Annotated in this window: 98 protein-coding genes, 1 pseudogene and 1 riboswitch (2 of these 100 running past the window's edge); of the genes and pseudogenes, 35 read left to right on the top strand and 64 right to left on the bottom strand. The window is 53.9% G+C overall.

Translation table 11 applies throughout. From position 1 onward, the window contains the following. The 4 genes from MKX63_RS10510 to trxA form a co-directional block, all read right to left on the bottom strand. Positions 1–3777 carry the 5' portion of a galactose-binding domain-containing protein gene (locus tag MKX63_RS10510; RefSeq protein WP_341016927.1) on the bottom strand. 798 nt of this gene lie to the left of the window's left edge, so the window shows 3777 of its 4575 coding nt (coding positions 1–3777); its start codon is at positions 3775–3777; its stop codon lies off the left edge, out of view. 347 nt (positions 3778–4124) lie between these two features. Next, positions 4125–4580, bottom strand: coding sequence for a hypothetical protein (locus tag MKX63_RS10505; RefSeq protein ID WP_341016926.1), 456 nt, complete (start codon positions 4578–4580; stop codon positions 4125–4127). Positions 4581–4928: 348 nt separating this feature from the next. Further along, positions 4929–7052 (bottom strand): excinuclease ABC subunit UvrC, encoded by a 2124-nt coding sequence (uvrC, locus tag MKX63_RS10500; RefSeq protein WP_341016924.1) that lies wholly within the window; start codon positions 7050–7052, stop codon positions 4929–4931. Between the two features lie 177 nt (positions 7053–7229). Then, a complete protein-coding gene (gene trxA / locus MKX63_RS10495) occupies positions 7230–7547 on the bottom strand; it encodes a thioredoxin (RefSeq protein WP_036701616.1) in 318 nt (105 codons plus the stop codon). A 514-nt stretch (positions 7548–8061) separates the two neighbouring features. Here trxA and MKX63_RS10490 point away from each other — a divergent pair. Continuing rightward, on the top strand, positions 8062–8223 hold the full coding sequence (locus tag MKX63_RS10490) for a YqzM family protein (RefSeq protein ID WP_341016923.1): 162 nt from the start codon (positions 8062–8064) through the stop codon (positions 8221–8223). Between the two features lie 206 nt (positions 8224–8429). After that, positions 8430–9803: a glycoside hydrolase family 43 protein gene (locus MKX63_RS10485; RefSeq protein WP_341016921.1), complete on the top strand. Its 1374-nt coding sequence runs from the start codon at positions 8430–8432 to the stop codon at positions 9801–9803. A 157-nt stretch (positions 9804–9960) separates the two neighbouring features. Here the strand turns inward: MKX63_RS10485 and dnaI are convergent, their stop codons facing one another. From dnaI to MKX63_RS10470, 3 genes are all read right to left on the bottom strand, one after another. Next, complete coding sequence (gene dnaI / locus MKX63_RS10480) at positions 9961–10920, bottom strand: primosomal protein DnaI (RefSeq protein ID WP_341016919.1); 960 nt, start codon at positions 10918–10920, stop codon at positions 9961–9963. An 18-nt stretch (positions 10921–10938) separates the two neighbouring features. After that, positions 10939–12489, bottom strand: a complete 1551-nt coding sequence (locus MKX63_RS10475) for a helicase DnaB (protein WP_341016918.1) — start codon at positions 12487–12489, stop codon at positions 10939–10941. 189 nt (positions 12490–12678) lie between these two features. Next, entirely contained in the window at positions 12679–12975 is a 297-nt protein-coding gene (locus MKX63_RS10470) for a YuiB family protein (RefSeq protein WP_025707684.1), read from the bottom strand. A gap of 268 nt (positions 12976–13243) precedes the next feature. Between MKX63_RS10470 and hemQ the strand changes: the two genes are divergently transcribed. After that, a complete protein-coding gene (hemQ, locus tag MKX63_RS10465) occupies positions 13244–14002 on the top strand; it encodes a hydrogen peroxide-dependent heme synthase (RefSeq protein WP_341016916.1) in 759 nt (252 codons plus the stop codon). Positions 14003–14178: 176 nt separating this feature from the next. Here the strand turns inward: hemQ and MKX63_RS10460 are convergent, their stop codons facing one another. Together MKX63_RS10460 and MKX63_RS10455 are read right to left on the bottom strand one after the other, a co-directional pair. Further along, positions 14179–14451: a hypothetical protein gene (locus tag MKX63_RS10460; RefSeq protein WP_341016914.1), complete on the bottom strand. Its 273-nt coding sequence runs from the start codon at positions 14449–14451 to the stop codon at positions 14179–14181. A 1-nt stretch (position 14452) separates the two neighbouring features. Continuing rightward, entirely contained in the window at positions 14453–15646 is a 1194-nt protein-coding gene (locus MKX63_RS10455) for an NAD(P)/FAD-dependent oxidoreductase (RefSeq protein ID WP_036701637.1), read from the bottom strand. A gap of 324 nt (positions 15647–15970) precedes the next feature. Here MKX63_RS10455 and MKX63_RS10450 point away from each other — a divergent pair, with 324 nt between their 5' ends. Further along, on the top strand, positions 15971–16945 hold the full coding sequence (locus MKX63_RS10450) for an NAD(P)/FAD-dependent oxidoreductase (RefSeq protein WP_341018599.1): 975 nt from the start codon (positions 15971–15973) through the stop codon (positions 16943–16945). Positions 16946–17076: 131 nt separating this feature from the next. Here MKX63_RS10450 and MKX63_RS10445 read toward each other — a convergent pair whose 3' ends face one another. Then, a complete protein-coding gene (locus MKX63_RS10445) occupies positions 17077–17220 on the bottom strand; it encodes a sporulation histidine kinase inhibitor Sda (protein WP_036721967.1) in 144 nt (47 codons plus the stop codon). A 327-nt stretch (positions 17221–17547) separates the two neighbouring features. Further along, positions 17548–18210 (bottom strand): YheC/YheD family protein, encoded by a 663-nt coding sequence (locus MKX63_RS10440; RefSeq protein WP_036701641.1) that lies wholly within the window; start codon positions 18208–18210, stop codon positions 17548–17550. Positions 18211–18408: 198 nt separating this feature from the next. Between MKX63_RS10440 and MKX63_RS10435 the strand changes: the two genes are divergently transcribed. The 3 genes from MKX63_RS10435 (at position 18409) to MKX63_RS10425 (ending at position 27202) form a co-directional block, all read left to right on the top strand. Continuing rightward, on the top strand, positions 18409–18618 hold the full coding sequence (locus MKX63_RS10435) for a hypothetical protein (RefSeq protein ID WP_036701644.1): 210 nt from the start codon (positions 18409–18411) through the stop codon (positions 18616–18618). A 309-nt stretch (positions 18619–18927) separates the two neighbouring features. Then, on the top strand, positions 18928–21720 hold the full coding sequence (locus MKX63_RS10430) for an O-antigen ligase family protein (RefSeq protein ID WP_341016912.1): 2793 nt from the start codon (positions 18928–18930) through the stop codon (positions 21718–21720). A gap of 265 nt (positions 21721–21985) precedes the next feature. Continuing rightward, positions 21986–27202 carry a bacterial Ig-like domain-containing protein gene (locus tag MKX63_RS10425; protein WP_341016911.1) on the top strand — a complete coding sequence of 1739 codons (5217 nt, stop codon included), beginning with the start codon at positions 21986–21988 and terminating at the stop codon, positions 27200–27202. A gap of 319 nt (positions 27203–27521) precedes the next feature. Here the strand turns inward: MKX63_RS10425 and MKX63_RS10420 are convergent, their stop codons facing one another. From MKX63_RS10420 to MKX63_RS10365, 12 genes are all read right to left on the bottom strand, one after another. Beyond that, positions 27522–28067: a GNAT family N-acetyltransferase gene (locus tag MKX63_RS10420; RefSeq protein ID WP_341016910.1), complete on the bottom strand. Its 546-nt coding sequence runs from the start codon at positions 28065–28067 to the stop codon at positions 27522–27524. Positions 28068–28090: 23 nt separating this feature from the next. After that, positions 28091–28570, bottom strand: a complete 480-nt coding sequence (locus MKX63_RS10415; RefSeq protein WP_341016909.1) for a DinB family protein — start codon at positions 28568–28570, stop codon at positions 28091–28093. A 123-nt stretch (positions 28571–28693) separates the two neighbouring features. Then, entirely contained in the window at positions 28694–29470 is a 777-nt protein-coding gene (locus MKX63_RS10410) for a VOC family protein (RefSeq protein WP_341016908.1), read from the bottom strand. Beyond that, on the bottom strand, positions 29470–30285 hold the full coding sequence (gene proC / locus MKX63_RS10405; protein WP_341016906.1) for a pyrroline-5-carboxylate reductase: 816 nt from the start codon (positions 30283–30285) through the stop codon (positions 29470–29472). Before proC ends, MKX63_RS10410 begins: the two co-directional genes overlap by 1 nt. Positions 30286–30301: 16 nt before the next feature. Next, on the bottom strand, positions 30302–31135 hold the full coding sequence (locus tag MKX63_RS10400; protein ID WP_341016905.1) for a MetQ/NlpA family ABC transporter substrate-binding protein: 834 nt from the start codon (positions 31133–31135) through the stop codon (positions 30302–30304). A 12-nt stretch (positions 31136–31147) separates the two neighbouring features. After that, a complete protein-coding gene (locus MKX63_RS10395; RefSeq protein WP_341016904.1) occupies positions 31148–32167 on the bottom strand; it encodes a uroporphyrinogen decarboxylase family protein in 1020 nt (339 codons plus the stop codon). Between the two features lie 27 nt (positions 32168–32194). Then, positions 32195–32854, bottom strand: coding sequence for a methionine ABC transporter permease (locus MKX63_RS10390; RefSeq protein WP_076081622.1), 660 nt, complete (start codon positions 32852–32854; stop codon positions 32195–32197). Next, on the bottom strand, positions 32829–33872 hold the full coding sequence (locus tag MKX63_RS10385) for a methionine ABC transporter ATP-binding protein (protein WP_341016903.1): 1044 nt from the start codon (positions 33870–33872) through the stop codon (positions 32829–32831). The genes MKX63_RS10390 and MKX63_RS10385 overlap by 26 nt, the downstream gene beginning before the upstream one ends. 35 nt (positions 33873–33907) lie before the next feature. Next, positions 33908–35080, bottom strand: a complete 1173-nt coding sequence (locus tag MKX63_RS10380) for an amidohydrolase (protein ID WP_341016901.1) — start codon at positions 35078–35080, stop codon at positions 33908–33910. Positions 35081–35101: 21 nt separating this feature from the next. After that, positions 35102–35764 carry a GntR family transcriptional regulator gene (locus MKX63_RS10375; RefSeq protein ID WP_341016900.1) on the bottom strand — a complete coding sequence of 221 codons (663 nt, stop codon included), beginning with the start codon at positions 35762–35764 and terminating at the stop codon, positions 35102–35104. Between the two features lie 280 nt (positions 35765–36044). Continuing rightward, the gene (locus MKX63_RS10370) at positions 36045–36644 is read right to left on the bottom strand and encodes a hypothetical protein (RefSeq protein ID WP_341016898.1); all 600 of its coding nucleotides are present in this window, start codon (positions 36642–36644) and stop codon (positions 36045–36047) included. A 170-nt stretch (positions 36645–36814) separates the two neighbouring features. Continuing rightward, positions 36815–37174 carry a HesB/IscA family protein gene (locus tag MKX63_RS10365; RefSeq protein ID WP_341016897.1) on the bottom strand — a complete coding sequence of 120 codons (360 nt, stop codon included), beginning with the start codon at positions 37172–37174 and terminating at the stop codon, positions 36815–36817. Positions 37175–37555: 381 nt separating this feature from the next. On the opposite strand from MKX63_RS10365, the gene mqnE reads away from it, so the two are divergent. Then, positions 37556–38662 carry an aminofutalosine synthase MqnE gene (gene mqnE / locus MKX63_RS10360; RefSeq protein ID WP_341016895.1) on the top strand — a complete coding sequence of 369 codons (1107 nt, stop codon included), beginning with the start codon at positions 37556–37558 and terminating at the stop codon, positions 38660–38662. A 78-nt stretch (positions 38663–38740) separates the two neighbouring features. Beyond that, complete coding sequence (locus tag MKX63_RS10355) at positions 38741–39802, top strand: NAD(P)/FAD-dependent oxidoreductase (RefSeq protein WP_341016894.1); 1062 nt, start codon at positions 38741–38743, stop codon at positions 39800–39802. Positions 39803–39849: 47 nt separating this feature from the next. On the opposite strand, the gene MKX63_RS10350 is transcribed toward MKX63_RS10355, so the two are convergent. Further along, positions 39850–40104, bottom strand: coding sequence for a YuzB family protein (locus MKX63_RS10350; protein ID WP_209993161.1), 255 nt, complete (start codon positions 40102–40104; stop codon positions 39850–39852). An 82-nt stretch (positions 40105–40186) separates the two neighbouring features. On the opposite strand from MKX63_RS10350, the gene MKX63_RS10345 reads away from it, so the two are divergent. Then, positions 40187–40435 carry a NifU family protein gene (locus MKX63_RS10345; protein ID WP_036701687.1) on the top strand — a complete coding sequence of 83 codons (249 nt, stop codon included), beginning with the start codon at positions 40187–40189 and terminating at the stop codon, positions 40433–40435. Between the two features lie 183 nt (positions 40436–40618). Here MKX63_RS10345 and MKX63_RS10340 read toward each other — a convergent pair whose 3' ends face one another. The 14 genes from MKX63_RS10340 to MKX63_RS10275 form a co-directional block, all read right to left on the bottom strand. Further along, positions 40619–41494 (bottom strand): MetQ/NlpA family ABC transporter substrate-binding protein, encoded by an 876-nt coding sequence (locus MKX63_RS10340; protein WP_341016892.1) that lies wholly within the window; start codon positions 41492–41494, stop codon positions 40619–40621. A 58-nt stretch (positions 41495–41552) separates the two neighbouring features. Then, positions 41553–42212 (bottom strand): methionine ABC transporter permease, encoded by a 660-nt coding sequence (locus MKX63_RS10335; protein ID WP_341016891.1) that lies wholly within the window; start codon positions 42210–42212, stop codon positions 41553–41555. Beyond that, complete coding sequence (locus MKX63_RS10330) at positions 42212–43228, bottom strand: methionine ABC transporter ATP-binding protein (protein WP_341016890.1); 1017 nt, start codon at positions 43226–43228, stop codon at positions 42212–42214. Before MKX63_RS10330 ends, MKX63_RS10335 begins: the two co-directional genes overlap by 1 nt. Positions 43229–43330: 102 nt before the next feature. Next, positions 43331–43466: riboswitch (SAM riboswitch) on the bottom strand. A 91-nt stretch (positions 43467–43557) separates the two neighbouring features. Next, entirely contained in the window at positions 43558–44304 is a 747-nt protein-coding gene (locus MKX63_RS10325; protein ID WP_341016889.1) for a Cthe_2314 family HEPN domain-containing protein, read from the bottom strand. 26 nt (positions 44305–44330) lie between these two features. Then, positions 44331–46103, bottom strand: coding sequence for a UbiD family decarboxylase (locus MKX63_RS10320; RefSeq protein ID WP_341016887.1), 1773 nt, complete (start codon positions 46101–46103; stop codon positions 44331–44333). Positions 46104–46164: 61 nt separating this feature from the next. Continuing rightward, positions 46165–47100 carry a COX15/CtaA family protein gene (locus MKX63_RS10315; RefSeq protein ID WP_341016886.1) on the bottom strand — a complete coding sequence of 312 codons (936 nt, stop codon included), beginning with the start codon at positions 47098–47100 and terminating at the stop codon, positions 46165–46167. Positions 47101–47216: 116 nt separating this feature from the next. Beyond that, positions 47217–47561, bottom strand: coding sequence for a thioredoxin family protein (locus tag MKX63_RS10310; RefSeq protein WP_341016885.1), 345 nt, complete (start codon positions 47559–47561; stop codon positions 47217–47219). Between the two features lie 114 nt (positions 47562–47675). Further along, complete coding sequence (locus MKX63_RS10305; RefSeq protein ID WP_341016884.1) at positions 47676–49304, bottom strand: putative polysaccharide biosynthesis protein; 1629 nt, start codon at positions 49302–49304, stop codon at positions 47676–47678. A 26-nt stretch (positions 49305–49330) separates the two neighbouring features. Continuing rightward, on the bottom strand, positions 49331–49816 hold the full coding sequence (locus tag MKX63_RS10300) for a DUF456 domain-containing protein (RefSeq protein ID WP_341016883.1): 486 nt from the start codon (positions 49814–49816) through the stop codon (positions 49331–49333). 19 nt (positions 49817–49835) lie between these two features. Further along, on the bottom strand, positions 49836–50615 hold the full coding sequence (locus MKX63_RS10295) for a Cof-type HAD-IIB family hydrolase (protein ID WP_341016882.1): 780 nt from the start codon (positions 50613–50615) through the stop codon (positions 49836–49838). A gap of 94 nt (positions 50616–50709) precedes the next feature. Further along, a complete protein-coding gene (locus MKX63_RS10290; protein WP_341016880.1) occupies positions 50710–52824 on the bottom strand; it encodes a peptidoglycan D,D-transpeptidase FtsI family protein in 2115 nt (704 codons plus the stop codon). A gap of 33 nt (positions 52825–52857) precedes the next feature. After that, entirely contained in the window at positions 52858–54924 is a 2067-nt protein-coding gene (locus MKX63_RS10285; RefSeq protein WP_341016879.1) for a peptidoglycan D,D-transpeptidase FtsI family protein, read from the bottom strand. Between the two features lie 142 nt (positions 54925–55066). Then, the gene (locus tag MKX63_RS10280; RefSeq protein ID WP_341016878.1) at positions 55067–56206 is read right to left on the bottom strand and encodes a transglutaminase domain-containing protein; all 1140 of its coding nucleotides are present in this window, start codon (positions 56204–56206) and stop codon (positions 55067–55069) included. Positions 56207–56257: 51 nt separating this feature from the next. Further along, positions 56258–56701, bottom strand: a complete 444-nt coding sequence (locus tag MKX63_RS10275) for a hypothetical protein (protein WP_341016875.1) — start codon at positions 56699–56701, stop codon at positions 56258–56260. Between the two features lie 252 nt (positions 56702–56953). On the opposite strand from MKX63_RS10275, the gene MKX63_RS10270 reads away from it, so the two are divergent. Together MKX63_RS10270 and MKX63_RS10265 are read left to right on the top strand one after the other, a co-directional pair. Continuing rightward, on the top strand, positions 56954–58132 hold the full coding sequence (locus MKX63_RS10270; RefSeq protein WP_341016874.1) for an MFS transporter: 1179 nt from the start codon (positions 56954–56956) through the stop codon (positions 58130–58132). A 110-nt stretch (positions 58133–58242) separates the two neighbouring features. Then, entirely contained in the window at positions 58243–58602 is a 360-nt protein-coding gene (locus MKX63_RS10265) for a toprim domain-containing protein (protein ID WP_341016873.1), read from the top strand. A gap of 107 nt (positions 58603–58709) precedes the next feature. On the opposite strand, the gene MKX63_RS10260 is transcribed toward MKX63_RS10265, so the two are convergent. Further along, on the bottom strand, positions 58710–59327 hold the full coding sequence (locus MKX63_RS10260; RefSeq protein ID WP_143803800.1) for an SCO family protein: 618 nt from the start codon (positions 59325–59327) through the stop codon (positions 58710–58712). 31 nt (positions 59328–59358) lie between these two features. Beyond that, on the bottom strand, positions 59359–60291 hold the full coding sequence (gene cyoE, locus MKX63_RS10255; protein WP_036701718.1) for a heme o synthase: 933 nt from the start codon (positions 60289–60291) through the stop codon (positions 59359–59361). Between the two features lie 206 nt (positions 60292–60497). Between cyoE and MKX63_RS10250 the strand changes: the two genes are divergently transcribed. Together MKX63_RS10250 and MKX63_RS10245 are read left to right on the top strand one after the other, a co-directional pair. Further along, positions 60498–61502 carry a metal-dependent hydrolase gene (locus tag MKX63_RS10250; RefSeq protein WP_341016870.1) on the top strand — a complete coding sequence of 335 codons (1005 nt, stop codon included), beginning with the start codon at positions 60498–60500 and terminating at the stop codon, positions 61500–61502. Between the two features lie 531 nt (positions 61503–62033). Further along, a complete protein-coding gene (locus MKX63_RS10245; RefSeq protein ID WP_036701722.1) occupies positions 62034–62225 on the top strand; it encodes a hypothetical protein in 192 nt (63 codons plus the stop codon). A 1-nt stretch (position 62226) separates the two neighbouring features. Here MKX63_RS10245 and trpS read toward each other — a convergent pair whose 3' ends face one another. Next, positions 62227–63216 carry a tryptophan--tRNA ligase gene (trpS, locus tag MKX63_RS10240; protein WP_340938262.1) on the bottom strand — a complete coding sequence of 330 codons (990 nt, stop codon included), beginning with the start codon at positions 63214–63216 and terminating at the stop codon, positions 62227–62229. 444 nt (positions 63217–63660) lie between these two features. Here trpS and MKX63_RS10235 point away from each other — a divergent pair, with 444 nt between their 5' ends. Together MKX63_RS10235 and MKX63_RS10230 are read left to right on the top strand one after the other, a co-directional pair. Further along, a complete protein-coding gene (locus tag MKX63_RS10235) occupies positions 63661–64632 on the top strand; it encodes an aldose 1-epimerase (protein WP_341016868.1) in 972 nt (323 codons plus the stop codon). A 107-nt stretch (positions 64633–64739) separates the two neighbouring features. Further along, a complete protein-coding gene (locus tag MKX63_RS10230) occupies positions 64740–64970 on the top strand; it encodes an alpha/beta-type small acid-soluble spore protein (protein ID WP_341018598.1) in 231 nt (76 codons plus the stop codon). A 115-nt stretch (positions 64971–65085) separates the two neighbouring features. Here the strand turns inward: MKX63_RS10230 and MKX63_RS10225 are convergent, their stop codons facing one another. Together MKX63_RS10225 and MKX63_RS10220 are read right to left on the bottom strand one after the other, a co-directional pair. Then, positions 65086–65499, bottom strand: a complete 414-nt coding sequence (locus MKX63_RS10225; protein WP_341016867.1) for an O-methyltransferase — start codon at positions 65497–65499, stop codon at positions 65086–65088. A 353-nt stretch (positions 65500–65852) separates the two neighbouring features. Then, positions 65853–67652, bottom strand: a complete 1800-nt coding sequence (locus MKX63_RS10220; protein ID WP_341016866.1) for a M3 family oligoendopeptidase — start codon at positions 67650–67652, stop codon at positions 65853–65855. A 105-nt stretch (positions 67653–67757) separates the two neighbouring features. Between MKX63_RS10220 and MKX63_RS10215 the strand changes: the two genes are divergently transcribed. Together MKX63_RS10215 and MKX63_RS10210 are read left to right on the top strand one after the other, a co-directional pair. Next, positions 67758–67946 (top strand): YycC family protein, encoded by a 189-nt coding sequence (locus MKX63_RS10215; RefSeq protein ID WP_341016865.1) that lies wholly within the window; start codon positions 67758–67760, stop codon positions 67944–67946. Next, positions 67943–68173 (top strand): hypothetical protein, encoded by a 231-nt coding sequence (locus tag MKX63_RS10210; protein ID WP_340938257.1) that lies wholly within the window; start codon positions 67943–67945, stop codon positions 68171–68173. Before MKX63_RS10215 ends, MKX63_RS10210 begins: the two co-directional genes overlap by 4 nt. Positions 68174–68292: 119 nt before the next feature. Here MKX63_RS10210 and MKX63_RS10205 read toward each other — a convergent pair whose 3' ends face one another. Both MKX63_RS10205 and MKX63_RS10200 read right to left on the bottom strand, forming a co-directional pair. After that, positions 68293–69009 (bottom strand): DUF2225 domain-containing protein, encoded by a 717-nt coding sequence (locus MKX63_RS10205; RefSeq protein ID WP_341016863.1) that lies wholly within the window; start codon positions 69007–69009, stop codon positions 68293–68295. 17 nt (positions 69010–69026) lie between these two features. Further along, a complete protein-coding gene (locus MKX63_RS10200; protein WP_341016861.1) occupies positions 69027–69410 on the bottom strand; it encodes a globin domain-containing protein in 384 nt (127 codons plus the stop codon). A 482-nt stretch (positions 69411–69892) separates the two neighbouring features. Between MKX63_RS10200 and ylbJ the strand changes: the two genes are divergently transcribed. The 4 genes from ylbJ (at position 69893) to MKX63_RS10180 (ending at position 75097) form a co-directional block, all read left to right on the top strand. Further along, a complete protein-coding gene (gene ylbJ, locus MKX63_RS10195) occupies positions 69893–71164 on the top strand; it encodes a sporulation integral membrane protein YlbJ (RefSeq protein ID WP_341016859.1) in 1272 nt (423 codons plus the stop codon). Positions 71165–71296: 132 nt separating this feature from the next. Next, a complete protein-coding gene (locus tag MKX63_RS10190) occupies positions 71297–72094 on the top strand; it encodes an NAD kinase (protein WP_341016857.1) in 798 nt (265 codons plus the stop codon). Positions 72095–72434: 340 nt separating this feature from the next. Continuing rightward, on the top strand, positions 72435–73613 hold the full coding sequence (locus tag MKX63_RS10185) for a stalk domain-containing protein (protein WP_341016856.1): 1179 nt from the start codon (positions 72435–72437) through the stop codon (positions 73611–73613). Positions 73614–73648: 35 nt separating this feature from the next. Then, a complete protein-coding gene (locus tag MKX63_RS10180; RefSeq protein ID WP_341016855.1) occupies positions 73649–75097 on the top strand; it encodes a S41 family peptidase in 1449 nt (482 codons plus the stop codon). Between the two features lie 526 nt (positions 75098–75623). Here the strand turns inward: MKX63_RS10180 and MKX63_RS10175 are convergent. Both MKX63_RS10175 and lipA read right to left on the bottom strand, forming a co-directional pair. After that, the gene (locus tag MKX63_RS10175; RefSeq protein WP_341016854.1) at positions 75624–76310 is read right to left on the bottom strand and encodes a YutD family protein; all 687 of its coding nucleotides are present in this window, start codon (positions 76308–76310) and stop codon (positions 75624–75626) included. A gap of 470 nt (positions 76311–76780) precedes the next feature. After that, complete coding sequence (gene lipA / locus MKX63_RS10170; protein ID WP_341016853.1) at positions 76781–77686, bottom strand: lipoyl synthase; 906 nt, start codon at positions 77684–77686, stop codon at positions 76781–76783. Positions 77687–77920: 234 nt separating this feature from the next. Between lipA and MKX63_RS10165 the strand changes: the two genes are divergently transcribed. Next, positions 77921–79036 carry a M23 family metallopeptidase gene (locus MKX63_RS10165; protein ID WP_341016852.1) on the top strand — a complete coding sequence of 372 codons (1116 nt, stop codon included), beginning with the start codon at positions 77921–77923 and terminating at the stop codon, positions 79034–79036. 60 nt (positions 79037–79096) lie between these two features. Here the strand turns inward: MKX63_RS10165 and MKX63_RS10160 are convergent, their stop codons facing one another. Continuing rightward, positions 79097–80797 (bottom strand): alpha amylase N-terminal ig-like domain-containing protein, encoded by a 1701-nt coding sequence (locus tag MKX63_RS10160; RefSeq protein WP_341016851.1) that lies wholly within the window; start codon positions 80795–80797, stop codon positions 79097–79099. A 116-nt stretch (positions 80798–80913) separates the two neighbouring features. On the opposite strand from MKX63_RS10160, the gene MKX63_RS10155 reads away from it, so the two are divergent. Continuing rightward, a complete protein-coding gene (locus tag MKX63_RS10155) occupies positions 80914–81942 on the top strand; it encodes a LacI family DNA-binding transcriptional regulator (protein WP_341016850.1) in 1029 nt (342 codons plus the stop codon). A 180-nt stretch (positions 81943–82122) separates the two neighbouring features. On the opposite strand, the gene MKX63_RS10150 is transcribed toward MKX63_RS10155, so the two are convergent. The 3 genes from MKX63_RS10150 to MKX63_RS10140 all read right to left on the bottom strand — a co-directional run bounded on the left by MKX63_RS10150 (position 82123) and on the right by MKX63_RS10140 (position 84108). Next, a complete protein-coding gene (locus tag MKX63_RS10150; RefSeq protein WP_341016849.1) occupies positions 82123–82794 on the bottom strand; it encodes an alpha/beta hydrolase in 672 nt (223 codons plus the stop codon). A 175-nt stretch (positions 82795–82969) separates the two neighbouring features. Further along, a complete protein-coding gene (locus MKX63_RS10145; RefSeq protein ID WP_341016847.1) occupies positions 82970–83548 on the bottom strand; it encodes a hypothetical protein in 579 nt (192 codons plus the stop codon). Positions 83549–83571: 23 nt separating this feature from the next. Continuing rightward, entirely contained in the window at positions 83572–84108 is a 537-nt protein-coding gene (locus MKX63_RS10140; RefSeq protein WP_341016846.1) for a hypothetical protein, read from the bottom strand. Between the two features lie 276 nt (positions 84109–84384). Here MKX63_RS10140 and MKX63_RS10135 point away from each other — a divergent pair, with 276 nt between their 5' ends. From MKX63_RS10135 to MKX63_RS10120, 4 genes are all read left to right on the top strand, one after another. Then, positions 84385–85482 (top strand): DUF6385 domain-containing protein, encoded by a 1098-nt coding sequence (locus tag MKX63_RS10135; RefSeq protein ID WP_341016844.1) that lies wholly within the window; start codon positions 84385–84387, stop codon positions 85480–85482. 158 nt (positions 85483–85640) lie between these two features. Next, complete coding sequence (locus tag MKX63_RS10130; protein WP_341016843.1) at positions 85641–87713, top strand: glycosyltransferase; 2073 nt, start codon at positions 85641–85643, stop codon at positions 87711–87713. After that, positions 87710–89539: a glycosyltransferase gene (locus MKX63_RS10125; RefSeq protein WP_341016842.1), complete on the top strand. Its 1830-nt coding sequence runs from the start codon at positions 87710–87712 to the stop codon at positions 89537–89539. The genes MKX63_RS10130 and MKX63_RS10125 overlap by 4 nt, the downstream gene beginning before the upstream one ends. A gap of 599 nt (positions 89540–90138) precedes the next feature. Continuing rightward, positions 90139–92226 carry a glycosyltransferase gene (locus MKX63_RS10120; RefSeq protein ID WP_341016841.1) on the top strand — a complete coding sequence of 696 codons (2088 nt, stop codon included), beginning with the start codon at positions 90139–90141 and terminating at the stop codon, positions 92224–92226. 7 nt (positions 92227–92233) lie between these two features. Here MKX63_RS10120 and MKX63_RS10115 read toward each other — a convergent pair whose 3' ends face one another. The 8 genes from MKX63_RS10115 to MKX63_RS10080 form a co-directional block, all read right to left on the bottom strand. Next, positions 92234–92971, bottom strand: a complete 738-nt coding sequence (locus tag MKX63_RS10115; protein WP_341016840.1) for a glycosyltransferase — start codon at positions 92969–92971, stop codon at positions 92234–92236. Further along, complete coding sequence (locus MKX63_RS10110; RefSeq protein WP_341016838.1) at positions 92964–94298, bottom strand: hypothetical protein; 1335 nt, start codon at positions 94296–94298, stop codon at positions 92964–92966. Before MKX63_RS10110 ends, MKX63_RS10115 begins: the two co-directional genes overlap by 8 nt. Continuing rightward, positions 94295–95824: a glycosyltransferase family 2 protein gene (locus tag MKX63_RS10105; protein WP_341016837.1), complete on the bottom strand. Its 1530-nt coding sequence runs from the start codon at positions 95822–95824 to the stop codon at positions 94295–94297. Before MKX63_RS10105 ends, MKX63_RS10110 begins: the two co-directional genes overlap by 4 nt. Positions 95825–95906: 82 nt before the next feature. After that, positions 95907–96740, bottom strand: a complete 834-nt coding sequence (yunB, locus tag MKX63_RS10100; protein ID WP_341018596.1) for a sporulation protein YunB — start codon at positions 96738–96740, stop codon at positions 95907–95909. A 582-nt stretch (positions 96741–97322) separates the two neighbouring features. Next, positions 97323–97937 carry a TVP38/TMEM64 family protein gene (locus MKX63_RS10095; RefSeq protein WP_339311509.1) on the bottom strand — a complete coding sequence of 205 codons (615 nt, stop codon included), beginning with the start codon at positions 97935–97937 and terminating at the stop codon, positions 97323–97325. 221 nt (positions 97938–98158) lie between these two features. Then, complete coding sequence (locus MKX63_RS10090) at positions 98159–99043, bottom strand: glycine betaine ABC transporter substrate-binding protein (protein WP_341016836.1); 885 nt, start codon at positions 99041–99043, stop codon at positions 98159–98161. A gap of 15 nt (positions 99044–99058) precedes the next feature. Next, on the bottom strand, positions 99059–99895 hold the full coding sequence (locus MKX63_RS10085; RefSeq protein ID WP_341016835.1) for an ABC transporter permease: 837 nt from the start codon (positions 99893–99895) through the stop codon (positions 99059–99061). Then, positions 99892–101091, bottom strand: a complete 1200-nt coding sequence (locus MKX63_RS10080; RefSeq protein ID WP_341016834.1) for a quaternary amine ABC transporter ATP-binding protein — start codon at positions 101089–101091, stop codon at positions 99892–99894. The genes MKX63_RS10085 and MKX63_RS10080 overlap by 4 nt, the downstream gene beginning before the upstream one ends. A gap of 257 nt (positions 101092–101348) precedes the next feature. On the opposite strand from MKX63_RS10080, the gene MKX63_RS10075 reads away from it, so the two are divergent. After that, positions 101349–101903, top strand: a complete 555-nt coding sequence (locus tag MKX63_RS10075; RefSeq protein WP_341016833.1) for a GbsR/MarR family transcriptional regulator — start codon at positions 101349–101351, stop codon at positions 101901–101903. A 236-nt stretch (positions 101904–102139) separates the two neighbouring features. On the opposite strand, the gene MKX63_RS10070 is transcribed toward MKX63_RS10075, so the two are convergent. Then, positions 102140–102559, bottom strand: coding sequence for a hypothetical protein (locus tag MKX63_RS10070; RefSeq protein WP_341016831.1), 420 nt, complete (start codon positions 102557–102559; stop codon positions 102140–102142). A 206-nt stretch (positions 102560–102765) separates the two neighbouring features. Here MKX63_RS10070 and MKX63_RS10065 point away from each other — a divergent pair, with 206 nt between their 5' ends. Then, positions 102766–102972: a hypothetical protein gene (locus tag MKX63_RS10065; RefSeq protein ID WP_341016830.1), complete on the top strand. Its 207-nt coding sequence runs from the start codon at positions 102766–102768 to the stop codon at positions 102970–102972. Further along, a pseudogene (locus MKX63_RS10060) lies at positions 102939–103271 on the top strand (transposase); the annotation flags it as partial. The gene MKX63_RS10065 and the pseudogene MKX63_RS10060, both read left to right, overlap by 34 nt. Before the next feature lie 125 nt (positions 103272–103396). Here MKX63_RS10060 and MKX63_RS10055 read toward each other — a convergent pair. Beyond that, positions 103397–108592, bottom strand: coding sequence for a carbohydrate binding domain-containing protein (locus MKX63_RS10055; RefSeq protein WP_341016829.1), 5196 nt, complete (start codon positions 108590–108592; stop codon positions 103397–103399). Positions 108593–108884: 292 nt separating this feature from the next. Between MKX63_RS10055 and MKX63_RS10050 the strand changes: the two genes are divergently transcribed. Continuing rightward, a complete protein-coding gene (locus MKX63_RS10050) occupies positions 108885–109910 on the top strand; it encodes a LacI family DNA-binding transcriptional regulator (RefSeq protein ID WP_341016828.1) in 1026 nt (341 codons plus the stop codon). A gap of 240 nt (positions 109911–110150) precedes the next feature. On the opposite strand, the gene MKX63_RS10045 is transcribed toward MKX63_RS10050, so the two are convergent. After that, positions 110151–111161, bottom strand: coding sequence for a ketoacyl-ACP synthase III (locus MKX63_RS10045; protein ID WP_341016827.1), 1011 nt, complete (start codon positions 111159–111161; stop codon positions 110151–110153). A gap of 204 nt (positions 111162–111365) precedes the next feature. Here MKX63_RS10045 and MKX63_RS10040 point away from each other — a divergent pair, with 204 nt between their 5' ends. From MKX63_RS10040 to MKX63_RS10030, 3 genes are read left to right on the top strand one after another with little or no spacing between them, the layout of a single operon-like run. After that, a complete protein-coding gene (locus MKX63_RS10040) occupies positions 111366–111935 on the top strand; it encodes a TetR/AcrR family transcriptional regulator (protein WP_341016826.1) in 570 nt (189 codons plus the stop codon). Between the two features lie 12 nt (positions 111936–111947). Next, the gene (locus MKX63_RS10035; RefSeq protein WP_341016825.1) at positions 111948–112457 is read left to right on the top strand and encodes a flavodoxin family protein; all 510 of its coding nucleotides are present in this window, start codon (positions 111948–111950) and stop codon (positions 112455–112457) included. Next, positions 112454–113092 carry a hypothetical protein gene (locus MKX63_RS10030; protein ID WP_341016824.1) on the top strand — a complete coding sequence of 213 codons (639 nt, stop codon included), beginning with the start codon at positions 112454–112456 and terminating at the stop codon, positions 113090–113092. The genes MKX63_RS10035 and MKX63_RS10030 overlap by 4 nt, the downstream gene beginning before the upstream one ends. 399 nt (positions 113093–113491) lie before the next feature. Here the strand turns inward: MKX63_RS10030 and MKX63_RS10025 are convergent, their stop codons facing one another. Together MKX63_RS10025 and MKX63_RS10020 are read right to left on the bottom strand one after the other, a co-directional pair. Then, positions 113492–114835: a glycoside hydrolase family 28 protein gene (locus MKX63_RS10025; protein ID WP_341018594.1), complete on the bottom strand. Its 1344-nt coding sequence runs from the start codon at positions 114833–114835 to the stop codon at positions 113492–113494. 92 nt (positions 114836–114927) lie between these two features. Then, positions 114928–115343, bottom strand: partial view of a glycoside hydrolase family 88/105 protein gene (locus MKX63_RS10020; RefSeq protein ID WP_341016823.1) — the end only. It continues 694 nt past the right edge of the window; the window shows 416 of its 1110 coding nt (coding positions 695–1110); its start codon lies beyond the right edge, outside the window — the gene reads right to left on this strand; it ends in the stop codon at positions 114928–114930.

The raw sequence follows: 115343 nt of genomic DNA, 5'->3' as shown, positions 1-115343 counted from the left end.
TGTTGTCGCATAGACCGTTGCCCAGTTCGTTCCGTCTGCCGATGTCTCGATGGTATAGGCCTTGGCGTACGCGCCCTCCCAGTTCAGCAGCACACGGCTGACCGTCTGGGCAGAGCCTAGGTCAACCTGAATCCACTGCGGATCACTAAAGTCCGATTCCCAGCGGGTGCCCGCATTTCCGTCCACAGCTAGGGCAGCAGGCTGCTTCAGATTCTCCGAAGCGGTAACCGCCTTGTTCAGCGCAAGGTTTCCGGACGGTGTTGTTCCGCCAGTGATCACTTGCTGCACCGAAGTATCGGTGTATCCGTCTGCTGTTACTGTAACCGTGTAAGTCTTCGCTGCGGGGAACAGCGCGGTGTTCAGTGTGATTTTACCGGCTGCCACGGTATAATTCGTCGCTGCCGCTACAGTTCCATCCACCTTCACCGCAGTGATTGCATTTCTCCAGGCCGCATTCTCCGTGAACGTCAGCTCAATCAGCTGCCCGGCTGCATTATCGGTGGTATCGGCTGTCAGGGCAGGCGGAGTGAGCAGCGTATCTGTGGTTACCTTTGTCGGGTCCACCTTCACCAGCTTCCGGGCCTCGACCAGAGCTGAGCCTGTAACCCCTCCGCTATTGCGGAACGTAACGGTTATGGCCGCTTTCGTCGGATTCCAGACCAGCGCGCGGTAGTCCGAGCCTTTTTTATACACCGTTGCACTGTATCCGTTCTCTGCCCAAATGTCCTTGGTGCGTGATCCAAGCGTGGCCATATTGTGCACGAACCAGTACGTGTTGAACAATTCGTTCTGCTGCGGCAGTGCCGGATTCCATTTATTCAGTACCGCCTGCGGATCGCTCAGCGCCTGAATCGGCCAGACAATATGATACCAGTCCGGTTCCGGCCCGCCGTTATCGGCCACGAATCCGCTGTATAATCCGGCCGCCTTGGCCGTATCGAACCCGTAGCTGGTCAAATACTCTGCTGTAGGCAGCCAGTGAATGCCGTAGACATACACCGGATTCCCGTTAAAAAAGGTGCCGAAGAAATTGGAACTCCCGTAAATCTGTCCCACCGTTTTATGCGTATAGCCCGGCAGCCAGTTATCCTGGTCGTAGTTGAACCAGTACTGCTGCACCGCTCTTAGCTCCGTCGTGAAGCCCATAATGGACGCATCGCGGAAGGCTGTGTTGCCGGTCAGTGTGCTCCACATATACTGGCCGACCCAGCCGAACAGCGATTCTCCGGCCGCCTCCTGGTTATTGCCGCTGTCATTGTCGGCATAACCGCCGGCCCATGAATGACCTTCATACAGGTCGAAGTTGCGGAAGTAAGGATATTTCGGATCGGTCTTCGAGGGATTGGCATAATCCCGGATCAGCTCATCGACCATCCCGCTGAATTTGTTCCTGAAGTCGGTATCGTAGGTGGCAAGCACGGCGGAGGCAAAAACATAATAGCCATACGTGAAATGATGATCCGTGATGCCGGAGTTCGCACCGAACTCGCTGTGCTTATAGATCAGTGTTCCCCAGTCGGAGTTGTAGTCGAAATAATAATCGGGTTCACCCGAGGTGTACGTATACCAGTCTGTAAGCACTGCCTTCATCCGGGAGAGGAACAGATTCTTGTAGCTCTCATTCCCGATCTGATCGGCGATCAGCACGCCCATGGCCAGCGGATGCAGCTTCTTGCCCTGCCAGTACGCATCGGCCTGCATCAGATTGGTGGCGGTATCCGTATCCAGCAGCGCCAGGTAATCAAGCAGATCCTGACGGGAATAGGTGGAATCGCCCGGCTCGGTGAACTGCGGCACAATACCATAGAATTTATCCGTAGTGGCAAACGAATTGCCCTCTGTCACCTTCATCGTTCCGCGGATGGACGGGAAGGAGACGGCAGTCAGCGGTGTTGTGGTAACCTTCCACTGGTGGGGAAGCTGTGCCATCAGCGCGGTATTCGGGAAGCCCGAACGCTTGAGTTCTGTTACCGCGTTGAAGGTAGTTGTGACATCCGAAGTCGTCTCGTTGAAGGTATAGGCCACCTTGGTGTCCGTCACGAAAGCGTAGCCGTGCTGGTAGAAATAATTCAGATTGGACGGTGCCGGAAGTGCCGACAGGGACAGGTAATTCTGGCCTCCGCCGAGCTGGATTTTGAGCTTGGCGCCGACCCGCTTGAAGGTTGTACCGGCCGGAGCATACAGCCCATAGTGTCTGGTCACCATTACAGGCGTTGGCGCCCCGTTGGAATTGGTTACTGCAATGCCGATATGGTCTGCGGTCAAGGTGTCACCGTCAGCAGCCAGAACCGTTGTATTGCTCTCATTGAAGAAGCGTGCCCCTGCCGGCAGATACACCTCAGGACTGAACGGATCGCTGAATTGCGAGTAGAGATACGGCGAGCCTTTGACGAAAGTAGTCTTCATCTTCTCTGCAGTGCCATCGCTTAATACAGCTGTCGCCGACCAGTCGCCGTAACCGGTAATCCGGTTCGACATCCCTGAAGTATTAATGTTGCCGGCCATCAGGAACAGGTCCGGGCTTCCCGCCGCTTCCTGCGCCTTGCCGTCAGTGCTTAAGTAGCCTGCGCCCGGATTCAGAATGCTTAGGCCCTGCTTGGTATATTTCGATTTGAGCGGAAGCGTGATAATGCCGTTGCCAAGCTGATTAATCATGATGGATTGCCACCAGTCATTGGAAGGCAGCGGCGCAGTCAACGTATCCGATTTATACAGCGGATATTTGGGCTGGGGAACCGAGAGATCATTCGCCGCATGGCTGCCCTGGCCTACGGCCACAGTAGTCAGCTCCGGCAAGGCCGGAATGTTATAGACCGGCTTCGAATCGCCTGCCACATAATCGTAGGCCTGGAATTCAAAGATCGAGTAACCGAAGGAGGTGGCTCTGCTGATGCCCTTCATCCGCAGATAGCGGCCGCTGGCATAGACGGGGAGATTAAGGGTGCCTCCGTCGCCGTGAAGCTCCCGGTATACCGTAGTCCATGAGGTTCCGTTATCCGAAACCTGAATATCATAGATCCGGCCGGCGGCTGCTTCCCAGTTAATAATCACCCGGCCCAGCGTGCGTATGCTGCCGAGGTCAACACTAATCCATTCATTATCGGTAGCGTTGGAGGACCAGCGTGTGTTCAGATTACCGTCCACCGCCAGCTCCGGCAGGGTCGAGCCGGGAGGCAGATAGTCGGCCACCTGATAGGATGAAGCCGTCGCGGGCTTGTTCAAGGCCACATTTGGCCCCAGAACCACCGGAGGAGGATTTACGCCGCCGGTACCATATACCTCGAACTCATAGAGGGAGATGCCGTATTGCATCAGGATTCGCTCCGTGGCAAATACCCGGACATACCGGCCGGTGCCACTGATCGCCAGCTCATCCACACCGCCATTTCCTGTTGTTGTGGAATAGACATCAGTCCAGTTCAATTCGTCAGAGGATACCTGGATTTTGTAAGCCTTGGCGTAAGCCCCTTCCCAGCGGAGCACCACACGGTCTACGGTTGCGGTTGCCCCGAGATCTACATAAATCCAGTTCGGGTCCGTCCCCCATGAGCTGCTCCACCTTGAACCCGCATTGCCGTCCACCGCCAAATCCGGGGTATTATTACCCTCCGTGCCCGAGGCATACGCCGGCCGGTCTTTGGAGAGCAGATATGAGTCCGCAGCATGTGCCCGCCCGGGCGGAAGCGTCAGCACGACACTCAGCAGCATGATGATGCTCAGGACAAGAGCGGTCCCGCTCATTCCCTTACTGCGTCTTACTGTTTTTGAATATGCCATTCCTTAGTCCTCCTCTTTACGATTGAATTGCAGCTCTTCAGCCGGTAAATCTGGCTTTCTCGCTGTACACCTGGCTTTTTCCGGAGCTCTTTGCTCGGAGTTCATTTCCGGGAGTACTTATCCTGGAGTCCCTGTCCAGGAGTCCTTTACCCAGAGTCCTCATCAGCCCCCCCTTACCCTGCTTCTAGAAGTCTTGACCTTTTACACAAACGCTTTCATAGATTCATAATAAGTATCCATAATAAGCGTACCCTTTACCGAAACCGGTTGCAATTGCACAAATCAACGATTTTATGCAGAAAGTAAAGATTAAGTTAATTATGCAGCAACTCATCGTGTTCAGTCTACTATGTACCTTCCGCCCACGCTCCTACACGCCCATTGGGCCTACACAGCACCACCCGGCGCATTGTAATCGGTTTTTCGATTACATTTGGTCCACACACGACCACCCGGCGCATTGTAATCGGTTTTTCGATTACATTTGGTCCGCACACGACCACCCGGCGCATTGTAATCGGTTTTTCGATTACATTGTGCTCGCACACCACCATCCGGCGCATTGTAATCGGTTTTTCGATTACATTTGGTTCGCACACGACCACCCGGCGCATTGTAATCGGTTTTTCGATTACATTTGGTTTGCACACGACCACCCGGCGCATTGTAATCGGTTTTTCGATTACATTTGGTTTGCACACCACCATCCGGCGCATTGTAATCGGTTTTTCGATTACATTTGGTTCGCACACGACCACCCGGCGCATTGTAATCGGTTTTTCGATTATATTGTGCTCGCACACCGCCGTAACTCCGATTATGTTCGGTTTTTGGCATACATTTGGATCGCGCCGCCGCCGTAACTCCAATTGTGTTCGGTTCTTCGCATACATTTGGCCCGCGCGCCGCCGTAACTCCAATTGTGTTCGGTTTTTCGCATACATTTGGCCCGCGCGCCCCCGCAACTCCAATTGTGTTCGGTTTTTCACATACATTTGGCCCGCGCGCCTCCGTAACTCCAATTGTGTTCGGTTTTCCCCATACATTTGGCCCTCCCTTTGCCTTCCAGGGGTACCTTCACTGCCTACCCAAACCCAAAAAAAGCCGGCCCTATGTGGGCCGGTTACCATTTCGTTACCGTTCTAGCCTATCTATATTGACGACTCCTCATCATTGAGCGCCTCCAGAATCTGACCGGCCAGCTTCTCGCCGATGGACAGCACCTTGAAGTCCTCGATGGAGGCTTCCTTGATCTTCTTAAGCGACCCGAAATGCTTCAGCAGCAGCTTACGGCGCTTATCCCCAATGCCCGGAATCGAATCCAGCTTCGAGGTGACCATCGATTTGCCGCGCTGCTCCCGGTGGAACGTAATGGCGAATCGATGAACCTCATCCTGGATACGCTGCAGCAGGTAGAACTCCTGGCTGTCTCGCGCGAGCGAGACCGGCTCGGCGGAGTCGCCGACCAGCAGCTGGGCGGTTCTGTGCTTGTCATCCTTGACCAGACCGCAGACGGGAATGAACAATCCCAGCTCATTCTGCAGAATATCGATCGCCGAAGAGATCTGGCCCTTCCCTCCATCGACTACGATCAGATCCGGCTGCGGCAGATTCTCCTTCAGCACCCGTTCATAACGCCGCCGGATCACCTCGCGCATCGTCTCATAATCATCCGGCCCCTGTACGGTGCGGACCTTATACTTACGGTACTCTTTGCGGGCAGGCTTACCGTCGATGAAGACCACCATGGCCGAGACCGGATTGGCCCCCTGAATATTCGAGTTATCGAACGCTTCGATCCGGTTCAGCGAGTCCAGCCCCAGGCTCTGCCCCAAACTGCTGGCCGCCCCGGAGGTACGCTCTTCGTCCCGCTCGATCAGGCGGAATTTCTCATTCAGCGCAACCCGGCTGTTCTGGCAGGCCATGCCGATCATCTGCTTCTTCAGCCCGCGCTGCGGCACCAGTACCTTGATGCCCAGCCACTCCTGCAGAGCGGCTGCGCCTCCGGCCGCATCCACGGTCCCTTCAGCTGCCGCCTCCTGCTCTGTCAGCCCCTGCACAGCTTCAGCCGCCTCTTGCTCCGATTGCTTTTGCAGCATTTCTGCCGCAGCCAGAGCACCCGCAAGGGCCTCCACTGAAATTCCCGTCTCACCGGTCTGCTCCCCGGCCTTCGTCTCACCGGCCTTCGTCTCACCGGTCTGCTCCCCGGCCTCCGACTCATCCTCTGCGCCCAAGGCCGCCATCAGCGCCTGGCCGCTCGGCATCACACCGGCTGCCTGCACACCGCTTTCCTGGCCAGACACGCCTCCCCCTTCCGGCGGAAGCATTCCGGCGCTTGCCATATCCGGCAGCAGGATTTCCTGCGGCAGTGCGGGATTATCGCTGTAATACTGCGTCACATAAGACATGAAGTCACTGTACGCCTCCCCGTAGAACGGAAAAGCCGACGAGTGGCGCTGAATCATTTTCCCCTGCCGCATGTAGAGGATTTGCACACACATCCAGCCCTTGTCCACCGCATAGCCGAACACGTCACGGTCCTTGGTGTCAGCCGTATTGATCTTCTGCTTCTCCATGACGGCGTCGATGTGTTGTATCTGGTCGCGCAGCTCCTTGGCCCGCTCGAAATACAGCTCCTCGGCGGCCTCCTGCATCTTCTTCTGCAAGTCCTTCTTCACCGCATCATGTCCGCCCCCTAGGAAGGAAGAGATATTCTGTATAATCTCCTCGTAGGCCGACTTCGGCACTTCCTTCTCGCACGGCGCAAGGCACTGGCCCATGTGATAGTACAGGCAGACCTCCTTCGGCATCACCCCGCACTTACGCAGCGGGTACATCCGGTCGAGCAGCTTCTTGGTCTGCTGGGCGGCGTAGCTGTTCGGATACGGTCCGAAATATTTAGCTTTATCTTTCAGCACCCGGCGGGTAACCTCCAGGCGCGGATGGGCTTCGTTGGTGATTTTCAGATAAGGAAAGGTCTTATCATCCTTCAGCAGCACATTGTAACGCGGCATATGCTTCTTGATCAGATTGCACTCCAGAATGAGTGCTTCCATATTACTCGATGTCACGATATATTCGAAATCAACAATATTGGCAACCAGCCGCTGCGTCTTCCCGTTGTGACTGCCGGTAAAATAAGAGCGCACCCGGTTCTTCAGCACCTTGGCCTTGCCGACATAGATGATCGTGCCCTCTTGATTCTTCATCAGATAGCAGCCGGGCAGATCAGGCAGCAGCGCAAGCTTGTTGCGGATATTATCCATATAATCCATAAGTTCTCCCCCACCTGTTACTACACGGTTATAAGGTAAGTTTAGAATAGAATGTACTACACATTCAAGCCTTAATATAGAACACCCGTTTCTATCGACAGACAAAGCGCCCCCGGAGTACCGAAGGCGCTTTGTCTGAAGGGGCCGTAAGGCCCCGGTTATAGCCGGTTATATCAATTATTGGTGCTTAGCTACGATATTCTTAAGGGAATCCTTGGAGTTCAGTCCTACGACTTTGTCCACAGGCTGGCCGTCTTTGAAGAAGATCAGAGTAGGAATACTCATTACTCCAAAACGGGAAGCTGTCTCAGGATTCTCATCCACATTCAATTTAGCGATCTTCACATCGTCACCCAGCTCGGTGGACAATTCCTCGAGAATAGGGGCAAGCATTTTGCAAGGGCCGCACCAAGGTGCCCAGAAATCTACTACTACAGTACCTTGACCTTCCACTTCATTCACGAAGGATTGGTCAGACACGTTCACGATAGCCATGATATTGTTCCTCCTTAGATAAGTTTTGTGAGCCTAAGCTGTACGAAATAACCTCCGCTTCTATAGCCTGAGCCAAGTCCGCAGAATTTACTCCGAAATCATAGCGGGATAAAATGCTTCATGTAATATGATAACCAGATTATCATTTACCGACACATCCTCAGTATAACATAAATACAATGCATTTGTTATATATTTTAAAAAATTATATTGTATAAAATTAATTTGTAATATCCAGCTTCATCGTCCAGGAGGTTCCAGAAATTCCGTGAAACTGAAACCCGAGTCTGTCATATAACCGGATAGCCGCCTCCTGCGGTTCCATAGGTCTTACATGTATCATAAAATCACCCTTCTGGCAGCAGATATTAAGAAGGAACGCCGATCTTATCTTTACATCTTCCCTGCATCTTCGTATACTTGAAGAAAGCGCATTAATTGTCAATGACTTCTCTCACATGTATAACTGTAACCCACTTCACGCAGTCATGCAACAGCAAGGAGGAAGAAGCGAATGGACACCAATGTCAACGCACAGGTCCGTGACCCGCGGGAGCATATCAATGAGGAGCCCCGCAACGATCTCGGTGATCTTATGGTCGGTTTCTTCGGAATGACCGGCTTCATGACCGTGGTCTTCTTCGGAATGGTAATCATCAAGTATTTGTCCGAATAGCTGCTTAAGCGCAGTGTCCGGTATTCTTCGCCCGCGTCAGGGCAGGATGCCGGATTTTTTTGCGTTCAGGTTGCGTTTTATCACGAATCATTAATAATAACATAAATTTACAATTTAATAAAAAGAAAACACATTTTTGTTTCACAGGAGCCGTGTTACTCTGTATGCGAAAGCGCTCTTATACCTATTTGGAGGAGGAAAAAAGAATGAAAAAGCTTGTCAGCCTTGCTGCTGCAGGCTTGTTGGCATCGGCGCTGTATTCCCCGGTATCGTTCGCTGACAACCCTGTAGTACAGACCATCTACACGGCAGACCCGGCCCCGCTGGTATATAATGATACGGTCTACCTGTACACCGGACATGACGAAGACAACTCGACCTACTATACGATGAATGATTGGAGGGTCTACTCTTCCAAGGACATGGCGAACTGGACAGATCACGGGTCACCGCTATCCTACAAGGCGTTCAGCTGGTCGAGCGGAGAAGCTTGGGCCAGCCAGGTTATTGAGCGCAACGGCAAATTCTACTTTTATGTCACCGCCAAAAGCACTTCGCTCGGACGGCCCGCCATCGGCGTAGCCGTCTCCAGCAGCCCAACCGGCCCGTTCGTGGACGCTATCGGAGGGCCGCTCGTCTCCAGCAGCTGGGGCGACATTGATCCAACGGTATATGTGGACAGTGACGGCCAGGCTTATCTCTACTGGGGGAACCCTACACTGAAATATGTGAAGCTGAACCCGGATATGATCTCCTACAACCAGAGCACAGGTATTGTGCAGGTACCCATGACCACAGACAGCTTCGGTGTGCGAAACGGCAATGCTGACAGACCAACCCTCTACGAAGAAGGGCCCTGGTTCTACAAGCGCGGCAGCTTATACTACATGGTCTACGCCGCAAGCGGCATTCCTGAGAATATCGCTTATTCCACCAGCTCTTCGCCGACTGGACCGTGGAAATACAGAGGGATCATTATGCCCACCCAGGGCGGCAGCTTCACGAATCATCCCGGCATCATCGACTTCAAAGGGCGCTCCTATTTCTTTTATCATAATGGCGCCTTGCCTGGAGGGGGCGGCTTCACCCGGTCAGTGGGGGTAGAGCAATTCACCTACAACGCGGACGGAAGCTTCCCGGTCATCAACATGACAACCGCCGGACCGCAGCCCATCGCCACTCTTAACCCCTATGTCAGAACACAAGCCGAGACCAGCGCATGGGCAGCCGGGGTAGAGACCGAGACCACCTCGGATACGGACGGGGGAATGAATGTCGGCTTCATCGATCATGGCGATTATCTCAAAGTCAAAAATGTGAACTTCGGCACCGGAGCTTCCGGCTTCGAGGCCCGGGTAGCGTCAGCAGGCAGCGGCGGGACTATCGAACTGCGGCTGGACAGTCCAACCGGAACCCTGGTCGGCACCTGTGCGGTTCAGAATACCGGAGGCTGGCAGAGCTGGGTGACCAAGACCTGCACGGTCAGCGGAGCAAGCGGCACTCATGACCTCTACCTGAAATTCACGGGCGGCAGCGGATACCTGTTCAATATCAATTGGTGGAAATTCAGCGCCAGCTGAATCTAAGCATACCAGTGGAAACGGCATTGCCGTTTTTTTAAAGAGACGGGAACGTTTCAGCGAGAAATAGAAGGATAATTTATAGCGTAAAACATATAAATCTGCAAAAAAGGGACCCCGCTCAGATGCAGGGTCCCTTTTTTATATTATTAAAAACTCAGCCTCTGGCCTTGCCCCGCTGGTTCTCTCCATGCAGCGGAATCACCTCAACGAACGGGGCGATCCGGTCCATCAGCCGCTGGCCCTTGTAGACCTCTTCCCCGTCCTTGCTGGTGATGCTGAGATGCTTCTCCAGCCCGTCCAGCGGATAATTCGAGGTGTAGAAGGTCGGCTTGCGGTTCATCCGGTAGTTCAGGATCGCTCCGAGTACATGGTCACGCGCCCAGGGATTGAGATTCTCGGCTCCGATGTCATCGAAGATGAGCAGATCACAGTTCTTCATCGTATCGACCATTTCCTTCAGCTTCTGGTTGTCCATCATGATCAGCTTCAGTTCCTCGATGAAATCCGGCATGTAGACAATCACGCCGCTGTAGCCCGAGATCGCCAGCTCATGGAGCAGATAGCACATCAGGAAGGTTTTGCCGGTTCCGAAGCTGCCCTGCAGATAAATGCCCCGCGAAGTCAGGCCCTCTGCCCGCACAGCTGCTATATAGTCAAATATCTTGTTCACGGCTGAGGCCCGCCGGGGGTCCTTGCCCATAATATCCATCTCATCATATCCGCCGTTCAGCACCCGTTCATCCACATAGAAGCTACGGATCCGCTTGCGGACATTATCCTGATTATCCTGTGCAATCTTCAGCTTGCACGGCGTCTTGCGTTCATACAAATCCGTTACACCGTTCACCGTCTCCACCGACAGCTTGCTGTAGTGCCCCTGGAAATCATTCGGGCAATTCGCCAGGCCGGGGCAGTTCTTACAGTGCCGGTCCTCCTCGACATACTGGTACAGACGGCTCAAGTGCAGCCGCAGCCGGGACTCGTCCAGCTCGGGATGCTCCGCCTGAAGCTCCTTGACCAGGGGATGGTTCAGCAGGGTCTGCTCCAGGTCACGGGAGCGCTGGCGCAGAGCAGGGTTGTTCATCGAACGCAGCACTTCGCCCATGGACTCCATCGCTGCACCTCACTTTCTTCAGGGCGTCCTCAGAACGCCTTTTTTCTTGCTGGCCTTGATCTCGGCCGCTTTCTTCATCATCGCCGCGAATTCCTCTTCCGATACGGTTCCGGCACTGCCGTCATCAAGCACAATCGGAATCTCCTGCTTGCCGGACCGCCCGCCGCTCTTCGTATACGAACGCTGGCGGGTTCCCGCAGTGCCTGTACCGGAGGAGGCGGAGGCCGCCCCTTTGCCCTTCACCTTGGACTGGTCGCGGATATAGCGAACGGCCTTCTCGTAAGTATTCACCTGCTTCACCAGCATATTGGAGGCAATCGCCTCCACGAAGTTGCGGTTCATCCGCTGATCGCCGCCGGAAGCCACCATCGTCATCAGATAATGGATCAGCACATTGATCACTTCGCCGCTGAGCTTATAGTTCAAATCAATCTTCTCGAAGATATCCATCAGCTGGCCCGGAACCGCCCCGGGGAAGAACGTCTGCAACAACCGTGTATAAGGCTCGTTGCGCAGCATCATATTATATTGGTGAATGTCGCATTTGGACAGAAATTGCGGAGGCACTTCTACATAGAACTCCATTTCGACAGCCTGCTCCACCGGCACTGCGGTGGGATCATTCTCTTCCTCAGCGGCGGAGCGCAACGACACCACCTTGGCGGCGGCAATCTCTCTTTTCTCCTGGCGCTTCATATCCTGACGGAAATGCTGGCTCGCCTTGTATTGCAGCGTATCCAGAATCACCTCTCCGTCCGGCGTGAAGACATCATCCTCATCCAGCAGGCGGCATACATCCTGCGGGCCAAGCTCGTATTTGCGGGCCACATAATTAATGACGCCCATCTGATTATGGTCAAAGCGCAGCTTCTCGACATGCGCACGGTTCACCGATTCACGCGGGAAGCGCAGAATAATATCGCTGTAGGCTATATTCGGCTCAGCGTCTTGGGTGGTGCCAGGCTGACGCACGGAGGCTACCTCGGCCAGGGCCTGCTCCAGCTCATAGTCAATCACATGGGTATTCAGCTCAAAAATATCATAAAAGGGCAGTGAAATATTCTCTTTTCCCATCGACCGCCCGCTCCATTCCTCGGGTTCCCGGTGCCAGAACTGCTCACGCAGCGACAGCACAGCGAACTTGCCGATCTTATCCCGGAGCAGCAGCGTCAGATGCTGGGTTGCAAAAAAATCAGCCGGCGACAGCGGCGGCATTAGCTCGTACTCGTACATATAATCATCGTTCTCCGCGGCATACAGCCGGCAGGTCTGCAGCAGGCCCACCGCTTCCAGCCGGGAAGCCTGGTCTACCATATATTTACGGCCCTTGTCGTTAGGTTCAACGCCCAGGGTCATAAAGAGCCTGCGCTGCTGCTCCACACCGGAATAACCGATAGATTCAGCCGGAATATGCTCGAACAGCAATCTGTACAGGCTGATGGCGAACGCGCCTACCATTGGCTGATAGACAGAGCCCAGCATACGGCCGTCCAGCTGGCTTAGACCGAATTCGCGGGACACGCAGTACCGATGATGTTCAGTGAAATGATGCAGGTTGCTCATACGCATCTGCGGATACCTCCCCCTCTTCTATACGATATACGAATTCATATAGATTTCTATTCTATCACAAAACACCCGGCCGGAAATGTAAAATAAAGATGAATCCTTGGCACTTCTGGCGGAAAAAGCAAAAAAACGGCTCCCCCCTTTACAGGAGATTAGCCGTTACTTGTTGTAGCGCCCTTCAGGCAGCGCTTAGAACATTTTGTATCCGCCCAGCCTCAGCTTCTGAATCGTCCAGCCGCTCAGCACCGCTCCGGCAAGACCGGCGATCCCGGTAAGATAATCCACGATGTGGAAGGTAGAGAGGTGCTCCCATAGGGACATCGCGCTCCGGTCCCAGATGGAATAGACCACCACCGGAAGAATAACAATGACGAACAGATAGGCAGGGAACCAGGTAGTCTTCATCAGCATGTTAAGAATGAAGCCAATGCCGAACATCATCACAAAGAATAAAACGGCCAGAACAAACACCGGAATAAATCCCATCGTACCGCCATCCCCTCTCTCTATAAAGAACCGCACACTCAAGCTTATATAATAGTAAGTTTACTAGAAAAAATGTAGCGAAGCAATGAACATTATCGCGCTAAATACCGGAATAAGCGTGAAAGGGGGCCCCGGCGTTTGCTCTCTGCCGCCCGCTGCGCTACAATGCAAATAGCACCCGACCTATGTTCATACATATTTAAGGTATGCGGACAAAGAAGATTTTACGCGAGGATATTCCACCGATAATTGATAAGGAGTGAACAGCTTGAACGAAGCCGCTTTGACATTGGAAGGCTGGTATGCACTGCATGACTTCCGCTCGCTGAACTGGACAGCCTGGACGGCAGCAGATGACGAGGAACGGGCAGTTGCCCTGGAGGAGCTGCATGCCTTCATGCAGGAGTGGGGACCTGTCGAGGAAGCGAAGGAAGGCAGCACTGCCGTCTATTCCATCGTGGGCCAGAAGGCTGATTTCGTGATGATGTTTCTGCGGGAGAGTCTGGAGGCGCTGAATGCGCTGGAGACCGCTTTTAACAAAATCGCCTTTGCCCAATATACAACGAAGGCCTACTCCTACGTAAGCATCGTTGAGCTCAGCAACTATGCCGCAGGAGGAAGCGCCGGAGACGGCAGCGACCCGATGCAGAACCCGCATGTGGCTGCCCGGCTGAAGCCTGTACTGCCGCAAATGAAGCATATCTGCTTCTACCCGATGAACAAGAAGCGTGAGCTGGCCGACAACTGGTACATGCTGGATATGGAGAAGCGCCGGGAGCTGATGTATTCGCACGGCCTGATCGGCCGCAGCTATGCCGGTAAGGTGAAGCAAATCATTACCGGCTCCGTAGGCTTCGATGACTGGGAGTGGGGCGTAACGCTGTTCGCCGAGGATGCCCTGCAGTTCAAGAAGCTCGTCTACGAGATGCGCTTCGACGAAGTCAGCGCCCGCTACGGCGAGTTCGGCCCCTTCTACGTCGGCAACCTGCTGAACGAGGAATCGTTCGAGGAGATGCTGAAGCTGTAAAAGTATACATGCAAATAGACCGCCCCCCCCTCTAGCAAAGGCATGCGGTCTATTTGTCGTATCCTGTTTGTTCGAGCCTACCGCCCTTAAAAGCGGCTATTACACCCGAGAGCCGTGTTACAAGCACGGCTCTCTTTGCATTGTACGTCTTTTCTACCTCCACTATACCGCATCACTTATGCCGAAGGTTCCTTATCGTCCTCGTCCGCTTCATCCTCATCCCGCAGGCTCTCCAGATATTCCGCTGTCGCCTGGTCGCGGGCGCGGCTCTTCTCCTTCAGGCGCTCAATCGCCGGGAGGATCAGCAGGTCGATCTCCTTCTGGATAGGGTAGGCCAGATCGTACCGGGTCTGATCCTCCAGATAGGTGCCTACCTCAATCAGAGCATTATAGCGGTCCAGCTCCTCGCGCGTCAGCAGTCCGCGTACTTGCACGCTGCAGTGGCGCATCTTAGAGGAATCTTCCTTTTTTGAGGACGAGCGGAATGCCGCCGATAATGAGCAGGTAGCGCATATCAACAACCTTCTTCAGCTGCGCTGCCTTCCAGCCTTTGTATGTCTTCTCGCCGACTACGGCAATTCCCTGGCCCTTACCCAATGAAGCTACCGTCCCCTTGTTGCTGAAGGCGAATTTCTTCGGCTGCTGGCTGCGGATGGCCGCTACGAGATTATGCGCACAGCATTCTCCCTGCTGCATAGCAATCTGTGCTGTCGGCGGGTATGGACGTCCTTCCGGATTAATCATGAGGGAGCCGTCACCAATAATGAAGATGTTCTCATGTCCCGGAGCCCGCAGATATTCGTCTACCTTCACCCGTCCGCGCATCGCTTCGAAGCCGGCCGCTTCAATCAGACGGTTCCCGCGGATACCGCCGGTCCATACGATCGTGGAAGCTTTGATCTCCTCACCCGTGGCCAGAATCACGCCGCCAGGCAGGCATTCCTTGATCGCTACGCCCATCTTGAAGGTTACGCCCTTCTTGGTGAGCACGGTCATGGCGTGCTCCACCAGCTCAGGCGCGAACCCTGGCAGAGCCGTAGGCGCAGCTTCTATATTATAGATGTTGACCATGCTTGGATCGACATCAAATTCTTTGCATAGCGCCGGAATCCGGTCAGCCAGCTCCGCTACAAATTCAATCCCGCTGAAGCCCGCGCCGCCAATGACGAAGTTGATGTGCTCCTGTGCATTATTCTCATTCTTGTATTTGGCGAACTGGTACTGGATATGCTCCCTGATCAGCCGTACAGAGTTAATGCTGCGGATGGTCAGCGCATATTTGTCGAGTCCCGGAATCCCGAACGTTTCAGGCTCACCGCCAAGGGCAATCACGAGGTAATCATACGAGAGCGTTCCATCCTCCAGAATAACCTTCTTCTGCTGGGTGCGAATCTCCTGCACCGAGGATTTGACGAGATCGATCTTGAACTCATCGATTAATTTGGAGATAGATACGCGTGTATGCTCAATGCTGTCCGTGCCCGCTGCAGGCATATGCAGATGGGTCGTGAAATAGTGATATTCATGGCGGTTAACCAGGGTTACATCAGCTTCATTATAGTTCAAAGCTTTCTGCAGCCGCTGGGCGGTCAAAATCCCTCCATATCCCGCGCCTAGAATAACGATTTTGGGAATACTGCTCATGTTCCGGCTCCTTCCAACAGGTGAATCTGTCTATGTGTTATTTTTTGTTAAAAAATCAGGTTTCTTTTGTGAATTTATACACTTAAATTCAGAAGAATTTCCAATAAAACTTAAAGGATTTCTAAAATAACCATATCCATTGTAAACCTTAGTATCGTTTTAATCAAATATAATCATACAACAAAATGTCACATTTTTCATTGATATCAAAGCCTTTGCAGGCAGGTGAGACTATGTTTATAATGAGTAGGTACGCTTGTATGGCAAATTGAAACTATCAACTCGGAGGTGTAATATTACGTGACATTAGAGCAAACCGTTCCTATGAGCGATCTGCTGATTATAGGCGGAGGACCAGCCGGTATGTTTGCCGCTTTTTATGGCGGGATGCGCCAGGCTTCAGTAACACTTATTGAGAGCATGCCCCAACTTGGAGGGCAGCTTGCTGCTCTGTATCCTGAGAAATATATTTATGATGTCGCCGGCTTCCCCAAAATTACTGCACAGGAGCTGGTGGATAACCTGTCCCGGCAGATGGAGCTGTTCCAGTCCGATATCCGTCTGGAGGAGAAGGTCGTATCGGTTGTGAAGCAGGATGAACGCCATTTCACTGTCACCACCGACAAGGCAGAATATCACACCAAAGCTATCATCATCACGGCAGGCGTAGGCGCCTTCGAGCCGCGGCGTCTGGAGGTGCCGGATGCACAGCGCTTCGAGAAAGCCAACCTGCATTATTTCGTAAGTGATCTGAATGCTTATAAGGATAAGAAGGTACTAATTAGCGGCGGCGGCGATTCTGCTGTGGACTGGGCGCTGATGCTGGAGCCGATCGCTGAACAGGTAACCCTGATTCACCGCCGCGATAAATTCCGTGCGCATGAGCATAGTGTAGAGAACCTGATGGCCTCTAAGGTAAATGTGATTACGCCATCCGAGATTACCGAGCTGCATGGTGAAGAATTCATTACCAAAGTCACCTTGTCCCATATCAAGACCAAGGAAACTCAGGAAATCGAAGTAGACAGCGTTATTGTCAATTTCGGCTTTGTCTCCTCCCTGGGCCCGATTGCCGAGTGGGGAATCGATATTGAGGGTAACTCCATTGTGGTTGACTCCCGCATGGAGACCAGCATTCCGGGAATCTTCGCCGCTGGCGATATCACGACCTATCCGGGCAAGCTGAAGCTGATCGCTGTCGGATTCGGAGAAGCGCCTACAGCCGTGAATAACGCCAAGGTGTATATTGATCCGGATGCAAAGCTGTCTCCGGGACACAGCAGTAATCTTAAGCTCTAGGTTGTCTATAACCTTATAACCACAATAAAAGGGTATCCTTTCAGGTTGATTCCACCTCAACTTGAAAAGATACCCTATTCCTTGATGCTTGCGGTTAATGAAGTCCAATGCTGCAGGATGTGCTCTGATCTTTAATGAAGAACCGCATGGTCTGGAGAGTGTAAGTTCCGTTTGCGAATTTCAGCGAGAAGCAGGGCGATGAAATCATGCTCTAAATGCAGCTCTATCGCTCTGTGATAAGAGTCAAGCAGCATCTCATCCGACAATTCAACCATAACGTTCACCTACCTTTCCTTTATTTGGATCTGAATCTATCATAGCAAACTATCATTTTTCGAACAAGCGTTCTCATTATCCACAAGCTGCTGTGGAAATCCTGTGTATAATATGTGAGTAAGGGTTATAATGTCAGGAATTGCACAGTGGACTATGGGGATAACAGTTATACACAGGGCTGAAACCTGACATCTCCACACAAAAACTTTTTTAGAATGTTCATAATTGGCTGGGATATTTCTTGTTGTATTACCTCTGAATCTGCACAACTAAACGCAATATTAGCCTATTACTGTATTTATCGTCAAATATAAAAATTTTATTAATCATTTTGGTCTTGTATTTACTTCCAGAATCCAAATCTTCCCCCGATGATCTACGGCATAGTCGAAGCCCAGTTCACCGATCCCCGGGAAATGCCGCTCCAGCAGTTCGGTGCAGACTAAAGTCAGCCTGCGCATCTCCGCCTTTTTGGATGAGGTCCCCACTCTTGGCAGTGATCTCCGCAATCCCTGGCGGCAGCTTAGCATCGTGCCCCCTTTGCAGAGATTCGTAACGAACAATCCCGGCCGGGCTACTCTCCCTACCATGGAGCGGAACTCCCAGTGCTCGCCGTTCTTTACCACCTTGACCCGGTAATCAATCGGACGCCCGGAGATCCGTGCAAGGGAGATCCCCTGCTGGATCAAATATTTCCGTTTCACCTTGAATCTGTCCAGTGCCTGGCGCATGGAAGTGAAGTCCCCATAGATACGTGTGCTCTTCATATACGTGAAGCCGTACCCCCTCTGATCCCGGAACACCTTAATGACACCATATCCTCCTCCGCCTACAACCGGCTTGATGACTACATTGCCGTATCTTCCAAGCATCGCGGACAATCCGGCAGCACTATATTCCCGCGTTCTCGGAATGTAACCGGCAACCCGTGAATCGCTAAGCAGCGCCGCCGTCTTCAGCAGCTTGCTTGCCAGTTCTCTCCCCGCCATTATTTGCCCTCTCCTTTCGCATTCCCAGCCTACCCTATAGATTACTCACGAAAGGCCGTGCCCTCCTGTATGATTGTCCGTGGTTTAGCAGTCCACAGCAAAAAAGGGCATATGGCTGCGGGCCTTATGTCCCTGATTCATTTGACTGGAAAATCATTAAAATTCGTTGTATTATTGCCTCAAAGGGAGGGTTTCCTAATGGCAGAGTTTTTTGAAATCCTGTATTGGTTTGCAATGATCGGCATGTCTGTTGTACTGGCAGGAACGACAATACTCGTCTGTGCGCTTGGCTTCAAATTCATCAAAGACCGGCGCAGAGTGCTCGGTGCCGGCTGCATCGCCTTTTCCCTGGGTGCCTCCGCCCTGATCGTATTCATGATTAACCTGAAATTTATCATCCCCGCCTGAAGCTTGTTCCCGGCAGCAGTGGCCCGGGAAGCGGATCGCCTAACTCCTGCCGCCACTGCATTACATAATTCATAGATTCGCCCCGCTACCTTATTCTATGAAAACCGCGGCAGGCTGGCCTGTGCGGACAGACTGCTTCATTCGCTGAGCAGGTTCCGGCCTATTCCCCGCTTTTTTGCTCCCTCCCCTCCTGTAAGACACTCCAATCTTTGAAATTTCCGTTCATACAACAACTTTTTCACTTTATCTCCGTAATATGTATGTGCAATAAATTGGAAGAACCAATATTTTGAAAAAGGAGATTCTATTGTGTCGAAACCTGTGTACGGAAAACAAGCGGCTTCTGTCCAAGCCACGGACAAGCTTTCAGTAGCAGCTTGGACGCTTTGTGCTGCGTTCCTGCTGTTCCTCGGCTGGGCCGCTTTTCAGATCGGATTGTTCAATGGAATGACGGCGGATTTCGAGAAGCCCATTTATGTTGCCGCATTATTAAGCTGTCTGCTGCTGCTGGCTGCTGCCGTCCTCTATTTCAGAGCCTTCCGGCTTGAGGGACAGCGTGATCTGCTCAGCCTAGCGGCTCTCCTTCTTCCCTTAACCTATGCGTTGTCGCTATTCGGCGCTGCTTCGCGGTATATGGCAATGAACATGCTGTTCACCCAGTTCACCTATGCCGCAGTCTTCATCGTCAGCATCCTTCTGCTCCGGCACAAGCGGCTCAATTCCGCCGTCCAGCATTACGTGCTTGCCCTTGCTTATCTGATCGTCGGCTTTGGACTGCTCAACTGGCTCGGAAGCTGGAAGCTGGCCGGCAGCCTGGTGGGCTGGTTCTCAAAGACTGTAATTAACGGCCAGTATAATGCTGCCGTCATGACTGACTCGAACGGCCTGCGCCTGACTTCCGTTTTTCAGTATGCCAATACATATGCAGCTTTCCTGATGGCTTTTCTGTTCGTGGCTGTCTTCGCGCTGATCCGCTCCCGCAAATGGCCCGGACAATTGCTGCACGGCTTCATGCTGGTGCCCATCATCGTCTCGCTGCTGCTGACCTTGTCCCGCGGAGGCCTGGTGCTGCTGCCGGTGGTGTTCATACTCCTGCTGCTCTTCCTGAAGCCGGTGCAGCAGATTCTGTGGATTGTTCATCTCGCTATTGCCGGCCTATGCTCTCTGCTGATTACCAGCCCGGTCACGCGGCTGGGCCTGGAGCTGAATGCCGAGTTCAACTCGTCTGCTGCCCTTAAGGGCTGGGGCTATCTGCTGGGAGCCTCGGCCATTGCAGCTGCACTCTGCCTGGTGGTCCAGCGTTACCTGGCGCCTTGGCTGAGCCGCAAGCTCGGCAGACTGGAGTCCCGCCGTATGAGCGGACTTTGGATTCCTGCCATCTCTGTGGCTGGCGTCGTGATCATCGCCTTCCTGTTCATCGGCACCAGCGCCCGCAATATTCTCCCGGCGAATATCGGAACACGGCTGGAGAACATCAACTTCAAGCAGCATAGCGTCCTTGAGCGTTTTACCTTTTACAAGGATGCCATGAAGGTTGTCAAGGATTATCCGGTACTTGGCACGGGCGGCGGCGGATGGGCCACACTCTATGAGCATTATCAGAACAACCCTTACCTGAGCCGCCAGGTGCATAACTTCTTCCTGCAGTATCTGATTGAGGTGGGCATTGTAGGCCTACTGGTGTTCATGGGCTTCATCCTGTTTATCTTCTACAAATTCAGCAGGGAGTATCTGAAACGGAAGACCGATGACTATAGCAACGGATTCTTCTATCTCATTATCGCCTTGTCCATTCTGGTGCACAGTATGCTGGACTTCAACCTCAGTTTTGCGTTCATGGGAATGCTCGTCTTCCTCTCCCTGGGGGGAATGGCTGTGGCCATGGAGAGCAAGCCGCTCCGTCTTCAGTGGAACAAGCTATGGATTAGAGCGGGTTATTTCACAGTACTCGGAATCGGCACGGGCTACTTGCTCTTCCTGTCTATGAGTTATACTCGTTCCAGCTCTGAAGCCGGTGCAGGCAAGAAGCTGATCCAAGTGAGCCAGTCGTATGAGGAGATCAAGGCCCCTTTCGTAAAAGCACTCAGCATCCGACCCTACCATCCGGAATCGGCTGTGTACCTGTCCATACTGGACCAGAAGGTGTATGAGCAGACGAAGAACGAGCAGTTCCTGGAAGAGGGCTATGCGGTATTGACCCGTGCGCTGAAGGATGAGCCGTCTAACAAAGAACTGCTGACCCAGCTCGCTAGCTACTATGACCTGAAGGGCCAGAGCGCCGAAGCCTATCAGGTCTATCTGGACAACGCAGACAAGTTCATGTGGGATATTAACTGGTATGCCGGTCTGATTAGCCGGGCCTCTCTCCTTGGACAGCAAGCTTATTCCAAGCAGGATGAAGCCGGGCAACAGACGTATTTCGCTTCCGCACTTGCTGCCTACAGACATGTAACGGACGGCATTGCCCATTTGAAAAGCCTCCCTCCCGAGCAGATGCAGGGCCGTGAATTCTTCGCTACACCTACGATTGGCCTAAGCGCAGGGAGAGTACAATTCCTGTCCGGGGACAAGGACGCCGCGGCTGCAGCTGTGAAGCAGGGCTTCGTGAACGGATACGAGGATCTGACAGACAGCGGGGGCCTGTGGACAACCGCCTGGTACAGCGGAGTTATAGCCCGTTCGCAGGAGCTGGGAGCCGCAGCCTTGAAGCGTTCACAGGAAGCCGCGGCCGAGGGCAAGCTGGAGATCAAGGACCAGGAGAAGCTTAACATGCAGCGGTATTTCAAAACCGGCCTGGACGCTTATACCTACGCCGCCGCAGACCGGGATGCACAGCAGGGAATCACAGTGACACCGGAACTGCTGCTGAACACCGGTAAGATCCAGTATATGTCCCAGGACATGCCGGCAGCAGAAGCCACATTGAAGCAAGGACTAAGCGAGGATTACAGCAACCCTGTCAACCGGGAGGTTGCCCGGTGGTTGCTTGCTGTGCAGCAGCGGATGCAGAGCGTCCAGGATCAGGCGCTCTATCAGAAGCTGATCGCCGCTGATCCGGAAGAAGCGGCAAGAATCAGTGAGATAGCGGGTATGCCGCTGTAACCTTACAGTGTCACTTATCCCTCAAATAACTGTAAAGAGAGCGCCTGCCTGCGGCAGTGCGCTCTTTGCTGTGCGGGGCCTTTGCCGCCGTCATCCCTCCATAAACCAAGTGTCATTAACTCATATCCTCGCTCATTTGCCCAATATATGGCAGGTTGTGAAGGATTGATTATAGCTGTACTTTTCATCGGCACCGTATACTTTCAGTGATCAGCCTTAGATGTTGATCCAAATCGGTCCCATATAAGGAGAGGTTGTAATCATTGTGAAGAAACTACAACGCTTGTTATCCGTGTTCGTAATCGTACTGCTCCTATTCACATCCATTCCTTTATCTCTATCAGCCGAAGCAGCAGAGACTTCCGGACAAGCAGAGCCTGGGCCTTGGACCTTCAGTGCGTTCGGAGGTAATACATCCCCGGGCAAGAACCCCGAGCCTGCCATAGAGAATCCTTCCACCGTAACGCTGACTACTTATGGAGGCAAGATTTCAGGCACCGATGAGGGACTCTCTTTTTATTACCGGGAGCTTCCGGCCACCGCGAACTTTGAGCTCAGAGCCAGGGCCACCGTTATTGCCTTTAACAGCAATTCCGGCGTCAATTCGCCTAACCAGAAGTCCTTTGGCCTGATGCTAAGGGATACGGTTAATCCTCATGGAAGTTCAAGCACCACCACCTCCAATTATGCTGCGGCCGGTGCTTTGGATTTGGTGATGAAGGGTTTTTATAAAAAAACGGCACAGGTCAAGCTGAATCCGTTCGCCGGGCTGAACGCCCCTGCTGCGGGCGAAGTCTACGATCTCAGCCTCCGCAAATCGGGTGATACCTATCTGCTGAGCGTTAACGGCCAGACCGAAATCGTAACCTTGGAGGACACTTTTACGGATACGGTCTTTGCCGGGATTTATGTCGCCAGAGATGCAACCGTGACCTTCAGTGAGCTGGATCTACTAATCGAGACCAAACATGTAACAAGCTTGTCTGCCGACACGGGCGGGATGACGAAGACCTCTTATCTGGTGGGTGAACCGCTGGATCTGACCGGGCTTATCGTGAAGGCTGTATTCTCCGATCACAGTGAAGCCACTCTGTCTTCTGAGGAGTACATTGTAACAGGATTCGACAGCAGTAAACCCGGGGAGAATCGAATCCAGATTAACTATAACGGCGCCTCTGCAAGTATTCCGCTGCAAATCATCCCGCTGACCGTCAGCTCATTATCCGTCAAATACGAGCCTGTCAAAACCGTCTATTATCCAGGCGATTCTTTTGATCCGCAGGGGCTTGTTGTTGCTGCCCATTATAATAACGGCTACCTGATTAAGGAACTTGCGGATAATCTGTACACCCTCTCCATTGACGGGCAACCGGTAACAGATCAGCTTCCGTATACTTTTGCCGGGCCGGGCTCCTATGAACTATTGATCGCTTCCACAGCGACTCCGTCTGTCACCACAGCATTGAAGCTTGAGGTCATGGATGCTACCCTGTCCGAACTTGAAATAAGACATGAGCCTAAGCAAACCGTCTATTATATCGGTGATACCTTACAGCTGGAGGGACTCTCCCTTTATGCCCATTATTCAGACCTTACAGAGATCAGGCTGGCCAAGGACGAATACACCGTCTCCGCCTTAGACACAACGACTCCAGGAGACAAGGAGATCAAGGTAACCTACAAGGAATTAACGGCAAGCTTCATGGTTAAAGTCAAAATCAAAGAGCTGACCGGCATCGAGGTAACTGGCTATCCCAGAACTACCTTTTTTGTAAACGAGCCCTTTGACAGCAGCGGTCTGACCGTATCGAAGGTGTATGACAACGCTGACCGGGAGGTGCTAAGCGGGTTCACGCTGGATCAATCTGCATTCGATAACCGGCTTGCCGGAGTATATCCGGTTCAGATCATCCCTGATGATTCTTCCATACAACCCATTACGTATACCGTCACGGTAAAAGAAAAGACCACACCCGTCTGGCATAGTATCACCTTCGGCCAGTCTACGTCTGCTGCGAATAACAAAGTTATCACCCAGGACGACGGTACGCTCCGGCTGATCGCCTTGGAAGGCGGCGGTAAGGTCACTGAAGACCACGATGGCATAACGTTCTACTACACAGAGCTTAATGCCCTGGAAGATAACTTCGTGCTATCTGCGGATATTGAGGTGCTGAACTTTGCCAAAACCCCGTATGACGGGCAAGAATCCTTCGGAATCATGGCGCGGGACGCGATCGGGACACCCGGAACTTCGAGTGTATTCGCCTCGAATATCGCGGCCATCGGCGGCTACAGCGGCGGAACAAGAAGCGCTCTGGGTACCCAGCTGTTCGTCCGTTCCGGTATCGAGAAGCCGGATGGAACCGGAAGCAAGGGCATTAAGACAATCATGCTCAAAAATGAACGGCCTGCACCCGGCAACACGGCCCCTGCTGCACCATACCGCTTAACGCTGTCTAAGACGAACAGCGGCTTCACAGGCCGGATCAATTCGGAGCAGGAGGCTATCCATTTCGAACCGGATATTCTTAGCGTACAAGACTCCACGATGTATGTCGGCTTCTATGCGGCCCGTCTTGCTACGATAGATATCCGCAATATCCAGTTAACAGTGACAAGCGCTGCTACTGATGCGCCTAAGGTGGAGCCACCCGCGGCTCCTGTAACGCCAGATTTGAGCATACTGTCCCGAAGCAAAGCATCTACACCCGAATATGAAGTGATTGTCCGCCCTAACGTGAACGGAACCGTAACGGTGAAGCAGGGCTCCAGGATTATCGCACAGGATGTCGCGGCAACAGCCGATAAGCGTCTGGCGATTCCTGCGGTACTCAGCGGACATGGGGATACGAACTTCAGTGTTGTCTTTTGGCCGGAGGATACCCAGTACTTGACCTCTTACGGTACAATCGTCCGCAACTTCACTGTTAATATGAACAGCTATGGCGATGGGGAAGACATCTATGTATCACCTGCCGGAACAAGTGCCGGGGACGGGACGATGGCTCTCCCGCTGGATCTTGATACTGCGATTGATTATGTGAAGCCGGGACAGCATATCCTTATGCTTGATGGGCATTACGTGCGGAAATCGCCGCTGGTCATTCAGAAGTATAACGACGGTACCGAAGCTGCCAGAAAGGTTCTCGAAGCGGCACCCGGTGCAAGGCCCATTATCGATTTTGACAAAAAGTCAGAAGGGGTTCTGCTCAGCGGGGACTACTGGCATGTGAAGGGACTCGATTTCACCCGCTCGGCGGCCAATACGAAGGGATTCACGGTTGGCGGTAACCATAATATTGTTGAGAACAGCCGCTTCTATGCTAACGGCGACACCGGCCTGCAAATCAGCCGCACCGACGGAACCGCCAGAGACATCACGGAATGGCCGTCCTACAATTTAATTCTGAACAGCACCTCCTTCGATAACCGCGATCCGTCTGACAATAACGCAGATGGCTTTGCGGCCAAGCTAACCGCCGGCACCGGGAATATTTTCAGAGGATGCCTGGCGCATAATAACATTGACGATGGCTGGGATCTGTACACCAAAGCAGGCTCGGGTGCAATCGGTCCGGTACTCATCGAGAACAGCGCCGCCTTCAACAACGGGTATTTAACGGACGGAACCGTTGGGGCCGGCGATAAAAACGGATTCAAGCTCGGTGGAGAAGGCATTCATGTCGCGCATATCATCCGTAATTCGGTCGCCTTCGGCAACGGTGCCTACGGGTTCACCAGCAACAGTAATCCTGGAGTCATTGCGGTTAACAATATCGGCTATAACAACACCCGCGGCAACCTGAGCTTCACCACATATGGTCAGATTATTCCAGACTTCAAGATTGACGGCTTTGTATCTTACCAGTCGGGCAGCATCGGCAAGGATCAATATCCGGCTTCCTTAGCAGCGGAGAATAACTTCATGTACAATGGCACCGTGTCAGTTAATCAATCAGGCAAACAGCTGACCGATGCCAACTTCGCAAGTCTGCAGCCGGTGACCTCTAATCTGCGGGATGCAGAGGGTAATATCATCTGGGGGGAATTTCTGAAGTTTATTCCTTTTGAGAATCAAGAACAGGAGCCAGAGCCGGGAACTCAGCCGGAACCAGAGCCTCAGCCAGAGCAGGAACCTCAACCGGAGCAGGAACCTCAACCGGAGCCAGAGCCGGGGACCCAGCCGTCACCAAGTCCTTCCGCTGCGCCTGTTCCTTCTGCCACACCAAATCCAACCTCTGCACCTAATACAGGCAGCACTGGCACTGGATCAGCCGCCAACGATTCTATTACAACGGTTCTTTTGCTGGACGGCAGCGTAAGCATGGAGTTACCTGTAAGTCATACCACGGGAAAAGCAATAGCCCAGTTAAGTGAATCCGTTCTGCGCCGAATAGTTCCAGTAGCCAAAGCCGATTCCACAGGTACCAAGACTCTGCGGATTCAACTTACTGCTGATCCGGCCCAGGACATGAAGGAAGTTGAACTAAGCCTCCCCGCTGCGGCATTTCGTTCAGAAGAAGCTCCCCTCAAGCTTGAGATCCGTTCTTCCTTAGCGACTCTCGGGTTGCCTGACAGTATTTTCACAGCAGAGGCGCTGAACGGCGTAAAGACTGTTACTTTATCGCTAAGAAGCATTACTCCCGGCGGGCAGCTCCAAGCCAAGCTGGGAGACCGCCCGCTTATCGGGTACGGGCTTCAACTGGATGGGGCGCCGCTGCAGCCTGACCGTCTTCAGTCGGCTATAGAGATCGGAATTCCCCATCCGCCAGCAGTTCCTGCAGCGGATAATGCCTATATTGTTGTGTGGGGCATCCAGGAATCGGGAATCATCCAGCCAGTGATACACGGGAAGTACAACGCAGATAAGCAGCAGGCCATTTTCTCAACAACACAGGCCTCCGGCCAGTATGCAGCAGTCTTTAATCACAAGACATTCCAGGATATCGCCTCAACCTATTGGGCCAAGTCCGCAGTGGAAATACTCGCCTCCCAAGGGGTGATTCAAGGCATCACGGCAGCCGAGTTCAGACCGGAGCAGTCCGTTACCCGCGCAGAATTTGCACTTCTGTTAGTCCGGGGAATGGAGCTCACAGCGTCAGAGGGGCCTGGCTTCACGGATGTATCACCGGGGGATTATTATTACAAGGAGCTTATGACTGCCCGAAAGCTTGGCATCATTACAGGTCTGCCGGGAGGTCTATTCCAGCCGGATGTACCGGTATCCAGGCAAGAAATGTTCGTTATGGCAGCTAGAGCATTGCGGGCAGTAGAGCGCATGAATCCGGGGGAGAACACTTCTTCTGTATTAAAAGACTTTACCGATCACCAGCAAATTGCCAGCTATGCGGCAGATGATATTGCCGCTCTAGCCGCAGCCGGTCTCGTTAAAGGAGATGCACAGCAGCAGCTCATGCCCGCTGCCTCCTCGACACGTTCCGAGGCAGCTATGCTGATCTATCGGATGCTTGCGCTATAGTTCAAGGCAGAATTAATTCAGCCTCTTACGCTTGAAGCGGGCTGAGAGAGGTATTCAAAGGGATTTATCCCTTTAATTCAGCCCGAAGTCCTTTGGAGAGGGTATTCAAAGGGATTTATCCCTTTAATTCAGCCCGAAGTCCTTTGGAGAGGGCATTCAAAGGGATTTATCCCTTTAATTCAGCCCAGAGTCGGCTGGAGGGGGTATTCAAAGGGATTTATCCCTTTAATTCAGCCCGAAGTCCGTTGGAGAGGGCATTCAAAGGGATTTATCCCTTTAATTCAGCCCGAGAGTCGGCTGGAGGAGCGGCTTGGGCAACTTATTTGCTCCCGTGGTTGTTCCTGTACTCATCCTCCAGAATCGAATATTGATAGGAGTCCATCCACTTCTCTTTATGATACATGTGTCCTCTAATATGCCCTTCGTATGTCATGCCCAGCTTCTGCATCACACGGGCGGAACCTGTATTCCCGGGGCGGCAGGTCGCATAGATCCGGTGAAGCTCCAGCTTATGAAAGCCCAAGTCCAGCAGTGCAGCGGCAGCCTCAGTTGCATAGCCCTGTCCCCAGTACAGTCTGTTGTAGCAATAGCCGATCTCTCCCTGTCCTGTTCCGGTAATATGCAGGCCGCAGCCGCCGATCAGCCGCCCGTTCTCCTTCAGAACCACCGCATACTCGAAGCCCTTGCGGGGCTCCTCCTGCTGCAATGTCAGCGTATGGCGGATATATTCGCGGGTATCCTCCAGTGAATTCGGCCCCCAGATTGAATGCGTTACTACTGCCGGATCGGACGCATATTCATGTACCTGCCCTACATCCTCCTCGGTGAATTCCCTAATCCACAGCCGTTCTGTCTCAAATTCCATATCTCTGCGGCCTCCCTCCTCTTTCATTTGTCAAATAATCCTCTACCAATCAGATTAGCCGTCACCGGCGGCCGGCCAATCTCCCGTGACCATACGGAGAGCTGGCCGGTATGATGGATCTCATGGGCAATCACGTGCCGCATCACTTCTCCGTAGGGGTGGGGCTCACGCTCTCCTTCATCCGTAATATCCACCATGATCCGCTCTTCCAGCTCCTCCGACCAGCCATACACAAACGGAGCCAGCTCTGCATGGCAGCGGGCAGAGAAATTCTGCACAAGCTCCAGACTCGCCACTTCCCCGAACAAAGGGATGTCAATGGCTCTCTCCTGAATCCCTCCGCAGATCCAGCCGTATTCAACCGCAACAATGTGATACAACGTGGGCAGGATATACCCGATGCCGCCGGTGCGCGGCTTCATCAGCTCTTCCTTGTCCACCCCGCTGCACCAGCGGAACCAATCCTCGCGCACTTGCCAGTTATACTCAAATAGCTTCTGCATCTGCCGCCTCCAATTCCCCATAAATTTCCTCACTCTAATCTTGTGTCACACTTTAACACAAACAGGACAGGCCCGCTACCGCTAATTGCGGCAACCAGCCTGTCCCATATCCTTGTCCTGCATTTATTCAAACACGTACTCGCCTTCACCCACAGTCAGAGTCTGTCCCTTCAGCTGAGGGGAATCTGTGCGGAACACGATCCGGCTGAGCCGGTTCTCCGTGCCCTGCACGAACTTGAAGGTCTGCTGATCTCCTGCCTTAAGGCTGTAGCTGCCGTCCGGACCATCCGCAGGTCCGCTCACCGGGAGGCCGAACAGCTCACTCCAATGGCTGGCGGCAGCGGCCGGATCGGAGACACGGAAGACAGCACCCGCCATGTCTACCTTCCCGGCAGGATGGGGCTGATTGATTCCGGCAGCATTCAGGCTGTCCAGCCGCTCCTCATCCGTCTGACTCCACTGGATAATGAACGGATAGACCAGTCCCTGAAAATCGCCGTCAATGGTCATCATCCGCCACTCAATTAACCTGCCCTGGTTGTCCAGACGGCGGCCGTCAATGATGGGTGACAAGGCTAAGCCTGCAGCCTTCAATTTACCCTCTACTGCCTCAATATCATCTGTCCGCAGCACCACTCTGCTCAAGACCTCGTGCTCCGGCAGAAGCGTAACGGCATCCCGCACAACTACATTATGCTTGGTCGCCCGCGCCAGCTCCAGATTCTCGATCCCCAGGAACTCCAGGTAGGTGAGCCCGAAATAGCTTAAGGCGTTATACGTTCCCCAATCCTTATGCGATCCGCCCCGGAAGGCCGTCAGGCCATGTTCTGCGAAGAGCTGCACCGGCTGGTCCAGATCGTTGACATAGTGCACCAGATGATCCCATTTGAGCAGGCTCATTACTTCTTCACTCCCAGCTCTGTCGTCCGCTTCACAGCCGCCAATACACTCCGCTGTAATCCGGCCGCGAAGTCACTGTTATTCAGCTCGTACAGCCCGTGCATCCCAACCCCGCCAGGGGAGTTGTTGATATCCAGCAGCTGTCTGGGATGAAGGCCAGTCTGCTCCAGCATCGCCACCGCTCCCCGCATATTCTCCAGCGCCACCTTCCAGGCTTGCTCCCGCGGCAGTCCGGCGAGGACTCCGGCATCCGTGAACGACTCAATAAAATAATAGATGTAGTTCGGTCCGGCAACTCCGAAGCCGGTGAAGATATCAATGTAGGACTCGTCCAGAACCTGCACCTTGCCGAAGCCGAGCAGGAATGCTTCCACCTGCTCCAACGAAGCGGCTGCATTCAAGGCTACACCGCTGTATCCGTAGCCAGTATCGGTCAGAGTATTCGGAATCACCCGGACAATCGGACGCTCCGCTCCGAAATAATCTCCGAGCTGGGCAATCGTCACCCCGGCCACAATCGATACAATGACAGCAGCCGGTGCGGCATACTCGCGAACCTGTGCTCCAAGTGCAGCCAGATCATCCTGCGGCCGGACAGCAATGATGATTAGTTCTGCGGCGGAGAGGGCCTCATGCTGCGTACTCTCCGTGTCTACGTTATATTTGCTTTTTAACAGCCCAAGCCGGCCCTCATTAATATCCGACACACTGATCTGTCCGGCAGCCAGCGTGCCGCCTGCCAGGCAAGCCCGGATGATTGCTTCCGCCATCTGCCCGCCGCCAATGAAATGAATCTTGCCTTTTGACACTTCCATTCACTCCCTGATTAGATTAGTTATTAGCCCAAGCCTCCGGCAGAATGAACCCGGCATATTTCTCTTGTCCGAGGATGTATTCCTCGAACTCCTTGGATTCATAGGCAGCCTTCAGATCCTTGGCCCACTGGGTATCCTGGTCCTTCTTGTTCACCGATACAATGATTCTATGCTGCATAGGCGTATTCTCAATCTTCAGCGCATCCGTAATCTTGCGGTCGGGAGCGTTCGCGATATAATTCCCGTTCACCACACCGTAGTCAACATCCTGCAGCGAGACCAGTATCTGTGCCGGGTCCAGCACCTTCAGGTCAATCTTGAACTTGTCCGGCTCCACGCTGTTCACATTGAAGTCCGCTACCCCGGCGCCCTCTTTGATCTTGACCCAACCCAGCTCCTCCAGAATCCGCAGCGCACGCTCCTGATTAACCGGGTCGTTCGGAATCGCGACGGTTGTGCCGTCCTTCACATCATCAAGCGTCGTGTGATTAACAGAGTACAGCCCCTGCGGAGCACCTGGAACATAGGCAATCCCCACCATATCGGCACCAATTTCCTTATTGATCGCATCCATGTAGGCGGTACTCTGGAAGATACTCGCATCAATCGAGCCTTCCTTCATCGCCGGATTGACCTGCATATTCTGCGAGAAGGTTTTGATATCTACAGTATACCCTTTTCCTTCCAGGATCGGGAGAATGGATTGCCGGAACTGCTCCTCATACGTACCTACGCCGAATCCGACTGTGATTTCCTTCTTGTCCCCGGAGCTTGACGCTTCCTTATTGTTACCGCAAGCCGCCAGCACCGCCATCGAACTAATCAGTAGAATTGCCAGTAATTTTTTCATCACTCTCATCCCCTATCCTAATACTGTGTTTTTAAAATGCACTAATGCCTCGTCTGTAACCGTCAGCGGAATGGCGCAATTGGGCGACAGAATAAACGGCTGCCCCTTCATCTTGGACAAAGCGTCCTTCGCCTGCTGTTCAATCTGATCCAGATCATTTCCGGCAAACAGCCCGTGATCCACTCCGCCCACCTTCGTAGCCTTGAGATCGGCGTCCAGCCCGGGATTGCCTTCGGCTGCCGTATCCCAGCTGATCCCGTCGATCCGGTAATCATTGAATTTCGCAGGCTGGGCATGAGCACCGCAGGTATGTAAAATATTCTTGCCATAGCTCGCCGCCTCCAGCACGATAGAATCATAGGGTCTGGACAGCTCATCGAACATCGCTTCATCGAATAGTCCAGGGTGGGCTGTGCCTGTCACCGCATAGAACAGACCATCTGATCCCGCCTGCCGGAGCTCCTGCACATAATCGGCCAAGGTTAAGGCAATCGCATGCAGGGCATGATGCGCGGCGGCACGGTGTTCCTTGAAGAGTGACTCCAGCGTCACCGGCTGCTGAATCCCGAATACGGTCTCCGTAACATAAGCAGAACGTCCTACAATGAACAGCAATACCGTGAGCGGGGAGAACACTGTCTGAATCAGCGGTGTATCCGGCAAGCCCTGACGAATCTTCCTTACGGCCTCCAGATGCTCCAGCAGGGAAGGGGTTTGCACGGCTTTTTTCACCTCAAGATCCCAGAGATTCGCGGCTGCCGGAACCGCCGTAGTCAGCTGTCTCGGAAACACGGTCTGATAATCCGCGAAGTCGTACTGATTCCCCCAGGCTTCAGCGAGGTAGGTCGCTCTCGGGTTGATTTTGACCCAGTCCCAATTATATTTGTCCGTAAAAGAAATCGTAGACGACGCCAAGTCCTCCGCATTCTGCTCCTTGTCAATAAAGTGTCGCCATCCGCTAATGATCGGCCGGTCGGCAAGTTCCCCGGATAAGATCGCCTGAAATCGCTCCTGCTTGCTCCATACACTCATCTGCCTATCCCCTTTGTCTTGTAATCTCTAATAACGGCGAATTTTGCGCGCCAAGGTGTTGCCCAGGGACTGAATACCCTGCACCAGAATGATCAGAATAATGACCGTCGCGAACATGACCACCTCGTCAAAACGCTGATAACCGTAAACGATGGCCAAGTCGCCGACCCCTCCGCCGCCTACTGCCCCGGCCATTGCCGTAGCCCCGATCAGCCCGATCGTCGCTGTGGTCAGGGAGAGAATTAACGAGCCCACCGCTTCCGGCAGCAGAAAATACCAGATGACCTGCAGCGGAGTTGCGCCCATCGCTTCCGCAGCTTCGAGAATACCCGGATTCACCTCCAGCAGCGAATTCTCGACCAGCCGTGCGATATAGGGGGCGATATAGATAATCAGCGGAACAATTGCGGCACTGGTCCCAATCGACGTGTGAACAATTGCTCTTGTTAGCGGAATAATGGCAAACAGCAGAATGATAAACGGAACCGAACGGATGACGTTAATTAACGGATTCAGTAAGGTATAGAGCCACTTGCTCTCCAGGACGCCGCCCGGACGGGTAATAACAAGCAGGATGCCCAGCGGAATACCCAGCAGCGAGCCGATGAACAGCGATACACCCACCATCTGAATCGTTTCAATAATCGCCTTCAGGAATTGCTCACTTGTGATCGATGTCGAGAACATAGGACTTCACCTCCTCTATGCGGACCTCATGCTGCTTCATATAATTCAAGGCTGCTTCCATCTGGGCCGGTTCACCCTGCAGCTGTACGATAATAGTACCGAGCGTCGTCTCTTGAATCTCTGTCGTATTCGCAAACAGAATGTTGACCTTGACCCCGTAGGTACGGATAATCTCGTACAGCACAGGCTCAGAAGCGCTCTCCCCGGCAAAATTCAGCTTGTACACCCGGCTCCCCTGCTCAGTCTTCAGAGTTCTGCGGACGCTTGTAGTCATGCTGTTCTGAATGACCGTCTTGACGAAATTCTGCGTTGTCTGATGCTTCGGTGCTCCGAACACGTCCAGCACGCTGCCCTGCTCGATAATCCGTCCCTCTTCCATCACGGCTACTTTGTTGCAGATCTCCTGAATCACTGACATCTCATGCGTGATGATCATCACCGTGATGTTGTATTCCGCGTTGATCCGCTTGAGCAGCTGCAGGATGGACTGTGTCGTCTGCGGGTCCAGAGCGGAAGTCGCTTCGTCGCACAACAGTATCGAAGGGTTCGAGGCAAGCGCCCGGGCAATCCCGACCCGCTGCTTCTGTCCGCCTGACAGCTCGCTTGGATAGCTTCCAGCCTTGTCGCTTAGTCCGACGAATTCGAGCAGCTCCTCCACCCGCTTGCGGATTTCCGCCTTGCTCTTTTTCAGCAGCACGAGTGGAATGGCCACATTGTCGAACACCTTTTTGGACTCCAGCAGGTTAAAATGCTGAAAAATCATGCCAATGTTTTTCTTGGCTGCCCGCAGCTCTTTGTCGCTGTACGCTCCCAGATCGTACCCCTCTACCAGCACCTGGCCCTCAGACGGCCGTTCCAGGTAATTGACCAGGCGGATTAACGTGCTTTTTCCGGCTCCGCTGTAGCCGATGACCCCGAAGATATCGCCCTTTTCAACCTTCAGGCTAATCCCCTTCAGCGCTTCAATCTTCACCTCTTTGCGGGTGAACGTCTTATACACATTCCGTAGTTCAATCATATTTGTTCCCCTCAATCATCTGGTAAATTTAGGATTCAGGATTTGATCCAAGTCTGCTGCTTCAGCTTCGCAAGCGCCTCTTCTGCCAGCAGAGCGAAATACTTGGCCGCCGGCAGGATAGCCGCCTCATCGACATCGAAGCGGGGATGATGCAGCGCATGGTTCGGGCCAGTACCAATGTTCACAAAAGCACCCGGGATCTGCTGCAAATAATAGGCGAAATCCTCGCCGCCCATCTGCGGCGGAATATCATGTACCTCATAGCCTGCCTGGGCTGCGGCTGCTTTGGTGAAGTCTGCCCATTCCCCGTGGTTCACGGTTGCCGGCGGGCCGGGATACCAGTGCAGCTTCGCCTCGGCCCCGGCAGCGGCGGCAATGCCTTCAATGATCCGGGTCATCTGCTCCGGAATGCTCCGCCGGATCTCTTCATTGTAGGTGCGCACTGTCCCTTCCAGCTCCACCTTCTCCGGCAGGACATTCCAGGTGAAGCCGCCGTTGATCCGGGTCACACTCAATACTACCGGCTCCTGCGTACTATTCAGACGGCTGACAACGGTCTGGAGCATGGTAATGATCTGCGCGGCAGTGACGATAGTGTCTACCCCGTTCTCGGGGTAAGCGGCATGGGCGCCTACGCCTTTTACCGTAATCTCGAACCGGTCTACCCCTGCCGTCAATGCTCCCGTTCTTGTTCCGAATGCTCCTGTCGGCAGCTCCGGTGAATTATGTAATCCGAAAATCGCCTGGACCCCGTCCAGCCCGCCGGATGCCAGTACGTCCTCCGCACCATGGCCCGTCTCTTCTGCGGGCTGGAACAGGATTCTGACCTTACCCGGCAACTCATGCTCGCGCTTCTTGAGCAGCAGCGCCGCGCCCAGGATCACCGCAGAGTGGAAGTCATGGCCGCAAGCGTGCATTTTTCCCGGAATGGTGGAGGCATAAGGCAGCCCTGTCTGCTCCTCAATCGGCAGTGCATCGATATCGCAACGGATCGCTACGATGCTGCCGTCACCTTGTCCCACCTCGGCGATCAGCCCGGTCTTCAGCGGAAGGTCTAACACCCGTATCCCCGCTTCAGTCAGCCACCCGCGCAGTTTCTCTGTCGTTCTGAACTCTTCATTGCTAAGCTCCGGTTCCCGGTGCAGGTTCCTCCGCACTTCAGTCAACCGGGCTGCCAGTGCTTTTTCCGTCTCATGCTGTGGTCTCATAGGCCTGTTCTACCCCTTTCATTACGTATGCCCAATTCCTCTAATCCGCTCCAGCGCAGTCGCAAGGCTGCTTAAGATATGCTCCCGCATCGCCCGCTCAGCTCCCTCTTCATCCCTGTCTACAATCCTCTGCAGAATCACAAGATGCTCCTCATCCGCCTGCGTATTCCAGTCTCCGTGCAGAGAGACATAACGGCAATACCGGAGGGAACGGTCTCTTAGCTGGTTCAACACCTTCTCAAAAGTCTTCAGCGCGCTGATCTCCCACAAGTAATCATGAAATTCGAAGCCATAGGATACCACATCCTGCTGGTCCCCCATCTGGAAGGATTGCTTCAGCTTCTCCAGGATCAGCGTTAACCGCTGAATATCCTTGACGGTAGCGTTTCTGGCAGCGCTTCTGGCGATATGGCCTTCAAGCATGCTGCGGATCTGGAAGATCTCTTCGACCTCCTTAATTGTTAAAGGGGCTACCCGCAGCCTGCCGTTGGGCTGGCGTACCAGGAAATCCTCGTTCTCCAGCCGCTGAATCGCTTCCCGTAGCGGTGTCCGGCTGACCCCGAGCAGTGCCGCCAGGCTCTCCTCGTTAACCGCCTGATCCGGTTCCAGCTCGCTATCTATTATTTTTTGCTTAAGTGCATAGTAGGTATTATCCTTCGACAATCTTCGCGAACGCATTTCCATAGATTTCATTGCTCCTCGCTATTCAATTGCGGGTCGCCCGGTTAACTGTATAATTGTATACAATTATTTAAGATGAGAGACTTCCAAGATAATATGAAAGCTTCCGTTGAAAATCTCTCTGTGCAATCAAGCTTTTTTTCATACTATAATCCCATTATACCCACTAGTCAAGTATGTTTTATAGGGGAATTAATATCCGACACTAATTTGACAATTAAAGTCGTATTTTCACAAAAAAAACCCTCCAGCACCTATTAGGTGTGGAGGGCTATTCACCTTACTAAAGTTCAAATACTATCTCATCACTTGCCTCACTCTTCTTGAAAGGGAAACTGTATTCTTTGAACCTAAGTTGAATTCCCGAAATCTCATCAGGCAATGGCGGAGAAATCACGTATTTGTAAGATGCATGATCAGATCTACTCCCACCATTAATCATTCGGCAATCATATGTGCCGTTAATATCTAGTTCGTAATGGCTGTGTTGATGAGAATTGGAGTCAATATCCTGCTTATTGTCCCAATCTATATTAAGTGTTAATACACTTGCATTGGTGTATTGCTTCATAGAAGTTAGAGTATAGAACCGGTCACCTATCACGGCTGACTTCAGAATTGCGATGTATTGTCTAAAACCGGCTGGTTCGACCATGGGTTTAAATTGTTTTTCATTCATCATACTTGCGAATAATGAGTTCAGGAAATCTTCATAGAGTTCGAAGGTCTCTGACCATTTAGAAATATACTCAAGCGGAGGAAATCCTGGATTATTATCCGAGACTTCCTTTCTCTTCTTGATCAAAGAGCAAATGTCTTGATCGATATCAATAATCCGTTCATCATAATGCTCTGTTGGGCGTTCAAATGGCATTCGTATCATTGTTACCCTCCTCGCAGATCCATTAATTATTTCACCACCATATTTTAGCATATACTGGTTTAAGTTAACATAAAAAACCTCTTAATAAGTACAGTTTGCACCATACAAATTAAGAGGTTTTGAAATCGGTAATCCACGCTTACTTCATCAAGTATTCACCATTCACTCACTTAGCAAGGCTCCGCCGCCGGATTCCCCGCTTCTTCCTTCGTGCGGAACGATGAGCCGCAGCCACACGTGGCGGAAGCATTCGGATTGTTGATGGTGAAGCCGCCGGTCATGCCGGATTCCTCGAAGTCGATCGTAAGGCCGTTCAAGTAACGGATGTCGTCTTTGCTGACGACTACCTTCAGACCTTCAACGTCCATGTAGACGTCCTGCTCACTCTCGGTATCGTCGAAGCCCATTGCGTACGAGAATCCGCTGCAGCCCCCGGCGGTGACGCCCAGACGGAGAAACATATCCGGCACTTCCTGCTCCGCAAGCATAGCCTTCAATTGGCCTGCCGCTGTCTCACTTATGCTAATCATAATTACAACCTCCTTAGAATTCACTGTATTGGAATCAAGCAGCCTTCTGGCTGTGTGTAATGAAATCAAAGCCTTGCGCGGGAAAAGAATGAGTATGATGTATATCATTTTCATCGGCTCTTGAAATCAGTATACTCCACTATTCTTCTGCCCTCAAGTCGTAAACGGGGCGCAGTTAAGCGGTTTGTCCCGGAAGACCTGCAGTTTCTGGCGGTTGCTCACCCTACGAGAGAAGTTTATAATGAGAAAAGCGATAAAATTTCGATAAATTGTCACGGGGGTTGCAGTTAACCTCTATTTATAATGCCGGCTGTTGCCGGATATTCTCAGGTACACGATTATGCGATGCAACCGCCTCGCCAACCTTCAGGAGGAACTTATATGTCTACCCTTATTACACCCCACACGGATGCCCGGATGGCGAACATCATTGAGAAGGTTCGCGGCGGAGAACGATTGAATTTGGAAGATGGCGTTTATTTATATGAGAGTAACGATCTCTTAACGATCGGACAGCTGGCCAATGAGGTCAATCTGCGAAAGAACGGGAATAAAGTCTATTTTATCGAGAACATGAGTCTATATTTCACCAATGTCTGCGAATCCCGCTGTGCCTTCTGCAACTTCCGCAAGGATGAAGGTGAAGAAGGGGCTTATACCCTCTCCGGCCAGGAGATGGTGGAGTATGTGAAGCAGCATATTCATCCCGGTGTGCGCGAGTTCCATATTGTAGGCGGGCATAATGATAATGTGCCCTTCCAGTACTATGTTGATTCGCTACGGGCTCTGAACGAGCATTTCCCGGAGGTGACGCTTAAGGCTTATACAGCGGCAGAGATCGACTTCTTCACCCGCATCAGCGGACTCAGTATCCGTGAAGTGCTGGAGCAGCTGCGCGCCGCCGGACTGAAGACTCTTACCGGAGGAGGAGCAGAGATTCTGTCTGACCAGTACCGCAAAAAAATGCGCGTCGACAAAGCCAACGTCGAGGAATATCTTGAGGTGCACCGCACCGCCCATCACCTTGGCATGAAGACCCACACTACGATGCTGTACGGGTCGATTGAATCCCGTGAGGACCGCATCCGCCATATGCTGCAAATTCGTGACCTGCAGGACGAGACAGGCGGATTCATGGTATTCATCCCGCTGTCCATGCAGCCTAAGAACAAGAATGCGGGCATTATGCGCCGCAACTCCGCGAATGAGGATCTGAAGACCATTGCCGTCAGCCGCCTGATGCTGGACAATTTCGATCATATCAAGGCTTACTTCATTAATATCGGACCCCAGTTGACCCAGGTTGCCCTGAACTTCGGCGCTTCCGATGTGCACGGAACGATCCTGAAGGAACGAATCAGCCATGCTGCCGGCGCGCTGACACCAGAGGGGCTGACCCGCGATGAGCTGATCTGGCTCGTGAAGGGTGCGGGACGGATTCCGGTAGAACGGGATACCTTCTATAACGAGATCAAGGTATACGAATAAGAATAGAACAAGCTTACCTCAGCCAGTGAACGCAGAACTGCCTTGTCCATTACGTACCCGAAAGGAAGATCAGTTCGCATGAGAACCTTACTTGTCCTGGGCGGCGGCTACGGCGGTCTTGCCCTCATTCAGCAGCTGCTGGATCATCATCTCCCTTCTGATGTGGAAATCATTCTGGTGGACCGGATGCCGTATCAGGGGATCAAGACAGAATATTATGCACTGGCCGCAGGCACTGTCACCGATTACCATCTGCGGATTCAATTCCCGGTACACCCCCGCCTGACCGTTCGTTACGGGCAGGTGGGTTCCATTGATCTGGAGAGCAGGCTGGTCCTGCTCGATTCCGGGGAGCCGGTAGCCTATGATATCCTGGCGATTGCCCTCGGCTGTACGGATAATTACCATAACATTCCTGGAGCTGAGGAATACACCTGCAGTATTCAGAGCTTCGCCGGAACCCGGGAAACTTACCGCCGGCTGAATGATGTGAAGCCTTATGGAACCGTCAACATTGTCGGCGGGGGACTCAGCGGCGTAGAGATTGCTTCGGAGCTGCGGGAGAGCCGTCCGGATCTGAACATCTCGCTGATGGACCGGGGAGAACGTATTTTATCTTCTTTTCCGGCCAAGTTATCCAGGTATGTTGAGGAATGGTTCAGTGAGCATCAGGTGCAGACGATCGGCCGGGTGTCGGTCTCTCATGTTGAAAAGGATGCCATCTTCAATGGCACCCAGGCTATTCCGGCGGACGTTACGGTATGGACTGCCGGTATTCAACCGGTGCAGGTCGTGCAGCAGCTTGAGCTTCCGAAGGACCGTGGAGGCAGGCTCATTGTGGGGGAATATTATAATATTGCGGAATATCCGGAGGTATACGTGATCGGGGACTGTGCCAGCCTGCCCTTCGCCCCCAGTGCGCAGGCGGCGGGTGCCCAGGGCGAGCAGGTTGGCCAGATTATTCAAGCACTGTGGCGGGGAGAAACCCCGAAGCTGCATAAGATTAAGCTGAAGGGAACCCTCGGTTCACTCGGCAAAAATGCCGGCTTCGGTCTGATGGGCCGCCGCTCCGTCATGGGCCGGGTTCCGCGCCTGCTGAAGAGCGGCGTGCTGTGGATGTCCAAACGCCATTTCGGCTGAAGCTTAGCCGTATAACAGGCAGCATTCGGTCTTAGCCTCTATCCGGCTTAATCAATCTCCAGGCTGTCCCAGGCCTCTGCTTCTCTTATAGCGGCTTCTATGGCCTCTTCCAGAGCAGCAGGGGAATCGGCTTCAATGATCTCCCCGTCAACCATGGCGAACGGCTGGAGATAACACTCTCCGCAGTTGTTCAGACAGCCGTACTCCACTACATCATATTCAGGGTTTTGCTCCAGCTTAAGCTTGAGCGGTTCAGTGCCGTGGCCGATGTTGCTGGCACAGAATTCTATAATTGGTCTCATGATGATCTCCCTATTCTGCCTTAACCATTTTATTTTTTAACTTTTTGTACTATAATAAACATACGAAAGGAGTGATTGAGAAATGAGTGAGAATGTACAAAGTGCAACCATGTACGATGAAGTACTGGAAGTCCTTGATAAACTTCGTCCGTTCCTGCAGCGCGATGGCGGTGACGTGGAACTGATCGATGTTGAAGACGGCATCGTTAAGCTGAAGCTTATGGGTGCATGCGGCAGTTGCCCAAGCTCCACGATCACGCTAAAAGCCGGGATCGAACGCGCCCTGATTGAAGAAGTAGAAGGCGTGGAAGAAGTCGTTCAGGTATTCTAATCCCGTTTCATAAACCATCCCGGCCTCCGCTAAGAGGCCGGGATTTTTTTTATTATAGAGGATTTCGTCTGCAGGATCAACCACCGGGCTCGCAAAAAAACCAGAAGCGGCTCCGCCAGCCATTCCTGGCTGCCGGGCTGCTTCTGGTCTCATTAGGATTATTCAGCTTGCCTAAGCTTAAGCTTAGAATGCTGGAATAATCGCTCCGTCATATTGCTTTTCGATGAATGCCTTCGCTTCAGGGGAAGTCAGCGCAGCTGCCAGCTTCTGAATGGCATCCGAATCCTTATTGTCAGGACGGGCTACCAGCAGGTTGGCATAAGGGGAATCTCCGCCTTCGATGAACAACGCATCCTTCGTAGGAGACAGCTTGGCATCCAGAGCGAAGTTGGTGTTGATCAGCGCCAGGTCTACTTCATCCAGCTGACGGGGCAACATAGCCGCATCCAGCTCAATGATATCCAGCTTCTTGGTGTTCTCAGTGATATCGGCTTTGGTGGAAGCAATATTGGTGTCATCCTTCAGCTTGATCAGGCCGTTCTTCGCCAGCAGAATCAAGGCGCGGCCTCCGTTCGTTGCATCATTCGGAATCGCAACCTTCGCACCCTCTGCCAATTCGTCGATCGACTTGATTTTCTTGGAATAAGCGCCAAATGGCTCTACATGAACAGCGGTTACAGCTACGAGATCTGTGCCGTTCTTCGAGTTCTGATCATCCAGGTAAGGCTTGTGCTGGAAGAAGTTCGCATCGAGCTGCTTCTCGGCAAGCTGTGTATTGGGCAGGATATAATCCGAGAATTCTTTGATATCCAGCTTAATGCCTTGGGCTTCAAGCTGCGGGGCAATCGCTTTGAGGATTTCCGCATGCGGTACAGCAGAGGCACCAATCACCAGGGTTACCGGTTCTGCAGCAGGCTCTGTAGTCGCTTCTGCACCAGCCGCTTCCGTAGGTGCCGTTGTTGCAGCAGAATTCGCGGCGTTATTCGCCTTGTTGTTTCCGCAAGCGGCAAGCACCAATACCAAGGTCAGGCTGAATAATGTAAGCAGTACTTTTTTCATCTGTAAATCCCCCTCTAATCCATATGGTTTATTGAATAAGGCTATATGTGGACGTACCTTATTTCCGTGTAAATTGTCTTACCAGCCGGTCGCCGGCCATTTGCAGCAGCTGCACCAGAATGACCATCAGCGCTACCGAGATAATCATGACTTCCTTCTCATAACGGTAATATCCATAGCGGATCGCCAGGTCACCCAGACCGCCGCCGCCGATCATACCGGACATCGCAGTATACGAGACAAGGGTCACTACAGTAATGGTTACTCCGGCCAGCAGACCCGGACGGGCCTCCGGCAGCAGCACGCGCATCACGATCTGCCCGGTGGACGCTCCCATGCCCTGCGCTGCTTCAATGATTCCCCGGTCAACCTCCCGCAGTGCCGTCTCCACCAGTCTGGCGAAGAAGGGCGCCGCGCCGATCACCAGTGCCGGGATCGTTCCAAGTACCCCTATCGAGGTTCCCATAATAGTCTTACTTAACGGAATCAGGGCAACCATCAGAATGATAAAAGGAACCGAGCGCAGAATATTCACAATAAAGGATAATACCGAGTAAACCACCCTGATAATAATGTTTTTTGACTTCCCCCATAAATATAACACAATTCCGAGCGGTAAACCAAGGATTATTGTGAATATTCCTGAAATAGCGATCATTTTGAGTGTAGCAATCGTAGCTTCCAGCATTTCTTCCCAATTGATTGTGCTAAAATCCATTACAAAATCACCTCCACATCAAGCCCCTGCGCTACTAACTCACGGAGCGTGTCTTCAACCGCATCGGCAGGTCCTTCGAACCGTACAATCAGCTGCCCGTAAGGAACATCCTTGATCGTAGAGATAGTGCCATGAAGAATGGCGAAGTGGACCCCGGTTCCCTGAACCACCTGGGAGAGCGTGGACCCGTAAGTCTTTTGCCCGAGAAAAGTGATTTTGACAGACTTCGTGAAGCCTGGCTGCACAGCATCAATCGCTTGCCGGAGCGGTCCGTCCGACTGGGTCTCACTGCGGATGAATTCCTTGGTGACCTCATGCTTCGGCTTCAGAAAGACCTCAGCCACTTCACCCTGCTCCACAATGCCGCCGCCATGGATCACGGCAACACGGTCACAGATGCTCTGAATCACATGCATCTCATGGGTGATCAGCACGATGGTCAGATGGAATTTGCTGTTGATGTCCATCAGCAGGCGCAGAATGGAGTCTGTCGTCTGCGGATCAAGCGCCGAGGTCGCCTCATCGCATAACAGAACTTCCGGATCACTCGCCAGCGCCCGGGCAATCCCGACACGCTGCTTCTGTCCGCCGGATAGCTGGGCCGGGTACTTATTCCAGTGCTCCTCCAGTCCGACCAGCGCGAGCAGATCCTTGACCTTGCGTTCAATCTCGTTCCTTCCGGCTCCGATCAGCCGCAGCGGAAAGGCGATATTGTCATAGACTGTAGCCGATGAGAGCAAATTGAAATGCTGAAAAATCATCCCGATCTTGCGCCGCTGCTCCTGCAGCTGTCCCTGGCTAAGCGCTGTCAGCTCCACACCGCCCACCCATACTTCTCCCGCAGTCGGGCGCTCCAGCAGATTAATGCAGCGGATCAGCGTGCTTTTGCCGGCCCCGGAGTGACCGATCACCCCGAAGATTTCACCCTTCTTAATCGACAGGCTCAGCGCAGAGAGTGCAGTTGCCTGCTTACTGCCTTTGCCATACACCTTGGTTATATCCTTCAATTCTATCAACCGCTGCGTCCCCCTTCTGTTCTAGCTTCCATCATTGCAATAAAAAGACCCCTTACGATCCATGCAGATCGCAAGAGGCCCTGTGTGTATAATGACAATGCCTTCTCATCTGCCAAATACCCCGTAACCGGCGGCATTGTAGGAATTAGCACCATGACATTTGGATGCAGCGCTTCGCTGTATTCAAACCGGTTGCCGGGCTTCATCGGGCCTATCCCTCCGCCGCTCTCGATAAGATAAAGTATGAGGTTATATATTCCGTATCCTGTCAGAAGTTAATGTATGCCTTAGTATAGTTCAGTTTCGAGTTTTTTGTCAAAGGTAAGTTTTTACGTACGTTCATGTCCGGATTTCGGGCCTGAGGCCGCTAGTTTCTTGTGCCATTGTTCATTCCCGTACTTGTATGCGGCGGTCAGGGATTGGCATACCATCTCCAGACTCTGCTTTAAATCCTCCAGATGGCTGTCCAGATCCTCCAGACGGATCTTATCATGCAGTCCCTGGTGACGCTGCCAGAGGTCGTCGGTCATCTCCGCGTTCATGTAATGGATCTCGGCATTACGCCGCTTGCGCAGATTCTCCACCGGCTCCCGGTAGGAATTCCTGATCCGCTCCAATTCGTCCGCCAGCGGATGATGCAGGTGAAGCAGCTGAAATTGCCTCAGCACCGTGAAGTAGGAGAAATGCGTCTTCACCTTGCCTGTATTGAGATTGTACAGATTATTGAGCACCGTACCCAGCTTGTCCAGCAGCGAGAAGACACGGATGAAGCCATCCTTGTAGAAATACACATATCTGGCGTACTCCCCCTGCTCGGTGGACGACATATCATCCATATAACCGGCAATCACTGACTTCCGGAAAAAGGCGGCTGCGAACCAGCTCTGCTCCAGCTCATCCAGAGAGGAGATCAGGCCCCGTGTCCAGATTTCCAGCTTGCGGTATTCATGGTCGTGGTCTTCATGTGCCGCCATCTCCTTGCGCAGCATGGAGGCAGCCTTCGCCATGGACTCCATAGCTTCAGCCAGCACACCGCTGTTCACGCGGGGCGGCTCTCCCAGTAATGTCCGCAGCATATTTTGACCCTCCTTAAAGTTCACTTCTACGCTAGAGGAAAATAACGGTTCCAGCCCCGCGCTACCCGCTTTGCAATATCCTCGCTTGGAGCCAGCTCCTCCGGGTATCCCGGCTTCATCCGCGCATCTATAATGATTGGCAGCGTATAGCTGACACTTCCCCGGCGTACCCCGGCCGCCGAATAAATATCATCCGCCGGATTGAAGCGGGTGAATACAGACCACAGGAATGAGGTCTGTGTGCTTACCGCCTCTTCCGCCTGATCAACCAGCACAATCAAAGGCCAGGAGGTCTCCCTTTCCTTGAAGGCAGTAACCAGCCGCTCCGGCAGCTCCGGGTCCTCTTCATAGGATGCACCGGAAACGGCTAAACATCCTCCGCAATAAGGCACAGCGGCGGTGATTGATGGAAGCAGCCCCTCTGTATAGGTCCTCGGCAGCTGACGGACCGGGCTTCCCATGCCCGCCATCACCGCCTTACTGCCATGGTTCAGCTTGCGTCCGGTATAATCCAGCGTATCCATCGAGGTATTGGCAAAGATCGTCAGATCCGTGTGCGGGTTGAAGCGCTCAAGCACCGTTTCCAGCAATTTAGGGAAATCGGTAAGCTCTACCTGAACATTAGTCAGCAGCAGGAATTTGGTTAAGGAGAGCTGGCCTTCCCCTAAGATACGAAACGCAGACACCATATACTCACGCGGATAGCTCTCCCTCACGACCGCTGAGGTCAATGAATGCGAACCGGATTCGGAATAGGACCATAGCGCTTTGACCGAAGGGATCAGCAGAGGATAGGCCGGAGCGAGCAGCCGCTGCAAATAATCCTTCAGATAATAATCCTCCTGGCGCGGCTTGCCGGTGATGGTCGCCGGGTAGATGGCATCCTTGCGGTGCCACATCCGCTGAACATGCATGACTGGGAAATCATGCTGCATGGAATAGTAGCCGGACTGGCTGCCATACGGTCCTTCCGCTCTCCGCTCCAGCGGAGACACACGTCCCCGGATGGAGAATTCGGCCTCGGCCGGAATCCGGTGCCCGCCCAAGGGGTCCTGCACCATGGGAAGCTTGCCGCCCAGCATCAGCGACGCCAGCATCAGCTCCGGAATCCGTTCCGGGACCGGAGCCACTGCCGCAGCAATCAGGGCCGGCGGCCCGCCGATGAAGACAGACACCGGCAGGGTCTCGCCGAGATGCTCTGCCTGCGAGTGATGGAAGCCGCCACCCTTGTGAATCTGCCAGTGGATGCCTGTGGTGCTGTCGTCGTACATCTGAATCCGGTACATTCCGAGGTTATGATCCTTGGGGTTGGTGATATTCTCCGTATAGACCAGAGGAAGCGTGAGGAATGCCCCGCCATCCTTAGGCCAGGCTGTAATCCGGGGCAGCTCCTTCAGCGGATCACTGCTGCTGCAGACGCCGAGCACCGGAGCCTCTCCTTGCGGTACGTTCTTGGTTCCTGCCCTCAGCAGCTCAAGCAGCACCGTCCTCTCCCGCCATAAGCCGGCGGCTGAAGGCGGAATCAGCTGCTCCATCGCCGTTGTCAGCGACTTCAGCAGCTGTTCCGGTCTGGTCCCGAAGGCCTTGTTGACGCGCCGGACTGTGCCGAACAGATTCGTTGCAACCGGGAATGGTGTTCCTTGCACGTTCGTGAACAGCAGAGCCGGGCCTTCCTCCTCGACCACCCGGCGGTGAATTTCGGCAAGCTCCAGATAAGGATCAACAGGCGTATCTATCACTGCCAGATCCTTATCCCTGCGGAGCTGCTCGATCCATTGTCGTAAATTACTGTATCGCACTATAGCGTTCCTCCTCAAACAGGACCTTATGCTTATCCCGTCCACCGTTGCCGTTACCTTATCACTTGCTGCCCTTGCCAGCTCCGCTTAACTGCCAGACCCTTACACTCATATAGCACAGAACCCCGAAGAGCCCGGAGATCAGCACAATATGAGACATTGCAGCAAATATGTACAATTTTTCATTATTCAGTGTGTATACCACAGCCGCTCCACTGAATACCTGCATCAGGCATAGCAGGACTGCCGCTACTCCCAGAGCCCTCAGCTCCGGCAGCTCCTTATACTTCCAGAAGGCCAGATGCCCAAGGATAGCCGTAAGCAGGAACAGAATCGCCGCCGCAATCCGGTGGACGAATACGATCCCTACTCCGCCGCTCATCTCCGGAATCCACTGTCCGTTACACAGCGGCCAGCCGGAGCACCCGCCCTGGGAGCTGGTGTGGCTTACGTAGGCCCCAATGTAGACAACGATATATGAATATACTGCAGTAACCCAGGTTAAGTTGCGGAAGGCAGGGCGGACTTTGGGACTTCCTGTGCTGAGTTCCGCTCCCGGAGAGAACGCCCGCCAAGTCCCAAGCGCCAGCATCAGCGAACCGGCGAAGGCAATCAGCGAGAAGCCCATGTGCAGGGCCATAACCGCAGCCGACTGCGACTTCACAACTGCAAGCGCTCCCATTCCGCCTTGAACGATGACGAATATCAGGGTTAGCAGAGCGTAGGCCAGCAGATCCTTGCGGTGCCTGGCATAACGCCAGAAGGCAACCATGGAAGCCAGTGATAACAGGCCTGCCAGGCCGCTGAACAAGCGGTGGGTATATTCAATCAGAGAGCCGATGGTATAGGCCGGGATCAGCTTCCCGTGGCACAGCGGCCACTCATTCCCGCATTCCAGCCCCGAGCCGGTCTTCGTCACCACAACCCCGCCGAACAACGCCATGAACATAATGAGACAGGTCAGATAGCTGAGCCATTTTAATTGAAGTGTCGTCAATAATATCACCCGTATTGTATAGGAATGAGTATAAAGCAGTATAAATTCTATATTATTTATATTATTAGAAAAAGCACCGCTTCTGCTCAAAATAGGGCGAAAGCGGTGCTGCGTAATTACTTGTGAATGCTGAGATAAACGTCCAGCGCCGTATCCAGAAACTTCTCGATTTCCTCCCGGGACTTGCGGAGCTTGTTCACAAACCGGACCAGTTCCCGTCCATCGGTGTACGCGACAAAGCTTGGAATGCCCAGTATATTCTGTTCCTGGCTGACATCGCCTACGGCATCGACATCCACTTCGACCAGGGTGAGACGCTCTGCATATTTCTGCTGCACATCCGGCATGAACGGATCAATGAATTTGCAATCCACACACCAATCTGCCTTGAAGACTGCCACCGTCAGGCGCGGAGACTGAATTGCCACCTGGAACTGGGCAGGGGAGCTGATTTTGTCCATCAATTGACCATTCCCTTCTATCAGAGAGTTCCACACGAAGCTTGCTCTTTAAGTGAATCAAAATGTAAGGAATAAGTCAAACAATAATGACAAATCAAGACAATAGTCATATCATTATTCACCGGAACGTACACGGGCCGGCTGCAATCTCATCAAAGGACCCAGCACCTTGCGCAGCGGACGGGGATAACCGGCAATTTCCTGGCTGCTGAGGACGCCCAGAATGATCAGGAGAACGAGATACACAACCACAACTGCCGCTCCCACCACCAGACAGGTAATCAGGAAGGCCAGACGGGCTGGCATCAGCTCAGTCAGCAGTAGCCCTGCTTCATTCAAGCCATAGCCAATTCCTGCGGAGGCCAGAACTGCAATGGAGAAGCCTCCCCAGCGTTTGCCAAGAATAGAGAAGGGGACGATTTTTTTGAGCATCCGCAGGTTAAGCATTGTAATCACTATGAAGCATAGCGCCGTAGAGCCGATAATGCCATAGATGCCGAACCACTGGCTGAACAGGAAATTGGAGCCGAACTTCACGAGGATCCCCACAAGCACGTAATACATGGATATCCGCGATTTGCCCATTCCGAGCAGGATCGAGTTAGTGGTCATCATCGTAATCTGGAAAATAGTTCCGAGCGTCAGCATCGCCACAATGCCGCTGCCGTCCAGTGTTTTGAACAGCAGGCCGTTAACGGAATACGCCGCCACGACCAGCGAGAGAACAACCGGTGTTCCGGTCAGAATGGATACCCGCATGGCGAGTGTGACCTGACGCTGCAAGTGCTGTTCATCTTTGCGTGCGAAGGCTGCAGAGATAATCGGAATCAGCGATGCACTTAGGGCGATCGACAATACCGGAGGAATCCCGGCCACACTCTGTGCCCGGCTGCCGAAAATCCCCAGCGTCCACGTCGCTTCCTTCAAGCCGATTTGCCCGCTAAGCAACGGCACAATAAAGGTAGTATCAATGAAGTTCACTACAGGCACCGTAACGGAAGATAAGACAATCGGTATGGATAACTTGAAAATATCCTTATAAATCTTCAGCAGCGGGATACGGGCCTCGTTTGATTCATAAAGTGCGACCTTCTCCTCGCTGCGGCGCAGCTTCATCGCATAATACAGCATCACGCCGAAGGCGCCGATACTGCCGAGCACACTGCCGAAGGATGCGCCTGCCGCCATCCAGGTATTGCTGTAGCCCTGGCGCAGCAGGATGAAGGCAAGCAGAATGGCCGTGGATACCCGTGCAATCTGCTCGACAATCTGTGAGATGCCACCGGCCATCATATTGTTGCGGCCCTGGAAATACCCGCGCATCATCGCGATTGCGGGGAACAGCAGCAGCGCCGGGGCAATCGCCCGGATGGCCAGCGTACTCTCGGGAACCTTGCTGGATTCCGCGTAATAAGGAGCAGCTATGTAGAGCGCCACACTCATAATCACACCAACCACAGCCGCAAAAATCAGCGCCGCCCGGTACACCTGCTGTGCTTCCTGCGGGCGGTTCAGCGCATAGCGCTCGGACACCATTTTACTAAGCGTACTGGGTATTCCGGCTGTCGCCAGCGGCAGCAGCAGCAGATATACGTTGTTGGCTTGTGTAAACGCAGCGTTACCGACTTCATTGAATAAATGCTCCAGCGGCACCCGCTGGGCAAGCCCGAGAACACGGGCCACCAGTGCGGCCGCCGCCAGAATAAGCGTGCCTTTAACAAAAGATTCCTTCTTGGTGGACAAGCTGTTTCGCCTTCTTCACAATAAATTTAGTAACGTCCGATCCAGATAAAGAAGAGGACGATCATCACAATCTGCAGAATAATCTTGACGACTGTGCTGCTGAACAGCCCGAGCAGAGCGCCGAAGCTGACCTTCACCGCTTTACCGGCCTTCTCGCCGGCAATCAGCTCGCCGATGAAAGCACCCAGGAACGGGCCAATCAGCAGGCCGAACGCCGGAATCAGAAACGGGCCGATAATCAGACCGATGGTGCTGCCGATCACGGAGGCGCGGGAGCCGCCGAACTTCTTGACGCCCCAGGCACCGACCACATAGTCGGCAATGAACAGCACCACAACGATCAGTGTCTGGGCAATCCAGAACCAGGGACCGAAGGAGCTGAAGGAAAAGAACCAGCCATATACAAAGAAAGCCAGGTAAATCGCAAGCGCACCCGGCAGGATCGGATATACCGCCCCTGCCATCCCGATTGCGAACAAAGCAATGATCAGAATCCAGCCCAGAATTGTCAATTCCCTCAACTCCTTAAGTTTAAGCTCGTTTCGACACTCTACCGGCCGGGGTTCCGGCCTCTGTCAGGATGTACTTCTGAATCACTTCCGCGATTCCGTCTTCGTTGTTCGTAGCTACTACTGCATCCGCTTCCTGCTTAACAGCTTCCTGAGCATTGCCCATAGCCACTCCGAAGCCGGACTGCTGGATAGCTGCCAGGTCGTTAAGGCTGTCACCTACGGCAACAACCTGGGACATGTTAATCCCCAGCAGCTTACAGACCTCAAGGATGCCAGAAGCCTTGTTGACGCCCAGCGGATTAATCTCCAGGTTGAACGGCGAGGAGTTGGTGATCTCCAGCCCGCCCAGCTCCTGCAGCCGCATCAGCAGCTTATGGCGGATATCATTATCCTCAGTGGAATAGCCGAATTTCAGCCATTCCCTGCTGTCAATCTCCCCGTCCCAGGTATCCCGGTTGTACACCTCATCTACAGAGTAGGCCCAGAACCAGATATCGAATTCCTCAGCAATTTTGTGCATCTCCTTGACCAGCTCCACATCCATCAGAGACCGTCGGTACAGCTCATGGGGCGCACGCCAGACTTCACTTCCATTTACCATAATCATCGGAGTGTTCAGGCCAAGCTGTTCAGCATAAGGCATCGCACTGCGCGAAGAGCGTCCGGTAGACAGGCAGACATGTACACCGGCCTCCATCGCTTTTTTGATCCATTCCACCGTAAGCGGGGTAATCTTCTGTTCGTCGTTCAGTAAGGTTCCATCCATATCCAGTGCTAGCAGGCGGTATTTGGCAGTCATTTGCCACCCCTCCATTCTTGGTCGCTCTTTCGTGTGAAGGCAACCGTATATTTGGTGTTCTCGCTAATCCATCTCCATCCAGGCTATAATATCATCAGTTTGTTGCGGGAGTATTATCGGAAGGGTCACCGGAAGCAGCGCCGTCATTCGGGTTCGCTGTTTTCAGGCTTTTCTTAGGCACGCCATCCAGCCCGTATTCCCAGTCGTATGCATCGAAAATTTTACGTGCAACCGGAGCGGCACTGTTAGAGCCGAATCCGCCTTCGGGGATGACTACAGCAACAGCCAACTTAGGATTATTACGCGGGGCGAAGGCAATAAATACCCCGTTATCGCGCAATTGCCCTTTACCAAGCTGCTGTGAGGTCCCTGTCTTACGGGCAAAATCATAAGGGAAATCTGCGAATGCCGAGACCTTACTGTTCATACCCTTTTTAATTTCTCTCCAAAAGGACTTGTCAAAGGTCGTCACTTCATCCAGCACCTCGCGCTCAAATTTCTTGACCACCTTGCCCGATGAATCCGTGATCTTGCTGACAAGCTGCGGCTTGATCCGCACCCCTTCATTCGCAAGCGTAGAAGCATACTGAGCTAACTGCAGCACCGTATAACGGCCCTGCTGTCCGAAGGAGGCATAGACCAGCGCGGCTTGCGCACTGCCCGCTGCCTTAGTATCCGTGTAGTTGATCTGTCCCAGGTATTCATTAGGGAGACCGCTCTGCGTAGATACGCCCAGGCCGAACTCCTTCATATACTTATCCCAGACTCCAATTCCCTCGCCTTTATATTGCTCATAAAGCTTCTTGCCGATCATATCCACCATGAACACATTGGAGGAATCCTCAATTGCCTTAGCCGCATTCATCCGCCCATAGACGTGCCCTGAGGCATTGCGGACGGAGGATTTATCATCCTTGCCGAAATAGGCAATCCCTTTGTCAGTGTAAGTATACGAAGTGCTGAAGAATCCTTCATTCAGACCGATCAGCACCGTCAGCGGCTTAATGGTGGAGCCGAGCAGTACCGTGGAACCAAATCCATGACCGGACATGCCGGAAGAGTATGGAGTGATCGTCCCGTTCTGATAATTACCCATGATTTTATTCCAGGTATCCGAATCCAGCTTCTCCGCTGTCCAGACATTGGTATCGTAATCCGGCATGCTGGCCATGGCTACGATATTGCCGGTATCGACCTCCATCGCCACCGCATAGCCTGTCTTGGCGTCAGGATGAGTCTTGCCTTGTACAGCGTTGCGGTGCAGCCAATTAATCTGTTCGGTGATGGCCTGCTCCGTCTTAAGCTGAACATTCTTGTCAATCGTCATCCAGATATCATTTCCCTTGACAGGCGGAACTACCTCTTCCACCTTCTCGGCCATGTTCTGCGGATTTACCGAGATGACCTGATAGCCGTTCTTGCCGCGCAGCTCCCGCTGATATTGCAGCTCCAGACCGTCGAAGCCGACGAATTCATCGTCTTTATAATTCAGGCCGGGATCTGCGCCGATCTTCTTCATGGCGCTCTGAATATTCTTGTAGATGTTGAGCGTATTGGAGGATTTGAAGGGCTTGATATATCCGACCGTCTGCACAGCTACGGTATCCTTGTCGTAATGACGTACGCCTTCTTCCACGATCTCAAGGCCGGGGAATTCGCTTTTGTGCTCCATGAAATAAGCGATTTCCTTGGTGGTCAGTCCGGACTTGATCTTACGGGCCATATAGCCCGAATATTTCTTGAAATATAAATCCAGTGAATTAATTACTTCATTAACAGTCAGCTTCTCGCCGTTCGGGTCGCCATATTCATCAAATTTCGCAACCAGATTATTCGCAAGTGCGTACGCATTGGCTCTGGCCTCCGGCTTCAACGAGCTGATGCCCGTCTCCTTGTCTACCGCTTTAGCTGTATATTCCTTTGTAAGCGTAACATACAGCGTTTGAACGGAGGTCGAGTAGGCGATTTGCTCGCCTGCGGCGGCGCGGATGCCTCCACGGATGGAGGCGAGGGGGACACTTTTGGTATCCCGGCTGGTCTCCACCTCGGTCAGTGTGGGTCCCTCAACGAATTGAATAACTGCGAGACGAATAATAATTACACAAAAAATAACAAACGTGCTGAAGAAAAACACGTTAAGCCGCAGGCCAAGCGAGCTCTTGCTGTCCTTCTCTTCCGGGGGGGAGGCCTGCTTTCGGAAAACACCCACAGTTTTTCACTCCTCTACATCAAAATAAACCGTTTAGTCCACCCTTGACTCGGGCACATTCTTCTTAGGGACTCCATCCAGCCCATACTCCTGGTCATAGGCTTCAAAGATCTTCCGGGCTACCGGTGCGGCACTGTTCGCTCCAAAGCCGCCCTCCGGGATGATCACGGCCACTGCAAGCTTAGGATGCTCACGCGGAGCATAAGCAATGAATACCCCGTTGTCACGGGTGGCCCCGAACGCTTCCATCTCAGAGGTTCCGGTCTTGCGGGCGAAATCATACGGGAAACCGTCAAACGCCTTAACCTTAGTATTCATCCCGCGCTTGATCTCCTTCCAGTAAGCAGGATGAAACGAGATGCTGTCGAGGACTTCCCGCCCAAATTGCTTAACCGTATTGCCTTCGGGATCTGTAATCTTACTGACGAGCTGAGGCTTAATCCGCACGCCTTCATTCGCAAGCGTCGCCGTGTACTGGGCAAGCTGAAGTGCAGTGTATTTCCCCTTCTGGCCGAAGGAGGCATAGACCAGCGCCGCTTGGGCAGAGCCCGCCTTCTTCGGATCAAGATAATCGGCAACTCCGGCGCTTTCACCCGGAAGCCCGCTTTGCGTAGACACCCCAAGCCCGAATGCCTTCATATATTTGTCCCATACGGCAATGCCCTCTCCCGGATACTTCTTGTACAAGGCATTACCGACCCACTCTACCATAAATGCATTCGAGGACTCCTGAATAGACTCCGCCGGACTAAGCGGTCCCAGGACATGGCCGGAGGAATTCCTGACCGAGGAGCTGTTATCCTTACCGAAATAAGCGATCCCTTTATCCGTGTAAGTATCACCGGTAGTGAATAAGCCTTCTTCCAGACCGATCAAGACACTTAACGGCTTAATTGTGGAACCCAGGAAGATCAATGACTTCAGCCCGTTGCCGGAGACACCGGAGGAAATATCGTTAATTGTCCCGTTCTGGTAATAATCCTCAATTTGGTCCCACACTTCGGGCACCAGCTTCTCGGCATTCCAGACATTCGTATCGTAGTCCGGCATACTTGCCATTGCCACCACATTGCCTGTATCCACTTCCATGGCAACGGCATAGCCGGTGAGCGCGTCCTTATGAAGCTTCCCCTGTACAGGATTCCGGTGCAGCCAGTTGAGCTGATCCATGATGGCCTGCTCTGTGCTCATCTGCACCTTCTTGTTAATCGTCATCCAGATATCGTTGCCCTTGACGGGCGGGACCAAAGCGACAACCTCTTCGGCCATGTTCTGAGCATTGACGGAGATCGTCTGATACCCGTTCTTTCCTCTAAGCTCGCGCTGGTATTGCTGTTCAAGACCATAGATGCCGACGAACTCATCTTCCCTGTAGCTAAGTCCCGGGTCCGCACCCTTTTGTTTCATGGCGCTGCGGATGTTTTTGTATAAATTATACCCTTTTTCTGTAGAACGGAATTGCTTCATATAACCAACCGTTTGGACGGCCACCGTGTCCTTGTCATAATGGCGGACACTCTCCTCCACAACAGACACCCCGGGATAACGCTGCCTGTTCTCCATCAGATGGGCGACTTCCTTCATCGTAAGACCGGTCTTGATCTTGCGCGGGACATACCCCAGTGATTTCTTATATTCAAGATCAAGCAGCAGCAGGATATCCTCCTTAAGCAGCTTCTTCGCAGCAGGATCGCCATACTCTTCAAACACAGATGACAGCCCCGCCACCAACGCCTTCGTATTCGCCTTGGCTTCAGCGGTGGGTTCATATAAGCCGGTCTTCTTATTCTTGACCTTCGCAGTGTATTCTTGGGTTAACGTAACGAATAAGGATTGAATCGGTGTGGAATGGGCAATGTCTTCCCCGCCCGCCGCATGAATAGTCCCCCGGATCGCCGCAAGCGGAACATCCTTGGTCTCCCGGCTGGCCTCCACCTCGCTAAGCTCGGGACTCTCTACAAACTGCAGTCCTGCAAGCCGGATCATGATGATCACAAAAATAAAAAAAGTGCCGAAGAAAAACAGATTTATGCGTAAGCTCAGGTAGTTGCGGGTATCTCCATCACCCGGGCCGGAGCCCGGCTTACCGAACCATCTCACAGCAAGTCCTCTCCTTATGTTGCATACGATAACTTATCCTTCTATTTCCCGCTGAAACGGTACCATCCTTTGAAAGGACGGCACAGCCGCTTCCACTTGCCCGCTGTTATTGTACCATAGATATAAGAGCATCCGCTCCTTCTCAGAGGATGTTTTCCTTGAGATGCGTGGAGTCGAAATCCCTGGGATTGAACCAGTCGCCGCTGCTGGCCCAGGTGGAATCAAGCGGAATCCAGGCTGCACTGCTGCTGATATAGACCTCATTCCAGGCATGCGGTCCATAACCGCCTTGCCCGTCATAGCCTTTACCGGTGACGACACGCACCTGGAGGCCTTGCGAACGGGCCATCATGGCATAGAGCCGCGCGTAATCAATGCATACCCCAAGCCGTGTATCCATCGTATCCTGCGGGGTCTGCTCATGCCAGATCCGTCTCTCTTCATAATTCTCTGCTTTGTTATAATCGTACGCAATACGCGAGCCTACCCAGTCATAGAGCAGTCTGGCCTTCTCTTCATCCCCGCTGGCTTGTCCGGCAATATCTGCGGCTGCATCGGCAATATCCGCCGAAATATCATGGTCAATCACCTCATATTTGCGCCGGAGAATATCGCTCATCTCGGCGGCTACCGCCTTAGTCAGCACTGGCAGCTTTCCTCTGACCTGTTCACCGGCCAGCGGCTCAAATACCGCTTCCGCACTCTGGCTGTAGACCGGTGATGACTGCACGTAGCGGCTGAAGCCGCTGTCCGGGTTCAAGGCGACGCTGATGAACAGGACAAAGACCAGCACCAAGGCGCGGGTAAGCCCCGCGGCGGTGCCAAGCACTGCCCCGACGAGCCGGCTGACGCCTGTGATCCGCCCCGAACCCCTCCCGGACTGGCGCGGCAGGCGGAACGGCAGAAGCAGGAACAACAGCCCCAACAGCAGACGAATCAAGGTATAGCACAGTAAGAGCAGCAGCAGAAACCGCACCACTGGTGAATTCGCCAGTACGGAGGCTCCGGTGTAATATAACTGCTGCCATTGGCTAAGCTTGGCATCCGGCGGAGTAACGCCCGAAGCCCAGTTCCCGGCAGCAGGTGAGAGATATACGGCTGCGGGAATCGCCATCACCAGCGAAGCTGCCGCAAGCACGCCTGATCCGAGCATGCCGAACAGCCCTCCGGCTGCTCTGCGGAAGCCCCGGCCCCAGCCTTGCAGGGCAGAGAAGAGGACCACCAGCAGCAGAACAATGGAGATGATATTGGCTTCCCGAAGACTTTCTATCCAGCTGTTCAATGAATCACTCCTCCTTCTGCTGCTGCAGGTAACCCTGAGCCAGCTGCACTGTTACTTGCCCGCCTGTTTCCTGGCTTCATCGATGAAGGTCTTGGTTGTATCCGTAACGCTCCACTTCCCGAGGCTGACTCCGCGGAAGACCACTTCCACCTTATCCTCTGCGGCAGAGCCCTTCACCTCCAGATTAGGAGTAGTGATGGTGAAGGTGCCGTCACCGCCGGAGGTATAAACCGCTTCCTGCGCTTCTTTGAGCATGACCTCCTGCGCCTCATTCTTCAGCGTACTGACCGTCCCGTCCGCCACTTTGTTAACGGCATTACCGATCTGGTCCATAGTTACCCCGCTATAAATGAACAGCCCCACAATAATAACGACGACGATAGCCCATTTCAACATAGTCTTAACGATGTTAACGACTGCGAACAGCAGGACAAGCGCAATAACGATAACAAGCCAATTCTCTCTGATAAACTGTGACCACACTTCCGGATTCATCAATTTCACAACACCCCAATCGCAAATTTCGCCACTCCGGGACGCTGTCCCGTCAGACATTTCATTAATATTAATTATTATACATGAATGACCCTTATAATTCATGGTTGCCGGAATGCAGAACTGCATACAGGGCTGGCCAAGAAAATGGTATAAGCCCCCGCTGCCGCACGTAAAGTACAAGTAGGCTGTTCCCTCTGCTGGAATCCGTTCCGTCATCAGCGGCTGGCCGCTAATCTGGAGGTGTTATCCGTGAAAACTGCAATGTGGCTCTACCTCTTCATGTTCCTGGCGTTCTTCGATTTGCATGCCCAGTATCCTATCCTGACACCCTTTGCCATGTCACTGGGAGCGGGCCCGGCCTTCATCGGCTGGATGATGGGGATGTATTCCCTGACCCACCTCCCGGGCAATCTGCTGGCAGGTGTACTTGTAGACCGCAATGGCAGCCGCCGCTATATCGTGTTCGCCCTTACTGTAGCAGGACTGATCCTGCTCTTGCAGGCGCATGCCCAGCTGCCCTGGCATCTGCTCCTGCTGCGGGCAGCGAGCGGGTTCGCCCTGGCGTTCCTCTCGCCAGCCTGTATGACCCTCTTGGCCTCGCTCTCCTCTGATCCGGCGACCCAGGGCAAATACATGTCAGGCAACGGAATTATTCACACGCTGGCTTCGGTGGTCTCCCCTGCTGCCGGAGCCTTCATCGTAGCCAAAGCCGGTTACTCCGGCACCTTCAGTACATTAGGGTGGCTCCTGATCTTCACCGGTGTGATGGCCTTCTTCAGTGTGCCGAAGCATAATCCCGCCCTGGTACTGCATAAGCCTGCACTCCCGGTGAAGCAGAATCTGCAACCCGGGGAGGTAGATACCGCCCCGCCTGCTGTCTCCAGGCGTTATTATCTGCTGCCCTTCTTCGTATCCTGCTCTCAGGGCGTACTGTTCTTCGAGCTTCCGCTGTCACAAGGACAGGACGGAATGGTCTCTACAGGAATTCTGCTCTCTCTGCTCAGCCTTGGAGCGCTGGCGACCCTCTGCCTGTTCTTCCTGAACCGGCTCTCGCCAAGCATACGTATTGCTGTTGCCCTGCTTGGGATGGCTCTTTGCTTCTTCACCTTGGCTGCCTTCCGCAGCATCCCGGCCGGAGTCGTTCTCTTCCTGCTCGGCTCTGCCAAAGGGGTATTGTTCCCGGCTATGGCCTCCCTCTTCATCAGTCTGGGCGGCGCAGGACGGCTGGGCCGGACCTTCTCGCTGCAATCCATCGCCATGTCCCTTGGGGCCTTCGCCGGACCTGTAACCGCCGGACAGCTTAGAGGGTATGTTTCGCCTTACTTCATCGCCTTCGTGCTGCTGATGACAGCTCTCCTGCTGCTGCCTCCGGGCAGATCCAGCCGTCTCTCTTCTTATGCTCCCGGCTGGAACAGTCCTGCCGCCTGAATGCGACATTTCCCGGGGAATGAATACATATTGTTCCGCTACGCTGTTAAAAATAGCGCAGCTTAGGTACAATATCGTCATAACAACTATGATCCGGGGGCTGATTGCATATGTCCATCACCATTATTGTCGAAGGCAAGAACGACCGCAGCAGACTGAGACGGCTGCTTGATCCAGAGGTCGACATTCTGTGCACCTTCGGTACGCTGAATACCCTGAAGCTGGAATCCCTGCGGAATACGATCCGGGACGGGGAAGTCTATCTGTACATGGACAATGACAGCTCAGGCAAAAAAATCCGTGCTGTCCTGCGGGACGCCTTTCCCGATGCTGTTCATATGTATACCCGCAAGGGTTATGCCGGTGTGGAAGGGACTCCGGATGAATATAACATCACCCAGCTGGAGAAGGCCGGACTTGAAGATTTCATTATTTACCCCCAGCCGTATCCTCAGGGCATAGAAGGATAATTCATCGCATGAAGCATATACATTCTTAACCTTTCACCACAAAACGAGGGTGTCCGGTGCAGCAGCTCCACTGCTTCACGGACACCCTCGTTTATTGCGTTCCTGTACTATTCACGGGCCAGCTTCTTAACCGTTCTGGCCAGGAACTCCGGCGTTACATTCTCCGTATCCCCCGCATCGTACAATCCCCGGAGCTGATTATTCTTGTCCACCAGACCAATGAGGTTCGCGTGGGCGAAATCATCCTTGCTCGTGCCGTAGATCAGCACCTTGAAGGACTCCGCTGCCAGCTTGCGTACCTGCTCCTGATCCCCCCGCAGAAAATACCAGCCGCTGTAATCAGCATGGAACTTGTCAGCAAAGGCTTTGATAGCTTCCCTGGTATCATTCTTCGGATCGAAAGATATCGAGACGAATTCAACGTCTTTGCCGAAGCTGCCGTCTTTAACCAGTATATCCTGAGTCTCTGACAGCATATAGGTGGTAATCGGACACACATCGGGACAGACGGTGAAGAAGAAATAGACCAGCCTTGCCTTACCTGCCGTATCCGCCAGACTGATCTGCTTTCCGTCCACATTCTCCAGGGAGAAGTCCTGTACCTGACCGATGACCGGCAGCTTCTCACCTCCGAAATCAAACGATTTGACTGCCAGATAGACCGCCATAATTACTGCAAGCAGCAGCAACAGCCAGGTCCATTTGTAACGTTTCAAGGTCTGCACAGGACACCTTCCCTCTCTATCCTAAGAATGCTTACACATGAATGGTATTCAGCACCAGGGCAATCAGGCTTAAGGTCAGATAGTTAATGGAGAAGAGGAAGCTTTTCTTCGCCCAGATCTCATCATCCTTGGCCTTGAATCCGATGAGGGTTAAGTAGAGCCAGCCAACCGACAAGGCCAGTGATACAATAAGATAATAAATACCTGCATAATCATAGGCGTACATCAGCACAGGCACCGGAAGCAGCAGAGCCACATAAGGAATCATCTGAAATTTGGTGCGTCGCGTCCCCTTCACTACCGGAAGGAGAGGAAAGCCTGCTGCTCTGTATTCCTCCTTGCGGCGGATACCGAGTGCCCAGAAATGGGGCGGCTGCCACAAAAAGAGCATTGCGAACAGCAGCCAGGCTCCAAGATCCACAGTTCCTGTAACAGCCACATAGCCGATGACAGGAGGCATGGCCCCCGAGATCGCACCTACCGAGGTGCTCCAGGTAGAGGTTCTTTTGAGCCAAAGGGTGTACACTACAACATATACGAACATGCCGACTATGCCGAACAATCCGGCCAATACGCCGCAGAATGCGAACAGCACGCCCAGCCCGGCAATGCCGAGTCCAATGGCATAGATAAGTACTGTTGTAGGCTTCAGCCTTCCTGTAGGCAGCCCGCGTTCCCGGGTCCGTTCCATCTTCATATCCAGATCGCGGTCAAAATAATTATTGAAGACACAGGCCGAAGCCATGACCAGCATGGTGCCGAGCAAAGTAAGAATCAGGCGGCCATACTGCACATCCCAGCCTGATGCCACCCAATAGCCTGCAAATGCCGCAATCAGATTGGAGCGGATAATGCCGGGCTTCGTAACGGTAATAAAGTCGCGCCAGCTTGCACCTTCCGGTGGAGACTTGGCAGACATTGATGCGGAATCAGAAGAAGCTTGATATCTCAATTGATTGTCCACGTATCGGGTTCCTCCTTCTAGGGAACTTCTAACACTCCGCTATTAACTTTATCATAGCAAACTGGGAAAGACTTTGACAATCATTGACCATGATGTTCATTAATTCGACAATTACGTGACGATATTTATTTCCCTGTCCTTAAATAACTTAGCCCAATAATGGGTAGTTATTAATAGAGAACTTCCGTACAAAGGAGATCTGACTAATGGATACTGCCACACATTTTGTTATGGGACTTGGACTTGCAGGTCTGTCCTTCGTCGATCCGCTCGTCGCTTCGAATGGAACGCTGGCCGGAGCGGTGATGGTAGCCACTGTACTGGCTTCTCAGGCACCGGATGCCGATACCGCCCTGCGTCTGAAGGATAACGCGGTATATATCCGCAATCACAGGGGAATCACCCATTCACTGCCCTTTTTACTGCTGTGGCCGGCATTGATCACAGTGGTCATCGGGCCGTTGTTCGGCTTCACAGACCTTGGTACCTTAAGCCATATCGCGCTCTGGAGCTTCATCGGCGTTGCCGTCCATGTATTCTCCGATCTGTTCAACACCTACGGGACTCAGGCTGCCCGCCCGTTCACCGAGAAATGGATCGCCTGGAATATCATCCATATCTTCGATCCGTTTATCTTCGGCAGCCATGCAGCCGCGATTATTCTCTGGATCAGCGGAATAGTGCCGCCCGCTCCACTATTCATTACCTTGTACGCCTGCATCGTCTTGTACTACATCTGGCGGACCCTTGTTCATGCCCGCATTACGCGCAGCATCAAGAACAAGGATGTTCACCACCATGCAGGTGACCGGTATTATGTGATCCCCACCATTTCGCCAGCGCGGTGGAATGTGGTCAAAGCCAAGCCGGACGGCAGCTATAATGTCGGACTGCTGAACAGCGGGCGGCTGGAATGGTTCAAGCATGCGGTGTGCTCCACTCACCCCGCTGTCGAGCATTCCAAATCCCATCCGGATATTCAGGCCTTCCTGTACTTCACCTCATACGCTGTCGCGGAGGTGGAGGAGCTGCCCTCTGGTTATATTGTACGCTGGGGAGATGTCCGTTATTTACACCGTAAGCAATTCCCGTTCGTCGCTGTCCTGGTAATGGATCATGAGTATAAACCGCTGAATACTTATGTCGGCTGGTTAAGCAGCGAGAAGCTCGATGAACGCTTCGCCATTGACCCGGGAACCGTCAAGCTGTAGGAAGTTTTTTTGAAAACAGGTGGCATCTGCCGGGGCAGGTGCCACTTTTTTAATTACATTTACCACCAAAACCACCCACATGTGCGGTCAGGGATCACGCCGAGATGTTGTAAATATTGCAACTTTGAATAAGGGATATAAGGGTCTCTGTAAGGAATGTTGCATGAAGTGCAGGAATTTCCCCGCTCCGCTGATTGGGGGAGGAAGATTGCTGCCTTTTGTGCAACATTTTTTGATTTGGGGTGATTTATAAATCGAAATGTTGCAATTTGTGCAGGATAATGCAACTCATCTAATACGTTATAGACTATATTTACCGGGGGATCTATTCTCTTGCCTGCCCCTTGACGCCCGGGACGGCATAAGGCACAATCACCATAAAGCGGTTACAGCGCAAAGCAAGTGCTCACCTACTACATTTATTTACATTTGAACTGAAAGCTTACTTTTGAACTAAAAATCCCGGCATGCTGCGAGGCACACCGAGATTCACTTGTACACTATTTGAAGCAGAAAGGAAGGCTGGAACATATGGGTAAAGGTCTGTCACTGTGGTTCGCCTGCTCTTCAATTCTACTCCTCACAGCAGCTTCCATCTCGATCAGCTATAACATTTGGCTGGCGCTCCTGCTCGGCGCGCTGTGCGTGCTCAACATCGGCTGGGGCTTCATCGTCAAGGCCAGGCTGAGACGCAAGGCGGAGAGTAACCAGCCTACCCCTTAACTTAACGGGTAGGCAGGAAGCCCATCCGTTCCTTGACGCCCTCCAGGGTCCGGGCAGCACTGATCCGTGCACTTTCGGCACCCTGAGCCAGAATATCACTCAGCATCCCTGAGCTGCGAATGTCCTGATATCTTTGCTGGATCGGCTCCAGCAGGGCTACGACCGCTTCAGCCAGCTCTTTTTTGAAGCCGCCGTACATTTGGCCTTCATATTTGTCGGCAATCTGCTGCAGGCTCATTCCCGAGCACTCGGCATAGATGCTCATCAGATTGCTGATCTCCGGCTTAGCCGCCGGGTCGAAGATAACCTCACGGCCGGAATCCGTTGTGGCCCGGCTGATCTTTTTGCGGATCACATCAGGCGGGTCCAATAGTCCGATTCTGCTGCCGGGGTTGGGATCGCTTTTGCTCATCTTCTTGGTACCGTCATCCAGGGACATAATCCGCGCGCCGACCTCCGGAATGTACGGCTCAGGGACAGTGAAGAAGTCACCGAACCGGTGATTGAAGCGTCCCGCCAGGTCACGGGTCAGCTCCAGATGCTGCTTCTGGTCTTCCCCTACCGGCACCAGATCCGCATTATAGACCAGAATATCGGCGGCCATCAGCGACGGATAGACGAACAGACCTGCGCCCACGGATTCTTTGCCGGCCGACTTGTCCTTGAACTGTGTCATCCGTTCCAGCTCACCCATGGCAGTGAGCGTAGTCAGAATCCAGCCCAGCTCGGCATGCTGCGGCACATGGGACTGCATGTAGACATGTGCAATGGACGGGTCGATGCCTGCAGCCAGATACAGCGCGGCTACTGATTCGGAATTCTCACGCAGAGCTGCGGGGTCCTGGGCTACCGTAATGGCATGCAGATCGACCACCATGAAGTAACATTCGTATTCCTTTTGAAGCTTGACGAAATTCTTGATTGCCCCGATATAATTACCGAGTGTGAGTGAACCGCTGGGCTGTATGCCCGACAATACTTTTTTAGCCATTTCCTTATCCCCCATCATAATTAATGTCCGTTGGCGCATAGAACGCAAAAAGGCCCCACATCCGCAAGGGACGTGAGACCGTGGTACCACCCTTATTCGCTGCCTGGAGTCCCCGGAGGTATCTATGCAAACAGCCTTGGCTTCCGTTAACGGGGAAGAGGCGGCCGGTCTACTTAAGGCTTAAACAGCCTGTTCGAGCGCGGCGCTCAAGGGTCCATTCAGTCAGAGGTGCACCACCGGTTCACATCAGCCACCGGCTTTCTGGAGGTACAGTCCATGCTTACTTGTCCCTGTCATCGCGTTACCTGTGTTACTTGATGCCTCCATCATAGATCGGCCCGGAGAAGTTGTCAAATCCCTAACCTCCGCCGGATAAATCTGGTATGATAAAGATATTCGTGTGTATGTAATCTGATTACAGCTTATCAAAGGAGCATATCTCTTATGAAACAGGTGACCAAAGGGCAGTGGAACGGTTATGATACGTACATTTTGCATAGCCGGGAACTGGAAGTCACGCTTCTGCCCCGGCTGGGTAATAACGTAATTTCATTGTGGGACCTCACCATGGAGCGGCAGATCCTCCGTCAGCCTGAAGAAAGCGACTTGGCATCATATATGCAGAAACCTTATCACTTCGGCCTGCCCCTCCTGGTGCCGCCTGGCCGTATACGCGGCGGAAGCTTCCAATTCGACGGCACAAGCTACCAGTTCGACCGTAATGCGGGAGAACATCATATTCACGGACTGCACCGTGCCCAGGCCTGGTGTGTCAGTGATATTGAAGAGGATGAGGATGGCTGTGCGGTCACCACTGAATTCCTTACTGCGGATGATCCCGAGTGGATCAGACAATTCCCCGAGCCGCTGAAGCTTGAAATGACCTTCCGGCTTCAGGATGCCCGGCTCCAGCAGACGCTCAGAGTCACTCATCTTGGCAGCAAAAGTGTTCCTTTTGGCGCAGGCTATCACACATGGTTCATGCTGGACGGAACACCCTCCCGCTGGAATGTCACCCTTCCTGCCGGAGCCGTCTGCGAGCTGAGTGACGATCTCCTCCCTACCGGACAGCTATTGCCGCTCGGAGAGCTTACGAGCCTGCACACCCGGCTGAATCTTCAAGGTGCGGACCTCGATACTGTGCTGCGAATAGCAGAGGGCCAGCCTGCCGAGGCCGTGCTGATGCGGGACGATGGATACGGGCTGCGTTACTCAGCCGATACTGACCTCTTCCGCCACTGGATTCTCTATACCAAAGGCGAAGCCGACAAGTTCCTGTGCATTGAACCGCTAACCTGGCTCCCGGATGCACCTAATCTCCAGCAGGACGCCTCCGATACCGGTCTGATCACGCTTGAACCCGGACAGACGCTCGTTCTTGGGTGCACGCTGCAGATGATCTACCCGGACCAATAAATTTCATATAATTACCATCCTATAAACCTTCAAAATCCGTGCATGAATTCTCCCTCCCGCGCTCATACTATCTTCACAACGGGCGAAGGAGGTGAACACACATGGGTATGAGTCAAGGTCAACAAGGTCGTGGTAGCCGTTCTAACAACCTGGTAGTTCCTCAAGCAAATGCAGCGCTGCAGCAGTTGAAATATGAAGCAGCACAGGAGCTTGGAGTAACAATCCCGGCAGACGGTTATTATGGTAACTATACTTCCCGCGAAACTGGTTCTTTGGGAGGATATATCACCAAACGTCTGGTGCAACTGGCAGAGCAACAACTGTCCGGTCGTTCGTAATCGCTACCCTTATCTTTAAGATCCGTCTAAGCCGTGAGGCATAGACCGAGCAGCATCACAGCCCTCCCGCGTTTCTCGTCGAAACGCAGGGGGGCTTTTCTATATGTATATAGAATCAGCCGAAGGATTGATCCGAGGCATCGCTGTGACTGCTGCGCGGATAGCGGATCATCAGATTCGCCATATTGTAGTTGGACTCCAGTGTAGCGTCCACCACCACCATTCCCTGGCGTACAGCAAATTCGTAGCTGATCTCTCCATGCGTCCACCGTTTCTTATACTTCAGGCTCTCCAGCGCCATGACGCGGAATGAGGATTGCTGTCCCGAAGTCAGCCCCTCCTGTTCGGCTGCGAAGCTTCCGCTGCGTCCGGCGAGCGGATTGTGGCGGACCCCGAATTTGCCGATAATATTATTCCTGATCTGTACAAATACCGTCCCTGAATTCAGTCCTGACAATTCCTCCTGCAGCTCATGAAATACCAGATCGATCTGTCTTGCAAGCGATAATTGTTCCGTCCTCACATACATTTCCTCCTAAAAGTCTTGTGGGTGATGCAGCCTCATGGCTCTGCCTCACACAACACTTGCTTCGAAAGCAGTTGTTTGAATTTCGTGGGTCTAGCAGCGCTTATATAAGGCTTTAGGCTCATTATAGGGTACTATTCAAACACCCACAACATTATTCAACATAATTGGGTTATAATCCCTATAAATGCGCAAATTATTTAGTATTTATAGCAAAATACAAACTTTTGTCGCCATTTATCGACAAATACACAGCATAAAAAGACCCCGAAACCGGGGCCTTTGCGCATTCACACCATTTTCAACCGCCATCATTATACTGCAAAAAACCAATTCTTCTCATTTTCGACAAATCCTTAGCCGTGTTGTTCTGTCATTTCCAGGAATTCATTGATATCGGCAACGATTAAATCCGCAGCCCCCTGCCAGAAATCCGACTTGGACAGATCAGCGCCCAGATGCTTCGACACCAGATCCTCCAGCGTCATCACCCCGGTATCCTGCAGCAGGCTGTCATACTTATCGGCAAAGGAGGTCCCTTCTTGCAGTGCAAGCCGGTATAGACCGGTACTGAACATATACCCTACTGTATACGGGAAGTTGTAGAATGGCACATCCGTGATATAGAAATGAAGCTTCGACGCCCAGAAATGCGGATGATATTCGGAAAGAACCCCGCAGAAGGCCTCCTTCTGGGCTTCCTCCATCAGCGCCGACAATTCCTCACTGCTTACAAGACCTGCCTTGCGCTTCTCATAGAAGCGGGTCTCGAACAGGAAGCGGGCATGAATATTCATAAAGAACGCCACACTGTTCTGGATCTTCGCTTCAAGCAGCGCCAGCTTCTCTTCGTTGTCCGATGCAGACTTCACCTGCGCGTCCGACACAATGACCTCCGCGAAGGTGGAAGCGGTCTCCGCCACGTTCATCGCATAGTTCTGGTTGAACAGCGGCTGGTCCTCCAGCAGGAAGGAGTGATAGGCATGGCCCAGCTCATGCGCAAGAGTGGATACATTGGACGGCGTGCCGCTATAAGTCATGAATATACGGGATTCCTTGCTCTCCGGGAAGGAGACACAGAAGCCGCCCGGACGCTTCGCGGCCCGGTCTTCGACCTCAATCCAATCCTTGTCGAAGGCGCGCTCGGCGAAATCCGCCAGCTTCGGACTGAATTTGCGGAACTGGGTCACGATGTCGGCGGCTGCCTGTTCATAGGGAATTTTGCCGGAGGACTTGCCGACTGGCGCATCCACATCGACCCAGGCGAGTGACTCCAGACCCAGAATTTCTGCCTTGCGCTTCAGATAGGATACCAGTGCAGGCTTACTCTTCGTGATCACATCCCACATGACATCCAGAGTCTCACGGGACATACGGTTGATGCCCAGCGGCTCCTTCAGCACATCCTCCCAGCCGCGGCCCTTGTACAGCTTCAGGCGGAAGCCTGCCAGATGATTCAAGGTATCTGCACAATAGTCGGCCGCCCCGCCCCAGGCTTCTTCCCATTTGCGGAACATCGTACGGCGGACCTCAGGATTCTCATCCGTCAGCTTGTTGAACGCTTGCCCGGCAGAGAGCAGCTTCTCTTCCCCGTCTTCTTCACAAGGAATCTGGATCTGTCCGACAATGGTCTCATAATGCTCGCTCCAGCCGTGATAGCCGTCAACTGCAAGCTCAAGGGCCAGGCTCTCCAGCTCCGGGCTCATCTTCTCACGGGCCAGACTCCGGCTCTCACTGAGCACGAAATTCAGCGGGGCAATCTCCGGCCGGGCCATCCACTCGGCCCATACCGCGTCAGAGGTCTGGCGCAGCACGTTATCGAAGGCAGAGCTGATGCCCTCATAACCGGCGCGCAGCCCCGTTACCTTGGAGGACAGTCTCACCGCCCCTTTGTCGAGCTGATTCTGCGCACCCAGACAACCGGCGAATTCAGAGGCCTGTGTAAGGCGTCCGGCACAGCTCTGCAGCAGCTCAATGACCGGGTCCAGCTCCTTCGTTGAAGCCGCATCAGCCGGTGCAGCAGCAGCGGCCACCTGTGTGCGCAGGCGTTCAATATCGGATTCGAGCACGCTCAGGAAGCTCTCGAACTGCGGAGAGGCAGAGCCTCCCGGAAAAATCGATTCCAGTTCCCATGTCAGTGATAACGGTTGTTTCATAGATACTCACCATTCCTTTGTTATAGAGTAGTTTTCTTTGTAATTGAGGTAGAGCCATGGTAAAGTGAATCATGATACTCCACTAATTGTAAGGAGGGCCTCCTAATGAAGCCACTGCAAATATCGCCGGAGACGGCCATCACCTTATCCAAACAACTCGGCGTTCCGCTGGAACACCTGATGCATATGCCCCAACATATCCTGCTGCAAAAAATCGCTGAATTATCCAAGAAGGCCGTAAGCGAGCCCCCCGAAGGCAGCGCAGCCCCCTCCGACGAGAAGGACAAGCAATGATCCCCTTCAGCCATACCTGGCCTTATGACATTATTCTTGGCGACATGTACGTGCAATATTGCCCCTTCTGCGACCATGAGAATGTTCTTCTGCCGATGAAGCCTAAGGAGCTGCAGCACGTGCGCGACGGCAAAAAAAAGCTGCTGGTCTTTCCTTGCTGCAGTGCAAGTCCCACCGTCATTGATAATGACAATGACTACCTGCTGTTTGACCGGGCGGTCCGCTAAGTGCGGATGTCCGGCCGTTCGCCCCGCTTAAGCGGGCAGAGGCGTAGAAGAGGCATCCCTTCTACGCCTTTTTGCGTTCCGGTATACCGGATAGACGCTCTAACACCCTACTCCGCCTTCTATGTACCTGCGGGAAGCCCATCCGGATCAACGTCCAGCCCGCGCATCTGCTCACGCAGTATGGCCCATTGCTCGCGCGAAGCCCGAATCATGGCCGCGTCCGTAATGCGCTGGTCATTAATGACCCTTGAGAACCACCGTACAGCAGCGGCGAACTCCCCGATCCGGCGGTTCAACTCACCAATCAGATACATCAGCCGCGCATCATTACCGCCGGAGGAATCATTCTCGAACACCTTCACATACTCATCCAGCGAATAGGTCAGGAAGCGCTGCTCCTGCACCGTATCCCCTTGATACCGGTACAGCCAGGCAATATGGTGCAGCAGGCTTGCTATAATACGTTCCTTGTCTTTAATGCTCTGCGCGCAGATCAGCGCCAGCTTGTACGTCTCCAGCGCTTCCTCCCAGTTACGCTTCTCTCCGAAGCTGCGGGCCTGCCACCGTCTTCCTACCTGGGCATCGAAGGACTTCCGCTGCCAGTCAGCCAGCTTGTCTGCTGAATTCTCTGTGGAGGCGAAGCCGCACTTCGGACAGACCCGAACCACATAATAATCGGGATTCTCCGCCTTGTAGTAGGAGCAGAAGTCCGCATCGCGGCGGATGGCCTTTTTGAGGCTGGGACGTACTCTTGAGGTAGAAAATTCATGTTCACAGTTACAGCAGGTAACCTTAATTGAGTACAGCGGTATTAATTCCGGCACGGGTGCCCTCATCCTTTCACAACTACACTTTATTCATGGGGCATATTGACAAAATGATGGGCGGGACCAGCCAGCCGGCTCAGGACAAAGGTACGCAGGGACTCTTCCACACCAACCTCTGCAAGCGCCGCCTTCATGCAGGCAAGCCAATCCTCCGCCAAAGCAGGAGTGATGGGAACATGCATATGTCTGGCTCTCATCATGGGATGGCCGTGCTGCTCGGAGAACAGGGCAGGGCCGCCAAAGAATTGGCTTAAGAACTGATATTGCTTCTCCAATACCGGAGTAATATCTTCAGGGAATAACGGGCTGAGCTGCGGGTGAAGCTGCACCTTGGCATAAAACACAGTCACTAGACGGTGTATCCCCTCAGCGCCTCCCAGGCTGTCATACAGGCTCTCTTTCGGATTCATGTGGAGGTTTCGCCTTCTTCCATATTAATCTGATAAGCAGTTGCTTATCATTATACCAAAAAACACGCTGCACGGTTATCCCTGCCTTAAGACATCCCCTTATTCCGGGACAAGAAGAACAATACGCTGCCCTTGTGCAACAGAAAGCCCAGATTATTTCAAAATTCAGACAAAAAAAGGCGCCAAACCGGAGTTCAGCGCTCGTAAGCTAATCAGTATGTTCTAAAATCTTCATCACCAGGCGGGACAAGGGAGACCCGGATCACATATACAAAAGCACAAACGAGCACTCCGGCAACCACACTCATCACCATCACTCCATCCCTGAAAATCTAACTCAACAAGATGTGCATTAATTAAGTTTATAATATCATAATTTCAGTGAAAAAGCACCGGTAAATGTAACCGTTTTCCTCGTTTTTTTGTGCTGTTTGTCCACCTTCCGGCATACAACTAAGCATAGAACTGGAGGCGAGAAACCGATGACTCTGAACAAAATCGCAAGCCCGCTGCTCGGGATCGTGCTGGCGGGCTGTCTGCTGCTGATGCTGGTGCATCCCGCAAGCTCTCTGGATGCGGCGCTGCGCGGGCTCGCTGTCTGGTGGGATGTGCTGTTTCCCTCACTGTTCCCTTTCTTCGTCATCTCTGAAATTATGCTGGGCTTCGGCATTGTCCATCTGTTCGGCGCACTGCTTGATCCGCTGATGCGCCCGCTCTTCAATATACCCGGCAGCGGCGGCTTCGTAGCAGCGATGGGATATGTATCAGGATACCCTGTCGGCGCGAAATTAACCGCCAAGCTGCGCGAGCAGGGAATGATTAGCAGAATTGAGGGCGAGCGTCTCGTCGCCTTCACGACCTCCTCGGACCCGATTTTTCTGCTGGGCGCGGTCTCTGTGGGGTTCTTTCATGACGCTTCGCTGGGGCTTGTGCTTGCCCTTGCCCATTACGGGGGAGGACTTATCATAGGTCTGCTGATGTCCTTCCATGGCCGGGGCAGGCCGGAAGAAGCAGCTACGCCCCTTTCCCTCCCTCATTCAGGCAGCTCTTCTGCGTCTCCGGAAGGACAAGGTCCCGGAAGGTTGCGGACTGCGCTGAACGCGATGGCAGGTGCACGCCGGGCGGACGGCAGAAGTCTCGGCGAGCTGCTGAAGAGTGCCATCACCTCCTCACTCCAGCTCATCATCGTTGTCGGCGGTCTGGTTGTCTTCTTCAATGTGCTGATGGAGCTGCTCGCCCGTGCCGGCGTAATGTCCGCTCTGTTCAGCATGACCGGCCGCCTGCTATCGCTGGCCGGCTTCCCGCCAGAGCTCTCAGCCGCACTGGTCAGCGGCTTATTTGAAGTGACGCTTGGCGCCAGGTCGGCGGGTGAAGCTGCCGGAGGCGTTCCACTGCAGTTCAAGGCAGCGGCGGCAGCGTTCATTCTCTCCTGGGGCGGCTTGTCGGTTCATGCGCAGGTCGCCAGTATCCTGAATGGTACCGGACTGCGCTATCTCCCGTTCATGGCCGCCCGTCTGGTACATGCCCTGCTCTCAGCGGTCCTGCTTCTCCTGCTCTGGAAGCCGGTTGTCAGCTCGGGACTGGCCGGTCAGTGGTCCGCATTGCCTGCCGCCTCCGGGCTGGCCGCTCCAGAGGCCGCCCTGATCAGCAGCATCAGCCTGCTCTGCCTTCTGCTTGCAGGCATGCTGGCCCTGTCGCTGGTGGTCTTTCTGCTCGGGAAGCTGTGGCGGCAGCCCTATGCGCGCCGGAGATAATTCAATATGCCTCAGTTCTGCCGCTGCAGCACTGCGGCGTATTCCGGCTTTTCACAGCGCTAATATTGTGTTCCGGGTCAAGATTGATTATGATCGGTGTATGACTGAATTAGACAAAGGAGCCTGTACATCTTGAGATATTATGTTCTGGACCGCGGAGATGAATTATCCATCCAACTAGCGGAGCAATTTCACAAGCTGGCGCAAGGCCGGAATCTGGAGCTGGATGCCAAGTCACCTGAAATCGTGATCTCTATTGGCGGTGACGGCACGATGCTGCACGCCTTTCATACGTTTATCGATCAGATCCCTAGTCTCGCTTTTGTTGGCGTGCATACCGGCCATTTGGGCTTCTATGCGGACTGGCAGGCCGAAGAGCTGCCGTCCCTGATTGATTATATGTGCGGAGAGGTAGGACCTCATAAGCCCCGTATCGTACAGTACCCGCTGCTTGAACTGGAAATACATAAGAAATCCGGCTCCAGCAAGCATATTGCCCTGAATGAATTCACCCTTAAGGGGGTGGACGGGACGGTTGTAATTCAGGTGGATATTAATGATGTAACCTTTGAGATGTTCCGCGGGGACGGCCTGTGTGTGTCCACACCTTCCGGCAGTACCGCTTATAACAAAAGTCTGGGAGGCGCTATGGTGCACCCCTCGATCGAGGCGCTGCAGATTGCTGAAATTGCCTCCATTAATAACCGGGTATTCCGGACCATGGGATCGCCGCTGTTGCTGCCTAAGCATCATCACTGCGATATCTTCTCGCGCAAGGAGCAGCGCCTGCTGCTGACCATTGACCATAATAACATTCCGGTGGATGATCTGATTTCGGTACGCGCTCAGGTCGCGGACCACAAAATCAGCTTCGCCCGTTACCGCCCTTTCCCGTTCTGGAACCGTGTCCGGGAGGCCTTCTTAGTCTAGTCTGATCCCTGATTCTCATGAACAAGCGGAAACGGCTTTGCCGTTCTTTTAAAGGACGGCACCGTTTCAGCGAGAAATAGAAGGATAATTTATCGTGTCAACATATAAAGTCTTATATTTCAAGCGAGGATGGTATTGCGCCCTTAGCGGGGACATTCCATAGCCTGCTGGATATCCTAAGATAAAGCCGGAGACGCCCCTGATCTCCGGCTTTATCATGCCGGTTGAGGGGGACTCTACTAAGCCTAGCAGCATCCCGCAGAATAAATAGACAGACGGAATTTTCTAATGGTATAATGGTTCTATTTTACAAAGTTTTCTATTTGAAGGAGCGAATCTATTGAAGAAATTAGTATCCCTGCTAGGCATCAGCCTGCTGGCCCTTGTGCTGGCGGTTCCCGCTTTTGCCGCAGACCAACCCATCAAGGTGTATATTAACGGCAGTAACCTTGCCTTCACAGCAGGGACGCCTTATTTGAAGAATAATACAGTGCTTGTGCCTTTCCGCGTTGTATTTGAGAAGCTTGGCCTGCAGGTACTGTGGGACTCCAAAACAGGCACGGTAACCGGCACCGGAACAGGCCTTACTATCAGCCTTAAGGTAGGCAGCAAGCGGGCCAGCGTCAATGGAACCGTCAAGCAGCTCACAGCCGCTCCCGTCTCTAACGCCGGGACCACCTACATACCCTTGCGCTTCATCGCCGAAGCCACCGGGGGCACAGCGACCTGGGATGCGGCCAGCCGCAGCGTGAAGATTACCGTATCACCGTCCTCCGCCTCCAGTGAGCAGGAGATCAAGGCAATCATTCAATTAGCTAACCAATATTATAATGAAGAGAAGGCCAGCAGCTTCTATTCGCTTGTGGATGCAGGATCAGACCAAACGGAAGCTATAAGCGATATGAATTCCCAGTTCGAGCTATATGACATCAAGGATACGATCGAGAGTCTTAAAGTACTCAGTCTAACGGGCAACGAAGCAACCGTCCATTCCGTCGAAAAAGCAGTGCGGACCGGCGGGTATTATACACCGGATGAACAGTACGAATACCTATATACGCTAGTCCGTCAAAACGGCGCCTGGAGGATCTCTGCCATGGATCTGCAGGAATCCTCCGTGCTGCTGACGCGGGAACAAGGCATGAAGCCGGCTGTGCTGCCACAGGGCGATCAGACCGGAATTAAGGATACGCTCAGCAAATACTACCAGGGGATGAATGCCCGCAATGCAGATGCAGTCCTTGCCGTGATGACCTCGTACAATAAGGAGGATGACGACTCTTACAAAGAGGAGCTGCGTGATTATTTCAAAAATTATGATCTAAGTTATGCGGTGTCTTCCTCCAATGTCTTCTATTACACGGACTATGAAGCCGCAGTCTATGCGGAAGTGGTCATTACGGACGGTGAATCGAAGGAGACCTATACCCAGTCTCTGATCCTCCTCCTCTCCAAGACGGAGAGCGGTGCCTGGACAATTGACACTACTTATCATATCGGCTTCGAAGCACAGTCCTAAATTCAAAAAATTCATCTAAAGGATGTCATGAACTCATGAAATCAGCCAAAATTGTTACCGCACTTTTAAGCAGCTGTCTGGCGCTATCCATCGCCTGGGCTCCTGCTGCTTCAGCAGCAGACGCGGCCGCCACCGACGCGGCACAAGCCTCAAAGACGGAGATTATCAATGAAATTATGCAATATCTGGAGTATTACAACGTCGAGGGTGTAGACCAGGATACACTTATCCGCGGCGCAATTGACGGTATGGTCAGCACATTGGACGATCCCTACAGCCAATACTTCACGAAGGAGGAAGCCGCGGACTTCGGTCATCAGGTTGATCTGCAATATGTCGGCATCGGCGTCCGGCTGATGTATTCGGGCAAAGAGCTCTACATTGAAGAGGTCATGAGCGGCTCCCCGGCCGAGTCCGCAGGACTAAAGCGCGGCGACTCCATCCTCAAAATCAACGGGGTGCGGGTGGCTGATACGAATGGCGACGAGCTGAGCGGCAAAGCGGGCACCAAGGTCTCACTGCTGATTCAGAGAAACGGGGCTAACAAATCCTATACGGTTACCCGCAGCGAGATTGCTACAAGCTCCGTAACCAGCAAGATGCTTAGCTCCAAAATCGCTTACATCTCCATCAACGGCTTCACTCAGACTGCCGATGAGGAATTCTCCGCAGCGCTGGACAAAATGCGTTCAGGCGGCATGAAATCGCTGGTTCTTGATCTGCGCGATAATACAGGCGGTTATATGGACAGCGCCCAGAATATCGTCTCCAAGTTCATGGATGCCGGTATTATGATGTACACCTCCGACCAGACCGGTACACTCAAACCAGTCGCAATTACGAACGGCAGCAAGATCGGCGTACCTGTGGTCGTATTGACCAATGAATATACGGCCAGCGCCTCCGAAGCCTTGACCGGTGCACTTCGTGACAATAAGCTGGCTACAGTTGTAGGCACGCGCTCTTACGGAAAGGCCCGGATTCAGAGCCTGATTCCCATGTCCGGCGGCGGCGAACTGAAGCTGACCACCATGAAGTATCTGACTCCGAACAAGGAGGATTTCAACCATATCGGACTTGCGCCTGATATCGAGGTCAAGGGCAAAACTGCCCAGTTGATTACCGCTCTGCAAATTGCCGGGATGAAGGAGATTGTCGCCTCTGGTGACCATCATATTCTGGATATCAACGGCACTGCTTTTGCCGGAAATGTAGGCCTGATCCAGCAGGGCGATAAGGTGTATGCCGCCTCCCGTGTTCTCTCCGCGCTGGTGGAGAATGAGGTCTCCTGGGATGCCAAGAACAAGAAGGTGCTGCTGACCACCGGTGCCGGTAACGTATCCGGGTTCACCCTGGCTTCCAAGGAGGCGCTGTTCCAGGACGGAGAGACCTTCATCGAGCTGAATGCCTTCAAGAAAAGGTTCCCTGCGCTCGTATGGAGCTACAATGCTTCACTGAAACAGCTCAAATTAGCTGTGAAATAGAATAAGCCCGGCGACAACAAGGGCTGTCCCAAAAGCCATAGAATGGTTGAATGGGGCAGCTCTTTATTGTGGGTTAGAATCTACGTGAGCACTTGGGTGGACGATCCGCAAACAGAATGTTATTCCAATCGCTTATCCGCGGGTCGTTCTGTCCGCTCCGCTGTTAAGCAAGAATTGACTCTTCCAGGCTTAGGGCTTAGTTTGTTCCGTAAACGGTAGGCGTCAGCACAATGTATGCTGTTTTTCGCATACATTCGGGCCATACGCCTGCGCACCGGCACAATGTATGCTGTTTTTCACATACATTTGGGCCGTACGCCTGCCCGCCAGCAAATGTATGCTGTTTTTCGCATACATTCGTACCACACGCCTGCGCGCCAGCAAATGTATGCTGTTTTCCGCATACATTTGGCTGGTGCTCCCTCGCTCGCTCATTAGAAAAAGCCCCTTCAGCTAATGCTGAAGAGGCTTTTTGAGTTGCATTTTAGTGACAGGGGGTGTACGGCTGTCCACCATGGCTATCGTTCTAGTTGTCTTGCTTGCTCTGGTTATTGTCCTGTCTATCCTGCTTCTCCGGTCTATCCTGCTTATTCTGATTTGCTTGCTTGTTAGACCGGTTGTCTCTGTGTTCTCTGTTCTGCTTGGAATTATTCGGCTGGCCTTGCTGGCCTCTGTTCTGGAACTCTTTATGATTCTTCTTGCCCTGGCCTTCTTTGTTGCGGTGATTGCGGCTCTGGTGCTCACGAACCGGTCTGTCCTTGGTTGCATGCTCGCGGCTGGAGCCGCCTGCGCCATCCCTGTCCCGGCCTGCACCCTTCGTCGGCTCCCGGTGTTCTTTTACCGTTACCACCTGTTCAGCTTCCTGCTCCTGATCCTCGTCCAGCCCGGGCTCCGGGACTTCCTTAATCAGAATATCCTTGAAGATTCCCTCCTGCGGGGACTCCTTCAGCTTATGCAGCACAAAATACGCACAGCCAAAGTTACAGTATTCGTTAATATAATCCACCATGCCTGAGATGGCTGTGTCCCGGTTCACTTTAGGGTGATTATCCCGGTAAAAGCCTTTGAGGCGCAATTGGCTGTAGCCCCAGTCACCGACTATATAATCGTACCGGTCCAGCACTTCGCTGTATCTTCCGCGAAAAGCCTCCGGGTTCCAGCCATCCTTATGATCGAGCATCAGCTCGTAACCTTTTCCACCTATAACGATCAAGCGTGTGTCGCCTGCCTTTCAATAATATCTGGTGGGGCGCATTGATAAGCCGTCATTGCGCGGGATTTTGAATTTCCGGCCGCTGTTGTGGTCTGATTTCTTCCATTTAACCGCTAGGCGGTGAAATCAGACCACAGCTTATGCTTACGATGCAAGCTTTCCAGAGGAAAGCTCTCAGGCGGACGCTGCCGCTCCTACAATTTCAAAATCCCTCTCCATGACTCCATCAACGCGAAGGGGGGGGCAACCGCCACCCAAGAACCTCGCCGCTATAGCGGCATTGGTTCTTTCAGCCTTTTAATCCCTTTTAAAAACCTAAAACGTTAAAGCCCTAAACCTTAAAAACAAAAACCTTAAACAAAAAACTGCCTGTGACTTCGTCATGCGGGGAATTTGCCCTAGCAAATTCTAAATAAAGAGCCAAGGCTTCGGCAATTACGTAGTATGGCGCTACGCTGCCGATTGGTTATCTATCCCCGTGAAACAGAACGCGCCTCACGGGCCACGGCAGCAGACTTCACCTGCTCATGTGCACGATAAGAGCTGCGCACCAGCGGGCCGGCCTCCACATGGCTGAAGCCGCGCTTCAGGCCCTCTTCCTTCAGCACAGCGAACTCCTCGGGCGGATAGTATTTCTCCACATTCAGATGCTTCGGCGAAGGCTGAAGATATTGTCCTAATGTCAATATATCACAATCTACGGCTCTAAGGTCATCCATCGCCTGCAGAATCTCATCCCACTGCTCACCGACGCCAAGCATAATACTCGATTTGGTCGGAATCTCCGGCTTCATCTCCTTGGCCCGGCGCAGCAGCTCCAGGGAACGGCGGTATTTAGCCCGGGCCCGGACTCGGTCGGACATCCGCTCCACTGTCTCAATATTGTGGTTCAGGATATCCGGGCGGCTGTTCATCACGGTCTCCAGGCTCGCACGGTCCCCCAGGAAATCAGGAATCAGCACTTCAATGCTGCATAAAGGAAGGCGCTTACGGATCGCAGACACAGTCTCGGCAAAAATCGCCGCCCCACCATCCTTCAGATCATCGCGGGCGACGCTCGTAACCACACAATGCTTAAGCTGCATACCCTCCGCAGCCTCTGCCACACGTTCCGGCTCCAGCAGATCCAGCTCGGTCGGCAGGCCTGTATTCACCGCACAGAAGCGGCAAGCGCGCGTACAGATATCCCCCAGAATCATGAAGGTGGCCGTGCGGTTAGCCCAGCACTCATAAATATTCGGACAACGTGCTTCCTCGCATACGGTATGTAATGTCTTCGAGCGCATCATACCCTTGATTTCCTGATATTCTTCACCGGTGGTTAACTTGATTTTGATCCAGTCTGGCTTGGGCTGTTTGGCTGTTCGATTAGTCAAAGTGATGAGACCCCGCTTTCGATCTGAATGTCAATGTCCATTTCTTTCACAGTCAAAAGTTGCTGCCTCATATTATAGCATGTGAAGTACGCATTTGCCTGTTTTTGTGAACCTTGGAGCGCTCATGGATAAAAAAAGTCCTTTTGCTTCAATCTAAAGAAAAGCACCCGGCCCGGGTGCCGCTTCCGCAAACCTATATGCAATTCATGCGCCCAAACGCAGGAGGATGAGATCATGCTGGCCTTATTAAAAAGCCCCTACACCCGCAGAACCTTGATGTGCATGTCTGCCGCCGCCCTGCTCTGGAGCGGTAGTCCTGCCGAACATGCCCAAGCTGGCCGTTATCATATAATTCCCGAACTGAGCTCGGGCAGTCCTGTTCCCGCTCCCGCAAACAGCAAAGAGACTGCCGCTGCTGACCGCAAGCAGCTCTTTGAGCAGATGAGTGCGGCAACCGGCATTCCCTGGTACCGCTTCGCTGCCATCGATCAGTACGAACGGTCCATCGCCAGAAAAAGCAAAAAAACAGCCGCCGCAGAAAGCCCTTCTGCAGCGGCTAAGCCACGGCTTACCGGAATTATAATTCCGGCGCCCGTATGGTCCGGTCCGCTGAACCCGGATCAGGACGACAAGCAGCCGGATTCGATCCGCTTCTTCGGCGGCTTCGGGCTGGACGGCTCGGGGGACGGCATCGCCGATCCCGAGAGCGATGCGGATGTGCTATACAGCATGGCCCGCCACTTGCTCAAATACGGGGATTCCGCTACGGACTTTAATATCGGGATCTGGGAGTACTATCACAACGGGCGGGCCGCCCAGCGCGTCTCCCAGTTCGCCAAGCTATATGAGCATTTCGGACGGCTGGACCTGTCCGGCAGTGCATTTCCGCTGCCGATAGGGACTAATTATGCCTACCGCAGCACCTGGGGAACGGGCCGGAGCTGGGGCGGCGCGCGCATTCACGAAGGCACGGACCTGTTCGCGCCGCATGGCTTGACGGTGCGCAGCACCTGCTTCGGCATTGTTGAGACCAAGGGCTGGAACCGCTACGGCGGATGGCGCATTGGTATCCGCGATATCGAGAACCGCTACCATTATTATGCCCATCTGATGGGGTATGAGAAGTCCCTCCTGCGCGGGGATATTGTCACTCCGGGACAGACCATCGGCTGGGTCGGCAGCTCCGGCTACGGCAGCCCGGGCACACAAGGCAAGTTCCCGCCCCACCTGCATTATGGCATCTACCGTGACCGCGGCATTACGGAATGGGCCTTCGATCCTTACCCGCTGCTCAAGCAATGGGAGAACCAGGAATTCCGGCAGCTGCGGCAAAACAAAAAGAAGAAATAACACCTGCAGGCTGCCCCTCGCAGAGTCCTTTACTCTCTTGCCCGGGACAGAGGTTACAGGTTAGTGCAGCATCAGACAGCCAAACGGCCCGATCTCCACAAGAAGCTTGCTTGAGCTGCGGAGGGTGAGTCCGCTTAACAGCTCGGTCAGCACTTTGGTGTCCGAACGGTAGGCCGGCAGCTCCAGATGGTAGCGGTTGGGGGAGTTATTGATAATCAGCCCCATCTGGTCCTGCCCGCTGCGCCGGACATAGCCAAGGATACCCCGCGTCTCATCTGTGAACCAGGGGCGGAAAGCCCCTCGGTGCAGGACCTCATGCTCTTTTCTCAGCGAGATAAGCCGCTTGTACCAGTCCAGCAGTCCGGTATGCTGAGCCTGCTCCTCCCAGAGCATCGGCCTCCTGCAATCCGGGTCTGTCGCACCTTCCATTCCAACCTCATCCCCATAATAGATCATCGGCAGGCCTATATAGGTCATCTGGAAAAAGACAGCCAGCCGCATCCGGCTCATTGCCGTAGCTTCCCGGTCCCAGCCCCGCCCTCCCTCCTTGCAGGCAGTCAGGAAACGCAGCGTATCGTGGCTGCCCAGCAGCTGGAACATCGCCGAATTGGCCTGATCATTGTACAAGGCCTCCTGATGCAGCAGTTGTTCCATGAACCGGGTCGGACCCGCAGACTGCGCTGCAAAAAACTCCAGCACCGCATCCCGCAGCAGGTAATTCATGCCGCCGTCGAACTGGTCTCCCCGCAGCCAAGGCCCGGAAGCATGCATAATCTCGCCGATCAGCAGAAGGTCCGGGAATTCCGCCTTCAGCTCCCGCCGCAATCTTGTCCAGAAGGCCGGAGTCACCTCATTGGCCACATCCAGCCTCCAGCCGTCGATCCCTGCTTCCCGCACCCAATACCTGGCTACGTTCATCATATAATCCGCTACCTCGGGATGATCCATATTCAGCTTCGGCATACTCGCCTCCGCCTTGGCGAAGGTCTCATAGCCGGGAGCCGGCGTAGTACTGACCGGGAAGGAATGGATGAAGAACCAGTCTTTGTAGCGCGAGGCCTCTCCATGCTCCAAGACATCCCGGAAGGCAAAAAAGGTATCGCCGGAATGGTTAAAAACCGCATCCAGCAGGACCTTCATCCCCAGCCGGTGTGCAGTCCCGACCAGCGTCTTCAGATCCTCAAGCGTCCCGAATCCGGGGTCTACCTTATAGTAATCGGAGGTATTGTACTTATGCCTGGAAGGCGATTCAAAGATAGGCGTCATATAAATAGCAGTTACGCCAAGCTCTTGCAAGTATGTAAGCTTGTCAGTAATGCCTTGAAGCGTCCCCTGATGGTAGCTCTCGGGATAAATCTGGTAGACTACCGCATCTGAACTCCAGGCAGGCAGCGCGATGGCGTGCGGGCGGTGAATATAGGCATACTGAAAGGCACCCGCCTGCTCCCTGTTCTCCGAGCATCCCCGCTCCCCGTACCATATGTATTCGCCCGCTGGATTCCCGATGTGGAACAGATAACGGCATTTTCCAGTCCCGGCCGGAACCAGGGCTTCATGTATGTCATACGCTCCGGCACAGCCGGTCCGCTCCATCTCCTGCGGAAGCTCATGACCAGGTGAATCATAACGGTCAGCGTGGACAACCGTGCAGGACAGGGACTGTCCGCTCTGCACGAATAGTCTGAGTTTAAGCAGGCGGGGGCCTGCCGGGAAGGCGAAGGGGTCCTCCGCTGTGTGATAGACGAATAACCGGTTAAGCATACTGTATAGTCTCCTTTTATGCCGCATAGAGCAGCTTCAGCAACTGTGTTATTATGACAGGTAGAACAAAGTTCGCCATTAGGGCGAACCATACCGTAAGGACGGGAGGGAAAGCTATGAAAGTTACTATTAAGGATATCGCCCAGGCAGCGGGTGTCGCGAAATCCACTGTATCCAAGGTCATGAACGACTCTCCCAAAATATCCGAGGAAACGAAGGCCCGGGTCCGGGACATCATCAAGCAGATGAACTATACTCCGAGCAGCATCGCCACCGGACTAGCCAGACAGAGCAGCAATACGATAGCTATCCTGATTGATATGTCTAAGGAAAGCGAGTTTCTCAACCAGTTCTTTTATAACATTATCGGCGGGGTGGAGAGCGTCATCGGTCCTCTGAAATATGAGCTGACCATTGCCAATATCCAGCATGACCATGCGGAGGGGCATTTCCTGCAGAGGCTGGTGCTGAATAAGCGGGTGGACGGCATTATTGCCAACACCTCAGTGCTGACTCCAGACCTGTGTGCGGAGCTGAACCGTCTTGAGTTCCCTTATATCTCCATCGGTGAGATCAACGCTCCGGGAATCTGGGTCGATTGCGACAATGAGCTGGGCGGATTCATGCTGACCCGGCATCTGCTGGAGCAGGGCTATCCGTCTGTGGCCTTCATCGGCGGTGAGAAGGATGAGCCGCTCTTCCTGCGCCGTGCAGCCGGCTATCAGCGGGCACTCGGCGAGGCGGGAATGGCTGTGCACAGCGGCTGGATCATCAATGGCCGTGCGGCCCAGGAGGATGGCTATCAGGCAGCCAAGCAGCTGCTGCAAAGTGCGAATCCCCCCGGCTCCATCGTCTGCATGAGCAACTTCTCCGCTTACGGTGTGCTGCAGGCGGCCCGGGAATTGAATATCTCCATTCCTTCACAGCTGGGCATTGCCACGTTCGATGATTATCCCTTGTCTCCCTACACTACTCCTCCGCTGACTTCACTCGATATGGATACCTTCCAGCTCGGCGCATCCGCAGGACGGCTATTGATGGACAAACTGGATAACAAAGAAGCTGCCGTGAGCGGACAACTGCTGGAGCCGGAGTTAATTCCCCGGTTATCTTCCAAGCGAAGCGGCGGGGCTGCTGCGGAATAACTAACAGAATCACGAAATAACGGAATAGTAGAATAGCGGGAGGAAGGTATTCATCCCCTTTTAGCAAGGAAACCGGTTTCCTTAAGCTGAAAATACCACGCCCCCTCCGCAATGTCAATGTATATCATAGAGTAAGCGACAGACAGAAGAACCCTTTCCAGCCCTGGAAGGGTTCTTCGTTTACCCGGACTCGCCCGAGCGGCGGATAAACCGGAGTACTTCATCCATCATCGCGGGACTCTCCGCGCTATGGCAGACCATATGTCCGCTTTGCTCCATAATCAGCACCTGTTTGCGTTCCGAGGGGATCGTCTGGCGGAGATAGCCCGCACTTTTGAATCTCACCAGATGATCCCGACTGCCCTGTACAATCAAGGTCGGCACCTCCAGCTGCGGATAGACCTGGAAGCTCTCACGAACCAGCCGCTGGAACTCCCGCGTGGCCTTCATGGGTGTAGAGCCCCATTTACTCAGATAATTCCGCAGCATCTCCGGGCGGACCAGTGTGCGCAGAATCTCGGCCGGATTGAGCGGATACACCGGGGTAGACAACAGAGTGAGCGACTGAATCCGGGAAGAATACTGAACGGACAGACACGATGCAATCAGCGCTCCGGTAGAGAAGCCGATCAGATGCACTTTGTCGGAGCTTGGGAATAGCTGCTTGAGTTCCTCCTCGGCGCTTAGCTGCCAGTCCCCCCGGCTTGAATGGAGCAGCTCCCTTCTGCCGCCTCCATGCCCATGCAGGGTAAACATTCTGGACACATAACCGTTCGCGTCCAGAAACTGCGCAAGCGGAGAAACCTCGTATTCGCCTCCGGTGAAGCCGTGTATAAATAGACAAGTCTCCATCCTTCCTCCTCCCCAATCCTCTATTTCATCCATTTATAGAAAAATAAACCTTAGACATCCTAAAGTCAAGCCGACACGGGTTCGGCCTCCTTGTAGCGACGGTATTACTTCAGCAAGAGATAGAAGGATAATGTCTAGCGTGAATCATCTATAGAGGTGCTGAAGCACCAACCTGCTATCTCTCCCACCAGTTCAGGCTTAATGCAGATATAATTGTCCCGACTGCCGCGCTTGAGGAGCTTACGCTGATGCTGATGACATTGTTCGGAGGGACGATAATGCTGCCGGTAAAAGCCGGACTGAACACACCCGTCGCAATCTGAACATTCGCCAGCACACTGCCCCCGGAAATAGCTGCTGCGCTGGACTGGACCGTCATGGAGCTGGCTGCTGCGCTGGCCAGATTATTATTCACCGGCGTCACCGTGGACGGCGAGGATATCGTCCCTCCTTTGACAATGGTAAAGCTGCCGGAGATCGAGGTCAGCACCGAGGTACCGCCAATACTGCCGCTGATCCGGGACAGATACAAGGTCCGGCCGCTGCCCGCAGGATTACTGATGCGGACCGAAATAACGGCCGAGAGAAGCGACAGCACGATCGTTGCCGAGTTCGAGGCATTCGCCGAGAATAATACGGCTGCCTGCGAAGCGCTGATCTCTGGCGGGGCGCTGATATCCGGTGCACGGAAGGTATTCGTCATTTCCACATAGACCGGCTGGTCATTGTCATTGATTACATAGTTATTGGGCATGGTTCATCCTCTCCCCTTCCGCTCTAGAATTCCCACCAGCTGATATTTCCCGTTGCCGCAGTACTCCCTGATGCAATCGTTACCGATAGTGTAAGCGAGTTGCCGGGTGGCAGGATAATCCTGCCGTCCATATTAAGGATGACCGGGCCTATAGCCAGCTGCATCGACATTAATGTCGCCGGAGAACCTGTAGGCGCGGCCGTAGCGGTCCGGGCAGTACTGATGCTGGTGACTGAACTCCCGAAGTTATAGTTAACCGGAGTAATTGTTGAGCCGCCCACCGTTGCATTGCGCAATAGTGTTAAAGTGACCGACGCTGTACCCGTGCTTGCGATAATGCGGGAGATATATAAGGTACGTCCGCTACCGCCGGGATTAGCTACCTGCATGACAAGCGGGGTGGAAGTACCCACCGTGGAGGCAAAAGGAATTCCAAACAATAAACCTGACATCGCAGCTCCCGCTTCAGGCAGAGTATCAATTCCGGGTGCAATATAGGTGTTAACCTGCTCGGTATACAGCGGCTGGCTATTCTGGTTAAATACAGTCTCATTCGGCATATTCTCACTCCTTCTGTCGGTCTAGCATATGTTCATAGTATGCGAGGCTGTCCGGCAGGTTGTTTGGCAGCTGCGTATTTTTGCAGAGGTAACCCAGTCATTCTCTTAAAAAGCTCCATATCCTAATATCACACCATTCGAATGGTTCCTGCCCAGCTACACGCTCCTCCCTCTATTAACTGGCAGACTATACATGCTTAAGGACCCAGACGACGGTTTGGGTCTTTTCATGAGCAGGCTGACAGCAAAAATTGCCCACAGAAAGGATGACTCCATTTGCCAAATTTCAGTTCATTTCAGGCAAACCCGGATAATTTGCGTACGCTTATTTTTGGCCGGGACCCCTCGACCCTGATCGACCGGCCGTTAACTACGGATGCCAGCGGGAACCTGACCACCGTCATTTTGAACGGCACCATCTCTAGTGTACTTGGCGCAACGATCACTGCTGGTACATTAACATCTGCTGGTACAGTAACCAACATCCTCGGCGGTACGATTACTAGCGTGCTTGGTGCGACTATCACCGCTGGTACTCTATCATCTGCTGGTACAGTGACTAACCTGCTAGACGGTACGATTACTAGCGTGCTTGGTGCGACTATCACCGCTGGTACTCTATCATCCGCTGGTACAGTGACCAATATCCTCGGCGGTACCATTACTAGCGTGCTTGGTGCGACTATCACCGCTGGTACATTAACATCCGCTGGTACAGTGACTAACCTGCTAGACGGTACGATTACTAGCGTGCTTGGTGCGACTATTACTGCCGGTACATTAACATCCGCTGGTACAGTGACTAACCTGCTAGACGGTACGATTACTAGCGTGCTTGGTGCGACTATCACCGCTGGTACTCTATCATCCGCTGGTACAGTGACCAATATCCTCGGCGGTACCATTACTAGCGTGCTTGGTGCGACTATCACCGCTGGTACTCTATCATCCGCTGGTACAGTGACCAATATCCTCGGCGGTACCATTACTAGCGTGCTTGGTGCGACTATCACCGCTGGTACACTGAGCAGCGTGACCTCCATTTCCCAGCGCAGCTTCGTTGAGCTGCCTACATCGGCAATTGCTACTTCGGATACCTATACGCCGCTGCCTGCCAACAATACCAGTGTCCTTGGCACCTATTCCTACTTCATTGTGAATACCGGGGCCAATCCGGTGAATACACGGGTCGAAATCAGCGCAGACGGAACCAACTATTTCGTCGATACGACCGGAGACAACCCGCTGGCAGCAGGTTCTGTAGACGTAATTGTGCCTGCCCGGTTCCTGAAATACACCCGCCTTTCCTATCAATCCGCTACGCCGGGTGCAGCTTCTACGCTTAATGTTGTTTTTGATGCACAAGGAACGTAAGCCTAGTTACAGTCATACGATACAGAAGAGAGGAGTGCATGGGTACCCATGTACTCTTTCCTGTGCGGTATTCCGCATCTACATAAGACGGCACGCTTATACATGCTTATTTTTGCAGAATACCCGGAGGAACTAAGGCCCGCGAAGGAGGAACAATCTTGAATCTATCTGCCACACCTACACTCGGAGTACAGCTCATTGTCAACAATGAAGCCGAGCTGCTCCCCCGTTGTCTAGCCAGCCTGCAGGGCGCCGATGAAATCATCGTTGTCGATACCGGCTCAACCGATTCGTCCGTGGAGATCGCCCGCAGATATGGGGCAACGGTCATTGAAGCCCAGTGGAATCATCATTTCTCAGAAGCACGCAATACCGGTCTCTCCCATGCAGCCAGCAGCTGGATACTGGTTCTGGATGCAGATGAAATCCTGCAAACTTCCATAGCGTCAATTAAGGAGATTCTCGTGGGCAGCACAGCCGAAGCGTACACGGTGCGTATAGAGAACCTGCTGGGAAGCAGGCCCGAGGATCGTCTGTATCACTATCCGGTGCGGTTGTTCCGGGGTGGGCAGGGCTATCTTTTCAGTGGAAGAATTCATGAGAGCGTGGAGTCCTCTATTCTCACAAAACATGGGTCCGCCGCCACCTGGGCCAGTCCAATAGAGATTCTTCACTTCGGCTACCTGCCCCCGGTCATGAGCGCCAGGCATAAAATCAGCCGCAACGAGCACCTGCTGCGCCTTGCACTTGCGGAAGAGCCTGACAATGTGTTCACCCGTTATAATCTGGCGGTCAACTGCTGTCAGGGCGGGCGGCTGAAGGAAGCCGGAGAACTGCTGCGCCAGAGTCTTACCCTCGCTCCGCTTCAGGCCTCTTACCGTCCCTCGATCATTCGCGATCTGTGTACAATTGATTTGGCCAACGGTCATGTAAAAGCGGTCGACAGCCTGCTGACCCGCGAGCTGACACGTTATGGAGATTATCCCGACCTGCATTACATGCAGGGCCAGTCCTGGGAGAGCCAAGGGTTCTATGAACGCGCTGTCCAGTCTTACCAGCACGCCATAGATACCACGTCTGCCCCGGCTCCGCGCAGAGCATATGTCACTGAACAGGGCATGGACAGCTTCCGCCCGCTGCACCGGATGGGGGCCATTTTCCAGCAGCTCGGGAAGCAGAAGGAAGCCGCGCAGCTGTACCATCGAGCGCTACAGCAGCACTCCCTGTATCTCCCCGCTCTGGAGGGGATCACTTCTGCTTTTCAGGAGCTGGAGGTGCCGGATGGAGAGATTGCCGCACTCTTGATACAGCTAACCGGTACAGCGCAGCGTGCTTCAAGAACCGCAATAATCGGAACATTGTATCGGCTGGACGCTTATAAGGCGATTGCAGAGCTGCCGCCCGCCGTCTGTCCGCTGGAAGAGGACACCTTGCTGTTCCTGCTGTCTTCCTGGATCATTACCGGAAATTATCATACATTCAGGAAGACTACCGCCAAGCTGCGGGCTAATCCCACCCAACTGTCACCGGATGGCCTAAATGCGGAGACTCTGCGGCAGCTCTGCCTGCTTGAGGCCGTCTTAACGTGGGAGCTGGGCGGGAGGCTGCAGGAGGAGCTGTGGCTGCAATTCCCTGCGGAAGTGCGCTTCGCAGTGCTTGAGATCGACAGGGAATTGTCTCTTGATTCCGCTGATCCGCAGGGAGACTTCGCTAGCACCGGGGACTCTCCGCTGCTTGCCGAGGTGATAAGGCTCGCTGTGAAGCACCAGTTCATCGCGCTGGGCAAGCGGCTGGTTGGACGCCTCCCGGCACATACACGCACTCTGGCAGAAGCGCTGTATGAGGAAGGCTGGCGTGCAGAGGCGGGGGAACTATTCATCAGCCTTGCAGACAGTAAAGACGCTTCGGGCGCAACCCTGCGGTATCTCGGAGAACTGCTCATAGATAAAGGGCATTATGCGGAGGCTGCGGGCTGGTACCGGCTTGCCCTGGGGGAATCGCCTGCAGACGATGCCGTCAGCACCGGACTGGCGCTCTGTTATCTGTATCTGGCGGAGCAGCGGCTCGCAGAAGCTGTAGAACGTCTCCAGGGGGCGGGACAGCCGGCTCAGGGGCCGCTTCAGGAGGACAGGGCAGCGGTTGCCCAATCCATCGCGGTGCTGCGCTGCACCCCCTGGCATACGAAGTGGAATTACACCCAGCGGCAGAGAGGAGCTGAGCTGAGCTTATGACCACGAAACCAGAGCAACTGTTGATCTCCTTGTGCATGATCGTCAAAAATGAAGCCGACAACCTGGCCCGTTGTCTCCGGAGTGTGCGCGGGACTGTGGATGAAATCATCATTGTGGACACTGGCTCCACCGACGCCACCCGCCAGATTGCCCGCAGCTTCGGTGCCCGGATCATCAATTACCCGTGGAACGGGGATTTTGCCGCCGCACGCAATGCCGGACTGGCCCTGGCGCAGGGCACCTGGATTCTGGTGCTGGATGCAGATGAGGAGCTGGAGCCGGGGAGCCGGGAGGATCTGCTGGTGTGCGCGAAGCATACGGAGTATGAGGCTTTCTTTGTGCGGATTCATAATCATCAGGGGACGGAGCGTGCTTCGCAGACGCTTACGGTTAACCCGATCCTCCGGATGTTCAAGAACCGTCCGAATTATCGCTTCAGCGGCATTATTCATGAGCAGATTGCGGCTGTCATTGTGCAGGAGACCCCGGATGCCGCGATGCATATGGGCACCGTCATTGTCCATCACTATGGCTATGCCGACGGGGTCGTGGAGCAGAAAGACAAAATCAGCCGTAATCTCGGATTGCTGAAGCAGCAGCTGGAGCAGAGTCCCGGAGATGCTTTTCAGCATTTCAACCTGGCGGTTGAATATATGCGGCTGGGCGATTACGGGCAGGCGCTGGAGCATATCGGCACCTCGCTGAACCTGGCCGAGCCGGGTACCAGCTATGTTCACCTGCTCTATAAATACAAAGTCCGCTGCCTGGCGGTAACCGGTGATTACCCGGGTGCATTGGAGGCTTGCGGGCAGGGAAGCACACTCTTCCCGGATTACTCCGATCTTCACCACCTCAAAGGTGCGCTGCTGCTACAGGTGTCTGCCTTAGCCGAAGCCAAGACCGCGCTGTGCCGGGCACTGGAGATTGGAGCCTCCCCTCCCCTCTACCATACGGAATCCGGGTTAGGCACCTATCTCACCCACACGCTGCTGGGGCAGGTCTGCCAGCAGCTCGGCGAAGCGCAAGAAGCGGCAGCCTGCTTCACCAGAGCAGCCCAGCTCCAGCCGGACCCCTGGCCGCTGATCCCCCGGCTCACGCGCCTGTTCAAATGCACAGGCCGCGAGCCAGAGCTCCACGGCTGGCTGGCCGGGCAGCTGCCTGGCATCCTGACAGAGCAGCGCCAGGAGCTATTGCGCCTGCTGGTAAGGGATGGCTGTTACACAGCGGCGGCTGCTGTGGTTGGGGGCGGGGCTGCTGCGGGTGAGATGGCAAGAGGTGCGGGAGATATGGACGGTACGGCACAGAGTGCAGGAGTGATGGAAGCGGCGGTGCGGGATGCGGGTGAGATGGATGGTACGGCGCAGAGTGCGGGAGTGATGGAAGCGGTGGTACGGGATGCGGGAGCGGTGGATGGTGCGGCGCAGAGTGCGGGAGTAATGGAAGCGGCGGTGCGGGATGCGGGAGCGGTGGATGGTGCGGCGCAGAGTGCGGGAGTGATGGATGCGGCGGTACGGGATGCGGGTGCGGTGGATGATGCAGGGCCGGTGGTGCCGCCTGCCGCTGATTTGTTGAAGCTGTTGCAGCGGGCAGAAGCAGCTTCTGCAGCTGAGCTGGGCTTCGATGATATCACCGCGCTGCTTAATCATCCTGCAGTTGTCCCGGCAGACCGGAACACCTCACTCCCCTTATCTGCTGTTGCTGCGGCGGTGCGGCCATGGATTCTTTTGGCTGACAAGGTTCTGGCTACGCTCGCAACTTCGGCCATGTATTCACCAGCAGCTACGGCTGCGCGCCTCACGCTTCCGCTTCCCGGATCAGCCGATTAGTGTATCGCCAGATGCTAGTAGAGTATCAGCTTTTAACTAGTGAAAGTCACGCCGGGCGATTGTTTGGCGAGCGTTTGCCATGATTAGATGATCGGCGTTGCGATAGACCTTAATTGCATTTGGTACAACAAAAATGCCTGATTGTTCACCAACTTCACGCTTAGTTGTACTTCGTGCATTTAAACATCCGCCGATTCTTCCTTCTCCCCTTTTTGGGCAGATTTAGCTGTACAGATTACAGCTATCCAATGAAAGTGTGCTTTATCGCTCGTTTTAGGTGTACGTTCTGCAACTACCTCTGTCTAGTCCATTTTTTCAGGAGAGTGCCGGTGTGACTGGTCGCTCGCGGACTGAGGGGCGTTTATTTTGGAGAAAACGCATGATTGGGAAGAGTTAGGGACTCCAGTGCGCTTAAAGGCGGATATGCTGCCAAAATCATCGGTTAGAGAGACAATAGGGTCCTCTCAGTCCGCCACTCCGTAAGAAGTGCTGTTTTTGGGGAAATAACGGCTCTCCAGTCCGGCAGGAATCTACCTGCTCCGCTTGCTGTGCACTCCTACTTTTTCAATCTGATGCTGTTAGAAAGGAGCTTACAGACCATGGATACTCCCGGGATCTCGCTCTGCATGATCGTCAGGAATGAGGCGCAGCATCTGGAGCGATGCCTGCTGTCTGTTCAGGGCATGGTCTCGGAGATCATTATCGCTGATACCGGATCAGAGGATAACAGTATAGTTATCGCCCGCAGGTTCGGTGCTAGGGTGATCCGGCTGCCCTGGGAGCATGATTTTTCCAAAGCCCGTAATCAGACCCTACAGTTGGCCTCCTATGGCTGGATTCTGGTGCTGGATGCAGATGAAGCCCTTGCTGACTGGAAGGTAGAGGAGTTGGAGCTTCTGCTGGAATCGGAGCGTGCGGACGGGTATTTCCTGCATTTTATGCATTATGTGGGGGAGGGCTCCGGGCGCGAATACGTGACAGACAATGTGTGCCGGCTGTTCCGTAATGATTCACGTATCTGTTTTCGCGGCAGCATTCATGAAGAGGTGGCCTCCAGCATCTGGAGCCTCCCCGGAGGACATATCGCTTATGCCCGCCTGCCTGTCGATCACTACGGCTATCTGGATGATGAGCTTCAGCGCAAAAATAAAGCCAGCCGCAATCTGGAGCTGATTCACACCGCTCTGCGGCTTGAACCGGACAGCGTGCCTCTGCGGTACGCCCTGGGTACGGAATATTACCAGCAGGGGCAATATCAGAAGGCGGCAGATCTTCTATTGCCGCTATTAGAGGAAGCTCCGCCAGACTCCGGGTATACCGCAGACTTGTATCTTAAGACAGCCTTTGCGCTTCAAGCGGGCGGGCGGCCTCACGACGCGGCGTCTGTCTATCAGGCCGGGATTGGGCTGTACGCAGATTTCACCGATCTGCTGGAGAGCTATGCGGGGCTGCTCATGGAGCAAGGGCAGGTATGGGGGGCGTACCCTCTGCTGCAGCGGGCGCTGGACAGCGGGGATACCGCGCACAAATACCCTTCCTCCTCCGGAAGCGGAACCTACCGCACCCGCGTATCTGCCGGGCGGGTCTGCGAGCGGCTGTTCCTCTACGAGGAAGCCATGGAGCATTACAGGCAGGCGATCGGCTGCTCGCCTGACGATCTTGCCGCCTGGGAGCAGCTGGCCACGCTGTGCCTGCTGTCCGGGCAAGCGGAGCAGCTGACGGTGTTCACCCGTCAGCTGCTCCCTGCCCTGCCCCGGCGAGTGCTGAGCAGGCTGGTGCCTGCCGCACTCAATGCCCGCGCCGCCCCGTGGCTGGCGGCGCTTCTCGCAGCACCGCAGCTGCCGGAGGATATCCGGCAGGTGCTTCAGGTGCTGCTGGGGACGCTGTTCCGGGACCCGGAACAGCCCGGAGCCGCATCCGCCGGGCTTGCGCGGATGCAGAGAGATGCGCCGGATAACCCTTGGGTATCCGGCTATCTGTGGGCCTTGTCCTGCCGCAGCGGCGGCATCGCCGCGGCAGGACAAGGCCTGGGGCGGCTGGCGGAGCTGCCGCCCGGGCTGGCAGCCGCGCATCGCAAGCTTGCGGGGCTGCAGGCAGGCCCTGCGGAGCATGGGGCCGATGGACAATCGATCTCTTCATTTCCAGCAGGATGCTCCACTCATCCCCCTTATACCGGCAGCCTGGCCGATTCGGAACAACGTGCAGACACACCGCTTAGCTTTGCAGATTTTTCTTACGCAGCGCAGCTTCTCCTTCAAACAGGCGCTTGGGACACATTGCTCGTGCTTGGCAGGCCCACTAGCGCTGCACGCTTTCGCTGGAGCAGACTTCCCCTGCCGCTGCTGCGGGGACTACTGGATGCACCTGTTTCATTTAAAATGCAATGGTGTGCGGATTACACCCGGCAATCACAACACTATAGCCTTCCTGGTGATGCTGCCGAATGGCTGCTCTATGCAGCCATCGCCCAGTCTTGCGGGCAGGTCCCGAAGCTTACGTCCACCGATGAACAGACACTGCTGCAATCCGGCTGCGCTGCCGCAATCACTGGCCTCAGCTACCACATGCTGCTTCTTGCGGCGGAGGTTCACCCACAGGGCAACCTCCCCGCTACAGGCAGCATTCCGTGGCTGGTGCTTGTGAAGTCGGCGATTCAGAGTGGGGATGACAGAGATAAGAATGTCTGAAGCGGCGCTAGACTTCCCCCCACTCCACCAGCCGGGGATGCTCATCCAGAATGGAGCGGTAGTGCTCCAGGCTTCCCCATTTGCCCTCGGGATCGAGCTCCATGTAGCGGTCGTACTTGCGGCGCAGCGCGTCAGGCTCCAGCGCCCAGCCGTAGTGCTTCACCCGCAGCTCGGCCAGGAAGCCGGGCAGCACCGCATACGATAGCGGCAGCCGGGGAACGTGATGATCCATCTGCGGGGTGTAATAATAGAAGCCGGGCAGATAACGCACCAGTGTGCGCGTATGCCTCATGTGCAGGTTCCAGAGCTCATCTTCCCGGTAATGGGTCGTGCCGCCCCAGAAATCATATATCCGGAAGGCTACCCAATCGTAGACATCCTGGTCAATCAGACGCCGCATTTCGTGCTTGGCCCGCTCTTCGTAGAACTCATCGGCATCTACCGACAAAAGCCAGTCCGGCCGCGTGGATACCGCCAGATCCCAGAGCGTCTGGCGCAGCTCCCATTCCCGCCCGAAGAGGGAGTGCTCCAGCGTCACCACCTTGCTCACCTTGGCAAAAGAGCGGCACACGCGCAAAGTATCATCCGTGCTGCCGTCATCCACAATGACGATCTCATCGGTAAATCCGCTCAGCTCCTGCAGCACCTGCTCCAGATACCGGCCGCTTTCATTGCGCACCTGCATCATCGCTGTCAGGCGGTTGCCTGAAGCCTTGCGCAGCGGTTCATTCCCATGGTCAGCCACCCGCAGCCCCTCCTCTTAACTTCTGCACTGCTTCTTCCAGATCTGCCATTTCGGCAAAAAGCTGCCGAGCCCCCTGATCCGCACCCGCCGAGCGCAGGAAGCTGCGGATAGCCTCATGGCGCCTGCCGTACAGGAGATGCAGGGTCCCCTCAATCACAGACATCTGCCCGGCCATCCGTTCTGCCAGCTCATCCGCAGAAGAAGTCTCTCTTCCCGGACTTGCACCCTGTAGATTCCCCGCCAGCCCCGGCAGTCCCGCACTTCCCGCTTCCGCCACCGTTCCTTCGGCCGTCAGCTCCTGATGAAGCTGCAACGCCTTCTCCCACTGGAAGGTGGCGATATAATTGTGCAGCAGCCGCTGCTGGGCCTCCGGGCCGGGCAAGCGGACCAATAGTCCGATGGCTGCTGCGTAGTCTTCATTCACCGTCATAAGCTCTGCACAAAGCAGCCTCTGCTGGACCTCCCCCCCGTGCAGCCATTGCTTCATCTGCGTAACCCTTGCCCGCTCCTCTTCCGTAAAGGCCGTAATCTCATACTGCCGGAGTGCAAGCGCAAGATTCCCCTTTTTCGCTTCAACCGCTGAGAAGAACCGGTAATGTGAATGCAGACACTCCGTATAATCATGCAGCAGCATCAGCTCAAAGGATTGGGCCAGAAGCTGCGCAGCTTCCTCATCTCCTTGCAGATATAAGTAAGAAGCCGCTACATAATGCACCGAAGGCTCACCGGGCAGCTTGGCGCACATCGAGAGATAGTAACGGGTACGGAGCCTGCGCTGAATATCCAGATACGTCTCCCCGCCGTTCACCGCATCAGGCGGATGCCATAGCTCCTCCAATGCCCTGTTCCAGACCGCCTCAGCATCCGTGAGAAAATACAGCCGCTCCCCCCGGCGGAGAAGTCCGTAGGACACCGGCTCATCTCCATTGAGATAGACCACTTGGCCCCGGCGCAGATTCTGCTCCAGATAGATCCGTTCCGAGGAGGTGCCGGCAAGATCAGCCAGCGCTCCAAGAGATGCACTGTATTTATCCCACAGCGCAGCATCCTCCCCATCCGGACAAGGCTCCAGTAGAGCCACAGTATAAGCAGGCTGCAGAGCCAGCACATCCGGCAGCCAGTAAGGCGATGAGACCAGCAGCGTGTACTCCCTGGCATTCAGTTTGTACACTTCCGCCAGCGTCACAGACCTGACCTGGCTGCTCCGCTGCTGGACCGGGGTCATTGCTCCGGCGAAGCAGACCTCCCCGCGCTCCGGGAGGAGCTCCAGCATTCTTTTATACTCATAATCCTCCCAAGCCGTGCGGCTGAGCACAATGTAGTTCATAAGCGGCCCTCCCCCGCTACGGCTTCATCAAGGCTGCCCGCTCCCGTTGCTGTTGTCTCTCCTTCATAATCTATAGACAACCCCGGGTCCGGCACAAGCTCCAGACTAGGGAGATAGCCCTCCCGCTTCACAATTCTTCCGGGTGCTCTTCCGCTTCTATGCGCAATGCGTTCAAGCAGGAGAATTTGCGGAGTCCCTTCGCCTGTGCGCGGCAGCCCTGATTCTGCGGCATTACCGTCTGAACTGACAATCAGATCCGCCCGGCTGTACTGAAGAACCCGAACCATTCTCTCCACATAGCGGTTATCGTACGATGCGGAAGCCGATAAGTAGACTATGATCTCACTGCCGTAGAGTGCCGAGATATTCTCCAGCGCATGCAGCCATGCCTTCTCGCCGTGAACGGTAATAACCGCATCCCGCTCATGCACCGGAAATTCCGGAAAAGACTGACTCCAGCTGTCCCTGACCCACACCCAGCGGATATTCCCGTAGCTCTGGCTCTCCTGAAGCATCTGCTGCCGTTCGCGGGAATCTGCCGCCGTCCAGTTCTCTTCAAAGTACACGACCGTTGTAACCAGCGCAGCGGCAGCCGTATCCCGGCTAAGCGGAATGACCGGCTGCAGAGGGCAGGCCGTAAGATCACGGGGAATCTGGAGCGTACCCGCAGGGGATGGGGTGCTTTGCAGATTCCATTTTTGCAGATAAGCCTGTTCCCTCTGCCCCCTGACTTCACTGCAGCCCGCCTTCACACTCTCCGCTTCCAGCCTATGCAGCACATGAACATAGCCCGAGTCACTGCGCGCCAGCTCCGCTCCCAGCATCCGGGCCCGCAGACACCAGTCCGCGATGATCACGCGGCGCTCGCCCAGAGAAGCATCGAATCCGCCTACCCTCAGCAGCAGCTCTGTAGCTATAAGCAGGCAGGAACCGGTTAGCACCTCCGCATAACTCCATTTCCCTTGCTGTTTCTCCTGTGTATGGACGGTGTAAGCGGACAACTCAGGATATCCGGCAAAATGCAGCTGCCGCTGCCCGTCTCCCCGCTCCGTGGAGGAGCAAGGAGCCACAACTAACACCGCAGGATCATCAATCGGCGGCCATAGCAGATGCCCGAGCCAGCCCGGAGCCACCATGACACAGTCCTCCAGCAGCACAGCAAAAGAGGTCTCGGCATAAGCCAAGGCCTCATTCACCGTATATTCCCCCTCGCTGCAAGGCAGGAACCGCATTCCCGCTTCCCCGGAGAACTGCTCCGACAACGCTTGCAGCGGATAATCAGCGGTCATGGCAACCGCAGTCACCCGTACCGCTGGCCCGGAATGCTGAAGCAGCAGCCGCAGGCACTCCGCCGACCAAGGCGCATGCCGCAGCTCCACGACCAGCGTAATGCCTCCCTGCACCGGCAGCGGCAGCAGACCTTCCCGTTCCAGATAACTGTACCTCGCAGCCAGCCGCCCGGTACGGTCCGCTTGTGCATCAATAGCCTTCTCCGCACTCCGGTCCTCCATCGCTCCATAAGACACCCGGCATCACGCTCCATTAGTCAGACTATGCTGTCTATAATGTATGAGTGTGACGGGGAATATATCCATATAATTACCATTCCTACTCACTTCCACCGCCCGCATTCCCGCTCCCGGCATTCGCACCGGGCGCAGAGCTGCCGCTTCCGGCGGGTGGCTCAATCTCATCGCTGCCCGCATGTCCGCCTGAGCCGCCGGAGCTGGAGCTGCTGTTACCGCTGCCTGCTGGTGTGCCGCCCGCACCGGTGCTGTTCTTCTCGGTATTCAGTGAAGGGGCCGGAATAGCGATACCTGGGGCGCTGTTGCCGTTCTCGCCTACAGGCTTGCCCTGATTGTCATAGTAGTACATCGGAACGTCACCGACTACCATCAGGTAGGAGACGGGGATCTCTGTATCCACCACCTGCGGCTCCATATCAAATGGAATGACGACCGCTACCTCAGTAACAATATGGATGAAGACTTCAACGAGAATCATATTGATTCCGGCATTCTGCTGCCGTGTGTTCAGCTCGACCTTCACTGCACCCTGAGGCTCCACCTTGATCGGAATATCCGGACCATAGGAGGCGATCAGCGGACTGCCGAGCGCCTGGCCGAGCGGAATATATTCCGTCCGGTTATGCAGCTCCTGCAGGGTGGACTGGATGACCTCGGCGGCCTGCGAGGTAATCCGCATATGCTCCTTGTAGTTGAGCATGAAGCCCGAGATTTTGCCGTTCTTGTCCGTCTTCCAGTCGATCAGCGCTTCTGCGTTCCCGCCATCCGCCACCTGGGACGTAATCGCCTTGTTAATCGATTCGGTGGCAATCTGCTTCACCCGGATCTGTGCCAGATGGAGAATCGGCGGCTTCAGATGCTGCTCCACATAACGCAGCCCCTGCAGCACCGCCAGAAGCAGCAGCAGGCTCAGGATGAGCCAGAATCTGCCCCGTCTGCGCGGCTTTTGCCCCTTGCCCCCGGCAGCTTCCTGCCGCTTCCCGTCCCTGCTGCCGAACAGGCGGAAGCCGCCCCCGCGCCCGGACTTGCGCCAGACCCGCTGGCCCGGAGCGCCCGCCGCTCTCCCGGATGGCTTCGCTGCCTTGTAATCCGCTTCGCTCCCGTCCAGCCGCACGCCGGACCTGGAGGGCTTCGCCACGAAGCCTCCGCTCCGCCCCCAGCCCCGGCGGGGCAGACCCGCGCCGGATCTTGACGGCTTCGCTTCGAACCTTGCTCCCGAGCCCGCACCCGGCGGCCGGATTCCCGTTCTGGACGGTTTGGCCTTGAAGGCCTGGCGGCGTCCGCCCGGCCCCCTCAGGCCGCTTCCGCTGAAGTCCGGCAGACGCAGACGCCCGAAGAGCGGCACACCTGCGCTCCGTTTCCCCCATTTTCTGATTCTGCCCATGCCCTGCAGTCCCTCCCGACATTCCTGCGGTCAAGCCGCTCCCTGTACTAATAGGCTATTCGGCGCACACGCAAAATAACCCCACAAAAGTGGAGTTAACTTGAAGTGAAGAACCTAATGTCCCGCCCGCTTGCGCTTATCCTCCTGGAGATGCCCCCAGTGCAGCCGGACAAAGATAGCGAGCAGAATCAGCATGAATACGCCATACCACAACAGAAAACCGTTCCAGTCCTCACGCGGGACAATTAGCGAGGAGCTGAGCGTACCGAACAGCCAGATGAAAGACAGATTGCCGAGCACCGTCCCCCATACAAAAGCCGCCGGCTTCATTGGAGACACAGCTGACATCAGGTTGATGATATTGCTGGGCACAATCGGAATCGTACGCAGCAGCACTAGGGTCCAGATGCCGTAACGGTCCAGATAGGTCTGCCATTTCTCATACTTCTTGAGCTTGTAGCCCCATTTGCGGTCGAACCAGTCGAAGAGATAACGCCGGAAGAGGAAATAGACGACTACCGCACCCAGGTTGCAGGCCAGCCAGCTGACAGCCATCCCGCCGATCACTTCGAACACAGAGACATGGAGCACAATCAGAATCGCCAGGGGAAAAAATCCGAACAAGCTTTGCAGCACGGCGAGCGGAAAGGTAGCGAAAACAATATACGGGCCGCTAAGTCCCAGGCTTTGCAGCAGCCAGTCAATCCAGGCATTGATGATCTCGGTCATAGAGCGCTCTCCTTTCCTGACTCATAGCAGCATGTAAAGGAACCGCTCATTAATGAAGATTGAATTGGTGAAGAAAAACACCCCTTGCGGGGTGTCTATTGAACATGTACCTATATATTTTGCTTAAAAAAGCGTACAAGTTACAGAATTGTTGCTTATTTTCTCTCATCATAGCACACATCGGTCATCGCCGCCAGATCACTGAACCCTCCAGATTTCAATTATGAAGAGACGCCAGCCGTCCACTCGTTAACCTTGGCTTCATTGCTCTCTACCCATTCCTTGGCTGCTTCTTCAGGCGACTGTCCGCCTTGAATTTTGACCATAACCTGCTCCATATCCTCTGCGGTCCACTTGAATTGGCTCAGGAACTTGTGCACATCCGGCATATCCTCCTGCAGCCCCTTGCGGGCCATGGTGTGAATCTGTTCGGCTCCGCCGTATACATTCTGCGGGTCATCCAGATACTTCAGGTCCATGTTAGCGAACATCCAGTGCGGAGTCCAGGCAGTGACGACAATCGGTTCATTCTTGTCAAAAGCCTTCTGCAGCTCCTGTGCCATCGCCGCAGACGAGCTCTCCAGCAGCGTATAGTCGCTCAAGCCGTAGGCTTCGAGCGCTTTTTCCGTAGCCGTCATAATTCCGGCCCCCGGCTCAATCCCGATAATCGTCTGATTCAGGGAAGAGGCTACATCGGCATTCTTCAGGTCATCGATGGAGTTAATGTCCATATAGGCCGGAACGGCAAGCCCCGTCTTCGTACCCTCCAGATTCACCCCTACATCCTCAATATCCTTGCCGTATTTCTCCAGATAAGAGGCATGCGTGCTTGGCAGCCAGGCGGCTACCATAGCGTCCGCGCTTCCGTCAGCAATCCCTGCCCACATCGGTCCGGCATCGACCTGCAGCATCTCCACCTTCACGCCGAGCTTCGTTTCCAGCACTTCCTTGACTACGTTCGTACTGGCGATCTCGGAATCCCAGGCTACATAAGCCAGCTTCACCGTGCTGTTATTATTGGACGAACAACCGGCTACCAGAATTACTGCCATCAGCAGCATAAGCAGCATGAGCGGTCTGCGCTTTATCGAATGAGTTCTTTTCATATTAATAATACACTCCTATCCTTGTTGTTTGGGTTTGAACAGCTTCTGGGTCAGACGATCCAGCAGGATCGCGATAATGACAATGGCAATCCCCGCCTCGAAGCCCGCACCAGTCTTGGCCTGCGATACCGCACGATATACATAAGCCCCGACTCCCTGGGCGCCGATCATGGATGAGATGACCACCATCGACAGCGACAGCATAATCGTCTGGTTAATACCGGCCATAATGGTCGGCATGGCAATAGGCAGCTGCAGCTTGAACAGCTTCTGCCCTGCTGTAGAACCGAAGGCATCCGCCGCCTCCACTAGCTCGGGCGAGACCTGACGGATACCCAGATTAGTGAGCCGGATGGTTGGCGGAATCGCGAATATAATAGAAGCAATGACCCCGGGAACAACCCCCAGCGAGAAGAATGACACGGCCGGAAGCAGGTACACGAACGCCGGCATCGTCTGCATGAAGTCCAGAATGGGGGTGGCAATATTCTGAAAAGTCCGGCTCTGCGCGCACAGCACACCCAGCGGAACACCGATGACCACCGCCAAGATGGACGCTGTCAGCACAAGGGCCAGCGACTGCATTGAAGGGCCCCATAATCCGAGATTATCGATTAGCAGGAGTCCGACCACTGCGAACAGCGCCATCCGCCATTTGCCGATCCAGTAGGCTAGAGCGGCGATCAGAAGGGTCAGCACAAGCGCCGGCAGGAAATTCAGTGCCGTATCAATTCCGCTGACCATTCCGCCGATCACCGCATGAATGAAGTCAAATATCGGGCCGAAGTAGGCAGTGAGCCAATCCTCGATCCATTCTACGCCCTTTCCGAGCGGTATTTTAGGTAAATTCATGAATGAAGCCCTCCTTCCGGAACTGCGTTACCGGCCAGGGCAGACAACACAGCCCCCTTAATCACAATCCCCTTCAGCTTCTCGCCTTCCCCGACTACCGCCACCGGCAGATGCGTCTCCGACATCAGCTCGAACAGATCATTCAGCAGGGTGTCCGGCTGGACACGGGGAATCTCACGCTGCATCACTTCGAGGATACTGCGGTTCTCCTTCAAGGCCTGAGAGGCGTTATCTGCTGTAAGCAGACCTTGCAGCCGCATCTCATTATCCGCCACATACAGGCTGGATACCCCGCTGTCCCGCATAAGCTGCAGGGCTACCCGGGGTCCGCGTTCCGGGCGGATCATCTCTGGCTGACGCATCACATGGGAAGCCGTCAATACCTTGGACAGATCCACATCCTCCACGAAGCGTTCCACATATTTGTTCGCAGGCTGAATCAGAATTTCTTCCGGCGATCCGATCTGGACAATGACCCCGTCCTTCATCAGGGCAATACGGTCCCCAATCCGCAGCGCTTCATCCAGATCATGCGTGATGAAGACAATCGTCTTCTTCACTCTGGATTGCAGCTCCAGCAGTTCCTGCTGCATATCCTTGCGGATCAGCGGATCAAGCGCACTGAAGGCTTCATCCATCAGCAGAATGTCAGGATCATTGGCCAGACCGCGCGCCAGGCCGACACGCTGCTGCATGCCTCCGCTGAGCTGATCCGGACGGTGATTCTCCCAGCCCTTCAGCCCTACAAGCTCAAGAGCCTCCATGGCCAGCCGGGTTCGTTTGCTTTTCTCCACACCCTGGACTTCCAGTCCGTATTCTGCGTTGGCCAGCACACTGCGGTGCGGGAACAGCGCGAACTTTTGAAAGACCATGCCGATATTCTTCCGCCGGAATTCCCGAAGCTGCTCCGGATTCATCTTGACAACATCCTTACCCTTGAACAGCACCTGTCCTCCGGTCGGCTCAATCAGCCGGTTCAATAGACGGACGAGTGTAGATTTACCACTCCCCGACAATCCCATAATGACGAATATTTCTCCCTCTTCAATGCTGAATTCGGCTTTATTCACACCGACTGTCAGCTTGGCTTCCTTGGCAATTCTTTCTTTGGACCAGCCTTGTTCTAATAATGGAAGCGCCCGTGCTGCATCATGACCGAAAACTTTGGTTAACTGTTTCACCTCTATAATTGCCATGGTGACCTCCTTCTCTCCCCTTGAACTTTCAGGTTAATGCTACTGACCTAGTGTAACGGACTTACGAAAAAATAAGCAAAGCGCATATTCGGTTGAAATTTAGTGTACAGTTTTAACTTTACAAACTTTACGTATAGAATACTCTGTTTAACGCCAAATTCCGTTCCGGATGAATTCTTTACTTCTGGATGGGGATTTGATTACAATACAGTAGGAGAGGCATGTAGCCTGTCAGCCTATTCCTCAGGAGGGACATCATGAACGATTTAGAGGGGCTTCTGCCCGAGCAAATAGAGAAAATCAGCAAGGCCCGCGAACGGGTCATCGATTCTATCGGTAAAAATATGGATTTATACGGCATTACCTTATCGATTGGGCATTTATACGGTTATATGTACTTTAATGAGGGCCCGGTTACACTGGATGAGCTGAGCCGCACCATGGGTATGAGCAAGACCTCCATGAGTACTGGAGTCCGTACACTGCTTGATTTGAAGATGATCGATAAAGTCTGGGGCAAGGGCACCCGCAAGGATCTGTTCGAGGTGGTTCCCGACTGGCACCAGAACTTCAGCGATTACTTCTCTATTAAATGGAGAAAAGCAGTGGAAGGGAATATGACCGCCCTTAACAAATCGCTCGCCGAAATCCGGCAGATGCAAACCGACTATGCGGACGAGCCCGACCTGTCGCGCCTGCTCCACTCCGACGAGCTCAAGATTGAGGAAGCTATCAAATACTACCGCTGGCTGCTGAAGCTGATCGAGTCGCTTGAAACCGGCAAGATCTTTGAATTAATTCCTAAGGAATAATATCAGCTATAGGCGTTCAAACTATTCTGCTCATGCTGAATAAGCTGTCACCAAAAGCCATGTTATGGCGCTTGGGACAGCTTTTTGTTTTGGAGTAGGAGGAATTGAGGAGTAGGATTAACGTGGGCACTTGGGTGGACGCTGCGTGAACGGACCGTTGTTCCGATCGCTGTTGTCCCCAGATTTTATTGATTCCCCTTAGCGGTGAAAATCCGGGGAGGCGAACGCGGCCGCTTCTACATAATCGTTCCGTCGACTCCGCTGTTTAAGCGGGAAATGGCACTACCTATTCTGGACACCCGCACGTTGGCAAATGTATGCTGTTTTTCACTTACATTCGGGCCATCGCCTGCATTTGGACACAATGTATGCTGTTTTCCGCATACATTCGGGCCATGCGCCTGCGTTTGAGCCAATGTATGTTGTTTTCCACATGCATTCGGGCCATGCGCCTGCGTTTGAGCACAATGTATACTGTTTTCCACATACATTTGGTCCATATGATCTTCTACCAGGGGAATTATAGTTTCCCTACAAGCATCAAAACGGGGCTGTCCCAAAAGCCATGAAGTGGCTGCTTGGGACAGCTCTTTATTTTGTAGTAGGATCAACGTGAGCACTTGGGTGAACGCTGCGCGAACGGACCGTTGTTCCAATCGCTGTGGTCTCCAGATTTTTTTCATTCCCCTTAGCGGTGAAAATCCGGAGACCAAGGCGACCGCTGCCGCTTTTCCACAATCGTTCCGTCCTCTCTGCTGTTTAAGCGGGAAAAGTTTCTTCAAATCTTTCTAAAATCACAAAAAGAAACCTCTCTTTTGTTAAAATGGAGTTACCACACAACCATTTCAAAGGAGAGGTTTCTTTGTACATTCAATATACCATGGACCAACTTTGCTTGCCAATGGATCTGGAAGAAGATATCCCGAAAAATCACCTCGTTCGCGTCGTGAATGCCGCCGTCAACCGGCTGGACAACGCCATTTTTAACGCGGCCTATCCTGGCGGCGGCCGTGACAGCTACCATCCTAAAATGCTTACCAAAGTCAAAGCTGCGGAGGTTGTCCGCTAAAAGAAAACTGCACGAAGGGAAGCGGAAACCGGGAAATCGCAGTCAGTTTGGAGCGGCTTAGATACCAGAAACAGGCGAAAGAAATCCTCCGAAGCGAGGAAGGCTATCTATTGGCCGTACGTCGAATGTCGGAGCCGGAAAGTGTATTTGGACAATTAAAGAATAACCGGGGCTTCCGGCGCTTTCTGCTTCGCGGCTTGGAAAAAGTGACGCTGGAGGTCGGTTGGCTTTCGCTCGCCCACAACCTGCTGAAGCAAGCAGCGAACGACCAGAAACGCAAAGGAGCGGTCCTCCAATAACGGAGAATCGCTCCTTTTTTTACTTGGTAAGCTTTGAAAAAGTTGCAGGTTTTGTTTCCACCTATAGAATATTTACTTTTGGGACAGCCCCGTTCTCACATGCTTCGGTGCCGTCTTTCGTTAGCTTACGGGTTCTCCACCAGACTCACATCATCAATGTAGATATGATTGCCTGCCTCGATAGCCGCATTCGTCTCTGCGCTGTTTCCGGGATTCAGCCCCAGCAGAAAGACGAGATGAACGCCTGCATCCGTTCCGCCGTTCATGGTGAAGGTGTAGCTGAAGCGTTGCATTTCGCCAGTCAAGGCAGCGGCGGTTGTCTGCAAATACTTCGTGTAATCTCCTCCGAAATGCTCGACTGCTACTTCAATATGACGGTTGATATCCGAACGGGCGCTGAAGTTCAAGGTATAGCTTTTACCCTGAGTCAGCTTCAGATCCCTGTAGTCTACCTGGGCGGCGTAGTTGGCAGATCCCGTGAAGCCCAGCGACACCTCAAGCTCCCCATTCCGGACTGCGGCATTTCCGGCACCCTCGAAGTACTGGGTCCAGCCCTTAAGAGCCGGCTGCGCATCGAATGTGCCGTTATCCAGTGTGCCGCTGGCAGGCTCCGTGTCCGGTCCGTCTGTTACTTTCCTAAGCACGATATCGTCAAAAGAAATCGTATGCGGCGTATGGTTCGCCGTCTTATCCTCACCCAGCGTCGCGCCGATCAGATAATTCAGCTTCAGCGGGTTGCCGTTCGTCACACTGAACTGTGTGCTGTAAGTCGCCCATGTGGCCGTAATGCCGAACTTCGCCTGAGCCGCCTGGGCAGAGGTTCCGCTGTACTCCACGACAATCTGCCGGGGAACGGTAGATTTCGCTCTGAAGCTCAGCTCATAGGTTGCACCGGCTTCCAGCGGGATTTTCTCCTGATAGAGCTGGGTGTGCCAGGCTTGTGACCCCGCCGCCGTGATCAGCACCTCCGCTGCTCCGTCCACCACTTGGAAGGAAGAAGCTCCGCCTTCGCCGGACCAGATAGACCAGCCTGTGCTGCCGCTGGTGAATGATCCGTTGACGACCAGATTGCCATCACTCGCCAGAATGGTCTGCACCACACTAGCGTTAACATAACCTTCAGCTTCCACGGTAATGATATAGCTTCCCTCTGCGGGGAAGGCGGCAGGCTGAATTGTGATTGCTCCAGGCTCTACATCGTACAGCTCCGCCGCAAGCGCGACGCCGTTCACCTTAACGGACTTAATACTGCCGGACCACTCCGCTTTCGGGATAAAGGTAAGCTCAATTGGCTGTGATACCCGGTTGGCTGTGGAATCTGCGAGCAGCTCCTGCGGCTTCGCCGGTGCGTCCTTGATCTCGAATCGTACATTGTCGATGATGATGTCATGACTCTGCGGAACGCTCACCCCGCCCACCTTGCCAAGCAGGAATTTCAATGACAGCGTATCATTCGACCCCTGCCGGAATTCGAACCGGTAATGCTTCATCTCTGGTGTCAGCTCCACCGTCTTATCCATGGAAGGAGAATAGCTCGCATTCTCTGCCTTCACATTGATCTGCCGGGCCACGCTTGAGCTGGCATCGAATTCAACCACATAATCCAAGCCCGCCGCAGCCCTCAGGTTATTCTGGAAAAGCATCACCGAATACGCCTGATTGCCGGTGTTCGTAATGCTGAATTTCGCTGCCCCGTCCACCGCAGCCGCAGTGCTCTGGCCGCCGTCTTCTGTCAGCAGCCGCTCCCAGCTTGTAAGCCCGAAGCTGAAATCCCCGTTCAAGAGCGGGTAATAGGTCAGATCAGGGTCATAATAGGAGCTGGTGCGTACCAGTACGAATTGATCCAGCAGCACCGTTCCGGTGCCCCCGCTTAGACGCAGAACGAATTGTCCAAGCCGGTCGCTGCCTCCCGGGAAGTTCTTGAACACCGCTTCAGCTTGCTGCTGTCCCACATTCAGCTGAACCGGCTGGGAAGCATAGACTACGCCATCATGGCCGCGCAGTTCAACTACTGCTGTCCGTGCGGAGGAGCTATCCGCCTCGAAGGTCAGCTTGTAATCCTGGTCTTGCACCAGGAAGATTCCCTTCTGTTGCAGCGTAACCTCGCTGCCGCCAGAGTCCGCGCCTGTAATGTCCAGCTTCAGGCGGCCTTCAGTGTCGACCTGCGGATTAACCTCCGCACCTCCTGAAGCATTGATATGCCAATAGCTCATCCGGTCCGGCTCGCCCAGATCGAAGCTGCCGTTGTAGAGGTGGTTGCCGCTGCCGAGCGGCGTCTTGGCGCTATCATGATCGAAGGGAATGCTATCGATTTCTTCAAGCCGTGCATTGCCGAGCCAGACCGGGGAAGCATTGGTCCCCAGGTTGAACTCAATCCGCGCGGCATTGTCCGAGCTCTCCTTCATCTGGAACATCGTCTCGTAATGCTGAAGCTGCGGGGTCAGCACTGCCTTGAATGCCGGGGAATAGGACGGGAAGCCCAGCGGTGCGCCTCCGGTCAGCCGGGCTGTGAATTCCCTTGCCGTATCCGTTCTAGCGTCGAAGCTTAGCTTGTAATATCTGCCCTTTGCCAGCGAGACAATGGCCTGCGGCTGAATTGAATAGGTGTTGCCGCCCGGCTTCAAGATGTTTACCTTGAGGAGATTTACGCCGCCTGCCTGCTCCAGGGATAGGGCTGCATCCGCGCCTTCCTCCTTGTACATTACCCAGTGGGCTGTATTCGGAATGCCCATCCCGGGATCTCCCTCCACCTGCTCCGTGAACCCGCTGTTATAAATGAAGTTGCCGTCCGCCAGCGGCGGCTTCGCTCCCTCCAGATAAGGCTCCTTCGCCAGCTCCACTGGTACCGGCTGGCGGTATTCGCGTCCGGTCAGTTCATAGATTCTGACATAGTCAATCTCCATGGAACTCGGAAATACCGTTTCTTCCGTAGGATTACCGTCGAAGTTTCCGCCGACTGCCAGGTTCATCAGCAGGTGGAACTTCTGGTTGAACGGTGCCGGATACGCATTCACCGCAGGCTGTCCGCTACTCTTGCTGTACCAGTCATTCTTGGTAGAGAACAGCGCCCCGTCCACATACCAGCGGATCTCACCCGGCTCCCATTCAATGGAGTAAGTGTGGAATTCTTCAATAGTGGAACCGCCCGGCAGCACATATTCCTTGCCGGAATAGACATTATCCGGCCACTGGGAACCATAATGGATCGTTCCGGCAACTACATTCGGACGGCTGCCCCAGCCTTCCATAATATCCAGCTCCCCGGAGGCCGCCCAATTGCCGTACACATAATTCTCCGGCAGCATCCAGATCGCCGGCCACAGCCCCTTGCCTGCCGGTGCCTTCGCCCGGATCTCGAATTTGCCGTACATTTTGCTGTACAATCCATTCGTCTTGATTCTGGTGGAAGTATAAGACTTGCCGCCTACCGCTTCCTTGTGCGCGGTGATGATCAGCTTGCCATCCTGTTCCTTCACATTCTTCGGATCATTCGTATAATACTCCAGCTCATTATTGCCCCAGCCCGGATTTCCGACAACGGTGCCATCTCCGAGATCATAGGTCCACTTCGCCGGATCGATAATGTTGTCATCGAATTCATCATTCCACACCAGACTCCACGGATCACTGGTCGGCGCCGGTGTTGCCGTCGGTGTCGGCGTCGGCGTAACCTCTGGCGTTGGTATTGGCGTTGGCTCCGGTGTGACCTCTGGCGTTGGTATCGGCGTTGGCTCCGGCGTCGGTGTTGGTGTCGGTTCCGGCGTAACTTCCGGCGTCGGTATTGGTGTCGGCTCCGGCGTCGGTATTGGCGTCGGCTCCGGTGTGACCACTGGTGTTGGTATCGGCGTTGGCTCCGGCGTAACCTCTGGCGCTGGTGTTGCCGTCGGTGTCGGCTCCGGCGTAGCCGTTACCGTCTGCCCGCCCCCCGCGGCAACAGGCGGCTGGCTGGCCTGCGGCGAGGCCAGATTCAGATTGCTGCGGCTGCCCGGCTTGAGCGCGATGCCCCCGGCCGTCACAGCCTCGGCCTGATTCAGCACGGTCCCGAAGCTGCCGCTGCCCGTAATCGTAGTGCCCCGGGCACTGGCTGTAATTAGCAGCTCAGCCACCTGCGCTTGATTCATCAGCACCAGCTTGCCGGGAGTACTCCAGATCAGCTTGGACAGCTGGCCTGACAAGCTCAGTGTAAGGTTGCCTCCGGCGGCATCAGCGGTGGATACAACCCCATAATTGCCAATAAGAGTGACCGCCCTCTCCCCTGCCGGGAGTACAACATTGGCGAAGCCCTCCCCGGTAAGCGCGCCTTCTTCCAGAATAGCACCGGAATCAAGGTACGCTGTTCCAGTGGCTGTCGTCCCGCTGGCAACGATGCGGACGCTGCCCTTCGGCTTCGCCACCTGAACAGGCCCAAGAGTACAATTCACCAGGCTCATGCTATGTTCACCGCCGCCGCGGATATAGGTGGTGCCCTTCACCTGCACTCCCTCCAGCCGGAGCTCTCCCTCCCCGATCCCCTCGGTAAGATAGAGATTCCCTTCAATGATGCTGTCGCTAAGTGTAATATCCTCATGGCTCAGCACCACATTGCCCTTCACCTTGCCCAGCTTCACTTCCCCGGCTGCGGAGCGCAGCTCCGGCACCAGTGAATCCGCCAGCTTCGCCAGCTCGGCCCGGGTGATCCTCCCGTCCGGCTTGAATAAGCCTCCGGCATAGCCGTGCATATAACCTGCTGCCGTAAAAGCATCCGCCGCAGCGCTTACTGCACTGTCGGCTCCCGCCAGGTCGCTATACATGTCCTTCGCTTGACGTTCCGTCTCCAGCCTCAGTATCTGCTGAAGCGCAAGAACCGCCTCCCCGCGCTTCAGCGGAGCTGCAGGTTCAATTCGCTGATCTGCATCTGCACTCAGATACCCCGCTGCTAACGCTTTGGCAATATCGTTCTTATACCAGGCCCCCGCCGGGACATCTGCCGGAAGCACGGCCGCCATGTCCTTATAGCCGAAAATCCGGTTGATAATGGCCGTGAACTCTGCCCGGGTCACCTTCTGCTCCGGCCGGAAGCTGCCGTCCCCGTAGCCTGAGATCACCCCGCTGCTGCTCCAGCGCTGCACTGATTGAGCTGCCCAGCTGCCCTCTTTCACATCGGTAAACGCTCTCAAATCGCTAATCCCTGAGCTTCCGCCCTGCAAAGCGGCCGTTGTCTCCGCAGGTGCTGTCAGCCTGCTCAGAGCAGACGCCGCCTCAGCCCCGCCGCTGCCCAGCGGCGATAGAAGTCCGGTAACGATTATTGCGGCTGCTAACAACGCCGGTATTTTCTTTTTCATTCTGTGTAAGCCTCCTCTGAATTAGAGTCTCAACTTAGCTCAATAACACCGTCCGTTACTCTCCAATTACCTTCAAGCTCCGGATCGAAATCGGTTTCGATTATCTCCGTGCCATTCCTCTGAATGCAATTAACCTTTGACTTGTTTCGGCAAGTTGAATAGACTCTAGAAAGGACTGCTGTTTGACAGCAGAGAGTGTCCAAGTGAACGGTCAGTAGCCTTGAGTAACCCTGGCATACCCGTCTTTTGGCCCTGTTATAACTATCCAGCGGGGGTGAGCATAGACATGCAAATGAATATCAAAAAAATTGCCGAAATGGCCGGGGTCTCTGTATCGACTGTGTCCAAAATCATGAACAATTACAGCGATGTTTCCGAAAAAACGAAACGAAGAGTGCTCGAAATCATCGAACAAACCGGATATACCCCCTCAAGCTCCGCTAAGACGCTGGCTACCAAGAAGTCGAATCTGATCGGGGTTATTTTTGCCGGTGAGCTGAATGTGGAATTTACCCATCCCTTTTTTGTAGAGGTGCTGAATTCGTTCAAGAAGCAGATGGGAGTGCTGGGGTATGACCTGATCTTCTTCTCGAATGAGAAGTTCATTAACAGCGGAGATTACTATTCGCGTTGCCTGCATTTCCATGTGGACGGCTGTGTCATTATCTCGGGAGAGCAGATGGAGCCTGCAATACAGGAACTCGACCGGAGTCAAATTCCCTGCATCGGGGTCGACCTTGAGCTGACCGGCAAGAAGTCCGGCTATGTTATGTCAGACAATTACCAGATTGCCTCCAAGGTGGTGGAGCATTTCTACCTGCTCGGACACCGGGAGCTTGGCTTCATAGGCAGTACAGCGGATTCGGACATCTCTAACCTGCGGGAAGCAGGGTATGTCAGAGCCATTGCCGGCTTCGGCCTGGTCATGAATCCTAAGTGGTTCGTGCATGGCGACGACTTCTTCGAGCCCAGCGGGTATGCGGCAATGAACTCGTTAATTGCATCGGGAGATTTGCCAAAAGCGGTCTTCGCCGCTTCCGATCTGCTCGCCCTCGGCGCAGTCCGCGCCCTGAAGGAACAGGGCCTGCGTGTTCCCGAGGATGTGGCTATCATCGGCTGTGACGATATCGAGGCTTGCAAGTATACCAGCCCTACGCTGACTACCATCCGCCAGAACAAGGAACGCTTGGGTGTGCTCGCCGCCCATATGCTGTTCGATCTCATCAATAACCAGTCGGAAGGCGGCTCGTTTGTCGTTGAACCGGCGCTGATCGTCCGTGAATCCTGCGGCAGCGGGCTGAAGCACTTGAACCGCTGAACGCTTGAACCAATGGATCGCCGTAACGCTGAATTTCTGCCTCTCCGGACCCGCCCTGCGATCCCTCCCCTCCAGCTCAGAATTTCGCTTGGCTGCATGATGCACCTACACGAAAACGCTTTCGATACTATAATCGCTCATTTAACGGGCTGCTTCAAGGCACCGTTTTTCTGATTTTGGGGACCATTTTTCGGCTTGGCCCCCACATTGGCCTGTCCTTGCTTCTTTTGCCTCAATCCATCACAGCGCGATAGGCTCAGCTACCTGAGGGTCCAGCGACAGCCTAACCAGTTGACCCGCATGACTAAGACCCGCACCGAATCCGTACAGCAGCACCTGCTGGCCGCTGCGCACCTTCCCTTCACGGATACCCAGATCAAGCGCAAGCGGAATACTGGCTGCCGAGGTATTGCCGAAGGCTTCAAGACTGTAAAGTGCCTGCTCCAGCGGATAATTCAGCCGTTCACAGATGGGTTCAATCATCCGCAGATTGGCGCTGTGCGGGATGAACCAGTCAACTTCCGCAAGATCTGCTCCGGCATTCTTCAGCACCTGCTGTACTCCCTGCGGAACCGTACGTACCGCCCACTTGAACACTTCCCGGCCATTTTGCACCAAGAGCCCTGTCCCGGAGAGCTCTACTCCGTTCACCTTGTCCGCCAGCCCTGTGCGGTAGACATGCTGCGCTCCGCTTCCGTCACTGCCGAGATGGTATCCCATGAAGTCGTCCTGCTCCCCGCCGCTCTCCACCAGCACGGCCCCTGCACCATCCCCGAACAGAATACAGGTGCTGCGGTCCGTATAATCTGTGATCTTGGACAGCGTATCGGCACCGATGACCAGCACCTTATGATGCAGTCCAGAAGACACCAGCGCGTGAGCCGTATGCAGAGCATACACGAATCCGGCGCAGGCAGCGCTCAGATCTATCGCTCCCGCAGTCAGCGGAATGCCAAGGGTATTTTGTACAATCGAGGCCACAGATGGAAAAGAAAAGTCAGGCGTACTGGTCGCCACAAGCACCATATCGACATCCTGTACGCTTTTGCCATAACGCTTCATCATATCCAAGGCGGCGGCTGCACACAGATCACTGGTATATTCATCCTCGCGGCTGATTCTGCGCTCCCGGATACCCGTCCGCTGCACAATCCACTCATCATTGGTATCCACCATCTGCTCCAGATCCTGATTCGTAAGTCTGCGGGCCGGCACGTAAGAGCCGATCGCTGTTATTTTTGCACCTGTCATATGATCCACCTCAGCTTTTCGATTTATTAGTATCAGATATTAGTACTTGGTACTAATTATAACCTGCTCCTGACTATTTTGCAAAATGTATACCCGGAATCGCCTAGCGGCAATCACATCTTGACATTGTAAAGATCGCAAACACATGCTAAAATCTTTACATTGTTAAGATATCAGTCAAGAAGGAAAGGAAGAACGGTACCTTTGAAGGCTAAACCCTACCACCACGGAAATTTACGCAATCAGCTTATAGAAGCAGGTATCAAGCTAATTAATTCGGACGGCATCAGCAGCTTTTCCCTGCGGAAGGTTGCCGCCGAATGTGAAGTCAGCCACACTGCCCCTTACAGCCATTTCAAAAATATAGATGAACTGGTAGCCGCCATGGGAGAGCATGTCACCGGTCAGTTCATGGACACCCTGCACGCCTCGGTTCAAGGCCTTACGGGGAAGCCGGAGGCGATTACCCTGCTTGGGCAGGCCTACATTGATTTTTTCATAGAGCATCCACAGTATTTCCAGTTCCTGTTCTACCATTCAGGCATTGTCATTGATCTGGATAACTATGAGTCTGACAGCTATCCGCCATTTGAAATTTTCAGGACTACGGCCTATGCAGTGTTCCGCAGCTGCGGGCTGCCGGAGACGGAGTTCACCCCTCAGCTAATCACACTCTGGTCCATGGTGCATGGAATTACGGCATTGCTTACCAATAACGGGGTCAAGTATTCGGGCAACTGGCGCGATCTGCTGGAGCTTAAATCTATCTTTTAAGGAGATGAAGTCTTGAGAACGATCATTCACGATCTGCAAGAGCAAGAATTCGCGGGCTGGCTGGGGGATACGGCGCAGGAGGAGGTGACGGTCATCTCGGACAGCGGTGCGATCCGTTCGTGCATGGGCTGCTTCGGCTGCTGGACCCGGACTCCCGGGACATGCGTCATTAAGAGAGATGGCTACGACAATCTGGGTGAGCTGTTCTCGCGCAGCGACGAGCTGATCATCATCAGCAAATGCATGTACGGCAGCTATAGCCCCTTTGTGCTGAACGTGCTGAACCGGAGTATCTCTTATATGCTTCCCTATTTTGTCACCACTGACGGAGAGACGCATCACCGGCCCCGCTATGACCACCAGTTCACACTATCCGTTCACTTCTATGGCAATGACATAACGGAGGGTGAACAGAATACAGCCAGAACGCTGGTTGCGGCCAACAGTCTGAATCTGTATTCGGCAGGTAACAACGTATTTTTCCATACCAGCCCGCAGAGCATTAAGGAGGTCCTGCAATGAACATCGCGATGATCAACGGCAGTCCCAAGCCGAGCGGCAGTAACTCAGGCCTTCTGCTGGGCATGCTGGAGCCGCTGATTGCGGACGGGAATGAGCTGCACGCCTATACACCGAATAAAAGACCGCTCACTTCAGAAGAGTACCGTGAGCTATGCCGCATGGATGTGCTGGTCCTGGCCTTCCCGCTCTATAATGACGGTATCCCCTCGCATCTGTTCCAGCTCCTGGTTACTCTCGAAGGATACCTAAAGGCAGAATGCGAACGGGAGATATACGTCTACGCACTGATTAACAACGGCTTCTATGAGGGGGAGCAGAACCATATTGCGCTGGAGATTCTCAGACACTGGTGCTTACGCGCCGGTGTACACTTCGGGCAAGCCTTAGGCCAAGGTGCCGGTGAGATGCTAGGCTCCCTGGGGAAGGTTCCGCTCGGCCGGGGGCCGCTGAAGAATCTCGGCCGTGCCATGCACAGCCTGGCCGGAAGCATTCAGTCCAGAAGCAGCGGGGAATCCCAGCTGTTCAGCCCGAACTTCCCGCGCTTCGCCTGGAAATGGAGCGCCACCCACTCGTTCTTCCACGGAACGGCCCGGAAGAACGGGCTGAAGCCGAAGGATCTGCGGCGGCGGATGTAGGATATACTGTAGCCAATCGCATACTTGCGGGTTGCCATACCCGGTAAAGGTGCAAGTGGAGGACTTAAGGGAACAAATGGATTACTAAAGGTATAAGTGGTGTGCCTAATTGTACTTTGTACAACTAAATCATCAGATCTTCCACCTAAGATACGTTTAGTTGTATTTCGTACATCTAAATTCCACCAATACCGGGTTTTCCCCCCATTCGGGCAGATTTAGTTGTACAAACTACAGTTAGAAGCAGAAAAACCTCCTTTTCACTGTTTTTAAATGTATGGAATACAACTATCTCCTATCCGCCGGACTATTCCTTCTATTTAACCTTAAGAGCCCGGTCCCCAACAGGACCAGGCTCTTTCACTTACCACCTCTATTGAATATTCGAATCCCCAGACGTTATCGTTCCGCCAGCTCCACCGTAACCTGCTCCACCAGCTTCTCCGGCTTCTCCGTGTTCCTGGAGCGGCAGTTCAGGAACTCCACTTCCTCCCCATTCTCAACATAAAAGGCCGGGCCGTCGTGGTTCTCAATAGTGACCTGCTGGAACTGCACCTCGCGGACATTGCCGAGGAAGAAGCCCCGGCGCTGCATGTCCTGAAGTCCTGCCATCATGTCCGGCTGGCCGGGCACCGCATGCTCCGCCATCGAGATATCGATGTTGGTGAAGGTGATTTCCGAGACGGACTGCTCCGCCAGCCCGTACAGGAATCCCGCCGCCGCATGGACATTGCGGGCGGTAATGTTGGCGTAATGAATCCGCCGGAACAGCGGCGTCTCCTCCGTTACCGGATAAGGATTCTTGTCCCAGACATATTTCTCTTTGCCCCGTGGGCCGCAGAAGTAATAGAGATTCAGCGTAAAGGGACAGATGACATCCTCCATCACAATATTGCTGATCCGGATATCCTCAATAATCCCGCCCCGCCCGCGCCGTGACTTCATGCGGATGCCGCGGTCCGTCTGCTTGAACACACAATTGCTGATTGTCACATTGCGGATATCGCCGCTCATCTCACTGCCCAGCACCACCGCGCCATGGCCGTGAACCATCACACAGCCCGTAATCGTAATATTCTCGCAGGGAATGCGCTCCCGGGTATCCTCGGTGCCTGCCTTAATGGCAATGCAGTCATCGCCGACATCGATATGGCAGTTGCTGATACGCACATCGCGGCAGGATTCAGGATTGATTCCATCGGTATTCGGCGAATCGGCCGGATTCAGGATCGACAGATTGTCGATCATCACATTGCTGCAATGAATCGGATTCACCGTCCAGCTTGGGGAATTCACCAGCGTCAGATCGCGGAGCGTCACCCGGCTGCAATCATCGAAGCCAATCAGTCTCGGGCGCGGATACTCCAGCTCTTCCGGGCGGCTCCGGTGCTTCTCCCACCAGGGTTCTCCATTCCCGTCAATGGTTCCGCTCCCGGTAATCGAGACATTAGTCAGACCCGCTCCGTAGATGCAGGCGGCATGAACCTCCCGCTTCACCCCTTCCCACCGTGATTCCACGACAGGATAATCCGCCGGATCGGTACTGAAGGATAATACCGCACCGGGACTTACATGCAGCTCGATGTTACTACGAAGGCGCACCGCTCCGGTCAGGAAAGTGCCAGCCGGAATATACACTGTACCTCCGCCGTCACGGTCCGCCGCAGCTATAGCCTCCGCAATCGCCTGCGTTGCTGGTACTCCGCTGTCCCGCTGTGCTCCGTAGTCCACTATGTTATACACTGTCTGCCTCCTCCTCTCATCCGCTGCCGGTCTATGCAGCTCCAGCTCTATTGCGCCAATGCCTGAACCGGCAGCTTCCAACTCCACTCTGCTTATGCCTTATACAAATCCTGCATCTCCACACAGGCCATTACCAGCGCTCCCACCCCATGCAGATCATTACTGACTCTCGGGCGGGTAACATAGTTCCGGTAATCTCCCGCCGAGGTTCCGATGCAGATATCAGGCAGCAGCAGCCGGCCCTGCTCATCCCACTGGAGCACCTGAATTAAGCCTTCGTAGCCTTTACGCGCGGCTTCAGCCGCTTCATTCATAACTTCAGCCGGAAGGATACCAAGCTTCACTGCTCTGGCAATCGTGTAGACGAACAGACAGGAGCCGGAGGTCTCCAGCCAGTTGTCCGGCTCATGTCCCTTATCCACGACCTGATACCACAGGCCGCTCTGCGGGTCCTGATAGCGGATTAACGCCTGTACGAATCCGCTCAGCTCGGCGGCAAGCTCCGCCC

Origin of the sequence: Paenibacillus sp. FSL R7-0179, from assembly GCF_038002265.1 — a bacterium.
Lineage (GTDB): Bacteria > Bacillota > Bacilli > Paenibacillales > Paenibacillaceae > Paenibacillus_AQ.
Note: the sequence above shows the minus strand (reverse complement) of the source record. Positions and strands in the feature narration are given on the sequence as shown.

Excerpts from the sequence above, each read along its gene's own strand:
- MKX63_RS10470 (WP_025707684.1), bottom strand. The coding sequence starts at position 12,975 with ATGGGATTTATTCCGGTGTTTGTTCTGGCCGTTTTATTCTTTGTGATG.
- MKX63_RS10075 (WP_341016833.1), top strand. The coding sequence starts at position 101,349 with ATGAACGATTTAGAGGGGCTTCTGCCCGAGCAAATAGAGAAAATCAGC.
- MKX63_RS10120 (WP_341016841.1), top strand. The coding sequence starts at position 90,139 with ATGGATACTCCCGGGATCTCGCTCTGCATGATCGTCAGGAATGAGGCG.
- MKX63_RS10145 (WP_341016847.1), bottom strand. The coding sequence starts at position 83,548 with ATGCCCAATAACTATGTAATCAATGACAATGACCAGCCGGTCTATGTG.
- MKX63_RS10215 (WP_341016865.1), top strand. The coding sequence starts at position 67,758 with ATGAAGCCACTGCAAATATCGCCGGAGACGGCCATCACCTTATCCAAA.
- MKX63_RS10365 (WP_341016897.1), bottom strand. The coding sequence starts at position 37,174 with ATGATTAGCATAAGTGAGACAGCGGCAGGCCAATTGAAGGCTATGCTT.
- MKX63_RS10450 (WP_341018599.1), top strand. The coding sequence starts at position 15,971 with ATGAGCGATCTGCTGATTATAGGCGGAGGACCAGCCGGTATGTTTGCC.
- MKX63_RS10455 (WP_036701637.1), bottom strand. The coding sequence starts at position 15,646 with ATGAGCAGTATTCCCAAAATCGTTATTCTAGGCGCGGGATATGGAGGG.
- MKX63_RS10265 (WP_341016873.1), top strand. The coding sequence starts at position 58,243 with ATGTCCATCACCATTATTGTCGAAGGCAAGAACGACCGCAGCAGACTG.
- MKX63_RS10050 (WP_341016828.1), top strand. The coding sequence starts at position 108,885 with ATGAATATCAAAAAAATTGCCGAAATGGCCGGGGTCTCTGTATCGACT.
- MKX63_RS10140 (WP_341016846.1), bottom strand. The coding sequence starts at position 84,108 with ATGCCGAATGAGACTGTATTTAACCAGAATAGCCAGCCGCTGTATACC.
- MKX63_RS10475 (WP_341016918.1), bottom strand. The coding sequence starts at position 12,489 with ATGCGTATGAGCAACCTGCATCATTTCACTGAACATCATCGGTACTGC.
- proC (WP_341016906.1), bottom strand. The coding sequence starts at position 30,285 with ATGGAAGTGTCAAAAGGCAAGATTCATTTCATTGGCGGCGGGCAGATG.
- MKX63_RS10250 (WP_341016870.1), top strand. The coding sequence starts at position 60,498 with ATGGATACTGCCACACATTTTGTTATGGGACTTGGACTTGCAGGTCTG.
- uvrC (WP_341016924.1), bottom strand. The coding sequence starts at position 7,052 with ATGGATTATATGGATAATATCCGCAACAAGCTTGCGCTGCTGCCTGAT.
- MKX63_RS10335 (WP_341016891.1), bottom strand. The coding sequence starts at position 42,212 with ATGGATTTTAGCACAATCAATTGGGAAGAAATGCTGGAAGCTACGATT.
- MKX63_RS10490 (WP_341016923.1), top strand. The coding sequence starts at position 8,062 with ATGGACACCAATGTCAACGCACAGGTCCGTGACCCGCGGGAGCATATC.
- MKX63_RS10110 (WP_341016838.1), bottom strand. The coding sequence starts at position 94,298 with ATGAACTACATTGTGCTCAGCCGCACGGCTTGGGAGGATTATGAGTAT.
- MKX63_RS10370 (WP_341016898.1), bottom strand. The coding sequence starts at position 36,644 with ATGATACGAATGCCATTTGAACGCCCAACAGAGCATTATGATGAACGG.
- MKX63_RS10340 (WP_341016892.1), bottom strand. The coding sequence starts at position 41,494 with ATGAAAAAAGTACTGCTTACATTATTCAGCCTGACCTTGGTATTGGTG.
- MKX63_RS10180 (WP_341016855.1), top strand. The coding sequence starts at position 73,649 with ATGAAATCAGCCAAAATTGTTACCGCACTTTTAAGCAGCTGTCTGGCG.
- MKX63_RS10380 (WP_341016901.1), bottom strand. The coding sequence starts at position 35,080 with ATGAGACCACAGCATGAGACGGAAAAAGCACTGGCAGCCCGGTTGACT.
- MKX63_RS10220 (WP_341016866.1), bottom strand. The coding sequence starts at position 67,652 with ATGAAACAACCGTTATCACTGACATGGGAACTGGAATCGATTTTTCCG.
- MKX63_RS10375 (WP_341016900.1), bottom strand. The coding sequence starts at position 35,764 with ATGGAAATGCGTTCGCGAAGATTGTCGAAGGATAATACCTACTATGCA.
- dnaI (WP_341016919.1), bottom strand. The coding sequence starts at position 10,920 with ATGGAGTCCATGGGCGAAGTGCTGCGTTCGATGAACAACCCTGCTCTG.
- MKX63_RS10155 (WP_341016850.1), top strand. The coding sequence starts at position 80,914 with ATGAAAGTTACTATTAAGGATATCGCCCAGGCAGCGGGTGTCGCGAAA.
- MKX63_RS10045 (WP_341016827.1), bottom strand. The coding sequence starts at position 111,161 with ATGACAGGTGCAAAAATAACAGCGATCGGCTCTTACGTGCCGGCCCGC.
- ylbJ (WP_341016859.1), top strand. The coding sequence starts at position 69,893 with ATGACTCTGAACAAAATCGCAAGCCCGCTGCTCGGGATCGTGCTGGCG.
- MKX63_RS10390 (WP_076081622.1), bottom strand. The coding sequence starts at position 32,854 with ATGTTCTCGACATCGATCACAAGTGAGCAATTCCTGAAGGCGATTATT.
- MKX63_RS10435 (WP_036701644.1), top strand. The coding sequence starts at position 18,409 with ATGGCAGAGTTTTTTGAAATCCTGTATTGGTTTGCAATGATCGGCATG.
- MKX63_RS10325 (WP_341016889.1), bottom strand. The coding sequence starts at position 44,304 with ATGCTGCGGACATTACTGGGAGAGCCGCCCCGCGTGAACAGCGGTGTG.
- MKX63_RS10345 (WP_036701687.1), top strand. The coding sequence starts at position 40,187 with ATGAGTGAGAATGTACAAAGTGCAACCATGTACGATGAAGTACTGGAA.
- MKX63_RS10275 (WP_341016875.1), bottom strand. The coding sequence starts at position 56,701 with ATGAATCCGGAAGTGTGGTCACAGTTTATCAGAGAGAATTGGCTTGTT.
- MKX63_RS10420 (WP_341016910.1), bottom strand. The coding sequence starts at position 28,067 with ATGGAATTTGAGACAGAACGGCTGTGGATTAGGGAATTCACCGAGGAG.
- MKX63_RS10125 (WP_341016842.1), top strand. The coding sequence starts at position 87,710 with ATGACCACGAAACCAGAGCAACTGTTGATCTCCTTGTGCATGATCGTC.
- MKX63_RS10410 (WP_341016908.1), bottom strand. The coding sequence starts at position 29,470 with ATGAGCCTGCTCAAATGGGATCATCTGGTGCACTATGTCAACGATCTG.
- MKX63_RS10055 (WP_341016829.1), bottom strand. The coding sequence starts at position 108,592 with ATGAAAAAGAAAATACCGGCGTTGTTAGCAGCCGCAATAATCGTTACC.
- MKX63_RS10200 (WP_341016861.1), bottom strand. The coding sequence starts at position 69,410 with ATGAATCCGAAAGAGAGCCTGTATGACAGCCTGGGAGGCGCTGAGGGG.
- MKX63_RS10485 (WP_341016921.1), top strand. The coding sequence starts at position 8,430 with ATGAAAAAGCTTGTCAGCCTTGCTGCTGCAGGCTTGTTGGCATCGGCG.
- MKX63_RS10460 (WP_341016914.1), bottom strand. The coding sequence starts at position 14,451 with ATGCGCCACTGCAGCGTGCAAGTACGCGGACTGCTGACGCGCGAGGAG.
- MKX63_RS10310 (WP_341016885.1), bottom strand. The coding sequence starts at position 47,561 with ATGGACAAAATCAGCTCCCCTGCCCAGTTCCAGGTGGCAATTCAGTCT.
- MKX63_RS10235 (WP_341016868.1), top strand. The coding sequence starts at position 63,661 with ATGAAACAGGTGACCAAAGGGCAGTGGAACGGTTATGATACGTACATT.
- MKX63_RS10150 (WP_341016849.1), bottom strand. The coding sequence starts at position 82,794 with ATGGAGACTTGTCTATTTATACACGGCTTCACCGGAGGCGAATACGAG.
- MKX63_RS10355 (WP_341016894.1), top strand. The coding sequence starts at position 38,741 with ATGAGAACCTTACTTGTCCTGGGCGGCGGCTACGGCGGTCTTGCCCTC.
- MKX63_RS10080 (WP_341016834.1), bottom strand. The coding sequence starts at position 101,091 with ATGGCAATTATAGAGGTGAAACAGTTAACCAAAGTTTTCGGTCATGAT.
- MKX63_RS10210 (WP_340938257.1), top strand. The coding sequence starts at position 67,943 with ATGATCCCCTTCAGCCATACCTGGCCTTATGACATTATTCTTGGCGAC.
- MKX63_RS10225 (WP_341016867.1), bottom strand. The coding sequence starts at position 65,499 with ATGTATGTGAGGACGGAACAATTATCGCTTGCAAGACAGATCGATCTG.
- MKX63_RS10030 (WP_341016824.1), top strand. The coding sequence starts at position 112,454 with ATGAACATCGCGATGATCAACGGCAGTCCCAAGCCGAGCGGCAGTAAC.
- MKX63_RS10385 (WP_341016903.1), bottom strand. The coding sequence starts at position 33,872 with ATGATTGAACTACGGAATGTGTATAAGACGTTCACCCGCAAAGAGGTG.
- MKX63_RS10230 (WP_341018598.1), top strand. The coding sequence starts at position 64,740 with ATGAGTCAAGGTCAACAAGGTCGTGGTAGCCGTTCTAACAACCTGGTA.
- MKX63_RS10090 (WP_341016836.1), bottom strand. The coding sequence starts at position 99,043 with ATGAAAAGAACTCATTCGATAAAGCGCAGACCGCTCATGCTGCTTATG.
- MKX63_RS10395 (WP_341016904.1), bottom strand. The coding sequence starts at position 32,167 with ATGAGTGTATGGAGCAAGCAGGAGCGATTTCAGGCGATCTTATCCGGG.
- MKX63_RS10295 (WP_341016882.1), bottom strand. The coding sequence starts at position 50,615 with ATGACTGCCAAATACCGCCTGCTAGCACTGGATATGGATGGAACCTTA.
- MKX63_RS10440 (WP_036701641.1), bottom strand. The coding sequence starts at position 18,210 with ATGGCGGGGAGAGAACTGGCAAGCAAGCTGCTGAAGACGGCGGCGCTG.
- MKX63_RS10400 (WP_341016905.1), bottom strand. The coding sequence starts at position 31,135 with ATGAAAAAATTACTGGCAATTCTACTGATTAGTTCGATGGCGGTGCTG.
- MKX63_RS10160 (WP_341016851.1), bottom strand. The coding sequence starts at position 80,797 with ATGCTTAACCGGTTATTCGTCTATCACACAGCGGAGGACCCCTTCGCC.
- MKX63_RS10445 (WP_036721967.1), bottom strand. The coding sequence starts at position 17,220 with ATGGTTGAATTGTCGGATGAGATGCTGCTTGACTCTTATCACAGAGCG.
- MKX63_RS10205 (WP_341016863.1), bottom strand. The coding sequence starts at position 69,009 with ATGAGGGCACCCGTGCCGGAATTAATACCGCTGTACTCAATTAAGGTT.
- mqnE (WP_341016895.1), top strand. The coding sequence starts at position 37,556 with ATGTCTACCCTTATTACACCCCACACGGATGCCCGGATGGCGAACATC.
- trxA (WP_036701616.1), bottom strand. The coding sequence starts at position 7,547 with ATGGCTATCGTGAACGTGTCTGACCAATCCTTCGTGAATGAAGTGGAA.
- MKX63_RS10095 (WP_339311509.1), bottom strand. The coding sequence starts at position 97,937 with ATGACCGAGATCATCAATGCCTGGATTGACTGGCTGCTGCAAAGCCTG.
- trpS (WP_340938262.1), bottom strand. The coding sequence starts at position 63,216 with ATGGCTAAAAAAGTATTGTCGGGCATACAGCCCAGCGGTTCACTCACA.
- MKX63_RS10245 (WP_036701722.1), top strand. The coding sequence starts at position 62,034 with ATGGGTAAAGGTCTGTCACTGTGGTTCGCCTGCTCTTCAATTCTACTC.
- MKX63_RS10415 (WP_341016909.1), bottom strand. The coding sequence starts at position 28,570 with ATGCAGAAGCTATTTGAGTATAACTGGCAAGTGCGCGAGGATTGGTTC.
- MKX63_RS10085 (WP_341016835.1), bottom strand. The coding sequence starts at position 99,895 with ATGAATTTACCTAAAATACCGCTCGGAAAGGGCGTAGAATGGATCGAG.
- MKX63_RS10165 (WP_341016852.1), top strand. The coding sequence starts at position 77,921 with ATGCTGGCCTTATTAAAAAGCCCCTACACCCGCAGAACCTTGATGTGC.
- MKX63_RS10350 (WP_209993161.1), bottom strand. The coding sequence starts at position 40,104 with ATGAGACCAATTATAGAATTCTGTGCCAGCAACATCGGCCACGGCACT.